Source organism: Bacillus sp. AR4-2, assembly GCF_008274865.1.
Taxonomy (GTDB): Bacteria; Bacillota; Bacilli; order Bacillales; family Bacillaceae_G; genus Bacillus_A; species Bacillus_A cereus.
Map to the genome: position 1 here is coordinate 2,053,417 of NZ_CP031062.1, position 115,343 is coordinate 2,168,759.

The following is a 115,343-nucleotide window of genomic DNA, read 5'->3' on the forward strand; positions in this document are numbered from 1 at the left end:
TTAGCCTTATTAGAATCAATTGCATTTCAAATTGGAACGACAATACAACGTATTCAATTAGTTGAGAAAGAACGTAAATATGTAGTGGTAGCGGAAAGAAATCGACTTGCACGTGATTTACATGATTCAGTAAAACAATTGTTATTTTCTATTATGCTAACGGCGAAAGGTACTCTGAATATGACGCAAGATAGAGAATTGCAAGAGATGTTAAGTTATATTGGGGAATTATCACAAGAAGCATTACAAGAGATGACGCTATTAATTTGGCAATTAAGACCTGAAGGATTGGAGAAAGGATTAGCAGAAGCAATTCAAAATTACGGGAAGTTATTAGGAGTTCAAGTGGAAGTTCGAATTGATGGGATGGTTTCAATTGGGGATGAAATAGAAGAAGTTTTATGGCGTATTAGCCAAGAGGCGCTACATAATTGTAAAAAGCATGCTTCGTGTGAAAAGGTACATATTCTTTTGAAAATAGAAAATAACCAGTTACATTTTTACATAGAAGACAATGGAATAGGATTTATACAAGAACAAGTAAGGGAATCAGCACTTGGCCTGAAAAGTATGAAGGAACGTATTCAGTTAATGAAGGGATCGTTTCAAATTATAACAGAGCTGAAAAAGGGTACAAAAATAGAAATTCAATTGCCGATTTGAAGGGGAGAATAAGGTTGAAGATTAAACTGCTACTAGTTGAGGATCATCATATTGTTCGAAGAGGACTTGTATTCTTTTTGAAAACGAGAGAAGAATTTGAAATTATTGGGGAAGCGGAAAATGGCGAAGAGGCATTACATTTCGTGCAAAAAGAAAGACCAGATGTCGTACTAATGGATGTATCGATGCCGAAAATGGATGGAATTGAGGCAACAAAACGTCTAAAGCAATATGATGAGACAATAAAGGTACTTATATTAAGTAGTTTTTCAGAGCAAGATTATGTTATACCAGCACTTGAAGCTGGAGCAGATGGTTATCAATTAAAAGAAGTACAACCTGAGCAACTTGTCGCTTCTATTATTGCAGTACATCAAGGAAATGCGAATTTTCACCCGAAAGTAACACCTGCATTAATGGGGCGTTCTGCAGTAAAGAAGGAAGTAGAAAATCCTTTTTCAATGTTAACGAAAAGAGAGCAAGAGGTACTTCGCGAAATTGCGAAAGGAAGAAGCAACAAGGAGATTGCAGCAGAACTTCATATTACAGAACAAACTGTGAAAACACACGTTTCAAACGTTTTAGCTAAATTGGAAGTGGATGATCGTACGCAAGCCGCATTATACGCAGTGAAACATGGAGAGAATTATTCATAAGCATGAATAATTCTGTTATATCGTATGACAGAATACATAGGAGCAATTAAAATTTATAGTAATCCCTAATATAGGTTTTTCTTCTTTCGATAATTAGGTACAATAAAGTGAAACTCTAATCAGTGGGGGACCATCCCCACTGATGATTAGTTTAACTAATCGGTTTTTACAGGATAAAGCTACGATGGAAGGGGAGGATATGCTATGCCTGGTACAAGAAGTGGGATTGGAAAGATTCAGGCTTCGTTAAATGGTTTATCACCGAAATTGCGAAGTATTGCCGAACATATTTTGAAACATCCACAAGATGTTGTACATAAATCTATTACAGAATTAGCTGAAGTTACGAATAGTTCCGAAGCTACGATATTCCGCTTATGTAAAAACCTTGGTTTGCAAGGTTTTCAAGATTTAAAGATTACATTAGCTCGTGAAATTGTACATACACCGATGCAAAATATCCATGAAGAGGTATCAGCAGAAGATAGTATGGTAACTGTTGCTAAAAAAGTTTTTCATTCGCATATTACAGGACTGCAAGATACTTTACATTTGCTTAATGAAACGGCACTTGAGCAGGCTGTACGAGCCTTACAAGAAGCAAGTCGAATTGAGTTTTATGGAAATGGTGGCTCTGGTATTATTGCAATGGATGCGTATCATAAGTTTATGAGAACGGGTATTTCTTGTATCGCTCATACTGATTCGCATTTTCAAATTATGGGAGCAGGTTTACTCTCGGAAAATTCAGTTGTTATTGGTATTTCTCATTCTGGTAGCAATAAAGGATTACTTGAAGCGTTAGAAGTAGCGAAAGCAAGAGGGGCCAAAATTATTGCGATTACGAGCTATAAGAAATCAGCATTAAGTCAACTTGCTGATATAACGTTATATACATCAACACGTGAGACTGAATTCCGCACAGAAGCAAGTTCATCACGATTAGCACAGTTAAGCTTATTAGATACTTTGTATGTAGGGTTGTCGTTGCAGCGACAAGAGGAAACTCTAAAAAATTTACAAAGTATACGTGAAACGATTTCGATGAAGCGAATATAAAAAAAGCTCTTCAAATGAAGAGCTTTCAGACTGTAGACAAACTATTTTTGGAGAGTTCAAATGCTAAAAATAGTTTGTTTCTTATTTTAGGGATAATTTATCCAATGGAATTTATATGTAGTGCTTTCTATACTATAATTTACTATAAGTGAGGAAGATGTCTTATGAAAATATCTGTTTATGTTGCAAGTGCATTTAGCAAGGATCATAAAGGCGGAAATAAAGCAGGAGTGGTATTTATTGAGAATACAAATACATTGACCACTACTCAAAAAATGGAAATAGCCAAACAACTGGGTTATGCGGAAACCGCATTTATATCAGAATCTGAACTTGCTGATTATAAATTTGAGTATTTTACTCCAAAAGAAGAAGTTGATTTATGTGGTCATGCCACAATTGGCTCTTTCGCGATACTGATGCATTTAAATAAACTTTTCAGGAATCGCTATACGATTGAAACGAACAGCGGTGTTCTTACTATTACTATAACAGATGACATCATATTCATGGAACAAAATAAACCGATATTCTATGATGTTGTATCTCCAAATGAGTTCACCGACTGTTTTGATAGTAAAGATATAGACAATAAATACCCAATTCAAATTGTCTCCACGGGCTTAAAAGATATTTTAATTCCTATAAAAAGCGAAATACAATTACATGCACTGCAACCTAATTTTGAAAAAATTAAAGAAATCAGCAAGTATTATAATGTTGTCGGGATGCATTTATATACTTTTAATGACAATCGAATTATATGCAGAAATTTTGCTCCGCTATACGACATCAATGAAGAAGCAGCGACTGGAACTTCGAACGGTGCATTAGCTTGCTACCTTTATGAACAGGACTACTTGAAAAAAGAAGTCTATGTATTTGAACAAGGTTATTCTTTACACTCGCCTTCTGAAATATTAGTTAAATTAGCAACCAATAGCAAAAATAAAATAGAAAAAGTTTATGTTGGTGGCAAAGGATATTACTGTGAAACTAAGTGTTTACATGTAGAAAATATTGAGTGAAGAGCTTTTTTATCGGTGAGAAGTTTGTTACTTTATTTTGTTTTAGAAATATGTGACTTACTTATAGTCAATGATAAACTCTCATTTTTAAAAATTTAAAATAAAGACCGATTTGTGTAATAATTCAAATATTGTTCATAATTTCACAAGTTGTTTATGAAGTGTCATGTTATGATGAAGATGTAATGATGATTGCACACTTAAATTTGGTACAATAACTAGCCAAAGTAGTGAAGAAAGTAGTTGTGAGATAAACTCATTAAAATGCTAAAACACTAAAGGGGAGATCACATATGAAAGCAGTAGTGGTTAATAAAAACAGCAAAGCAAACATCGAAGTGATTGAAAAAGAATTACGTCCGTTACACTCAGGTGAAGCGTTAGTAGATGTAGAGTATTGTGGAGTTTGCCACACTGATTTACACGTTGCGAATCATGATTTTGGTAACACTGATGGCCGTATTCTTGGTCATGAGGGTGTAGGTATTGTTACGAAAATAGCTGATGATGTTACTTCACTAAAGATAGGTGACCGTGTAAGTATTGCATGGATGTTCCAATCTTGTGGACGTTGTGAATATTGCGTAACTGGTAGAGAAACATTTTGCCGTGAAGTTAAAAACGCTGGTTATTCAGTGGATGGTGGTATGGCTGAACAATGTATCGTTACAGCTGATTATGCGGTAAAAGTACCAGAAGGATTAGATCCTGCTCAAGCATCATCAATTACTTGTGCTGGTGTAACTACATATAAAGCTATTAAAGTATCAGATATTAAACCTAGTCAACCTATTGTAATCTATGGCTGCGGTGGATTAGGTAACTTAGCTATCCAATATGCTAAAAATGTATTTGGTGCAAAGGTAATCGCAGTAGATATTAATGACGACAAATTAGCCTTAGCGAAAGAAGTTGGTGCTGATATGACTATCAATCCAATTTCTCAAGGTCCTGCTGATAAAATTGTGCAAGAGGAGTTTGGTGGCGCTTATGCTGCGGTAGTAACAGCAGTCTCTAAAGTAGCCTTTAACTCAGCAGTTGATGCAGTACGTGCTTGCGGTAAAGTAGTTGCAGTAGGGCTACCAGTAGAAACAATGGACTTAAACATCCCACGACTTGTACTGGATGGAATTGAAGTAGTTGGTTCTCTAGTTGGTACTCGTAAAGATTTGGAAGAGGCGTTTATGTTCGGGGCAGAAGGAAAAGTAGTGCCGGTTGTTCAAACTTGTTCTCTAGATAAAGTACAAAATGTATTCGAAGAAATGGAACAAGGTAGAATTCAAGGGCGTATGGTAATTGATTTTAAAAAACATAATTGTGATTGCAAATAATTCACTTTAAATATAAAAAGCATGAGTCTAGCAAAGGACATGTAAAAAAGTTAGACAGTATAAGAAGATGATCCCTGTATTTAATAGGGATCATCTTCTTTATTTTCTACTAATATCGATGCCAATTAATACTTGATTAATGAGAAATGATTAAAGGTTTACTTTATTGGCAAACGAAAAGGAATCTTTATGTTTAACAAATTTTTTATGATCTGGAACGTTTTGAATTGCTACAATTTGCGAATCTCTTGCTTTCAGTGCATCTTGAATCCCGATGGTCATAAGCTTAATAAATAGAATCGTAATAAAGAATGAAGCGAGAGTATAAAAAATAATCCACCATGAAAGATTCATTTCATTACGATTTAATCCAATAAGACCTGCCCAATCATTAGATAGAGAAACAGGTTTGGGCACTCCGTCATAGAGTTCACGCATTTGTATGCCGCCAATTACAATGTTAAGCAACGCTAAATGGATAACGAGTATGAGTGTTTGGACGATATGTTCCATAAATAATACAAATAAGCGGTCAAGTAATAAGACTCGTAAGTGTTTTTTTATAATATGAAAACGACTAGCCCCCAGTAATTGTGAACTTAAGACGTAATCTTGTTTCATAAATTCATCAACTTCTGAGGATATGTATAAAGAAAGTGTAGGCAGAGCGACGAAAATAAGTACGAGTACTTGATAAAACGTAAATGAAATATTTGGATCTATCCCATCAGCATTTGATGTGATTATAATATTAACGGGCGTGATGAGTATGAATGCGATAAATAGAGTTGGAATATAATAAAAAACTTCTGAGCATGACTGGAAAAATCTCTTGAGTTTTGGAGCAAATAAACTTAAGAGGATTCCTATACATGTTCCGCATAAAATTCGAAAGAAGCTAATTGCCATGGCTAATAAAATAGTGAATTTTGCTCCTTCTACAATTTGTAAGAAAACAGACTCTCCAAAACGATCAGATCCAAAAGGTGGAATTAACGATGGCGGAAAGGGGGCCTTTCCAAGTAATTCGTTATTGTCATTGTAAAGTAACTGAGGAGGTTTTGGGATGTTATCTTTAAAGAACCAACTATAAATAAAACTAGCTGAAATAAGTATGAATAGATAAGTAAAGCCGATTAAAAAGCGTTTTGATTTCCAAATAGATTTCATAATGATACTCCTTTCAATTGCTTTTTCCATCTATTCATCATGAATGAGACTATTTGGAAAATGGCATAAAATGGTAAAATAATCATAACAAGTATGATAAATGCAGCTGGAGGTGAAACAAACGCCTTATTAAATAAAAATTGAATAATGCCTTCCATATTAAAAACAAATTCTAAAATGAATAAATTAGAAAGTAAGAAAACAAAAATCGTTTTTAAATGGTGGAAGAAGTGGATAGATATATTTTTGAATAAATGAATGCATAGTATATAACTTGATGAAAGGCCTTTTCCATATGCAACCTCTACGTAATGTTTTCCTTGCTCTTCTTTTATGTATAACACCATCATCCGAAACATTTGTAATGTAGGTAAGACAGCTAATGATAAAATAGGGAGTAAATAAGCTCGATTTTCATTAAAGGAAATAATAGTGACAGGAGATTCCCCAAATTTCTGAAGTACCCATATGAAAAAAATTTGCAAACAAATCATCATCATCATATCAGGGACAGCTTCTAATATGAACACAATTCGGTTTATCCATTTTTTTATATAATCTTTTGCTAAAAAATAAAAAAATGCCATGCTAGATGATAAAAAGAGAGCAAGAAAAAAGGCTAAAAATAATATAGTAAATGAATATAGGTAAGGTTCTAAAACAGTTGGAAATAATGGTGTTTTTTTGAAATGGCCAAACTTCGGGTCTGATCCTATAATCACTAATGATTCAGGGGAAAAAACCTGTTTTAACATAGTAACGGTCTGATTAAAAAAATAAATTGGTTGAAAGGTAAATCCTTGTTGAGTAATAAATAAATAAGGTAAATTTAATAATAGTAAGAGTGATAAAAGAATTGATGAAAGCTTAATTGTGAATTGAGATATTTTATTTAACATTAAATCCCTCCGACATCTTTTTACAACATTATACAATAAATTTCGTGTTATTGTTTTTATTTTTCTGAAAAATAAAAATACTTTTCGATTTTATAGTATGCAAGATATATTTACAAGATAAAAAAGTGATAATAGGGGGTCACGCTCTATGTTTATCAAGACAAAAGACTAGTGAACCTAAAACAATAAATAAGAGTAAAATGCACAGAATTCTCATTCTGCGGTTAGTTACTTTTCTTGGCTTGATGGTGATGTTACGTGACCGCTAAAAATAAATATTGCTTTTCAACTCTTTCTTCAAGCAAATAAGTAGAACGTATGGAGGACTATGTATGTGTTGTTAATGAGAGGAAAGAGTGTATTGCGTAACGAATATAACGTCATTTTACCGCATGGAAAAGCTAAATTTAGTATATAAGTGAAATGGAATGAGGGGATTTATTTTTTGATATGAAAAAAATTTTCTTTTTATAACTTGATAAACGAAAAAATATTTTATATACTAATTCATGTAAACGGTTTACTAAATCGTATTTTGCTAGAAATGAAGGGAAGATTCGCATGGAAACAAGGGGGAGAGTAATCGGGATTGATATCGGTACCACAAGTACAAAAACGGTTGTGTTCACAGAAAAAGGAAAAGTCATTGCATCACATGCAATCGATTACCCAATTATTCAACCGAATGTAGGATGGGCTGAGCAAGATCCTGATGTAATATGTGCCGCTGTATACAAAAGTGTAAGCGTTGCCATTGAAAAGGGTAATGTATTACCAGAAGATATTTCTTCAATCGGTATTAGTACAGCTATGCACGCATTAATTGCAGTAGATGAAAATGGTGCGCCATTAACGCGTTCTATCATTTGGGCAGATAATCGAAGTAAGAAGCAATCAGAAAAATTATTACAACAAATGAATGGGCATGAAATTTATAGACGTACAGGTACACCGATTCATCCAATGTCACCACTTTCTAAATTGTTATGGATGAAAGAAGAGGAACCAGAGTTATATACAAGTGCCTATAAATTCATTTCCATTAAAGAGTATGTGATTTACCAATTATTTTCACGCTACGTAGTTGATTATTCGATTGCTTCTGCTACAGGGTTATTTAATTTAGAAACATTAAACTGGGATGAAGATGTTTTAACTATGTTACATATGTCACCAGAACAATTATCAACCCCTGTACCAACTACATATATTTTATCAGGTATGAAGCCAGAATTAGCACAGAAGATGGGGATAAGTGCAGAAACACCAATTGTCATCGGAGCAAGTGATGGGGTTCTTGCAAATGTAGGAGTTGGTGCGATATCACCGGGTGCGGCTGCAATTACGATTGGAACGAGTGGTGCGGTTCGAACAATCTCATCAAATATAAATACAGATGAGAAAGGGAGAACGTTTTGTTACGCATTAACAGATGAGCACTGGGTAATCGGTGGTCCAACGAATAACGGCGGAATATTACTGAGATGGTTACGTGATGAATTTGGTAGTCCAGAGCAAGAAGTAGCAAGAAAGCTCGGCATTGATCCTTATGATTTATTAATTAAATATGCAGAAAGCGTACCAGCTGGAGCGGATGGGCTATTGTTCTTACCTTTCTTATCTGGAGAACGCGCACCTTACTGGAATGCAAATGCTCGTGGTACATTCTTTGGAATCAATCTTCAACATAAGCGAGAACATTTTATACGTGCAGTGATGGAAGGTGTTTGTATGAGTGTATATTCAGTAGCACTCGCAATCAGGGATTGTACAGGGCCACTTACTGAAATACGAGTTTCAGGAGGGTTTGCAAAATCTGCATTTTGGAGACAAATGTTGTCCGATATGATGGGAAAAGAATTGCTTGTACCTGAAAGTCATGAAGCATCTGCGCTTGGGGCAGCGGCAGTTGCTTTATATGCTGTAGGAAAAATTGATTCTCTTGAAGAGGTAAAGGATTGGATTGATATTGTCCATCACCATGTACCGAATAAAGAAAATACGGCTATATATTTAGAAATGTTTTATATGTATGAACGACTTTACAATCGCTTGAAAGAAGAATTTGATTGTATAGCTGCTTTCCAACGTAAACAATAGGGGGATTGGGAGAAATGGTAGTTGGGATCGTACTAGCGGCAGTTGTCATACTACTTTTACTTATTACGGTAGTAAAATGGCATCCATTTGTCGCATTAATTTTAACAGCAATTGGTGTAGGATTAGCAATGGGAATGCCTTTAATTGGAACTTCACCAAAAGATCCAGGGATTATTGATTCTATTAAACTAGGGCTTGGTAATACGTTAGGGTTTTTAGCAATAGTTTTAGCACTAGGAACGATGCTTGGAAAAATGATGGCCGAATCTGGTGGTGCTGAACGTATCGCTAACACATTAATTAATCGTTTTGGGAAGAAACGAGTTCACTGGGCGATGATGTTCGTTGCATTTTTAGTAGGAATTCCGGTATTTTTCCAAGTTGGATTTGTACTATTAATTCCGTTAGTATTTACAATTGCGTTAGAAACTGGGGTATCACTTATTACAATTGGTATTCCGCTAGTAGCAGGACTGTCAGTCGTACACGGACTTGTTCCACCGCATCCAGCGGCAATGGCGGCAGTTGGTATTTTTAAAGCAGATGTAGGGAAGACAATTTTATATGCGTTAATTGTCGGACTTCCAACTGCAATTATTTCAGGTCCACTTTACGGGAAATGGATTGGTGCTCGTATACATAAGGAAGTACCATTAGATATAGCGGAGCAATTTGTTGAAAAAGATAATAAAAAAGAGCTTCCTAGCTTTTGGAATACATTGTTTACAATTTTACTTCCCGTATTTCTTATGCTTGGTGCATCAATAGCAGAAGTTGCATTAAATAAAACGAGTCAACTAGCACAAGTATTACACTTTATTGGAGATCCGATTGTGGCTTTATTAATTGCAACCATTTACTCTTTCTTTAGTCTTGGATATGCAAAAGGTTTCTCAAAAGATAAAGTGTTACAATTTACAAATGATTGCCTTGGACCTATTGCAAACATATTGTTAGTGATTGGTGCAGGCGGCGCATTTAATAAAGTATTATTAGATTCTGGAATTGGAACGACAATTGCAGATATGGCGAAAGAATCACATATTTCACCGATATTATTAGGGTGGGGAATTGCGGCACTAATCCGAATTGCAACTGGATCGGCAACTGTTTCTATGATGACAGCAGCTGGTATTGTTGCGCCGATTGCAGCAAGCACACCAGGTGTAAATGTTGAATTATTAGCACTTGCAACTGGTGCAGGGTCATTAATTTTATCACACGTGAATGATTCAGGATTTTGGATGATTAAAGAGTATTTCGGAATGACTGTGAAAGAAACATTATTAACATGGACTGCAATGGAGACTATATTATCTGTAGTAGCACTTGGGCTAATTTCGATATTAAATATATTTGTATAGAATAGGAGATTAATTAATATGAAACTAGGTTTAATTGGATTAGGAAAAATGGGATTCCCATTAGCTGAACACTTATATGAAGACAAGCATGAAGTAGTTGTATACGATGTAAATAAAGAGCTTGTTGAAAAGGCAGGAAAACTAGGAATTACTGCACGTCATACATTAAAAGAAATGATTGCTGAACTAGAAGCTCCTCGTACAATTTGGGTAATGGTGCCTGCAGGAGAAGTTGTAGAGTCAGTATTAAAAGATGTGTATCCGTTATTAGATGAAGGTGATATCGTTATTGAAGGCGGAAATTCATTCTATAAAGATACGTTACGCCGTGCTGAAGAAGCAAAAAGCTTCGGATTACATTATGTAGATATCGGTACATCAGGCGGTGTAGAAGGAGCTAGATACGGTGCTTGCTTAATGGTTGGTGGAGAAAAAGAAATTTACGACCAATTAGAATCTTTATTTAAAGATTTAGCAGTAGAAAATGGCTATTCTTATGCTGGCCGTGTTGGTAGTGGTCATTTCTTAAAAATGGTTCATAACGGTATTGAGTACGGCATGATGCAAGCAATCGCTGAAGGATTTGAAGTACTAGATAAGAGTGACTTTGATTTCAATTATGAAGATGTTGCAAAAGTATGGGCGAACGGATCAGTTATCCGTGGTTGGTTAATGGACTTAACTGAAAAAGCATTTGCAGAAGATCCGAAACTAGATGGCATTAAAGGTGTAATGAACTCTTCAGGAGAAGGAAAATGGACTGTTGAAACTGCACTTGAACTTCAAGCTGCAGCACCAGTAATCGCTATGTCATTATTTATGCGCTATCGTTCTCAGGAAGATGATACATTCCATGGAAAAGTAGTTTCAGCACTACGTAATCAGTTCGGTGGACATGAAGTTGTGAAAAAATAAGGATGTTTTTGAAAAGAAACTTGTGCATAAGCGCAAGTTTCTTTTTTATAGTTTAAGAAACTACTAATTTAAAAATACCAATCAATCATCGTTTTTTTGTCACAAATGATAGCTTCAACGTTCATTGAATGAACAATATATTCTATATTTTCTTCTTTAGCTAATAATAAGGTTGTAAAGGAATCGTATATACTCATAAACGCATACTCATTATCTTCGCCAGTAATAATTAACTCATTATTGCTAATGTCCCAAATATCTAATGGAGTAGTATTATTTACCTGTAATAATCCGTTTGTATCAAGAATTGGTTCAGAGAAATATAGATTTTTTGCACCTTTAGAACCGAGGAGTTTAAGTAATTTGTGTAATAAAAATATAGACGTATAATCTTCTGTTGGATAATACAGATCTTTTTTTAAGTTTGAATGTAGCTTTTCAGCTAAATCCTCTCTTTTATATTCTTCTGAAAGGGCACTAATGGAAGTCAACATGGCCATTGCTAGGTCTGCGTATGAATGTAATCCACTACAAGACATCATTTCCTTCCAAGAAACGGATTTCCCATTATAAATGATTTCTTCAGCGCTAGGATAGATGTGCTCATATGGTCTTTTTCTCACAGACCTTTCCCATCCTAAAGGCATTTGGATAAAAGGATGTAGCAATATAGCTGCAAATTTAAAGTTTCTTGGTAGTTGTTCTAAAATTGGTGATTTGTCATCTAGCCAAATGTAATCCAACAAAATATAACCTCCTCTTAGACTTTGAAATGTACGGATTCCCGTATTATGTTTTTTGTATTGATTGTATCAAATATAAAGCGAAGCATGAAATATGTCCCAACATAAAAGTAAGAATAAATAAAATGAAGTTTTCATAAATAGTAAAAGGGTGCTTATGTCATCAGTATAGCTAAGAAATGTTGTTACATATGAGAAGAGCGTGTTAATAAAATATGAGGTGGTTAAATGGGAAATGAGCAAGTGAAGTCTGTAAAGGAAGAAAAAAAGTTATGTCTTTGTATGATCGTCAAAAATGAGTCTAGAATTATGGAAAGATGTTTAAATGCAACAAAATCAATTGTAGACTTTGTTTCTATTTGTGATACTGGATCGACGGATAATACGCCTGAAATTATTGAAAATTGGTGTAAGGAAAATAAGATACCTGGGACGGTTCATCATGAGCCGTTTAAAAACTTTGGTTATAACAGAAGCTTAGCTGTTTCGTTAGCGCAAAAAACATACCCAGAAGCAGATTATTTATTAATATTAGATGCGGATATGATTTTAGAGGTTGATCCGAATTTCGATAAAACGAGCTTAACGGAAGATCATTATCTTACATTGCAATATGATGTTCATATTAAATATTGGCTTACACGTCTTTTGAAAGCTTCTTTACCATGGAAATCTGTCGGTGTTACTCATGAGTATTGGGATATAGATCGCTCAAAAGTTGGAGCGAATTACAATACGAAGGTAGATCGGTTAGAGACTCTTGTCGTGAATGATCCCGGAGATGGCGGGAGTAAAGCTGATAAATTTGAAAGAGATGAGAGGTTGTTGTTACAAGGAATAAACGACCCAGAAACAACGCCAGATTTGCATATAAGATATTTATTTTATTTAGCTCAGACTTATTTTCATTTAAGTCAATTTGAAGATTCGATTAAATGGTATAAAAAACGAGTGGAAGCAGGGGGTTGGGTTGAAGAGGTATTCTATTCGTTATTGCGAATAGGATTTTGTTATGAGCAGTTAGCAAATCGTTCAGCAAATAAACAAAATGAAGTGACAGATGCTGATGAAAAAGAAACTGTTAAAGGGCAAGAAGAGCAATATTTAGCGTTAGCTGTTTTTTATTTTCAAAAAGCGTGGGAATATAGACCAACCCGGGCTGAACCATTATACCAACTTGCAAGATTGTATCGATTACGATCTCAAAACAATATTGCTTTGATGTATGCTCTGCAAGGGAAGGAAATTCCTTTTCCAAAGGATGATCTACTATTTGTAGATTATCATGTGTATGATTACTTATTTGACTATGAAATTTCTATTAGTGCTTTCTATATACCTCATAAAAAACATTTAGGGGCGGTGTCGCAAAAGTATTTGGAATCGATAAAAGAAAAGATTCCATTTCATATAGCAAATATAGTAGAGAATAATGCGAAATTTTATTAAATACATTTTCGATTAAAGGAGTAGTGGAGTAATCATGGAATTAATGCGATGGGCGATTGAACTAGGAGAATCGGTGCATGGAAATACGTATGAAGAATTGATGCCACTACTAGACTATTATTATGATCGTGATCATTTAAAAGCGTACTGTATCGCAAATCTTCTTTTAAACATGGATGTATTAGATGAAGATCGGGAAAGAATCGAATTAAGAAGATGCATCGCTGCTTATTATGCTGGATTATATAAAGTAGCAAGAAAACATGCAAATGAGTTGGTACTTAAACATCCGGATGTAGATCTATATAAAAATAATTTAAGATTAATGGAAGTTTATTTGAATAAAGAATATGATTATTGTCTTTTTATATGCCCAAAGACATACGGTAGTTTCATAGATGTTGCGCGAGCTTTAAAGTGGCGGTTGGAGCAGGAGGGAAATACAGTAATTATATCAGAAACAATACTGGGAAATGTAAAGAATACAGTTGTTTTTGGAGCCCATACATACGCATATAACCCGAACCTTCTTCCGAAAGATGCAATTATTTATAATTTAGAACAGCTATACGAAGGAAGTCCATATGCGCATCCCCTTTATTTAATATTATTAAAAGATAGAGTGATTTGGGATTATAGTAAACAAAATATAGAATGGCTTAAACAAAAAGGGGTAGGAAAAGAAATAAAACATGTAGAAATGAACTATGCTCCAACTTTGGAAATAAAAAAAGATGCGTTTGAAGATGAGATTATTGAAGATATTGATATTCTGTTTATAGGTGCTCTTAATCCGAGGCGACAAGCTATTTTTGATCATCTAAAAGCGATTGCCCCGAATTTAAATATAGTTTTTAAAAATAATGCGTGGGGAATTGTTCGAAATGAATTGATTGCTAGAGCTAAAATTATATTAAATATTCATTTTTACTTATCAGGAATTCTTGAAACACCTCGCGTATCTTATGCAGTCGCAAATAAGAAATTTATTATTTCCGAAAATAGTAATCCAGAAGATGAGGTAGAGTGGCCAGGAATTGTATTTACTCCGTACGAAAAAATAATTGAAAACGTAATGAAATATATAGAATTACCAGAAGAACGGAAAAGATTAGCGGAAAAAGCATATAATCATTTTGAAGCAAATGAAAGTTTAGGTACATTGAGCATGAGAGATGAATCAAAGTAATTGTACGAAACTCATACGAAAGTATGAGTTCTTTTTTGTTTATCATACTATTTTATGAAACAAGTTAACTCTTTATATTGTGTTTTGTATAGAAATTTCTGATAATATATAAGTAGAACTTGAAAACAAAGGGGAGAAATAATCATGAAACTAGTCGTTATTAACGGTACACCAAGAAAATTTGGTAGAACTCGCGTGGTGGCAAAATATATTGCGGATCAATTTGAAGGGGAATTATATGATTTAGCAATTGAGGAGTTACCTTTATACAATGGAGAAGAGTCGCAACGTGATTTAGAGGCAGTAAAAAAATTAAAAACGTTAGTGAAAGCTGCGGATGGGGTTGTATTATGTACACCAGAATATCATAATGCGATGAGCGGTGCGCTGAAAAACTCTTTAGATTACTTAAGTAGTAGTGAATTTATTCATAAACCAGTTGCGTTGTTAGCGGTTGCTGGTGGCGGTAAAGGTGGAATAAATGCATTAAACAGCATGCGAACGGTCGCTAGAGGTGTTTATGCAAATGCAATTCCAAAACAAGTTGTGCTTGATGGATTACATGTGCAAGATGGTGAACTTGGGGAAGATGCAAAACCATTAATTCATGATGTAGTTAAAGAATTGAAAGCATATATGAGCGTATATAAAGAGGTGAAAAAACAACTAGGAGTGGAGTGATATGTCCTCACTTTATCATGATTCTCGCTTGTATTACATTCTAGGAGCCAATAGTCTATCTGCTATTGGTTCCGGAATTGTTATGATAACGATTCCTTGGCTGTTAATTAAAGAGAGTGGAGGAGAGACAACATTTGGTTATGTTTCTATCATTGCAACCCTCATTATGTTTTTATTAACACCATTCATTGGGCAAAGTATTGATCGTTTTTCAAGAAAATCTTTATTGCTATGTAACGAAGGAATCGGAATAGCCGTAATCGGAATAATGGTTATATGGGGATTTGCTGGGCAACCTTATCATTCTATCCACTATATTCTTATTTATATAGCCGGATCATTCTACTATTTATTATTTTATCCTACAATATTTGCGTTCAACCAAGAGATATTTCAAGCAGAACATTATAAAAGTTTAAGTGGAACGATGGAAATACAAGGACAGTTAACACAAGTTATTTCTGGAGCGGCCGCGAGCTTCTTAATTGAAATTGTATCTTTGAAGTGGATTTTGTTAGTAGACATGTTAACTTTTGCTGGAGCATTTTTTCTTTTCTTATGTATACCGTACGTAAAGAAAAAAGAAGTGAAAAGAAAAATAACATTTAAGAAGCAATTGTTTGAAGGAATTCACTTTATGAAAAAACGTCCTAAGCTCTTTTGGTTCTTACTGGCCACTTATATGCCGTTTATAGGTGTTATGATGGCAAATTATTTAATACCAGTTTATATTTCGGATATACTTAAAGCCAATGCCTCTGTATACGCAATAGAGGGGATGATGTACGGGGTTGGAGCGGTTGTTGCAGGAATCTGTATTCCACTCATAATGAAATATATCAAAACAGAAGTTTCAATCGTTATGACGATGTTCATTTATGTAATTTCAATTACCGCAATGATTATTGAACCTTCCGTAATTTTCTTATATGGACTTGCAATTTTTCATGCAGTTGGAAATGCGGGTACAAGAGTGGCGAGAAATGTATTGATGATGGAGGAAATTCCAAACGAAGTAATGGGACGTGTAGACAGCTTATTTCGCCTAATTGGTACTGGAATACGAATTGTATTATTAATGCTGTTTACAGCGGGTGTATCTAAAGCCGGAGTAATGCTTCCGTTTTACGTATTAAGCTGCATATTGATCTTCTCATTAGGAATCGCTATTTATTATGTACTATCACAACGTAAAGTAGCGGCGAATGTTTCTAATAAATCAATCGTTTAAAAAAACACTTCTGCCGCCCTTTCTTTTTCTGTATAATAAAAAGAAAGGGAGTGCAAACTTATTTATGAACAAATGGATCTTTCTTATCATTTTATTATTACCGCCACTATACATCATTTATATGACGTTTAGAATGAACAAAGTTGCTCGTGAAAAGTTGAGCTATCACTCTCCGTACGTTCTTATACTGGGTGCAAAGTTATTTGGAGATAGACCGTCTTTATCTCTTCAAAATCGTTTGGATGTAGCGTTGGAGTATTTATTTTCACATCCTGAAGCGAAAGTAATTGTTTCAGGTGGTCAAGGAGAAGATGAAGATATACCGGAAGCTCACAGCATGAGAAACTATTTAATGGTACACGGTATAGATGAGAGTCGTATTTTAATAGAAGATCAATCTACAAATACGTATGAAAACTTAAAGTTTAGTATGGATTTATATAATGTGAAACATGCGGTAGTTGTAAGTAATACGTATCATTTATATCGAACGAAAATAATTGCAAAGCGTTTAGGCATGAAGATGGAGGCACTAGCTGCTGAAACGCCAATTCGTTCTAAGAGAAAAATGTATGTTCGCGAATATGCTGCTATTATGAAAACAATATTGTTCGACCGTTAGAGCTCAAATGTGAGCTCTTTTTTAATTTAAAAGCGTATCATTTGAAATGAATGCCATATTCCATCAAAATAAAGGAAACAACATTAAAGGAGTTGTATTTGTGATTCAATTTAATCATGTGTCAAAATCGTATGAAGATGGCACGAAAGCAGTGGATTCATTGCATTTAGAAATTAAAAAGGGAGAATTTTTTGTTCTCATCGGTCCGAGTGGATGCGGGAAAACAACGACAATGAAGATGATTAATCGTTTAATCGAAACGACTGAAGGATCGATTTTAATCGATGGAAAAGATATTCAACAATATAATATAAACGAATTACGTTGGGATATAGGATACGTGTTGCAACAGATTGCTTTGTTTCCTCATATGACAATTGCTGAAAATATTGCAGTTGTTCCTGAAATGAGGCAATGGAGCAAAAAAGAAATTAAAGCACGCGTCGATGAATTGTTACATATGGTTGGATTAGATCCGGATATTTATCGAAATCGTATGCCTGATGAATTGTCAGGAGGACAAAAACAACGTGTCGGTGTCGTGCGAGCATTAGCTGCAAACCCGAAAATCGTTCTTATGGATGAACCATTTAGTGCGTTAGATCCATTAAGTAGGGAACAGCTTCAGAAGGATATTGTACAGTTGCAAAAAAAGATTCAAAAAACAATCGTATTCGTAACACATGATATGCAAGAAGCATTATCACTTGGAGATCGCATTTGTATTATGAAAGAAGGAAAAGTTGTTCAACTAGATACACCAGAAGGAATTATACATAATCCGAAAAATGAATTTGTAGAGGAATTCATTGGAAATCGTGGGCGAACTTGGTATGAGGGGAAAAGTATAGCAGATGTATTGCCGCTCGATCAAAGTGTGCAATTAGAAGGGCAGGCGCTATCATTACATTCTTCTTTACAAGAAGCGTTAGTTCGTGTGCGTGATGAGGAGGTCGTTCCAGTTGAAAAAAACGGTCAATATATTGGAACGTTAACAAGTCGTCATATTGTCAATTACATTGTTGAACAAATGAAGGAAAGAGGCTAAACAGTGACTAATTTTATACAAACGTTCCAAGAACGAAAAATAGAATTACTAACTGCATTAAGTGAGCATTTACAAATATCGCTTATTTCATTATTTTTTGCAGTAATTATAGCGGTGCCACTTGGCATCTTATTAACAAGAAAAGAACGAATGGCTGAATTTATAATAGGAACTTCTGCAGTAATGCAGACAGTGCCATCACTTGCATTACTCGGACTATTAATTCCATTAGTAGGAATCGGAAAACTTCCAGCGATTATCGCATTAGTTGTGTATGCACTATTACCTATTTTACGAAATACATATACAGGAATAAGGGAATTAGATGAATCTCTAATAGAAGCCGCGAAAGCTATGGGGATGAATAGTTGGAGAAGATTGTGGAAGGTAGAACTTCCTCTTGCATTGCCTATCATTATGGCTGGTATTCGTACAGCTATGGTATTAATTGTTGGAACGGCTACATTAGCAGCTCTCATTGGTGCTGGTGGGCTCGGTAAGCTTATACTATTAGGTATAGATCGAAATGATCATGCACTTATCATTTTAGGGGCCGTACCAGCCGCGTTACTCGCTTTATTCTTTGATATAGTACTTCGCATACTTGAACGACCGAAACGCTCTTCTAAGCGTGTTATATTGACGATATGTATTGTTTGTATAATGATTGCTTCTCCATTTCTTTGGAGTACAGAAAAGAAAGATATTGTTATTGCGGGCAAACTTGGATCAGAACCTGAAATTTTAATTCAAATGTATAAGCAGCTTATTGAACAAGATACAGATTTACACGTACAATTAAAACCAGGTCTTGGAAAAACAGCATTTGTATTTGAAGCGTTGAAATCAGGGGAAGTAGATATATACCCAGAATTTTCAGGAACAGCTTTATCTACTTTCGTGAAAGAAGAACCAAAGAGTACAAATCGTGATGAAGTATATGAGCAGGCTCGCATTGGAATGGAAAAGAAATATAATATGATTATGTTGAAGCCAATGGAGTATAACAATACATATGCACTAGCTATGCCGAAAAAAATAGCAGATCAAAAGAATATAAATACAATTTCTGATTTAGGGAATGTTGCGCAGGAAGCCAAAGTAGGATTTACATTGGAATTTGCTGATCGTGAAGATGGTTATAAAGGAATGCAAAAATTATATAACTATAAGTTCTCGAATGTTAAAACGATGGAGCCGAAGCTGCGTTATAGCGCAATTGAATCTGGAGATGTTAACGTAATTGATGCATATTCAACAGATAGTGAATTGGAGCAATACGGACTGAAAGTGCTGAAAGATGATAAAGGGTTATTCCCACCTTATCAAGGAGCACCATTATTAAGAAAAGAAACGTTACAGAAATATCCTGAACTTGAAAAGGTATTAAATAAATTATCTGGAAAGATTACAGATGAAGAAATGCGAAAAATGAATTATGAAGTTAACGTAAATGGTAAAAGTAGTGAAGAAGTCGCAAAACAATTTTTACAAAAAGAGAAGTTACTTCGTTAAATTTACAAGAAATATACAAATTTATATGTTTGAAATGACCGTTCATTACAAAATGAGCGGTTTTTTTGTGCATACTTATACATTTTTTCAAAAAAGTATTCCATTTTTGCTCATTTTCTTTTAGAATAAGTAATGTTTTCCTGAAAAAATATAAGAGAAACGTCTATTAGAGAAAAAGGTGACTTTAATAGTTGAACGAACATAACACCTAGAATGACAGATGGGGTGGTACAAATAGAAAAGAAGTTAGGATTTTTTCCATTAATCGCATTAGTAGTTGGAACAATGGTTGGTGGCGGTGTTTTTAGTTTACCGCATGATTTAGCAGTAGGAGCAAACAGTGGTGCAATAATAATTGGCTGGTGTATTACAGCGATGGGAATGATTCCACTTGCGCTCGTATATCAAACGTTAGCAAGACAAAAACCGGAACTTGAAGGTGGAATTTATAGTTATGCACGTGCTGGTTTCGGTGAATACATTGGATTTAATAGTGCTTGGGGATATTGGCTAGCAGGAATCTTAGGTAATGTCGCAACAATTATGTTACTGTTTAGTACATTAGGTTATTTCTTTCCAATTTTCAAAGGAGGAAATAATGTTGCGTCTATCGTTGGGGCATCACTTTTATTATGGACACTTCATTTTTTAATTTTATTTGGAATCCGTGAAGCTTCTATTATGAATGTGATCGCAACAATAGGGAAGTTAGTTCCAATCGTTTTATTTATTGTTGTAATGGTAACAGCCTTTCGCTGGGACACATTTACACATGATTTTTGGGGAGAAGGAACGATCTCACTTTCCGCTATACTTGGTCAAGTGAAAAATACAATGCTTGTAACACTTTGGGTTTTCATTGGAGTTGAAGGAGCGGTTGTATTATCTGGAAGAGCGAAGAATAGTCGAGATGTTGGTAAGGCAACAGTATTGGGACTTATTTTAGTAATGTCCATTTATATTTTAATTTCTGTCCTGTCAATGGGAGCTATGACAAGAGGCGAACTTTCTGTGTTAGAAACTCCGTCAATGGGACATGTATTAGAGCACGTTGTTGGTCCATGGGGTGCAGTTGCGATTAACATCGGATTAGTTGCTTCACTTGTCGGTACATTAATTGGCTGGTTTTTACTTGTTTCTGAAATTTCTCATGTAGCAGGAAAAGATGGCGTATTTCCGAGAGTCTTTACGAAAACAAATAAGAAGCAAACACCGCACATGGCATTATGGATTTCAAATGGTGTTGCCCAAATTATATTTATCATCGTTTTGTTTTCGGAATCAACATATCAAATTATGTATTTCATTGCATCAACATCAATTTTATTACCATATTTATTATCAGCGTTATTCCAATTTAAATTAGTCATTACAAACGAGTTAAAAGACGCTAAATTAAAAAATGGAGCGTTAGCTTTAATTGCTTCTATTTACTCTGTATGGCTTCTTTATGCAGCTGGTTTAAAGAATTTACTACTCGTTTCAATTGTGTATGGAATTGGAATTATTGTTTACACGTTTGCAAGAAAAGAACAAGGGAACCGTTGCTTTGTAGGTGCAGAGAAGTATGTGATGTGGGCAATTATTGTTGCGGCTATCACATCCATATATATGTTATTAACTGGAAATATAAAAATGTAAAAAGTCCTTTTCATTTAAAGGGCTTTTTTCTTTGTTTAGAGAATATTTACTACATAAGATATTCAGGAGGGATGAGAATGGAAGAAAAAGAACAGTTGTCTAGAATAATTGATTTAGCTAGTGAGTTAAGGAAAGTATTAGTGCAAGAATCTTTTTTTAATCATCATCCTGAACTAAGAGGAGTCATTGAAAATTTAGCAAGTTCTGTTGAAAATTTGGCGGAATTACAAATAAGTAAAGATGAAAACGCTGAAGATCGATTACGTTACGTACTTGCGAAAATGAAAATTGCTCATAATGCAATTTTACAAGAGAAAAAAGCATTTCCTTCTCATTAATATAAGTTTTTATTTTGAACCTGGCGGATAACGTCAGGTTTTTTATTTCTAGTTTTTCGTTTCTTTCATACACTAAGAATAGTATGAAAAAAGAAGGTGACTAAGGTGAAATTACATAAAGCTCTTCAGCCAAGTTTTATAAAACGAATGTACTATATGAGATTTTTAGGGAAATTTACAAAAGCTGAGAAAGAGAAGAGTGGAGAGAATTTTTTTGTACAATGCTTATCGCCAATACCATTCACTTTACAGGAACAATTTATAAATGAACCATATGTATTTGAAGGGTTATGTAGCAATAAAAAGAATGAAAAAATCTTTTCGGAATTAAAGAAGAGGAAATTAGAAAAGCAATTAGTAATGTTTCGTCTTTATTATGAAAGAGGAAATGTATACGTGGAGTTAATATGTACAGAAGAACCGAAAGAAATAGCAAGCAGCTATAAAATGATTCCGGCACCTAAAGTTACAAATCATAAAAAAAGAGAATCTTTAGAGCGAAAACTTAGCAACGGTTATTTATCATTTCTTATGCCAAAATTTCCGAAAGACTTTGAGCCTCCTGAATTATTGTGGCACGATGGAAGACTGTACGGAAACATATCCCTAAAGTCATCAATTAGCTCAATCGCCTATTTTGAACAGAAACGTGAATGTAAATATATAAACTGCAGTGACTGGACGAAGTATGTAGAAATAGCGGTAGAAGATCAATTATATTTTGTAAGTGATTATGTGTATGAGCAATTAAAAAAACGAATGCATGAAGAAGGTAAGCTAGTTGAAGTAGAGGATATAAAAATACAAAAAGATGAATGGGAATGGGATGAGCGTGAATCGTCCTTTTTACAGTATGTACAAAGTATGGTGCATAATAAAGGGTTATATTTGGATGAAACGGATATTTATAATTTCCATATAAGTGTAAAAACAAATATGTTAACGATTCTTGGTGGTATACCGGGCGTTGGAAAATCACGTTTTGTGCAAACTTATGCAGAAGCATTAGGGTTACAGTATGGGGAAGAGTTGGTTTGGATTCCAATTTCGCCATCGTATCAAGAACCACATGATTTACTTGGTTACCTTCATCCAAATGGTACTTTTATTGAATCTGAAGCGAAGTTAGTTAGGACGTTAATGAAGGCGAAAGAAAATCCAAATCAACTGTATATAATCGTTTTTGATGAAATGAACATGTCTCATATTGAGCATTGGTTTACTCCGTTTCTATCTGTTCTTGAACTTGAAACAAAAAATCGTATTTTAAACTTGTATGAGGGTGTACAGGACATAGAGAATTCAATTCCATCAACAATTGAAATTGGAGAAAATATTATATTTGTAGGTACTGTAAATTTTGATGAAACAACGAAAGAGCTCTCTGATCGATTATTAGACCGAACGAACCTAATAACGTTACAGAAAATTCCGTTTTGTGAGATGGGCATGGAACAGGGGAAAGTCGTATTACATCCACCTTTGAAAGTAACGGCGGGAGAATTTCGGATAAATTGGATGAGAAATAAAGCGATGATTGAAGTGTTTTCTGAAGAAGAATTAGAGCTATTAGATAAGTTGCATGTCGTATTGTCATCACATGACGCGTCTAAGGGAATTTCTTTCCGATGTGCAAATGCAATTGCGACTTATTTGCAAAACATACCGTTTCAAAATAACCATACCTATATGATTAGTAGAGAAGAGGGGTTTGATTTACAAATAAAGCAGCGTGTATTGACGAAAATCAGAGGGACCGAAATGATGGTTGGGCCTTTACTTTCTGAAGAAGCAAAAAGGGGGGCGACCTTAGTACCTCTTTTGCAATCTACACTTGCAAACAGAGTATCTACATTTGAACACTCTTTAGCATATATACGAGAAAAACGTAGAGAACTGGAGTTGTATGGATATGCAAAATGAAGGGCGTTATGAAACAAAAATCGTTGATACGAATGAAACGCTCCCTTTTGTATTAAAGTTAATCATTGGAAATGAAGGGAAAGGAGATTATATTTTATTAAATCGTCTTTGTACATCTACTACAGCATTAGTTCAATGTATTTATAAAGTACAAGAATTAAAACCAATAAGATTACAGTACAATTATGAAATCCCAATGAATATTACTTTTATATGGAATAAAGTATATGAGGGACAGAAAAATATAAAAGAGGCTCAATATGAAATAAATGAAAAAAAACAAAGAGTATTAATATATGAACATGGGAAAACAGAATTCTTTTATCCATGGCGCTGTGGTCTATACCATTTTGAAGTGCGTATAGAAGATACAACGTATTATGGCGCATTTCAAATCGTACCGAAAAACTTTTTTGATGATCAATTTGAAATGATTCAAGACTATGTGAAGTCAATTTTAAATGAGTTGATTTTGGATAGAGGTTACTATAAAAAGACCTTCTCTGCACTTAGCGATATTGAGGATTCTTCTTATTTAGTGTTACTTAGAAAGTTACCGCAAAAAATGAAAATGATAAAGCAAATCTTTAAGAAAATAGAATCAAGCTCAACTTTTATAAATGAATATAAATGGGAAGGAAAAGAGCGAAAGCCAACAAGAAAAGGAACTATAGTGGCAGAACGAAAACCTTATGCCAAACATTATAATCGTAAGTTTATGGAACAAAAAAATAGTAAGGAAAATGCATTTCTTAAATATAAAGCGATGCAATTTTATCATTATTTAATTGAAGCTAAAAGTTTTTTACGTCAAACAATAGAAATCTTAGAAAGAGAAAAAAAGAAAAAATCAGAAGAGTTTCAAGCTGTAAAAACGATTATACAAACAATTGAGCGTAATGGATCAGTAACCGATAGAGAGAAGCAAAAATATAAAAATATACATTTACTAAAAGAAGCCGATTTACGAAAGAGCTCAATGAAAATACAAGAATATAAAATATTGGCGCATATTGTGCATGAAAATGTACAATACTTTCAAATGTTAATGCACTCTTCATTTTGGAGGGAAGTTACTGAAACAAGTAACATGAACTTACATGATTTACCGATACCACATCAACAATTACTACATCATTTAGAAGTACTCCCGCAATATACGGATCAATCTCCATCATTATTATTTGTTTATAAGCCAACGTTTTTAGTGTATGAATATTACGCTTTTTTTATCGTTATTTCACTTTTAGAGCAAATTGGTTTTGAGGCTAGAAACTCCATCCGTGAACAAATACAAGAACATTTTTATGTAGATGGATTACAAGATGGAACGACAGTAGTTTTAGAACGAGATGATATAAAGGTGCATGTCGCATTTAATGACTTAATTGAAACACATCCTCTTATTGCATTAAGTAAAGGTAGTAATTTTTACAATGGTGAGGATACGAAGAAGCCAGATATTCGCTTAGACTGTTATGTAAAAGAAGATGGGAAATACGTATATAAATCTTCTATTATTATTGAAGTGAAGTATAGTCCAATGTACAATATTTTTCAGCACGTCGGAAATACGAAAGCAACTGAGCAAATGTATAAGTACTGGTCTATAAAGTATGTAGAAGAACAGGATGGAAAGCGAGTCTATTATCGAAGGTCAATTTATGAAGTCATTTGTGTATATCCAGGAAGCCATATGCATAGTAAAAAAATTGAGTCTGGATGCGGTGTTTTCTTGCAGTTATATCCATATAAGACGAAACAAGGGGAAGAGAAATTAGCTGGAAAACATGGGATGGTACAAATTTTTGAAAAATGGCTAAAAAGCATTAAGAAGTAAAAGAAATCCTTTTTCATAAAGGATTTCTTTAGATTAAGAAGAATTATATGCTGTATGGAAAGAAACGTAGTGTAATTGAGATTTGAAAGGTGCTACAAATGTGTTATTAAAAGGAATGTGAGCGCGGGATAAAAGTCGATTAAATTGGAATCTAATTCATTTTGCAGAATATAATAAGTCATAAATATTTTTAGTTGCATACGAAGATTTGTTCTTATATGATAGATAGTGAAAGCGTTATCAAAAAACAGAGCGGCGATGGGAAAGGCGGTTAAATATGTTCCAGCGTGTTCAAACAAAGGAAGAACATTTTGGGTTCGAGCAACTATGGGGAGATTTTTGTGAAGAAAGAAACTTAATGTTCGTAGAACGTAATTTAAATCCATCACGATTTTTATTAATAGAAGATGAACATCCTATTGGTACAGTAGAATGTATTAAGTATACGGTACCTGAACAATCAAATTCTGAGTTTTTCTATCCGTTTTCTAAAAATGATTTAGTAAAAGATTTGAAGAATGTATATGAAATAGGCAAGTTAAGTATTTCGAAAACGTCTCGTGGAAGAGGACATTTCAAAAGGCTAACAGCTATTTTATTTATACATGCGTTAGAAACAAAAGCTGAATGGTACATTGCAGCAGTAACAAAAAGAATGTATATGTATTTACTTACACTTGGTTTTCCAATTGAACCAATAGATAATCCTTTTCAGTTTCATGATACTTTACAAGGTGTACCAGTAAGAATTCATGCTCGAAAAGGGGTTACGCATTTGTATTCTTTAAAAGAATTTCGTGATGTGATTCAAGGGAATGCTCATGCACAGGCATTAATTACAGAATACAGTAAAAATATTATGTTAACGAAATAAAGCGAAGTGAATATGTATAATAAAGAGAATAATATTTGTATAGGATATAACTCTTCATTAAAAAAGACCCTTATTATTTTAATAAGGGTCTAAAAATTATAATCCAAATATACTAAAAATCATTTTGCGGCGCTTCGGTTTCTTTTCTCGTTCATATGTTGGTTTTGAATCCGGAGTAATATAAATGGGTTCTTCTTTCGTTAGGGCAGCTTCTAACTTTTGAATTCGCTCTAACATTTCCTCCATTTCACGACGGTGTTGTAAAAGTTGGTACGTGACGACATCATTTGCCTTATCTTGCATTTGTTCTTCCATTCGATCAAGTCTTCTCGTAATAGTGTTTAATTGATTAGCTAATTGCTCAAAATCATTCGATGATATGTTTTGAACAATTGTATTAACTTGAGTTTTTAATTCCTCAACTTCATTTGAGGAAGCCTTTTGAGTAGATTGAGAATTTTGAGATTGCTCTATTTGAAATCGATGGTGTTCTAACATTTGATCGACATCCTCTTGTGTGAAAATAAAGTGGCCATATTTGTTTTTCTCTATCGTAAGATTTAATTGTTGTGCGATCCGGACAACAGCCTTTGGGCTAACACCTAATTTCTTTGCGATAAATGGTGTTTTATATTCCAAAATAATCCCTCCTATATATATCCTGTTGAATGATTTCGAGCTATGAAGTAAGTTCCCTTCTAGTGCGACAAAAGAAGTGTGGAATCGGCAAAGAAAGTGTTTTTTCACGAAATTGAGTTGAGGAGAATAGTTCTTTTAAATAAAAATGTCTTATCGTAACATTTAGAATAATTTGACGAGTGTAAATGAATTAGATTATCATAATGATAAATATCTTTTTTATGTATGCATATAATATATAAAAAGGTGGTTGCTAATGTAGAATTTTGTTAGAGTATTAGAATGCTTACTTCACTTGAATAAAATTAAGTAGGAGGTGGCTTCCTTGCTTACAAAGTAAGTAAGGAAAAGTATTTGGACATATATAGTATAAGTATAGTGATTGTTTTAATTGCCTTAACGGCATTTTTCGTTGCAGCAGAATTTGCAATTGTTAAAGTGAGAAGTTCACGAATTGACTATTTAATTGCAGAAGGAAATAATCGTGCAACATCGGTCAAAACAGTCATTACAAACTTAGACGAATATTTATCTGCTTGTCAGCTAGGAATTACTGTTACAGCTTTAGGAATTGGGTGGTTTGGTAAACCTGCGTTAAAGCAAATGTTTGATACGCTTTTTGCAAATTGGAATATCTCTACTCAACTAGCAGACATTTTTGCTGTAATTTTAGTATTTTTGTTAATTACTTTTTTACATGTTGTAATAGGGGAATTGGCCCCAAAAACATTTGCAATTCAAAAATCTGAACAAGTGAGTTTGCTTGTTTCTAAACCGTTAATTTTCTTTTATCGTATTGCATTCCCATTCATTTGGCTATTAAATGGTTCAGCTCGAATCATTACGAAGCTGCTAGGGCTGAAACCGCCGAAGGGGCATGATGAGGTTCATTCAGAAGAAGAATTACGGTTGTTAGTTTCAGAAAGTTATAGAAATGGTGAGATTAATCAATCTGAATATAAATATGTGAATAAAATTTTTGAATTTGATGATCGGATTGCAAAAGAAATAATGGTACCTCGAACTGAAATGAATATTATAAGTAAAGAGATGCCTGCTGAAGAAGCTTTGCAAAAAATGTCTCGTGAAAAATATACAAGGTATCCAGTTGTTGATGGCGACAAAGACCACGTAATAGGTTTTGTGAATTTTAAAGATATTTTTACTGAATTTGTACAACATAAAGCTGTTAATAAGAAGACAGTAGAGCAATATATGAGACCAATTATTTTAGTTATCGATTCTATTCCAATTCATGATTTGTTTTTGAAAATGCAAAAAGAAAGAACACATATTGCTATATTGATAGATGAATATGGTGGAACATCTGGACTTGTTACTGTTGAAGATATTCTGGAAGAAATTGTTGGAGATATTCAGGATGAGTTTGATACGGATGAGCAGCCAGAAATTCAACAAGTTAGTGAAACGAAGACGATACTAGAGGGAAAAGTACTTGTTAGTGAAGTGAATACGTTATTTGGTTTAGGGATTGATGATGATGGTGTTGATACAATCGGTGGTTGGATTTTAACGAAGAATATAGAGATTGCTGAAGAGGATTCCATTGAAATTGAAAATTATAAGTTTTGTGTGAAAGAATTAGATGGACATTATATAAAAAGATTAGAAGTTACAAAGATAGTAGAATCGATTGTTATTTTAGAAGATGAAAAACAAATTTCGTTACAAGAGCAAATTAGCTCGTAAACTCTGCTATATAGCAGAGTTTTTTTGAGCATAATGTTTTTTGAGGGATAAGGGCTATGATACAATGACATAAGTCAAACCTTTCACTAGGTGAAGTATTGTTGTATACATATATTTGGAAGGAGCAGAAGTATGAAAAAGCATTTATATATAAATGGAGATTGGAAATCTGTAAACACGTATAAACCATTATACGCACCATATTCTGAAGAAACATTAGCGGAAATTGCACAAGGCACGGAAGAAGATGTAAAAGAGGCTGTTACCGCTGCAAAAAATGCAATGACAAAAATGAATACATTATCTGCATATGATCGTGCGACTATTTTAGAGAAAGTTGCACAAAAAATGGATGAAAGAAGAGAAGAATTTGCAGAGATTATTGCAAAAGAAGCTGCAAAACCAATACGTGCTGCAAGGGGAGAAGTAGATCGTACTGTTCAAACATACAAATTTGCAGCTGAAGAAGCGAAGCGTATATATGGTGAGACATTGCCATTAGACGCCGCACCTGGTGCAGATGGGCGTATTGCATATACAATCCGAAAGCCGATTGGGGTTATAGGGGCTATTACACCATTTAATTTCCCATTAAATTTAGTAGCGCATAAAGTTGGACCAGCAATCGCTGCCGGAAATACAGTTGTATTAAAGCCAGCTGATCAAACGCCATTATCATCTTATGCATTAGTTGAGTTATTTGAAGAGGCAGGATTGCCAAATGGAGCTTTAAATATCATTTCTGGCCCTGGCTCCACGGTTGGTGAGGCAATCGTCAAAAATGATTACGTTGCTTCTATTACTTTTACCGGAAGTCCAAAAGTTGGAATCGGAATAAAACAAAAGGCTGGGCTAAAACGAGTTACGTTAGAACTAGGCTCAAATGCTGCTGTTATCATTGATGAAGATGTAGAGTTAACAGATGAAATAATTGAACGTGTAAAATGGGGAGCATTTGTTAATAATGGGCAAGTTTGTATTTCAGTACAACGTGTTTTTGTACATGAAACGAAAATGCATGAATTTCTTTCGAAGCTAAAGAAAGCGATGGAATCAGTTGTTGTTGGTGATCCACTGCTTGAGGAAACGGATGTATCCGCTTTAATTTCAAAAAGAGATGTAGAGCGAATTGATATGTGGGTTCAAGAAGCAATTAAGGAAGGAGCAACTGTTTTATGCGGTGGTAAGAAGCGGGATGCAAGAATTTTTGAACCGACTGTATTAACAAATGTTCCAGATCATGTATCTGTGCAGTGCCAAGAAGTATTCGGTCCACTCATGACAGTAAATACATTTAAAGAATTTGATGAAGCGATTGAGCAAGTAAATAATTCGCGTTACGGCTTACAGGCAGGAGTATTTACAAATAATTTATTTAAAGCAATGCGTGCAATTGATGAGCTAGAGGTTGGTGGTGTCATGATTAATGATATTCCAACGTTCAGAGTAGATCATATGCCTTATGGTGGTGTGAAAGAAAGTGGCACGGGACGCGAAGGAATTAAATATGCAATAGAAGAAATGACAGAAATGAAATTAGTATGTATTAAAAAATAAAGTGGAAAAACTTAAAACTTGCACTAAAAAACGAGTAGGAAATGTTTACGATTCCATACTCGTTTTTTACGCTTCTAGTAACTATTTAATTAAGTGTAACTTTTACTTCATTTCTTGTTTGAAAATAGTATCTTCTACATAAATTTGTTCTTTATCTATAGCAGTAGCATGAGTTAATACTAAACCGATTGGTGTTTTTGTATCTTTATTTTGAACAATTGTAAAAGGAACATTTTTTTCGTTTGCTAATTTAATGTATTTTGATAAATGTGGGTAAGCAATGCCACCATTTAGGAGGAGTTGTAATGATTGAGAAGAGCGCATGCTACCCGCCACTTCAGAGTATACATTACTTTGCATTACTTGACCGATTGTTAAAGCGATTTCCACACGCTCACGTAATGTAGTTAAATACATATTACGTTCTTCTGGTTTGTTTTGCTTTTGGCCGTAAATGCCTTCTTGGAGATAATCTTCCACATTTTTATTTACCATATTTTTCACACCTTTCATTTTCTATTGTACGCAAGAATTAAAAATGATGCAAAAAAAAGTCGTTTTGACTACGGAAATAATGAAAATATGTGAAGGAAAAAGGGGATTTGTATACAATTAGTTAAATAAGAGAGAAAAAATAATTTTATCAACAGAAATTAACAAAATGTGACAAAAATCTATTAACGAATCGTATTTTTTGTGTTAATATTCAAAATATAAAGGGTATTCGTCGTATGGAAATGGAGGGAATGGAGGTTTTTCCAATCGATAAGGATATTAAAGAAATATTTTGTTCACACTTGAAAAACAATAGGCACCAATTCGTAGAGAACTGGAAAAACAAAATGATAATTTCCGAAAAAGATCCATTTAAACTAGAAGTAGTTCAAAATGGAGAGGATTTACTAGAGTTAATTATCGAACTTACTATGGAAGATAAAGATATAAATTATCTTCAACCGTTATGTGAGAAAATTGCTATTGAACGTGCTGGAGCAGATGCGAATATTGGAGATTTTGTTTATAACGCAAACGTGGGAAGAAATGAACTTTTCGAAGCGATGTGTGAATTAGATGTTAGCGCTCGTGAATTGAAACCAATTATGGCAAAAATACATACTTGTTTTGACAAATTAATTTATTATACCGTTTTAAAATACTCGGAAATTATATCGAAGAATTTAGAGGAAAAACAGCAATATATTAACGAAACACATAAAGAAAGGCTGACGATTTTAGGGCAAATGTCAGCTAGTTTTGTACATGAATTTCGTAATCCGCTTACTTCCATTATGGGGTTTGTTAAATTATTAAAGGCGGATCATCCGAGTTTATCGTATTTAGATATTATTTCGCATGAATTAGATCAATTAAATTTTCGTATTTCGCAATTTTTACTCGTATCGAAAAAAGAAATGTGGAATGAATCGGAACGGTTTTGGCTTAATGACTTGTTTCAAGACATTATACAATTCTTATATCCGAGTTTGGTCAATGCGAATGTTTTGATTGAAAAGAATTTACCGTATCCAATTCCGCTTGTTGGTTATCGGAGTGAAGTGAGGCAAGTATTTTTAAACATATTAATGAATTCAATTGATGCTCTTGAATCAATGAAAGAAGAACGAAAAATTATCATTGATGTATTTGAAGAAGATCAAGCTATTCGAATTGTGATAAAAAATAATGGACCAATGATTCCAGCTGAAAATGTAGAAACGATTTTTGAACCATTTGTAACTACTAAAAAGTTAGGAACTGGTATTGGATTATTTGTATGTAAACAAATTGTGGAAAAACATAATGGATCCATTATGTGTCGATCAGATAACGATTGGACAGAATTTCAAATTGCATTTCAAAAATAAACAGTCTACACCAAATGAATGGTGTAGACTGTTTTAATTTGTGAGTATAAGGGCTTCTAATTTAGGATCTTTAGTTGAATAACCTACTATTGAAATTGTATAAATAACATTTGGTTCAACATTGAATTTCGGTATAGTCAATAAAACGTTTTTATTATCTGCGAGTGAAATTTCAATATCTGCTGTACCAGGGCTAACTTGCAAAAAATCTGTTATTTGTTTAAAGAGCACATTTTCAAATAAATGATCCCCATCTTTTAAATCTACGTTTACAACAGGGGTATCTGGAGAGAAATGTGCAAACCGTATTTTGGCTTGACCAGCTGGTAAATGTGTATTATCAAGTATAGGCTGTAATTGTAGGTGATTATCACTATTTATTGCAGCGAGAGTATAAGTATGATTTCCCATTATTGGTACCAACGCTGAAAAGATTGGAGTTTCATTTCCGACAGGAACAATATCTATACGGTATTTACCTTGCACTAATGATAAATAAGGGCTGAATTGCTTAAATGAAATATTTTTAATAACCGTTTGTCCGTTTACTAAAATGTCAACCGCTGGTATATTTGGATCGGCATGAAAAATTCTTATATGTGACGGTAAAGCAGCTTCTTGTGAGTCTCTTGTTTCATACGCCTGTACAAGTTTTGATAGTGCATCGTAATATTTCATATATAATTCTATATATTTTTTAGGATTACGAAACTGATAGTAACGTGCGAGTTGTTCGTATTGTGTAACTTCTTGTCCATATTTTTCGATTTCAGATTGAGACATGAACATTCCTCCTTTGTCATCATTAAAACTATATGCGAAGCAAGAAAGCGGTTATGCAAAAAAAATGATTTTATAAAGGGAAAATTAAAAATTGACAACAAATATGTTTTCATAAAGAGGTGCTGGTGCTTACGAGAATTTCGCAGAGTAAGGCAGTACATATGACTGTACGAAAGTAAAATAAATGCCAAATTGAAAGTGCATTTCAATTAACATATTGAATACATGTCCAAAAATCGCTAGAAAACTAGGGATTTTTTAAATTATAGGCAAATACACATACAAAGTGATAATTGTCCTACATAAATTATAAAGGAAAGATACTTTGAATCTGAGGAAAGGAGTGCCACTTCGGGATAGGGATATCCCGATAGTAATTGTGAATGAAGTTATGAAAAGGTTTTGTGTTATAGGCTGTAGGATGAATTTGTAAACTTCATTTTTCTATTTATTTTAGCAATTGACAGTATTAACCCATAAGAGAGCGTCATGACGAACTGATTAGTGTGGTTAATCGGTTCTTTTTTTATAGTTTAAAACTGAAAAGTTTACATAATGAATAGGAATCTGAATTGATTAGTAAGGTGGGTGTCGAAATTTGTTTTAAAATATGCAATTTAAAGTAGGATAATAGGAAGGAGTTTAACGGGAGTTCCGTCGAAGTGTACAGAATGTCGGCATTTAAGGACAGCTGGCATTATGCTATAAAAACATTTGGTGATGTAGTCATTTCATATAAAAAGGAGGGTTATTTGGGCGTATAGAAAAGGGTTGGTCTTCGTTTTTTTAGTTCTGAATTTTCTGTTTTATAAAAATTTTTAAGCACTCATTTGTATATTTTATAATAGTTTTTTGATAAATTCACTGCTTTTGCAGAGGATTCTTTTTTATGAAAGAAACGTCAATTTTCTTCATATATATATACAAATTGGAGAAATGGGGGAGCGCTATGCGCGATTACTTAATTAAACCACTTGTTGGTCAGCCGTATCCAATGATTTCACATGGAAAAGGTGTTTATTTGTATGATCAAAATGGCAATAAATATTTTGATGGTTCGTCAGGAGCAATTACGGCAGGTATTGGGCATGGCGTAAAGGAGATTGCAGACGTTATTAAAAAGCAAGCTGAGGAGATTGCTTTCGTTTATAGATCACAGTTTACGAGTGAACCAGCTGAAAAATTAGCGAAGAAGTTAAGTGATTTAAGTGTAGGAGATTTGAACTGGAGTTTTTTTGTAAATAGTGGTACGGAAGCGAATGAAACAGCTATGAAAATTGCAATTCAGCATTTTCAAGAGCGAGGTATTCAAGGGAAACATAAAATTTTATCAAGATGGATGAGTTATCACGGTATTACGATGGGTGCTTTATCGATGTCTGGGCATCCACTACGTAGACAACGTTTCGTATCTATTTTGGAAGATTATCCGACTATACCAGCTCCATATTGTTTCAGATGTCCTGTTCAAAAGGTATATCCAACTTGTCAGCTGGCATGTGCGACTGAACTAGAAAGATCAATTGAAAGAATTGGTGCAGAGCATATTGCTGCTTTTATTGCTGAGCCGATTATCGGAGCAGCTGGAGGCGCGGTTGTTCCGCCGAAAGACTATTATAAAGTCATTAAAGAGATTTGCGACCATTACGATATTTTATTTATTGCGGATGAAGTAATGACTGGGCTCGGTCGTACTGGAGCATGGTTTGCGATGGAGCATTGGGGCGTAGAGCCGGATATTATGACACTTGGTAAAGGGTTAGGAGCGGGATATACACCGATGGCAGCGACAGTTGTAAGTGATCGTGTTATGGAACCAATATTACGTGGATCACGTTCAGTAATGAGCGGTCATACGTTAAGTGCAAATCCATTGTCTGCAGCAACGGCTTTAGCTGTTATTGAATATATGGAGAAACATAATCTTCCTGAAAAAACAGCAGAAAAGGGAGAGTATTTAATAAAAGGCTTACAGAAAGTTCAGCAACAATCGACAATCATTGCTGATGTGCGCGGAAAAGGGTTGCTAATCGGAGTAGAATTGCAACCGTTTACAAAAGCGTCAGAGCTTATTTCAGTTGCAGCTAAAAATGGTCTGCTTTTATACCAAGCAGTTTCAGGGCAAGCAGGAAAAGAAGATAGTGCACTGCTTGTAGCACCGCCAATGACAACTACATATTCCGAGTTAGATGAATTACTTTCAATTTTCTCTAAAAGTGTGGAAGAGATGATGCAAAAAGGAGGGCATAGTATCGCATGACAACTATTACAAATACATTCGGTAAATTAAAAGAAATTGAGGAAGTAATTTCTTTGTTCCATGATGATATGACATTGATGTTTGGGGGATTTGGAGGGATTGGATCCCCTCCATCTTTAATACAGGCAATTTTAGAAAAAGGCGTTACAAATTTAAATTTAATTGGAAATGACACTGGATTTCCTGATGTAGGTATCGGTCGTCTTGTTACAAATGAAAGAGTTAAATCAATAATTACTTCTCACATTGGCTCCAATCCAAATGCAGGAAGGCAACTAAACGAGGGAAGATTACAAATTGAGTTTTCTCCGCAGGGAACATTAGCAGAGCGTATTCGCGCTGGTGGCGTTGGTCTTGGTGGTGTTTTAGTTGATGTTGGTGTTGATACGATTGTGGAAGAGGGAAAACGAACAGTTGAAATGAATGGTAAGACCTACTTAGTTGAAACAGCATTAACTGCTGAAGTTTCAATTGTATATGCGAAAAAGGCAGATCCGTTTGGTAATCTTGTATTTGACAAAAGTGCACGAAATATGAATCCCCATGTAGCTATGGCTGGGGATATAACAATTGTAGAAGCAGAAGAAATAGTCCCGCTTGGAAGTTTAGATCCAGAGGAAATTGTCGTTCCAGGTGTTTTCGTAAATTATATTGTACCGTCGGAAGGAGTGAACTGGAAATGGGTATGGGCGTAGAAGTGAGGGATAAGATTGCTAGGCGTGCGGCGAAAGAAATACAAAATGGTATGATTGTAAATTTAGGTATTGGCATACCATCGCTTGTACCAAATCATTTGCCTGACGACATAAATGTTATGTTTCATGCGGAAAATGGAATCGTCGGCATGGGACCAACGCCAAGTAAAGGGAATGAAGATGAAAATTTGTGTAATGCAGCAGGTTTACCAACTTCTCTTATAACAGGAGCGAGTTATTTCGATAGCTGCACAGCGTTTGGGATGATTCGAAAAGGTTTGCTAGACATAACGATTCTTGGTTCATTACAAGTAAGTGAAAATGGTGATTTAGCAAACTGGATTGTACCTGGAAAACGTGTTCCAGGTATTGGTGGAGCAATGGATTTAGCACAAAAAGCGAAGCGGGTCGTTGTTGTAATGAATCATGTTGATAAGTACGGAAATGCAAAAATTGTTTCAGAGTGTACATTGCCATTAACTTCAAAGAAATGTGTAGATTTAATTATTACTGATATGGCAGTCATGGAGGTAACTCCGAGTGGACTTATATTACAAGAATTAATGAGCCCATACACAGTAGAAGATATAAAACGACATACAGAAGCTGATTTTCAAATTAGTTCTAACTTACTAGTAATTGAATGAAGGGAGATGTAATATATGGAGCAATTAAAAAAGCAAGTTTGTGATTATATTGAGAGCCATGAAGAGGAAAGTGTGAAATTTTTAAAACGATTAATTCAAGAAAAGAGCGTATCTGGTGATGAAAGCGGTGCGCAGGCAATTGTGATTGAAAAATTACGTGAATTAGGTTTAGAGCTCGATATATGGGAGCCTTCTTTTTCTAAAATGAAAGATCATCCTTATTTTGTATCACCCCGTACAAGTTTTTCAGATAGCCCAAATATTGTAGCAACTTTAAAAGGAAGTGGCGACGGGAAATCTATGATATTGAATGGGCATATTGATGTAGTTCCAGAAGGGGATGTGAATCAGTGGGAACATCATCCTTATAGCGGTGAGAAAATCGGAAATCGTATATATGGCCGTGGAACGACGGATATGAAGGGCGGAAATGTCGCACTTATGCTTGCGATGGAAGCGATTATTGAATCTAACATTGAATTAAAAGGAAACATCTATTTTCAAAGTGTAATAGAAGAGGAAAGTGGCGGAGCAGGGACATTGGCAACTATATTACGAGGATATAAGGCAGATGGTGTCATTATTCCGGAGCCTACTAATATGAAGTTTTTCCCGAAACAACAAGGTTCCATGTGGTTTCGTCTACGTGTAAAAGGGAAAGCTGCACACGGTGGAACGCGCTATGAAGGGGTTAGTGCAATTGAAAAAAGTATGTTTGTTATAGAACATGTAAGAAAGCTAGAGGAGAAAAGAAATAGTCGAATTACAGATCCGTTATTTAAAGAAATTCCGATTCCAATTCCAATTAACATTGGGAAAATTGAAGGAGGGAGTTGGCCAAGTTCTGTTCCCGATGAATTAATTTTAGAAGGAAGATGCGGTGTTGCGCCGAATGAGACTATAGAGGCGGCAAAAGAAGAGTTTGAGAATTGGATTGCTGAATTAAATGATGTGGACAATTGGTTTGTTGAAAATCCAGTAGAAGTAGAATGGTTTGGAGCGAGATGGGTTCCTGGTGAACTAGAAGAGAATCATGAACTCATTACGACACTTCATCACAACTTTGTTGAAATCGAAGGGAACGAACCAATTATTGAAGCATCTCCGTGGGGGACTGATGGAGGTTTATTTACACAAATTGCAAACGTACCAACAATAGTATTTGGTCCAGGAGAGACGAAAGTAGCACACTATCCAAACGAATATATAGAAGTTGATAAAATGATAGCTGCCGCAAAAATTATTGCATGTACATTACTAGATTGGTGTGAGGTGAAAAAATGAAATACTATGAATCTTTTAGAGAACAGACGAATTGTTATACAGTAGAAGGTGTTTTAGATTATTTTAATAAGCGTATTCGGGTAGATCACTATACAGGAAATGTTGAAAGTATTATACAGACAATTGACGAACTAGCAGAGAAACATTCTTTCACTAAATGTATTATTAAAGGAAAGGGAGAGCATGTTTCAACATGGCTCTCTTTCGGTTTTTTGTTGGAAGCAACGATACCTCATTATTTTCAAGGACACGATGCATACTTTTTTGTGAAATATAATAATGATGAAAGACGAAATAGTATGCATTGGATTGAGGAAGATACTATATTAAGCGGTGTAAAAGGAAAAGAAATAAAAGAAAAAGTAGTTCCAGAGAAATTTTTGCTGAGAAAAGCGACTGAAGAAGATGCAGAAGAATTAGCAACTGTATTCGGAAAAGTATTTGAAGTGTATCCGACACCTTTAAATGAAGCGAGTTATGTATTACAGACGATGAAAGAAGACGATACAATTTACTACGTGTATGAATTTGAGGGGAAAATTATTAGTACAGCATCTGCAGAAATGAACATAAAGGAAGGGAATGCAGAATTAACGAATTGTGCTACTTTACCTGAATACCGTAAACATGGATTTATGAAAAGTTTACTAATTAAATTAGAGGAAGAACTTCAAGAAAGATCTATTTTCTGCTCCTATACAATTGCTCGATCGCTTTCTTTCGGAATGAATGCTGCCTTTCATCAATTAGGCTATACGTATACAGGAAGACTGGCGAATAATTGCTACATTTTCGATAAGTTGGAAGATATGAATATATGGGTGAAAGATCTATCTAGCTATTCGAAAGCAGTAAAACTTCCGCCTCAAAATTTGGCTGTAAAGCAAAACAGTTAGGTGGAGCTGGGTGTTTGAAAAAGCCGTACTAATTAGAGTTTCGAGTTATCTAATGAAAATATAAAATTGATTAAAATTATAGAACGGAATCGTCATGCTTACAATCGCACATAGGTGTGCCGAAAATTCGGCATGTAATTGCTGGATTTTCGGCAAGAGGGGGGATGACATTGCTAGCAGTTTCGACACAAGAAGTCATTGAAGCGATTTTGGGCAGTATTGATGAGGCTATACACGCTGTAGATGAAAATGGAATTACAATATTTTATAATTCTGTAGCTGCAAAACACGATGGATCGAAGATTGAAAAAGTGTTAGGGAAACATCTGTTAGAAGCGTTCCCGTCTTTATCAAGGGAAACGAGTACATTGATGAAAGTACTAGATACAAAAAAACCTATCGTACATCAGGTACAACATTATCAAAATTTAAATGGTGAAGATGTTTGTACAGTAAATACGACGTTACCTATTTTTATAGATGGGAATATTGCTGGGGCTGTTGAAATTGCAAAGGATTACTCTACAATTCAAAAGCTTACTGACACAATTGTTGACTTACAGTCGAAAATAAAGCGATCATCTAGAAAAAAAGTGATTAAAAAGCACGCTGCATTTGAGACGATAGTGACAAATGATACGCGGTTTAAACAGACGAAAGAGTTAGCACAAAAAGTAGCACCAACAGACGCGAATGTTTTAATATATGGTGAAACAGGAACGGGAAAAGAACTGTTCGTACAAGCAATTCATGAAGCTTCTAAAAGAAAAAACAAGCCATTTATTGCACAAAACTGTGCAGCTTTACCAGAGTCGCTATTAGAAAGTTTATTGTTTGGAACGACAAAAGGAAGCTATACGGGAGCGATTGAAAGAGCTGGGCTATTTGAACTTGTTGATGGTGGTACATTATTTTTAGATGAACTGAATTCAATGCCTCTTGATTTGCAGGCAAAAATGTTACGAGTGTTAGAAGATGGAGTCATTAGAAGAATTGGTGATAATAAGACGAGAAAAGTAGATGTTCGTGTTATTACCGCGATGAACCAGCCTCCAGAAATATGTTTACGAGAGAATAAAATTCGCACTGATTTATATTATCGCTTAAACGTATTTTCATTATATATCCCACCGCTTCGTGAAAGAACTGAGGATGTACTATTATTAGCATCTTATTTTTTGAAAGAATATAATAAAAGTTATAAAAAAGGTGTACTTCAAATTGATGAGGAAGCGAAAGATAGACTGCAAGCTTATCAGTGGCCTGGAAATGTACGGGAGTTAAAACATACGATTGAACATGCTGTTATTATTGCAGAAGGGAATACATTAACAGCCAATTGTTTACCACGTACATTTCGGAAAGAGAAGTTTTCGAAGAAGAAGGGTATAATGCCACTTAGAGAAGCACTTCATCAAACAGAAAAAGAATTAATAGATCAAGCGTTGATTGAAACGGAAGGGAATATATTACAAGCCGCAAAAATGTTGGGTATCCCTCGTCAAACGCTTCAATATAAACTGAGCAAGTACGACAAAACCGCCGAATAATCGGCGGTTTTTGTGTGTTTGCACCAATAAAAGAGCGTTTACATATATAAAAAGTAATGAATATGATGTTAAGTATTGATTTCATACAACGCTTAAAAATATTTTTTCGCTTATGTAATAGGGTTCTCCGCACATTTACTTATCAACAATGTAAAGTTGGCATAACTATTGCTTATATAAAGAATGAGCGTATAAAAAGGGGGAATAGCAATGTTACATGATGTATACAAACCAAATCGTCACTGGAAGGATATCGAATTATGGAAAGATGTTACTGAAGAGCAATGGAATGATTGGGTTTGGCAATTAACGAATACGATCAAAACGTTAGATGACTTAAGAAAAGTGATTAACTTAACACCTGAAGAAGAAGAGGGCGTTAAAATTTCAACGAAAACGATCCCGTTAAACATTACACCGTACTATGCTTGGCTAATGAATCCTGATGATCCACGCTGTCCGATTCGGATGCAATCAGTACCGATTTCGGAAGAGTTATATAAAACAAAATATGATTTAGAAGACCCGCTTCACGAAGACGAAGATTCACCAGTTCCAGGGCTAACACATCGTTATCCGGACCGTGTACTATTCTTAGTAACAAATCAATGTTCTATGTATTGTCGTTACTGTACACGTCGTCGTTTTAGTGGACAAATTGGAATGGGTGTACCGAAGAAACAATTAGATGATGCAATTGCTTATATTCGTGAAACGCCACAAGTACGAGATGTATTAATCTCCGGTGGTGACGGACTTCTAATTAACGATAAAATTTTAGAATATGTATTAAAAAATTTACGAGAGATTCCGCATGTTGAGATTATTCGTATCGGAACGAGAGCACCAGTAGTATTCCCACAACGTATTACAGAAAACTTATGTAACATTATTAAAAAATACCATCCAGTATGGTTAAATACACATTTCAATACATCTATTGAAATTACTGAAGAATCGAAAAAGGCATGTGAAATGTTAGCGAATGCTGGTGTTCCAGTCGGAAACCAAGCAGTAATTTTAGCTGGTATTAACGACAGCGTTCCAATTATGAAAAAACTTATGCATGACTTAGTAAAAATCCGTGTACGTCCATACTACATTTATCAATGTGACTTATCTGAAGGTATCGGTCACTTCCGTGCACCAGTATCTAAAGGTCTTGAAATTATTGAAGGTTTACGTGGACACACATCTGGTTATGCTGTTCCGACATTCGTTGTTGATGCGCCAGGTGGAGGCGGTAAAATTGCACTTCAGCCAAACTATTTAATCTCACAAAGTGCAGATAAAGTTGTACTTCGTAACTTTGAAGGTGTTATTACGACGTATCCAGAGCCAGAGAGCTATATTCCAGGAAGAGCGGAAGGATACTTTAAAGAGATTTATCCGAACTACGAAGAAAAACGTTCAGATGTTGGTATCGCAGGTCTTATGAGCGATAAGAAATTTAACCTCGTTCCAGACGACTTACAGCGTATGAACCGTCGTAAAGACTACGAAGATAATGATACTCATGCATCTTTAAAAGATAAACGTGATAAGCGCGATCAATTAAAAGATAAAAAATATCAAGCACAAATGGCTAAGTTAGAAGAAAACGACAAAAAAACTGAGGGTGATGCAGTATGAATTGTATGTGGTGTGACAGTACAGAAGCGAAAGAAAGCTTGAATACTGTATATTGGGAATTACCAGATGGTACGAAAGCCATTGAAATCCAAGAGACACCATGTATTTCTTGTTCCTCGTGCGGGATGGACTATCAATCAGACCATACAGTAAAAGAAATTGAAGATCAATTATTCTTAATTTACACGAAAGATTTACCAAAACAACTAACATATGAAGAATTAATGGGAAGACCGCGTCTATTAAAAAGAAATTATTTCGACTTTTAACCAGCTTTTATGCTGGTTTTTTTCTTTTTTGCCTTGTATAATGTACCCAAGTTAGAAAGGTAGGGAATATTTTTGAAAAAGACATTTTACCATTATATGATGAAGCATCGTGCAGCTTTATTTAGAAATGAAATTTCAGATTTAGCAGAGGCGATGTATGATGATTTAAGTTTTCCGAAGCAATCTGAAGACTATGATGAAATTAGTTCATACTTAGAGTTGAGCGGAATGCTAGAAAGTATGTCTATATTTGATGAAGCCTGGGATTTATACATACAAGATAGATAAAAACTATTTGAAAACATACAGAATACATTACTTTATTTAAAGTGAAGTATTCTGTATGTTTTTTATTATGAAATTTGTTGATTTGAAGCTAGTCTAGTTACTAGCTTTTTTTTGAGTGCAATGTAAATTTTATAAGATTATATTTTTTATTGAAAAAATTTATGAATATAAGCTTCTGTGATAAGCGTTTTTATGTAGGTTGCATATACTGATATCAAAATCACGACGTCAAAAAAAGGAGAGATAGAGATGGCAAGAAAAAAACAACCTAAATACAACGTAGGGGACATAGTCGTGATTACGCTATATGGAACCGTTGGGAAAATCACAAATATGAAGGTTTTAGATGGAGTTTATGTATACGAAGTCAATAATCATGATGGATTTTACGTAGAGCAAACATTGCAGCACGTTACAGAGCAAGATATGAAAAAGGGCGATACGGAGTGGATTGAATTAAATTATAATTTCACGTTTGGTGATCTTGTGCAAGTAACTGGATATGATAAAGATGTTTTCCGTATTGTTGGTTTTCGTACAGAAGTATGGAGATATAAGAATGACGCATGGGAAGATACAATTTATGAATTGTCACGGATTACGGATGGTGAATGGTTAGAAGCGGATGAATCAGATTTAACGTTACTCGCCAATGCTCAAACGGCAAATGCAATTTTGAAGAAAATGAAACAAGATAAAGCAGGTATGAATAAATTAGATTTAGGAAAGTTAAAGTCAATTAACAACTCGAAAAAAGTGAGTGTTAAGACGAATCGTCAAGAAATCATTGATGGATTACTTGATATTTATAACGATTATCAATTATTGTTCGATACATTTAAAGATGAAGAATATAAAATTGTAATGGATGTTGTTCATAATTATTTAGTTAAATTGACAGAGAAAAAATAGTTAACTAGAAAGAGAGAATAAATTGAACAACAACATATGCAGTATAAGGTATGCCTACAACTATTAAAAAAATAAAAAGCCACTTTATAAGAGAGTCTGCCCATTGATCTTCATGCATGAACTCTTCTTTTGTTTGTCCTACTTCATATTGATTTTCCATTATTATTTCCCCCTTTGAATAGCTTGTACTACAATCGTATGCATCTCGTCCAAAGCTTATGACCTATAAAAAAATAAAATCTATTTTTCTAATCTCATATACATAATTTTGAGATTTTTTCATAAAACAGAAATAAAGGAGTGATGCTCATGAAGGAAATTGAAGTCGTGATTGATACGGAAGAGATTGCGGAGTTTTTTTATGAGCAACTAATTGAAAGAGGGTACGTCCCAAAACGAGAAGAAATTGAAGATCTCGCAGATATTACATTTGAGTATTTATTAGAGAAATGTATGATTGATGAAGTTTTTGATGAAGAGGATGAATGAAAGTAACGACGGGCATAACTCGTCGTTTTTTACTCTTTACAAACCTGTCACAAATATAGTCAATAATTATTGGTATAATGAAAAGGAAATTTTACTCAAGAGGTGAAGGAATGTTCAAAAAAATTATTGATTCTTTATTAGGAAAGAAAAAATATCGTTCGTATTCAAGTAGTGATTATCGTCGTAGAGGGCGCTCGTATTCAAGTAGCGACTATAAACGACGTTCATCTGGTTATGGACATCAACATTATAAAAGAAAACGTAAAAGCCGTAGCTTCTTTTCAAGTAGCTGATGAAATGGTGTCGTGTACTAGCATTATTTGATAGACCACTGCGAAAAAATACAATTGTTGCAGAACGTTATAAAATTGAATCAGTAATTGGAATGGGCAGTTATGGGGTTACATACGTCGTTAATGATTTACAAACAAATAGATATAAAGTCTTAAAACAATTAAGACAAAGTAAACAAAGATATGAGTCTGGTAGAAAATCATTTGAACAAGAGAAAATGATTTTACAAACATTAAATCATTATGCAATTCCTAGTCTATATGATCATTTCATATGGGAGAAAAAGAGCTTCTTTGTGATGGAGTACATGCCTGGTGAAAATTTTGAAGATTATATTTTCATAGATGGGTATGTATATACAGAACGTGAAGTTTTTAAGATTTTATATGAAATATTAGAAATTGTATCGGTGTTTCATAGTGAAGGCATTATTCATCGAGATTTACGCATTCCAAACATACTAATGAAAGAAAATCAAATTAGTATTATTGATTTTGGATTGGCTAAATGGAAAGGTGAGGATGATGAGCGAGCTACAACTTACGAAGGTGAACAAGCTTTGATGCGAGAAGTTCACTTTCGTAGCGACTTTTATGCGCTCGGTCATTTCTCATTATTTTTATTATATGCAGGATATGAATCTAATGAAAAACAGGAAAAACCATGGTACGAAGAATTAACTTTGGAACATTATAATCGCGAAATTCTTATGCGAATGTTACAAATAAAAACGCCGTACTATGAGAATGTACAAGATTTAAAACAAGATGTAGCTTCTGCTTTAGAAAGGATGGAGACTCCATGTTTCAAAAGTTTTTAGCAAGCGTTGGTATTGGAAGTGCAAAGGTAGATACTGTTTTTGAAAAAGATGAGTATATTGTTGGGGAAGAAATAGTTGGAAAGGTTCATATAACTGGAGGTTCAGTTAGCCAACAAATTGAAAGCATTTACTTAACATTATCAACGTCGTATGTACGAGAAGTGGATGATAAAAAAGTAACAGCAACATATGATTTAGAGCGAGTACGCTTAACAGAACCGTTTTCTGTAGAACCGAATGAAAAAGTTGAAATTCCATTTTCTTTTCCAATGCCAATTGAAGCACCACTTACACTTGGTATGAAAACGGTTTGGATTCATACAGGTCTTGATATTAAACGTAGTATAGACCCAAGTGACCGCGACTACGTTCAAGTGTTACCTAATGCATTATTAAGTAGTGTTTTAGATAGTGTAAAGGAATTAGGGTTTAAAGCACGTCATATAGAATGTGAAGAATTACCGCATCGATTACGTAAGCAAGTTCCATTCGCACAAGAATTTGAGTTTATTCCGGTTTCTGGAGAGTACTATGGGAAATTAGATGAATTAGAATTATTAATCTTGCCACGTGCATACGACCGACTAGAAATAATTATGGAAGTAGATAGAAAATCACGTGGATTAGCTGGTTTATTCGCTGAGGCACTTGATCTTGATGAGAAGGTGATTCGTTTTACCGTAACAAGAGAAGATATCCCTGAGATGAAGCGGAAAATTAATAATTATATTTTTTAATAAACTATGCATAAAAAAGAAATGGAGAGGAAAACTAAAACAACCGCTCCATTTTTTTGCATAGTGAGGTTATGTATGTGAAACGATATCGACATTTATACTTGCTAAGTTTTACGTTACTCATTTGTTTTGTCGTATTATCACTTTCGTATCATACCGCTTGTATTGAGAACTTTGACAATATAGTCGCACATTTTATTCAAAGCTTTCGAAACGATTATTTGACGACCTATTTTACTTGGGTGTCTTTTATCGGTTCCAAAAGAATATATTTTCCATTACTCATTATTCTTGTAATGTATTTTCTCGTTAGAAAAAAGTTGCTTAGTGCGTTACTTCTAACAATTAATTACTACGGATCTCGTTATTTAAACAGTATGCTTAAACTATGGTACGAACGAGCAAGACCTGATGTTACGCAGCTTGTTACTGCAACTGGATATAGTTTTCCGAGCGGTCATACGATGAATGCTACTGCTTTTTTAGGATTTATTGCATACGTCACAATTACTGAAGAGCGTATTTCGTTGCATAAAAAATTGTTAATTATTCTTATAGCAAGCTTTGTTGTATTATCTATTTCAGTTAGCCGAATATATCTTGGCGTGCACTATCCATCTGACATATTAGCAGGATGGGCAGCTGGCGGTAGCTGGCTCGTTTTATGTGTTATATTCCATAAAACGTTCATAAAAAAAGAACCTATGTCATAATAGGTTCTTTTTTCATTGGCTCAACATGAATGTGTGCATGGTAAATTCCAAATTTTTTGCGCAGCATAGCTTCGATGTTGTCGGTAATACAGTGACTTTCTCCAACATCCATGCGAGCATCTACTTCAATTGTAATATCAACATACGTTTGATTCCCATACATACGTGCTCGAATATCTACAATGTTTTCCACACCGCCAATATGCTCAATAGCATCAGCGTATTCTTCCATTTTATCAGGATCAATTCCATCTGTTAGCATATGAGAAGATTCTACGAAAATCTCCCATGCAGTTTTACAAATAATAAGACCGACAATTAAAGCGGCAATAGGGTCTAAAATAGGCATTTGGAACTGAGAACCGACAATACCTACTACGGTACCAATACTTACGAGTGCATCTGATAAATTATCCTTTGCAGCGGCTTCTAATGATTTACTTTTTGTTCGTGCTGCAATTTTTTTCGTATACAAATACACGCAGTACATAACGACAGCAGAAAATAAAGCAACCCATGCAGCGAGTACATTAGGCGCTGCTTGTTTCGGATTTAAGAAAGATTGAATGGCACTAATAACAACTTCTAATCCGACTGTTGCCATAATGAAGGACGCAACAAGTGATGCGATTTGTTCGGCACGCGAATGCCCATACGGATGATCTGGGTCACGAGGTTTACGAGATATTTTTAGACCAATTAATATCGCTAAAGAAGCACCGATATCCGTTAAGTTATTTAAACCGTCAGCGCGTAATGCGCTAGAGAGGGTAATATAACTGATGATGATTTTCATAGAGGATAAAAATATGTAGGCCATAATGCTGACAATAGCACCTTTATCAGCTTCTTTATGAGAAAGAGTATCCATTTTAATCACTCACCTTTCTTTAAAGGAATTTCTTTCTATAAATAGAGTATCAAACGAAAGTCGTGTGGGTCTATACAAACATTGTTGACGTTTTATAGCTTTTTAAGAAGGGGATAACAAAGTTTCGTAAAGGAAAAATATGTTGAAAAGTACAAAGTCAAGGTGTGAACCTAATTGGAGTTTATTTACTAAAGAGATAGGAGGGTAGATGGATGAGGAAACGAATACTTTTCTTACTACGTATTATTCTTATCAGGACAAGGTGTAATTCATTAAACGATGAAAAACTTCAAAAGATAATTGTGAAAATAGATGAAAACCCTCTGAAAAATATTTTCCAGAGGGCTTTCATTTTAGTATGCTTCTAAAAACTCAGTAACTTGCTCTTCTGTTTTTGCATTAGCACTATGTAAGTGGCCTAGCTTCTCACCGTTTTGGTATACAAGTAAACTTGGAATACCCATTACTTGATACTCTTCAGCGATACTTGGAAACTCATCTTTATTGATAGAGTACCATTCAAATTTATTGAACTCTTCCATTACATCTCCGATAAAGTTGTCCATACGTACGCAATCTGGGCACCATGTAGTAAAGAACTTAACAACTACAGGCTCCTCGCTTGCGATGATGTCTTTGAATTCTTGTTCTGTTTTAATTTCTTTCATAAGTAAAACTCCTTTCAATATCACACGAATTTATATGCAAAATTCGTATTTGCAAACATGTTGCAAACTTATTATTTGTTTTTTAGTTTTGTAGTTCGTTCACACTTATAAAATTATATGTAACATGACTGCGCTACTAAGTGTGAAAATAATGGAACCTCACTTTTCTTTATAAGCTTTTTCCAGGATTGTGTCAAACTTTTGAATTTTATACAGAAATTAAAGAAGCCCACACTTTGATTGAGTATGGGCAGAGTGACTAAAATTAATCGCTTATTAATTTCGAATAGATATTTAAATCGATAAGCTTTCCAGCTGATTTTTCGCTCTTTCTCAGAATCCCTTCTAGATTAATTAACTTTTATTATACAAGAAAATTACTACATTGAACAAAGGCGTTAATTGGAGGTAACGAAATGACAAACTCATCAATTGAATATTGCGTTCAGTGTGATTAAGAAAGTGGTGTATAAAGATGGGACGAGATGAGAGTTACTTCCGAGCTAAAAAAAGAGTAGATAATTTAAAAACATTTTACATGCATTTAACCATCTACATACTAGTCAATCTGATGCTTTTTTACTTTTTAAGTAGTGAATTAGCTATTTTTTATTTTATAAAGAAATAACTCCGAAGCTCATATCCTTTCATGATAATATAAGGTGAAGAGGAGGGCCTTCCCTCTAATTATTAGTACACACTAATAAGGTTTTACGGGTAGTTAATTTTTTATCTAACTTCCTCGTATGTACTGAATTTTAATGTGAAAATGTTCGTTAATAGGAGATAAAAGAAAAAAGAGGATATATGAATGCTTGTATTAGGTTTTATATTAATTGGTTTAGGTGTTTTTATTGTTTGTCTGACTGTAATTGATGGAATCAGAGAGACAAAGGAACATAGTTTCAGTGGGTTTAAAGATTTTACCCCGCATTAACGGGCAGTAATACCTCCACCTCAAAATTCAGCGGGAGCAAAGAAGTTAGGTGGGGGATCAACTGCCCGTAAAAGCCCGATTGGTTCAACTAATAATCAGTGGGGATAAACAAAACCCCCACTGATTAAAGTTTCACTTTATTATTAGTGTGCTGGTGCATATTATAGAAATAATCAGTGATTTATGGGGGATTCCAATTGCTATTTATATTTATATTGATAGGATTGGTTTGCATCGGATTTGGCGTTGCTATTTTAATAGTAGAATTGTAGTGGAAGATAAGTAAAGGGCATCTAATTAAGATGCCTTTTTATATTAATTACAAAAATTGAATCAAGTTAGAAATTATATGGTTGTAATGGGAATTGAGGGATATGAATAAAAAAATTATCCTGCATTAACGGGCAGTAAGACCCCCACTGATTAAAGTTTCACTTTATTAGGGATTTGCCTTAAACATTTATTGCAGTCAAGAATATTTATAATAATATGAACTAAAAAAGGTCCAATTTTTGTAATGTTGGAGGGGATTATTGTGGACATAACTCAAAGCGTATCAAGAATAGTGGTTAATGGGAAAGACCTTTCTTTCACTTCAGTTCAAACCTCTGCATGGAATCATGGACCTGTAAATGATTTAATCGTTACGACGAATCAGAGAGTGAATGAGCTTTATCAATTCATGTGGTCGCAAGTACCGGTTACGATTTCGGTATATTTCCTTCAAGGAGCGGATTTACTGAGGTTCGTTAGGGTTGCGGGAATTAATGAGCGTGTAACAGGAGAATATGTATATCATTTCATTTGGTGATAAGAAGGAGTCAAAGTAGTCTAGCAGCTACTTTTTTATTTTGTCATTTGAATATAAGCGAGCGGACTAGCTTTATAGTACCCACTGAAATAAAGAATCATAATATAATTTGTAATAAATTATACGGGAAGGGAGCTGAGAATCATGTTTTATTCATATTTTAATTCTGAAACTGGTATGCGACCAGCATATGGTACATCTATAACGTATAGTGGAGCACAAAGTACAGTCCAAGCTATTCAACAAGCATTGCAAATGCAACAACAAATGCAAATGCAGCAGCAAGGAGTACAACCATATTACTCATCCGTAGAGTATTTTTACCCAGTACATCATGTTACACCGTACGGAAGTTCTTTTCTTACTATTCCATATGGAACTATATACAACTTATAACTAGTAAGGAATGAAGTGGTGTATATAAATAAGGGTGCAGATTAATAGCGCCCTTATGAATAATAAAAATAGCTAGTCCAAACCTTATAAATCAATCTTACATAATATATAGTAATAAGTTTGAAAGGGGAATCAGTATGTCTTGTTATTACTACTGTAAGTATTGTAAGGAGTATAAAAATAAGCATCATGATTGTTGTAAGAACACTAGTAAGTGTCATGATAACAAGGACAATCTTGTTAGAGCATCGGCATTTAGAGCTAGAAATACTGTGAATCAAAATGTTCCTGCTAATACTTTTGTGAAAGTGTTATTTCAAAATGAACAATTTGATTTAGCGAATGAGTATAATCCAGCAACATCTATTTTTATGCCGAAGACTAAAGGTGTATATTCTATTATTGGAACGATTGGTTTCTTTCCAAACGATCCAACTTTAAATTATAGAGCGCGTGTAGAAATTCGTGTGAATGGAAACGCAGCGATAGCTATAGATAATGACTTTTTTGGTCCAATAAGTTTTGGAAATGTCGTAAGTGTTTCGACGATTGTTCAATTGAATGCAGGGGATGAAGTTGAGATTTATGCACAAAGTAGTATAGATGGAGTTTTAAGTCCTTTAGAAGATGGTGCACATTTTGAAGCAGCAAGATTTCCTTCTCCAACTAAATAAAACTGATCATTAAATGTTTTTTAGTAGGTTTAGTTAATCCCCTTACCAAATGGTAGGGGATTATTATTGTTTTTCTAAAATATATAAGTAAATAGGTAAAGCGTAGTTTAATTTGTAGGGGCTTCAACCTTCTTCAGATAATAAACAGAATAATAAGTAACATGCTTGTAAAAACGCATTGTTAGTAAGTTTACTAGTTTTCTTATAGAACAAGAAAGACGGAATACATAAAAAATCGTATCATTATGTTTTTTCTTTACTATATAGAAATTATATATTGAACATAGATTTGTGTAGGGAATGCTAATACACTGAAAAGAATAGCATAAAGGCGATTACACTATATAAAAACAAAATCAATCCTAAGATGAGTAGTATTGGATGCAACTTGAACATATTTGACCTCCTTGAGTATATAAAGAATTTTAATATATTGTTGGTCAATTTAGAAGGGGGACGGTTACATAAAAAAAGAGCATACATAAAAAGTACGCTCCAAAGAAAGATAGGTTTTATGAGTGGATAATCTCCATACGATAATATATGTTCTTTTCATAAAAACGTGTAAAAAATCAATGAATTATCAATGGAATATCATAACATGAGTAATTTTAGTCTAGGAATGCAGTTATTTTCTTTCTCGGTTATTTTAGGTAATAAAGTTGTGAAAATCGTGCATTATGCGGACTAACAGCGGGATAGCGATCGTACTTCCGTTACATATTTCTTAAAGTCTGGGTATTGCGTGATAGTTTGACATTTAGGGGTGCATAGTTGATTAATTATAGACACATTTGTAATTACTTCGTTACAAGGACCGAAAAATGTAATTTTTAGCTTTGAATTTGGTGGGATTTTGAACACGATAGGTTTTTTTTCCATGAAATCAGCTCCTAATATTGAGTATTATAATTTAATGGATATAGAGTCGTATTAGTATAATATGAAATTTCAGTGGATTTGCTTATAATAAAGAATTTTATAGTAGTAAAAGTGCTTAAAGATGTAAAGGGGAAATTGAGAATGGGAAATAAAATGTTTAATTAATATAATCAATAAATACGCAAATGGTTAATATAACTAATGCATTTTTTTGTTTGTTACATATTATGTTAGTAAGAATGGTATAAGGAGGTAGTATAAAATAGTGGAAGAAAATGTACAAGCTCAGCTTTCGCCACCGTGGATCACATATTTTAATGAATTAAAAAATTCAATAGGTGCTGATCCAACTGTTACAGTTGGGCCGCTTATTCCTGTTGGTGGTAATTATATTATTTTAGTGCATGCGTTAAGCAACGAAAAAGCGAGAGCATTAGCAACGCTTTTAAAATCTTTTGTACAATTTGGGAATGTAAGTGTGACAGTTATTGTAACGAATAATGAGAATGAAATTGTAAATCCATTTCCTTGTCCACTAGATGCATTTGAAATAGCTCATTTATTTCAAGTAGCACTAGAAAATAATCCTTATTTTGAACAAGTTGTGGTACAGCCTCAGCTCCCTGGCGGACCGAATGTTGTTTTTCCGGTTTTCGCTGCGGAAGTCATTCAGTTTTTCAATGACGATATTTCTAACTTATGTCAAACATTTACAGGTGTTGCTGCCAATGTGTTTCGTGATGTAATGAATGATGAGGTTTGTGGTATCCCAATTCTATTTTCCACAAGTTGTGTTATGAGCAGTGAAAACTCACAATTACAAAATACAGATTTAGCACCAAAGTTGTTTTATTAAACTGTAAAAAGACATTTTCAGTAATAGAAAATGTCTTTTTTATGCACCAATAGTGTTCAGGTTGGAAAATAGCAATTTAATAGGAGTAAACTTCAATTAATTAAAATTTTTCTAAATCTCAAATTTCATGTAGAGGTAGTAATTTTGACTTAAGAGTATATAGAAAATGAGGGATGAAATTTTTTAGTTGAAAGGAAATCGATACTGAAAGTTATAATTTAATAATACAGGGAATTTTCTTTTAATATCTGTAAAAATGATTGATAGGACGAGATTACATAATAAATGAATAGTAGGGTATATTTCGAATGTTTTATGTGGCATACATGTTAAAGTTGATAGAAATATTTCTGAAAGAGAATATATTTTGAAAAACAGTAAAGATTCTTTTTATTTATATTATAGATAGCTAGTTTTAGAGAGAGGAGGCTTACAATAAAACAAGCTATGAATAAGACATTCAAAAGGAGCTGGAATGCATGGGGTATATTGTAGATATTTCAAAATGGAATGGAACTATTAATTGGGATATTGCAGCATCTCAGCTAGATTTAGTGATTGCTAGAGTTCAAGATGGCTCTAATACGGTGGATTTTATGTATCAAAATTATGTTAGTGAAATGAAAAAGCATAGTATCCCATTCGGTAATTATGCTTTTTGCCGTTTTATATCTATTGCTGATGCAAAGAAAGAGGCACAAGATTTTTGGAATCGTGGTGATCAATCTGCTAAGTTTTGGGTAGCGGACATAGAAGTTCAAACGATGGTAGATATGCAAGGCGGGACACAGGCATTTATTGATGAATTACGCCGTTTAGGTGCGGAAAAAGTAGGATTATACGTAGGGCATCACACGTATTTATCATTTGGAGCATGTAATATTGAAGCTGATTTCATATGGATCCCTCGTTATGGAGGGAATAAGCCAGCATATCCATGCGATATGTGGCAATATACGGATTCAGGGAATGTTCCTGGTATTGGGAAATGTGATCTGAATCGATTAGTAGGAAATAATTCACTTTCTTGGTTTATAGATTCCAACAAAGCAAATCAATCTAACATAGTTTATACACAGCAACCGAATGGCATTGGTATTGCAGTTTCGAAATATCCTGATGGATACGGAATAAATTTATATGAAACTCCCATGACCCCTCAATTTACAGGTGCACTCACTCAGAAAATTCCATATTTAATCTTAACAAGTTATTGGGGAGGCGGTGAGCAAGATATGATTTGTTTAGGGAACGATAAGCAGTGGGCATATTTAAAACATTTTAATGTGAAATGGTTTTATGCAACTTCGAAATATCCTGTCGGTTACGGAGTAAATTATTATGAAGAGCCTGAATGTATGAATTATAAAGGGAATATAGATGGATCGACATCTTTTCGAGTGTGGGGTAGAGTGGGAAATGCGATAGATATCGGGCAGAATAGTTGGATACCTGAAAAACATGTAATTATTAAGTAACTATAGCGGCAGTATTGTTTTTAAGGAGTATGTAAAGAGTCTTCTTACTATACATAATAGTAAGAAGACTCTTTACGTTTAAAAATGAAAATACATGATACATAGTCTACTCATATGAAATGAATTACATGTAGAAAACACACTGTTTTCACAATGACTGTGTATAGTTAATTTGCATAATGATAAAAGTGAGGTATTTGAATTGAAAAAGAAAAAAATATTTATTGGAACAATTATTTCATGCGTGATGCTAGCATTATCTGCATGTGGTTCCTCAGACAACGTAGTAACATCAAAAGTAGGGAATGTTACAGAGAAAGAATTAAGTAAAGAATTACGACAACAATATGGAGAAAGTACTTTATATCAAATGATGTTAAGTAAGGCATTGTTAGATAAATATAAAGTTTCAGATGAGGAAGCAAAAAAGAAAGTAGAAGAAGCAAAAGATAAAATGGGTGAGAACTTTAAATCGACTTTAGAACAACTTGGGTTGAAAAACGAAGATGAATTAAAAGAAAAAATGAAGCCAGAAATTGCATTTGAGAAAGCGATTAAAGCAACAGTTACAGATAAAGATGTGAAAAATAACTATAAACCAGAAATGAAAGTAAGTCACATTTTAGTGAAAGATGAAAAAACGGCTAAAGAAATAAAGGAGAAAGTAAATAATGGTGAAGATTTTGCTGCCTTAGCAAAACAGTATTCAGAGGATACTGGTTCAAAGGAACAGGGCGGGGAAATATCTGGTTTTGCTCCTGGGCAAACAGTGAAAGAATTTGAGGAAGCTGCGTATAAATTAGATGCAGGCCAAGTAAGTGATCCGGTTAAAACAACTTACGGTTACCATATTATTAAAGTGACGGATAAAAAAGAATTGAAGCCATTTGATGAAGTAAAGGATAAAATTCGTAAAGATATAGAACAACAAAGACTACAAGATACGACAGGTAAATGGAAACAACAAGTAGTCAATGATTTATTGAAAGATGCTGATATTAAAGTGAATAATAAAGAATTTAAAGATACATTTAAATTTCTAGAAAAGAAATAATGACTGTAATCATAATTAGAAAAGGGAACTCATATAGAGTTCCCTTTTCTAATTAGTGTGTGAGTTATAAATAGATAGTAAGACAATACAATATTACATTTAAATATTAAGAATTACAATGGAAAATTATGGTTTATAATTATTTCAACGAAAGTGGATATTCTACGGTTTTCATTATGCAAGTTTATTACATATATTTACTCTTTAATAATGAATATCGAACATAATTTAAAAAATAATACATATAATGTTTTTGAATAAATATTTAACATGGATAATTAGTAAAAAGCTGAGCATTCGATTGGAAAGGATGCTCTTTTTGTTGTGAAAATTTTAGGATAAAGAATGAATCGTTTTAAACGCATCATTTACCACATCAATAAATTAAGGTGGGGAGAATATATGAAAGTAATCTTTCAAGGAGAGGGCGGAGCGAAAATTTTTGAGTCATATGATGAAAATATAAGTGATTTATTAGCTATATTAAAAGAAACGAAAGGGATTAAAATCGGAATTGTTGAGTATAAAGTGTTAAAGTACGAACTTAATTATTTTCGTCATCCGAAAAAAGCGGATACAGAGAGAGAGTTACATATAATAGTACAACCTAAGTATATGTAATGAAATATAATAATAAAAATCACTGATTCAGTTTTGTAAAGTTCCATAGAGTATGTAAGAAAAGAGAGTGTTGTAAATGCTCCCTTTTCTTATGCTTTGTGAGTTCGTTCATCATAGTATATGTGTTCAGTTATAGATGGTTAATAAACGAAAAAATTTAAAACTTTTTTGTTTAGGCAGGGATTTTATATTTGAGTAAATAAATATACTATGAAGTATTTTTTATACGAATATTGGAGGAGTATAAAATGAGTTTAGCAAGTTACATAGGCTGTAATGTAGAAATTCCGTTAACGGAGCCCGATTCTAATGATGTAATTGTTTTTGGACCATGTTTTGCAGATGAAAGTATGCTTGAAATTGTACAAGAGTATCAATTCCAAAAAAATTACATATATGAGGTTTCAACTAGTTGGGGAATTGAACTTGTCGAGTGGCAAAACGTAAAGGAAAAAAAAGAAGCGAAAGAAAAACTTTTAACTTTATGCAAGATTATGGAAGGTTATTTGGAAGATGGAGACTATTTTGAATTATTCAGTTGTTGGGTTGGTGATGAAGATAAGGAACGAGTAGGGGAATTGAAATTAAAAATAAATCATTTTAATATAGATGAATTATGTATTCCAGAAAGAACATTAGTTAGGATAGAAAAATAAGCTTTGAATATTTTTTAGAAAAAGGCGATTTCACTTTGTGTGAAGTCGCCTTTTAGTTTTTATATGCATTTTATATAAGAAATGAAAAGTTTATTTGATAAAGGAAAAAATATGGAGATAAATAAAATTATGTTTTTTGTTAAGAAATAATAAGTATAGCTCTTCTCAAAGGAACGTAAGTTCGTGTATAATAAGAACGAATGTTCTTTTAAGAGGTAACCTAATTATAGTTTAGAAGTAAATTCGAGTTTAGTAAGTATTAAAAATAACTAAGGGATAGCATGAATAAATAAATGTATAAATGATCAAGGAGATAAAAAATGAACGATGTAAAGATACAAAAAGAAGAAAGAGAGTGGGTTCCGTTTACAGTAATGTCCGAACAACTTTTAAATATGAGAAAGATTATTGGAGAGAAATTAAAAGTACAAAAACCGCTTTTAACAAATGAAGCAAAAGAGAGGATTTCTGATAAATTATTAACGTCATTACTGTCTGAGAAAGAAATATTGGTAACATATTTTGAAGATGGTTACATATTAACAAGCTACATGACTGTTGTACATATCAATCCGGTAAAACAAATTGTAATTTGTACAGACGCCTTTTATAAAACTTACGTATTTAACGCTATGGATATTATTGAAATAATGTAAAAGAAGCTGAATATTAAATGGCAGCTTTTTTTATTTCTGATTTATGAGACAAATAATATAAGAAAAAGCAGCTAGCTTTGTGCTAGCTGCTGAGCCCCAGGGAAAGGGAGAAAAAGATAGGGTACTCCAAAATCGATAAGAGCTGTCAAACAGCCTGATTATAGTATAGACAAATTAAAATTTTCTATACAAAAAGTTGAACATAAGATTAGGCTGTACCCACTTGGTTTTGATCTGCAAGGTCAGAATCAAATGTATTGGTCGCGCTAACACCGCTAAAAGTATTAACAACAAAACCAACGTTTGATGCGCCGGAACCATTATAAGCTTTCGTATTTTCTTTCGGAGAAACGTTGTAGAAATCACCTAAGTTAAATGATCCATTACTATTTTGTACAACTAAATTTCCTACAACTGATGGCATAATTTTCACCTGCTTTATAATAAGTTGTTAACATTACTATATGGAGTTATAGTCCAGATGGTTCATATAATAAAAATTGTGGAATAGTAAAACGTTTGGAGCATGGATTTCAATAAAAGTGTGTTAAAATTAATATAATAAAGTTGAGTAATTTTTTTAAAAAATTTGTATAATTGATATATATGAAAATAAAGGAGGCAAAATGTAATGAAAGATATTATGAAAAAAGTTGATTTAACAGATGCCAAATCAAGTAATCTTGTTGCACTAATTTATAGTAATGAAGTTATATTAGTTGAAGACGCATTTTGTCCAAATGAAATAAAATTAAAGTTTAATGAAATTGCAATTTTATCTGCAATTAAAACAGCTCATATTGCGAAAGTGTCTATTAGGAAAGAACTTGAAGCGCTTTTTCATGATACGGGTGTTATATTAGTGAAACAAAATGTTGATTATGGTAGTAGTCAATCTATTACCATGCATTTTGAGCAATTTAAAAAGTTGCAAGATGAGATTGAACATTTAAATAAAAGTATGTAATAAAGCAGCTAAATAAAGGTTCTATCATAAAGGTGGAATGTGTTGTGTTGAAAAAGTGGTTTAAAAATTATTTGGGTGAATCGCATTGTAAACATAAATATATTTTTATTAAGATGCAGGATAATGAGAATTTTAAAAAAGGTACATTAGGTGTAGTTTATATTTACCAGTGTGAGAAATGTGGAAAAGAGAAGTTGAAATGTAAAAACAATAATGAAATAAACAATGAATTTTTAGATATATAGCAAAAAGTAACCATGATGGTTACTTTTTTGGTTTATGTATACAATATCAAAACCATTACTAAAGTATGAGTTGAGTTGATACTATAGTAAATCGCTGAATAAAAATGAAGAGAGTAAGATATAGGGAAGGAGGATGAGAGAAATGAAGCGAAAAGAAATTAGTAAATCTGTAATTATTACAGGCGTGACACAAGGGTTAGGGCGTGCGATGGTTGATCGATTTCATGAATTAGGGTGGAACATATATGGTTGTGGACGTTCAAAAGATAAAATTGAAGAACTAAAAAAACAGTACAGTAAAATACATGATTTCCAAGTAATTGATGTTTCAGATTCTCAGCAAGTTAACAATTGGGCAAATTATATACTTAATACACATACAGCTCCCGATATGATAATAAATAATGCATCGATTGTAAATCAAAATGCACAACTTTGGAAAATTACGGCTCAAGAATTCGAAAATGTAATGAATGTAAACGTGAATGGTGTAGTAAATGTAATAAGAGCATTTGTTCCAGCGATGGTAGCTAGGAAAGAAGGAATTATCATTAATATGAGTTCTAGTTGGGGGAGAGAAGGTGAGGCTGAGCTTGCGCCATATTGTGCCTCGAAATTTGCTATTGAAGGTATCACTAAATCTATGGCCCTGGAATTACCCCATGGCATGGCTGTAGTTGCTTTAGATCCTGGAGGGAGTATTAGTACTCCAATGCTGAAGTCATGTGCGCCACAATATATAAATGAATCGCCTACACCTGAAACTTGGTCACATAAAGCAATTGAATATATATTGAATATAACAATAGATAAAAATGGAGATTCATTGACATGCCCAGCATGCATATAAAAAGCACCTTTAAGGTGCTTTTATATTAGTAGCACATTATATCATTCACAAAATTACATCTAAAAAATAAAATAAAAGATTAAGGGTGAGATTTGTTTGTTTTGAAAGCTTTAGAAAATATTTAAATAGGTGATAAAAATGAATCCAAGCAGTTTAAAAGTGACAGGGGCATGGTTTCAAGTGGGAGGGAATCTTACAGCTGCTATTGGAACGACAAGAGGATTTATTGGAGAAGAGAAGGTTGAATCGGATCTTGTTATTGTAGGAAGCTCATTACAAGCCCTCGGATATATATTACAAATCATTGCGAGCAATTATGATGATGGGGAAGAAAAAAGAGAAAATCAAAATATAGGCTTAGAGAATCAAAGTAAATTACTTGATCAAATAGGAATTGAGTTATTAGCATTAGGCAATATATCAAATGTAATAGGAACATATTTTAATATAAATGAACAATTGAAAGAAAATGATTATCTTATCATTACAGGGAACAGTTTACAATCGATCGGTGCTTTTTTAGGAGTAGAAGCAGCTTTGTTGGATATAAATGTATTACAGAAAATTATTATACTGGGTAACTCCATGCAAAGTTTAGGGGCTGGATTACAAGCGTATCAAGGTGTTTCAAATGTATTGAAAGATGAGAGAGAAAATGAAGATAGTATTTTTGATAAGAAGGATGAGAGAATCATTGCACTCATTGGTATTTGGATACAAGCGATAGGAACGTTAATTTCTGCAATTGGAGTAACTGCAATAGAGGAAGAAAATAGGCTAGAAAACAATAAAAAGTCTGAAATACTTATTTAAATAGAAGGAGATACATTGATTTTAGAGGTAGGTTAAGATTAAAATGGTAGTAGGTTTTTTTGCGTATATTTTGAAAAGTGATATATAAAATACAAAATAAGGAGTTTTCAAGGGATGATGTATTTATTAGCAATTCTTCTTCCACCTGTTGCTGTATTATTTTGTGGAAAACCAATTCAGGCAATCATAAATTTCATATTAACATTAATATTTTGGGTTCCAGGAGTTATACATGCAATTCTTGTAGTGCATGATAAAAAAGCTGATCGGCGTTTGAAAAAACAAATTCAAGCATATGATGAAATTAATAAGAGGAATCGAAGATAATTCATCTGCAAAATGTTTTTAAAAGAAAGGAGGATTAACCTCCTTTCTTTTTTAGTGGGTGTTAAGTTTAGATTTTTGTGTGGCGGAAAGAATTTTTAATGTAAGTATTATGATAATAACTTTTAGATTGTGCATGTAATAGGCCAGTATAAATACTTTCTGGTACATTAAAGAAATCGTACATACCATTCTTTAATTGGATTCGCAAAATCATAGAAAAAGGATTATAACCAACAGCAACTATATTTTTTGAAATTACGGGAGATAGCTTCATCATTACGCAACTCCTCACTTTTCATTTTTAATACTTTTTTGTAGATGTTGAGGTTGTGATGTTGAAATCCTTATAATTTAAGAGGTATTATACTTATATGCAATATATTAAATGTTTGTTATACGTAATTATAAGGAAGTTCACACGAAGTACATATCGTTGTGCTATTTTTATTTCACCTTTGATTTATAAATAAGAAAATATTGACCATTTGAAAAAAAGGTATATTATTTATACGAGGTATTAAAAATTCACTTTTTACATTCTATGCTTCAAGGGGCAGCGTTATTAGGAAAAATAGAAGTGAAAATAGTTTGTATAAGAAGTATTCTAAAATTTATAATCTGTGAATTGGGAAAATATTGAATGCTCCAGGTCAATATACTTTCTTAATCAAATTCATTTTAGAAAGTGACCTCAATATTTTTAAGTAAATCAACGGGAGAATTGAAAGGCAGGAGAAAGTAACATGTCAGAAAATTATCGTTCTCGAGAGGAACGACGACAAGTTAAAAAGAAAAAACAACCAGCTTCTAAAACACAAAAGCCAAAAGGTAAAACATCATTCTTTCGCAAGTTTTTAATTACTTGTTTATTACTTGGTATTGTTGGTTTAGTGGCGGGGGTTGCTACCTTTTTCGTAATGATTAAGGATGCACCAAAACTTGAGAAAGCAAAACTTGTTAATCCGTTATCCTCAAAAATTTATGATAAAAACGGGGATTTGGTATATGAATATGGAAAAGAAAAAAGGACGAATGTTACGTATGAGCAAATACCTAAATTAGTAGAAAATGCATTTTTAGCGACAGAAGATTCACGTTTTTATGAGCATAGCGGAGTAGATTTTAAAGGTACTGCCCGTGCTGTTCTAGTAAGTCTTAAAGGGGATTATGGTTCTCAAGGTGGAAGTACGATAACACAGCAAGTTATTAAAAACTACTTCTTATCAATGGACAAAACACCAAAGCGTAAGGCGCAAGAAATATATTTAGCTTATAAGCTAGAACAACAGTATTCAAAACATGAAATATTAGAGATGTACTTAAATAAAATTAACTTAGGAAACCGTTCATATGGGATCGCAACAGCAGCACAAAACTACTATGGTAAAGAATTGAAGGACTTAACATTACCAGAAGTTGCGATGCTTGCAGGTTTACCGAAAGCACCGAATAACTATGATCCAACGAAAAAAGAAAATGTTCAAAAAGCAACAGAAAGAAGAAATGTTGTTCTAAGTTTAATGAACCGACATGGATATATAACAAAACAGGAAATGGAAGAAGCAATAAAAGTTGACGTAGAAAAGGGACTCAAGCCTGCAACTCAACTACAAACAATGCCATACCCTGCATTTATGGATGCAGTTGTGAAAGAAGTAGAAAAAGAATTACCAGATGCTAATATCGGTTCTGACGGTTTAGAAATTTATACAACGTTAGATCCGAAAGCACAGAAACTTGCTGATAATATTTTAAATAATAATATCATTGATTATCCGAACGATAAATTCCAAGGTGCATTCACATTTATGGATACGAAAACAGGAGAAGTTCGTGCTATAGGTAGTGGCCGTGGAGAAAATAAAGCTGTATTTAAAGGGCATAATATGGCAATTGAATTAGATCGTGCAGCTGGTTCAACGATGAAGCCGATTTTCGACTACGCTCCTGCAATTGAATATTTAAAATGGGCTACGTACCATCAAATTGATGACTCTCCATTTAAGTATTCAACGGGACAAGAAGTACGAAATGCAGATAGAAGTCATATGGGTCCAATTACAATGCGTGAAGCATTAAAAATGTCGCGTAATATTCCTGCAATTAAAACTGCAAAAGAAGTAGGGATTAGTAAATCAAAAGAATTCTCTGAGAAACTAGGTATTACATTTAATACAGCACCGACAGAATCGACAGCGATTGGTACAAATGAAGTATCGCCAACTGAAATAGCGGGTGCTTATGCGGCATTTGGTAATGAAGGTAAATATACGAAACCGCATTTTGTTAAGAAAGTCGTTTATCCAGACGGTAAGTCACAAAGTTTTGGACAAAAACCAAAACAAGTTATGACAGATTCTACCGCATACATGATTACTGATATGCTTCGTTCTGTAGTTACATCTGGTACTGGTACATCGGCAAATGTAGGCTCCTTAGATGTAGCTGGTAAAACGGGTACGACAAACTATTCATCAAAGCAATTAGCTCAATATAAAATTCCAGAAAGTGCAACTCGTGATAGTTGGTTCGCTGGATATACACCGCAATATACGATGGCAGTATGGACTGGGTATATGAAAGATGGTAAAGACGAGTATATTAGTAGTAAAAATACGAAAATTGCACAGTTGATCTTTAAAGAAATGATGAGCGAAATGGCTACAGATAAATCACGCTTTAAAATGCCAAGTAGTGTTATTCAAGAAGGTAGTGAGCTACGTATAAAAGGTGAAAAACGTGATTCATCGCCAAATACTAGCGTACCGGATACAACGGAGCAACCAAAACAAGATCAACAGCAAAAAACTGAAGAAGAGAAAAAGCAAGAAGAATTAAAGAAACAAGAAGAACTGAAAAAACAAGAAGAACAAAAGAAACAAGAGGAACTTAAGAAGCAAGAAGAACAAAAGAAACTAGAAGAGCAAAAGAAACAAGAAGAACAAAATAATGGAAATGGCCAAGGAACGACACCTCCAGCAAATAACGGAGGAGGTCAAGGAAATACGACACCTCCAGCAAATAATGGAGGAGGTCAAGGAAATACGACACCTCCAGCAAATAATGGAGGAGGTCAAGGAAATACGACACCTCCAGCAAATAACGGAGGAGGTCAAGGAAATACGACACCTCCGGCAAATAATGGAGGAGGTCAAGGAAATACAACTCCACCAGCGACCACACAACCAGAGACTGGCGGTAATGCAGGAGAGACCCCTGCTAATAATGGGCAATAAGAAAAATTTATAAAAAATATTAAAAAGCACTTAAGATTTGTGAAAATTACAATCTTAAGTGCTTTTTTCGTTTAAATGTAGTAGCTATGAAATGATGTGTTTTAAATGTTAAACGTACCATAAAAATTTTGAAAATAAATTGATGGGAAATGATAAAAGACTTGAGCCTGAGGTAGTGGAGCGTGGCTAGGATGATAAAAGGTAGTGCTACTTGGATGGGCACCATGATGCCAAAATGAAGGGGTAGCTTGACCTGGTGATTGGTATTGTTGCCAAATTGCTGGAAGTTCAATGCCGACATCGGAACTTGCTGTATGAACGGCGGGGGCATGTATTTCGGGTATCGAAGGAACCGCGACAGTTACTCTTGATGATAATACCCACATAAAATAATCACTCCTAAGTTGTGAGAATAAATTAGTATATTCTTTTCACACGTATAAAGGTACATATATAGGACTTTCGTTTAAAATATGCGTACAAAGTCTTAAGACTAATGTAAGCTGATGGTGGACTATTTAATATGAAAAGATACGTCTATTTGCGGAGGGAAAAGAGATCAATAAAATGTACAATGAGGGTGTTAATCGTAATATTTTACGAGTGTATGGAGGTATTTTTATGGAACGATTATGGACGAAATCATTTATTCAAATGACTTTCGCAATGTTATTTTTATTTACAGGATTTTATTTACTTGTTCCAACGCTCCCGCTCTTTATTAAAGAGATAGGTGGCAATGAATCGCAAGTTGGACTTATGATGGGGATGTTTACAATAGCTGCTGTTGTAATACGACCGATTATTGGAGGAATGTTAGATCAATATGGTAGAAGATCCTTTATTATTTTCGGACTCATCTTTTTTGGCTTAACGATGTACTCCTATAATATAGCATCGACTATTGTCCTTTTAGCTGTTTTACGTGTTATTCACGGAGTAACATGGGCTGTTTCTACAACAGCTGTTGGAACAGCAATAACGGATATTATTCCAGATTCACGCCGCGGTGAAGGTATGGGTTGGTATGGGATGGCGATGACAATTGCAATGGCGATTGGACCTATGATTGGATTATGGGTTGTGCAAAATTATTCATTTGATGGTCTATTTTTATTAGCGACGTTGTTATCTTTTATGGCAGTTGTATTATCATTAATAACGAAGATCCCATTTACGCCACAAAAAGAAAAAGGGAAAATTCAGCTATTTGAGAAATCCGTATTAACAATCACGATTGTAGTATTCTTTTTATCGTTTGCATATGGAGGAATAACAACCTTTTTACCGTTATTTGCATCATCAATTCATGTAAACCCGGGAACTTTCTTTCTTGTATATGCAATTGCATTAACAATTGTAAGACCAATTTCAGGGAAACTATTAGATAAGTATGGAGAAGTATTCATCATACTTCCAGCATTATGTATTACTATTTTAGCTATAGTTGTTTTAACTATCTCAAATGGTTTGATAGGTGTAATTATCGCAGCAACATTATACGGTATTGGATTTGGTTCAGCGCAGCCAGCTTTGCAAGCGGCAATGCTTACAATTGTCGATCCGAGTAAAAGAGGAGTTGCAAATGCTTCATTTTTTACAGCGTTTGATTTAGGAATCGGGTTAGGTGCTATTTTACTTGGAGTTGTTTCACAAATGTTTGGTTATCGTATTTTATTTTCAGGGAGTGCAATTTCAGCATTGATAGCCTTAATTATTTTCGTCTTCTTTGTAAAACAACGATTAGGAAAAAAAGAGTTTGCGTAAACTGGAGGAATAAAGATGAGAATTTCAATTGATCGTAAAGCTCTGCAATGGTTCCAGGAAGAATTACGTATAAAGCACGGTGAATCTGTACGTGTTACTGTAAGGTACGGAGGGGATAGTTCAATTCAGCCCGGATATTCTTTAGGGGTTGTTGCTGAGAAACCCGATGGCGAAATAGTGTCAGTTGAGAAGGAAGGTATTATATTTTTTGTAGATTCTGATGATCTTTGGTATTTTCAAAACTATGATTTATTTGTAAGTTATCATGAGGAAATGGAAGAAATTCAATTTAATTATGTAAAATAATAACTTTATTAAAAATGAATAAGTTTTATATAAAAATTATATTTAAGAGATAGTGAAATAAATATCATATAGTAACGAGCTGTATTTATGTACAGCTCGTTTTTTCTATTTCTCAAATAAAATTAGAATAATTGTATATTTGGCGGTGTTATATGAAAAATCTTTATATCTTGTTTTTGAAAATACGCAAAGAAGTCTATCCTTTCTTTATAAAATATAAGAATTATTTTCAAAAAATTGTATTGTTACAGTAAGAAAAGTGTAGGAAACTTATCATTATAAAATAAATTGAAATCTTCTAAAAACTCTGATACATTGAAATAGAAATGTAGTTTCACAATATTGTAAAGGCTTACAGTTATGTGCACGAAGATCTATTAGGATTGGAGGAAATAATGATGAAAGCTGAAGAGAAATTTTCCCCGGGATTAGATGGTATAGTGGCAGCGGAGACGAAAATCTCGTTTCTTGACACAGTAAAAGGTGAAATTGTAATTCAAGGGTATGACTTAATCGAACTCTCAAAAACAAAAGAGTATTTAGACATTGTGCACCTTTTATTGGAGGAACACCTACCGAATGAAGATGAAAAAGTAACACTTGAAAAGAAATTAAAAGAAGAATATGCAGTACCAGAAGGTGTATTCAACGTACTAAAGGCATTGCCTAAAGAGACGCATCCCATGGATGGATTACGTACAGGTGTGTCAGCGTTAGCTGGTTACGATAATGATATCGAAAACCGCTCGTTAGAAGTGAATAAAAGCCGAGGGTACAAGCTGTTAAGTAAAGTGCCAAACATTGTAGCGAATAGCTATCATATTTTAAATAATGAGGAGCCAATTGAACCTCTTAAAGAATTATCTTATAGTGCGAATTTCTTCTATATGTTAACTGGTAAAAAACCAACTGAACTTGAGGAAAAGATCTTTGATCGTTCCCTTGTTTTATATAGTGAGCATGAAATGCCAAACTCTACATTTACAGCTCGCGTTATTGCATCAACACAATCAGATTTATACGGTGCTTTAACAGGTGCAGTTGCATCTTTAAAAGGAAGTTTACATGGCGGTGCAAATGAAGCGGTTATGTACATGCTTTTAGAAGCTGGTAATGTTGAGAAATTTGAAGAGTTATTACAGAAGAAACTATATAACAAAGAAAAAATTATGGGCTTTGGACACCGTGTTTATATGAAGAAGATGGATCCAAGAGCACTTATGATGAAGGAAGCTTTAAAACAGTTATGTGATGTAAAAGGTGATTATACACTATATGAAATGTGTGAAGCTGGAGAAAAGATTATGGAAAAAGAAAAAGGAATTTATCCAAATCTTGATTATTATGCAGCTCCAGTATATTGGATGCTAGGTATTCCAATTCAACTTTACACACCAATCTTCTTTAGCTCTAGAACAGTGGGGTTATGTGCGCACGTTATTGAGCAACATGCAAATAATCGTTTGTTCCGTCCTCGTGTAAATTATATTGGCGAGCGACATGTACTTAGTAAATAAGAACAACTGGGGAGTTGTTAGCGCCGCCCGCCAGATGGGTGTTTGACCGACACCCATCATTAATAATAACGAATTTTCGACAGAAAGGGAAGAATAGCATGATTAAAACAAATGAAATTAAGCAAAAAGATGCATTATTAGAAGAGATTACCGATTATGTATTAAATAAAGAGGTTACTAGTGCAGAAGCATTCAGTACAGCTCGTTACGTATTACTTGATACACTTGGATGTGGAATTTTAGCACTGCAATATCCAGAATGTACGAAATTACTAGGACCAGTTGTGCCAGGAACAATCGTGCCAAATGGTACACGTGTACCAGGTACGTCTTATGTACTAGATCCAGTAAAAGGTGCATTTAATATCGGATGTATGATCCGTTGGTTAGACTATAACGATACTTGGCTTGCAGCAGAGTGGGGACATCCATCTGATAACCTAGGCGGAATTTTAGCAGTTGCAGATTATATTAGCCGTGTTCGTATTTCAGAAGGAAAAGAAGCTTTAAAAGTACGTGAAGTATTAGAAATGATGATTAAAGCACATGAAATTCAAGGCGTGCTTGCTTTAGAAAACAGCTTAAACAGAGTTGGTCTTGACCATGTATTATATGTAAAAGTAGCAACAACTGCAGTAGTTGCGAAAATGCTTGGCGGAACACGTGAAGAAATCTTTAATGCATTATCACATGCGTGGATTGATAATTCTAGTCTTCGTACATATCGTCATGCTCCAAATACGGGCTCACGTAAATCATGGGCTGCAGGTGACGCAACGAGCCGCGGTGTTCATCTTGCAATGACTGCTCTAAAAGGTGAAATGGGTTATCCAACAGCATTATCTGCGCCAGGATGGGGATTCCAAGATGTATTATTCAATAAACAAGAATTAAAATTAGCAAGACCACTAGAGTCATATGTAATGGAAAATGTATTATTTAAAGTGTCATATCCAGCAGAATTCCATGCACAAACGGCTGCAGAATGTGCAGTGAAGTTGCATCCGGAAATTAAAGAGAGATTAGATGAAATTGACCGTATTACAATTACAACTCATGAATCAGCAATTCGTATTATTGATAAAGAAGGTCCATTAAATAACCCAGCTGATCGTGATCATTGCTTACAATACATTACGGCAATTGGTTTATTAAAAGGAGATATCGTTGCAGACGATTATGAAGATGCAGTAGCAAACGATCCACGTGTAGATGAATTACGTAATAAGATGGTTGTTGTTGAAAACAAACAGTACAGTTTAGATTACCTTGACCCGAACAAGCGCTCAATCGCCAACGCTGTTCAAGTTCACTTTAAAGATGGCACAGTAACAGAAAATGTGGAATGTGAATATCCGCTTGGTCACCGCTTCCGTAGAGACGAAGCAATTCCAAAAGTTGTTCAAAAATTCACTGCAAATATGGCAGGTCATTATTCTAGTAAGCAACAAGAACAAATTCATGAAGTTTGTTTAAATGAAGAAAAACTAGAAAATATGAATGTAAACGAATTTGTAGATCTATTCTTAATTTAATAATAGGGGGGAATTTAGAATGGCTTGGGTTGTGAAAAAGCAGTCAACACAAGAGGAGCTTGCGAATCGATTCCGAGCTTTAGTAGAAGCAAATGAAATTTTGCAAATTCCAGGTGCTCATGATGCAATGGCAGCTCTTGTTGCGAAAAATACAGGTTTTTCAGCTCTTTATTTATCAGGAGCTGCTTATACTGCAAGTAAAGGCTTACCAGATTTAGGTATCGTGACGTCTACTGAAGTGGCTGAGAGAGCAAGAGATTTAGTAAGAGCTACAGACTTACCTGTTCTTGTTGACATTGATACAGGATTTGGTGGTGTACTAAATGTGGCGAGAACAGCTGTAGAAATGGTGGAAGCGAAAGTAGCAGCTGTCCAAATTGAAGATCAGCAATTACCAAAAAAATGTGGACATTTAAATGGTAAGAAACTTGTTACTACAGAAGAATTGGTTCAAAAAATTAAAGCGATTAAAGAAGTTGCACCGAGCTTATACATTGTAGCACGTACTGATGCTCGTGGCGTTGAAGGATTAGATGAAGCAATTGAAAGAGCAAATGCATATGTAAAAGCAGGTGCAGACGCAATTTTCCCTGAAGCGCTTCAATCAGAGGAAGAATTCCGTCTATTTAATAGTAAGGTAAATGCACCTTTGCTTGCGAATATGACTGAATTCGGAAAAACTCCATATTATAGTGCAGAGGAATTTGCGAATATGGGTTTCCAAATGGTTATTTATCCTGTAACTTCACTTCGCGTTGCAGCGAAAGCGTATGAAAATGTGTTTGCTTTAATTAAAGAAACAGGTTCTCAAAAAGATGCACTTTCTAATATGCAAACGAGAAGTGAATTATACGAAACAATTTCATATCATGACTTTGAAGAGTTAGATACTGGTATTGCAAAAACAGTATTATCAGAAGATCAATAGATAAAGCAGCGAAGGCGATGAAAATACATCTTTGGCAAAATAAAATGCTTGATGTGAAAAATCATCGCCTTCTATTTTCAAAAAAGATATTCCACTCATCGTAGACGAGCATAAGCAAAAAGCTATGAAAGCCGAATGATAGGGGGATACATATGGAGAAAACGAAGTTACCATGGGATGAATTTTTTTCACTTAATAAAGATATAAATCATACTTACTTTACACCAGAAGATTTTTCAGGTGATGAAGATTTAATCGCAAAAACGACAGAACAATTCGTTAAACAAGAAATTGTTCCACAAATGGAGAATATTGAACAACATAACTATAAAGTTTCTCGTCAATTATTTGAGAAAGCTGGGGAACTTGGATTATTAGGCATTGAGGTACCAGAAGATTATGGCGGGTTCGAGTTAGGAAAGGCTGTCTCAGGTCTTGTAGCAGAGAAAATGGGTTACGCTGGTGCGTTTAGCGTTTCTTTTAATATACACGCTGGTGTCGGTACATTGCCTTACATATATTATGGAACGAAAGAGCAAAAAGAAAAATATTTACCGAAAATCGCATCGGGAGAATGGATTGGGGCTTATGCTTTAACAGAGCCAAATGCTGGTTCGGATGCATTAAGTGCAAAAACAAGCGCCGTATTGAATGAAGAGGGAACAGCTTGGAAGTTAAATGGTGAGAAGCAATGGATTACAAATGCTCATATGGCAGATGTATACGTTGTTTTTGCGAAGACAAATAAAGGAATGACAGCGTTTATTGTCGAAAGAACATGTGAAGGTATATCTATTGGATTAGAAGAAAAGAAAATGGGGATTAAAGGTTCTTCAACAGCGACTCTTATTTTAGAAGATGTTGTCATCCCTGCTGAAAATGTTTTAGGGGAAGTTGGGAAAGGGCATCACGTAGCCCTTAATATTCTTAACTTTGCTAGACTTAAACTTGCTTTTGGAAATATTGGAACAGCAAAACAAGCAATTGGTTTGTCGGTTCAATATGGAAAAGAGCGAAAACAGTTCCAAACGGAATTAGTAGACTTTACGATGATTCAAGAGAAAATTGCAAATATGATCATTGCTACATATGGAGCCGAAAGTGCAGCTTATCGTACGGCAGGTGTAATCGATGAAGCAATTCATGAGAGCGATGAAGATCTTATGAAGAAAATGTCCCAATTTGCAATTGAATGTGCACTAAATAAAGTAAATGCTTCTGAAACACTTGCTTATATCGTAGATGAAGCTGTACAAATTCATGGTGGTTACGGTTATATGCAAGAGTATGAGGTAGAACGATTATATCGTGATGCTAGAATTAGTCGTATTTTTGAAGGAACGAACGAAATTAATAGATTAACAGTTGCTAAAATGCTAATGAAGCAAATCGAACAATTAGAAGATACTGAAGTAGAAAGTGATGTAGCAAATGTAGAAAGAAACCATCGTTACATTTTATTAGCGAAAAAATTGTTGAAACAATCTTTGAAAACGCTCTCTAAAACTCCAGGCCTAAAAATTGACCAAGAACAAGAATATTCACGTGTAATTTCAAATATGTTGACGGACGTGTACGTCATGGAATCAGCATTTTTACGTACGAGAAAAGCGGTACGTAAAAATGGTGAGGAAAAAGAACGTACGAAGCAATTAATAACGGATGTTATTTGTGAAGAAGGATACCGTAAAGTAGAAGAAGCGACGATTTCTGTACTTTCAGCAGCTGTCACAGAAGAACAAGATAGACATGTGATTTTAGCTGAAATCCGTCAATTATTAGTGCCTTTATACACGAACGTATTTACGAAGAAGAGAGAAATTGCGAAAGCTATTATAAATCGCGGGAAATATATTGTGTAAATAGGAGGAAAGCGATATGAAAAAGATTGGTTTTATCGGTTTAGGTAACATGGGCCTTCCAATGTCAAAAAATCTAGTTAAATCAGGTTACACAGTATATGGCGTGGACTTAAATAAAGAGGCGGAAGCGTCCTTTGAAAAAGAAGGCGGAATTATCGGTCTATCAATCTCAAAACTAGCAGAAACATGTGATGTAGTTTTTACAAGTTTACCTTCACCTCGCGCTGTTGAAGCGGTATATTTTGGAGCAGAAGGATTATTTGAAAATGGTCACTCGAATGTAGTTTTCATTGATACAAGTACGGTATCGCCGCAGTTAAATAAACAGTTAGAGGAAGCTGCAAAGGAAAAGAAAGTAGACTTTTTAGCAGCACCTGTGAGCGGTGGTGTAATCGGAGCCGAAAACCGTACATTAACGTTTATGGTTGGTGGATCAAAAGACGTATATGAGAAAACGGAATCTATCATGGGCGTACTAGGCGCGAACATTTTCCACGTTAGTGAGCAGATTGATAGTGGTACAACTGTTAAGTTAATTAATAACTTATTAATTGGTTTTTATACAGCTGGTGTGAGTGAAGCTTTAACATTAGCGAAAAAGAACAATATGGATTTAGATAAAATGTTTGATATTTTAAATGTAAGTTACGGTCAAAGTAGAATTTATGAACGTAATTATAAAAGTTTTATAGCACCTGAAAACTACGAGCCAGGATTTACTGTGAACTTATTGAAGAAAGATTTAGGATTTGCAGTTGACTTAGCTAAGGAAAGCGAACTCCATTTACCGGTAAGCGAAATGTTATTAAACGTATATGACGAAGCGAGTCAAGCTGGATATGGTGAAAATGATATGGCTGCTTTATATAAGAAAGTTAGCGAGCAATTAATTTCTAATCAAAAATAAATTATACAAAGGAGAGAATACAATGATTACAACTGAAATTAAACGAGTAAAAAATCACATTAACGGTGAGTGGGTTGAATCGACAGGTACGGAAGTAGAAGCAGTTCCAAATCCAGCGACTGGAAAAATTATCGCTTACGTTCCACTATCTCCAAAAGAAGATGTTGAAAAAGCTGTTGAAGCGGCAAAAGCAGCATTCGAAACATGGTCTAAAGTACCAGTTCCAAATCGTTCAAGAAATTTATATAAATATTTACAGCTATTACAAGAAAACAAAGATGAGCTTGCAAAAATCATTACGCTAGAAAATGGTAAGACGCTAACGGATGCAACAGGTGAAGTACAGCGTGGTATTGAAGCGGTAGAACTTGCAACATCTACGCCAAATTTAATGATGGGTCAAGCACTTCCGAATATCGCTAGCGGAATTGATGGATCGATTTGGCGCTACCCAATCGGAGTTGTTGCTGGTATTACACCGTTTAACTTCCCGATGATGATTCCGTTATGGATGTTCCCACTTGCAATTGCTTGCGGTAATACATTCGTATTAAAAACATCTGAAAGAACGCCACTTTTAGCGGAGCGACTTGTAGAATTATTCTATGAAGCAGGTTTCCCAAAAGGCGTATTAAATTTAGTGCAAGGCGGAAAAGATGTTGTAAATAGCATTTTAGAAAATAAAGATATTCAGGCTGTTTCGTTCGTTGGCTCTGAGCCGGTAGCTCGTTACGTATATGAAACAGGTACGAAACACGGAAAACGTGTACAAGCGTTAGCAGGTGCGAAAAACCATGCGATTGTAATGCCAGATTGCAATCTTGAGAAAACAGTACAAGGTGTAATTGGATCTGCATTTGCAAGTAGTGGAGAGCGCTGCATGGCATGCTCAGTAGTAGCAGTAGTGGATGAAATTGCTGATGAATTTATTGATGTATTAGTAGCAGAAACGAAAAAATTAAAAGTAGGCGATGGCTTTAACGAAGATAACTATGTTGGACCATTAATCCGTGAATCTCATAAAGAGCGCGTTTTAGGCTATATTAATAGCGGTGTAGCAGATGGGGCAACTTTATTAGTAGATGGCCGTAAAATTAATGAAGAAGTTGGAGAAGGTTACTTTGTAGGTGCGACAATCTTTGATGGCGTGAATCAAGAAATGAAAATTTGGCAAGATGAAATTTTTGCTCCAGTATTAAGTATTGTACGTGTTAAAGATTTAGAAGAAGGTATTAAACTAACAAATCAATCTAAATTTGCAAATGGTGCGGTTATTTATACGTCAAATGGTAAACATGCACAAACATTCCGTGATAACATCGATGCTGGTATGATTGGTGTAAACGTAAACGTTCCAGCACCAATGGCATTCTTCGCATTTGCAGGAAATAAAGCTTCATTCTTTGGTGATTTAGGTACAAATGGTACAGATGGCGTTCAATTCTATACACGTAAAAAAGTTGTAACTGAGCGCTGGTTTTAATATAGAGTAAACAACCAAATCAGTTATTAGATGAAAACCACCACTATTAATAGTGGTGGTTTTCGTCTTGTTAATTATTTTTTTCAAAAGCTAGTTTAATACCAAATCCAATTAGGACGACTCCTGTTAGCCCTTGAATATAACGTTGCGTCTTCGGTTTTTTCATAAAAGCACTAATTTTATCAATTAAAAATATATAAAATGCAAACCAAATGACTGTTAAAACGAGGTAAGTAAGGCCCATTACAAGAAGTTGGATAAATGTATTATGATTTGGATTTAAAAATTGTGGTAAAAAAGTTAAAAAGAAGACTGCTACTTTAGGATTTAATAAATTTGTAAGAAATCCTTGGCGAAAGCAAGAAGTATGTTCGTTTTCATTATTCAAAGATAGATCATTTGTATCTAAGTTTTCTTTGTTTCTTACTGCTAAAAGGGCTTTAATACCGATATATATTAAATAGAGAGCCCCAACGTACTTGAAAATAGAAAATAAAAGAGCTGACTTTACAATAAGTGCAGAAAGACCAATTACAGCAGCTAAAGTATGAATTAATAGTGCAATACATGTACCAAACACTGTTTTCACTCCACCGACTTTACCAGCAACCAATGTATTTTTCGTAGCCATTGCTGTATCTGGACCAGGTAAAATGATGAGGCAAATAGACATAATGATGAAAAGAAGATAATTTTCTATCATAGCCGTCCCTCCTTTTTATTTTTAGAATATTTGATTAAAATCAGTGTAGCACAAAAATGGATTTAATAAAATTAAATTTTATTAAAAATAATTAAATAGAAAAGACTATATAGTAGCTGTAATTACACTACTATATAGCCTCGATTTTATACCGCTATTTGCGGGTAGTAAGATTTTCACCGCACAAGATTTAGCTGAAGAAAAGAAGTTAGGTGGGGGATGAACAAAACCTCCCCTCATGACAATTTCATTTTATGCATTAAGTAAGTTAAAGAAACGATTCACATCTTCTTCTGAAACGTCACTTAACTGTTTATATTTATAATTCGGATTTTGATCTTTATCAACGACAACGGAGCGTACTCCCTCGAAGAAATCTTCATGTCTCATGAAATTTTTAGCAAGTATAAGGTCCGTAGCGAAACATTCTTCAACGGATTTATCTTTTCCATCAATAAACTGTTTTAATGTTACTTTTAGTGAAATAGGGGATTTTGATAACAGTGTTTCTTTCGTTTTTAGAGCAAAGGAACTTTCATCTTTCTCCAATGAATGGATGATTTCTTCAATTGTATCGAAAGCAAAATGTGAATTGATTACTTCTAATGAAGGAGCAAGCTCGCTTTCTAAGTTTGGAGCAGTTGCAAATGTACGAATAACTTCTTTTAAATTAGTATGTACATCATCTTCTTTATGCCAATTTACACTTTCAAGTTCAGTAAGAAACTCTGGTAATGAATCAGATGTCATAAAGTAATCAGCAGCATTAATAAATAATACGTCAGAAGCTTTTAAAATAGATGCTGTTAAAGCAACGAATCGTCCTGTATATCCAGGCGCTTTATTTAAGAAATATGCAGCTCCGACGTCTGGGAAGAAGCCGATATTCATCTCTGGCATTGCCCATTTCGTACGCTCAGTTACAATGCGATACTTCGCACCATTTGTAAGACCGACACCACCGCCCATTACAATTCCATCTAAACAAGCAATAATCGGTTTTGTATATTGATAAATATATGTATCAATTTCATACTCTTCTTCAAAAAAACGTTCTGCATGTTGCAATGCCACTTCATTGGAACGCGCTTCATAAAGAGTTTTAATGTCGCCGCCTGCACAAAAACCTTTTGTGCCAGCTCCTTTTAACACGATAAGTGCAATACGCTCATCGTGTTCCCACTCTTTAAGTTTTTGTCCGATAGGTTGTAACATGTCATAAGATAAAGAATTAAGTGCTTTTGGACGGTTTAAAGTAATTGTCGCAACGCCGTTTTCACTAACAGAAAATAAAACTTGTTCAGTCATAATGCATCCTCCCTTACATATCTTCTTATTCTTAATTCTTGATATGTACTGAAATGTCCTTTATAAATTTTGTCAAAAGTTGACGGTAAATATTAATTTGGTCACTGCATATTTTGACGAGTTATCTTTGCAGGATTTCAGAGACTGAGGGGGAATATTACAACATTACTGTAAGTGTAATTATTTGAAGTTATAATGATAAAAGCGCTATTATATAGGTGTGAAATGTTCATTATCAATTCTAAAAGTGTGTTTGAAGAAAAAAGAAATCGTACAATTGTAATAAAAAATTTTACACTGAATTAGAAATAGAGAAAGGAGAAATCGGAATGCCAGGACCTTTACTATTGTCGGTTATTATTTTGTCTTTTTTAATGATAGGAATAACGCAGTATTTTCATCATACAGATACGACAGAAGAAGTGAAGGATAAAGTACGTCTCGTATTTCCGATTTTTATAATATCTATTTCATTCTGTATTTTATTAAATAAAGATGGCTACATTGTCGCAGTGTTCTCATTTTTCGTCGCAATCGTCTTAATTACCGTTTTATATTATGTAATGAAAGACTTTATACAAAAATAAAGATGTCACAATAGGCATTTTTATTTTGGGGAAAATGTAAAATTTCACATACCGTATTTTATATAAAATACATAAAGCATATAACAATAGAAAAGTGTGTACTTTGCTGTGTATGTACTTGTCAATCTTGCATAGCCACTATACTATTAAAATGTAGAGATTATAAAAAGGGGTTGTATCTATCATGAAATTTGAGATGCACACAAAAATTATTTCAAATGAAAAAGAAGTAAGATTACATATTGAAGAAAATATATTTCAATTAATATTGGATGGTTATCACTTATTTACAGTTCAAGAAATATTGCCTTTATATAAATCAAATGAAGAAAGAATTGGAAGTGCAACGATATTGAAGCTAGAGTGGGAGAACGGAAAAACTACAATAAACTATCAACTCGTTTCACTAAAATCAGTAAATTAAAAGGAGTAGAAAAATATGAAGTTATTTCATACAGCGGATTGGCATTTAGGAAAGCTTGTTCATGGCGTGTATATGACTGAAGACCAAAAGATTGTATTAGATCAGTTTGTACAGGCTGTTGAAGAAGAAAAACCAGATGCTGTAATTATTGCAGGGGATTTATATGACCGAGCAATTCCACCTACAGAAGCAGTAGACTTATTAAATGATGTGCTGCAAAAAATAGTTATTGATTTACAAACACCAGTTATTGCAGTAGCTGGTAATCATGATAGTCCGGATCGTATCCATTTTGGAAGTAGTTTAATGAAAAAACAAGGATTACATATTGCAGGTCAATTTCAATTCCCGTACGAACCTGTTGTACTAAATGATGAATATGGAGAGGTTCACTTCCATCTAATACCGTATGCAGACCCAAGCATAGTTAGACACGTGTTGAAAAATGAAGACGTACGTTCTCATGATGATGCGATGCGCATTTTTATGAATGAGCTCTCTGAAAAGATGGATAAAGAAGCTAGACATGTATTTGTTGGACATGCATTTGTAACTTCTTCAGGAGAAGCGGAGGAGAATACAAGTGATGCAGAACGACCACTTTCAATTGGTGGTGCTGAATATGTAAATAGTCATTATTTTGATAAGTTTCATTACACAGCGCTTGGACATTTACATCAAGCGCATTTCGTACGTAATGAGACCATTAGATATTCAGGTTCACCACTTGCCTATTCAATTTCTGAAGAGAAACATAAAAAAGGTTATTACATTGTAGAACTGAATGAAACTGGTGAAGTAGCAATTGAAAAAAGGTTACTTTCACCACGTCGTAAAATGCGAACAGTAGAAGCGAAAATAGATGAATTATTACAGCACCCAGTAAGTGAAGATTACGTATTTGTAAAATTATTAGACGAAAACCCTGTCTTACAGCCAATGGAGAAAATACGATCTGTATATCCAAATGCAATGCACGTTGAAAGAGCGATGCAAAGGCGAGAACTCACAGATACAAATGAAGTAACGGTTTCAAGACATAAAACGGATGATTTATCTCTTTTAAAGGCTTTCTATAAAGAAATGAAAGGGTTAGATTTATCAGAAGAGAAAGAACGCCTATTTATAGATGTATTACAAACAGTGCAAGAACGGGAAGGTGAACGAGGATGAGACCGATTCAGCTTATTATGACAGCATTCGGGCCATATAAACAGAAAGAAGTAATCGATTTTGAAGATCTTGGAGAACATCGTATTTTCGCTATTTCTGGGAATACGGGAGCTGGAAAAACAACGATTTTTGATGCGATTTGTTATGTGTTATATGGTGAGGCTAGTGGAGAAGAACGTAGTGATACGAGCATGCTTCGAAGTCAATTTGCTGATGATAATGTTTATACAAGTGTTGAATTAACCTTTCAGTTAAAAGGGAAACGCTATGAAATAAAACGACAACTTGGACATAAAAAACAAGGGAATAAGACCATTACAGGACATGCAGTAGAATTATATGAAGTTATTGATGGAGAAAACGTTCCAGCCGTCGATCGTTTTCATGTAACAGACGTAAACAAAAAAGTGGAAGATTTAATTGGGTTAAGTAAACATCAATTTAGCCAAATTGTTATGTTACCCCAAGGGGAATTCCGAAAACTATTAACATCTGAGACGGAAAACAAAGAAGAGATTTTACGTCGTATTTTTAAAACGGATCGTTATAAATTAATGCGTGAGTTACTTGATCAAAAGAGAAAACAATGGAAAGATGTCTTGCAAGAAAAACAAAAAGAGAGAGAGCTCTATTTCCGTAATGTTTTTAAATTACCAATCCGTGATGGAGCATTATTAGAGACATTAGTGGCACAAGAACATGTAAATACGCATCAAGTAGTAGAAGCGTTAGAACAAGAAACAACCGTGTATAAAGCAGAGGTTGAGCAATTACAAGTAGAACAAGATGTTCAAACGAAGCAATTAAAGGATGCAGAAACACGTTTTCATGCAGCAAAATCTATAAATGAGAAATTTATAGATTTACAACAAAAGAATGAGAAATATAACACTTTACAAGAGAACCGTGCAGCAATTGAAAGGAAAGAAAAATCCTTTAAACGTGCGGAACAAGCAAAGCGCTTATTACCATTTGAACAATGGTATGAAGAAGCGATGGAAAATGAGCAGAAAGTTGAAAGTTTGTTAAAACAGATAATTGTCAAACAAGAACAGATAATGAACAGCTTTGAACTTGCTAAGGAGAAGTATGAAGTAGTAAAGAATAAAGAAGCTGAACGAGAAGAGGCTAAAAAACTTGTTCAAAGATTAGAAGAGTTACAAGCAATCATTGAATCATTAGCTGAGAGAAAGCTGAATTTACAAAATGCCGAAATTCAAATAGGGAAATTAAAAGAAAGTATGCAAAAGTTAGATCAACAACTAGAAGAGCATACAAACCAAAAACAGAGAATGTCTGATGAATTGCAGCAATTAGAACAAGCACTTGAGCAATATGTAGCTAAAGTAGAAGAACTAACGAATATGCGAGAAGATGCAAAAGTTTTAAAGCAAGCATATGATGTTTGGCAAGAAAAACAAAAATTCGAGCAAGAAAAAGAAGCGGCAACTAATAAAATGCAAGTGGCAGTTCGTGCATATGAAAACATGGAGCGCCGCTGGTTAAGTGAACAAGCTGGTATATTAGCTCTTCATTTACATGACGGTGAATCTTGTCCGGTATGTGGTAGTACGAATCATCCGCAAAAAGCTACAGAGCAAAGTAATGCGATCGATGAAAAAGAGTTAAACAATTTAAGAGATAAGAAGAACATTGCTGAAAAATTACATGTGCAAGTAGAGGAGAAATGGAATTTCTATCGACTACAATATGAACAAGTGATAGAAGAAGTTGTGAAGCGCGGCTACAATTCGGAAAAATTAGCTGAAACATATAGTGCACTTGTTCAAAAAGGAAAACAATTAGCTGCAGACGTGAATACGTTAAAAGCAAGTGAAGAAACACGTAAGCAGATTGCTGCGAACATGAAAAGCGTAGAAGAAAAAATAGAAGAACTTCAGAAACAAAAACGAGAAGTGGAAACAATGCAGCACCGTACAGAAATGGAGTGTATGCAACTTCGTACGTCATATGAACATGATAAACGAAATATTCCAGAAAACTTACAAACAGTACAAGCTTGGAAAGCACAGTTTGACCAAGCTATGCAGGAACTTAGGTTAATGGAGGACGAATGGAAGAAAGTGCAGGAAGCGTATCAGCATTGGCAAAATGAAAATATACGTATTCAAGCTGAACAAAAAGGTGCTTCTAATCAATTTGAAAATGCAAAATTAAAGAAAGAAGAGACTTTCGCACGCTTTATGAAAGAGCTAGAAGAAAGTGGGTTTACAGATCAATTCACGTATAAAGAAGCCAAATTAAGCGATGCTGAGATGGAGATGTTACAAAAAGAAATTCAAGGTTATTATTCATCGCTTGAAGTACTTGCAAAACAAATTGAAGAGTTAAACTCAGAATTAAAAGATAAAGAGTATATGGATATTACATCTTTAGGTGAACACATAAAAAATCTAGAAATTAATCTTGATATAATTAAAGAAAAACGTCAACGTGCGCAAAATGCGGTAACATATATTTCTGATTTACATGAAAACATTAGACGTATTGACGAACAAATTCACGAGGAAGAAAAAGCCTTCCAAGAACTTGTTGATTTATATGAAGTAATGAAAGGTGATAACGAAAGTCGTATATCATTTGAACGTTACATCTTAATTGAGTATTTAGAACAAATCGTTCAAATCGCAAACGAACGACTACGTAAATTATCAAATGGACAATTTTATTTAAAACGAAGTGAGCGAGTTGAAAAAAGAAACCGTCAAAGTGGATTAGGTTTAGATGTGTACGATGCATACACTGGTCAAACACGCGATGTAAAAACACTATCCGGCGGAGAGAAATTTAACGCATCACTTTGCTTAGCTCTAGGAATGGCAGATGTCATTCAAGCATATGAAGGTGGTATTTCCATCGAAACGATGTTCATCGATGAAGGGTTCGGTTCATTAGATGAAGAATCATTAACGAAAGCGGTAGACGCCTTAATTGACTTACAAAAATCAGGACGATTTATCGGTGTCATTTCACACGTTCAAGAGCTGAAAAACGCAATGCCAGCTGTATTAGAAGTAACGAAGCAGAAGGATGGGTGTAGTCAGACGCGGTTTGTGGTGAAGTAAGCTTAAAAAATGGAGTAGGGAATCTACCGATACTTTTAGTGTCATATGTATGAATAATAAAACGTCGTCTCTTCATATTGGAGGCGACGTTTTATTTTATAAAATATCTATGAATTATCTGTAGAAGGCGGCGTATTCTCCAAACGATTATAAGCTTTAAAAGCTGAAATTGCTGAGATAACCCCGCCTACTAAAAATAAAGTCGATCCTCCAACTAAGATGATACGACTGACATATGTTTCCCGTGCTTCTTCGACTTCTTCTTGTAACGCTGTAGGCATATGAATCCTCCCTTTATAAAAGTTGTTTTATAAATAGTATATACAAACGCCTAAAATGTGTTAAAATAACTGATGATTTTATGCAGTGGGTAATTAGATGAGTAGGATGCGAGTGGCTAAGTAAATCTTCATCACAAATTTATGTGAACTTCACATAGAGCACATATTAACATTGTATTATGTATATGTACCAAATAAATAAATAAAGTAAATGTAAGTTCTGTTTTCAAAAATTTAAAATCCTTTTATTTCTATATGAAAGTTTTAATCAAGGGTTTTAAAAAATTTGGAAATAGATCTTATGAATATGGAATTCATATAAAAGGGGAATGTCTTATGACAACATATACGAGTGAAATGAGAAAAACTTTAGTTTCAGAAGAAGATGTAGATATTTTAAAAATTATGGCGCATCCAATCCGACTGCAAATTGTAAATGAATTAAGTACGAGAAAAACTTGTAATGTAACACAATTAACAGAGTTACTGAATATTCCGCAATCTACTGTTTCACAACATCTATCAAAAATGAAGGGTAAAGTGTTACGAGCAGAGAGAAGAGGTTTAGAAATTTATTATCATATTAACAATTTAAAAGCGAGTAAGATTGTTAATGTTTTAGGGTATATAAACTAGTGAAATATTTTTATATAAAATAGCCCCTGCTGTTGAGCAGGGGCTATTTTGTGTTGTTTTATGTATTTGTATTTAAAACTTTATAGTTTTTATGATTTACAATTGTTCGATCAAATTCAAAAGTACCACCGCTTACATTTGTAATTTCAACTAAGACCGATTCAGTATAAAGTTTTAATACAGATCCTGTAATCTTTAAATTATTTCGTTGAAAAAGTATAGTATCCCCTACGTTTGCTTTCATAGTACCTCCTCATTAAAGACAGAAATATTTTTTTATTATATATATTAAACCACGGATAGATATATTAGTGAATATTTAGTTTTATTTATTGGAAAAAAATTTGTTCTCTAATTGAAGAGTATAAAGTACTCCTGTGTTAAAAGTTATATTTTATTTAAGTTTATCCCGCTATTTGCTGGGCAGTAAGACCCCCGCCTCAAAATTCAGTGGAAGCAAAGAAGTTAGGCGAGGGCTGATTAAAGTTTCACTGTATTATAAGCAAAGTAAATTGTTTTCAGCATTAGCGAAACTAAATACTGCAGAGAAACAAATTATTCAAAAGACAGACACTATGTAGCACAAAACGTAAAGTAGATAAGTAAAGTTTTTTTCAGGAGTATAAGAAAAATATACGTTTATTAATAAGATCTCTAATTGGTAAAATTCCAATTAAAAACATAGAAAAACTTTAATATAAAAAGGTAATCAATTACAAATGTAGAAGTAATATATACGAAAGGAAAGATTTATATGTCTAAAGGGAAAAAACAAGTTAGTCAACTTAGTTTTCTGGTGAATTTTATGAACGACAAGGGGAGTCTTGTGAAAATTTAATAGTATTATAGTATCCCCTTGTGAAAAAATGGTTGGGGGAATATATAAATGATAACAGAAATGAATATTAAAGTAGTTTGTGAAGAATCGTTTTCAAAAAGAGAAATAAAAATTTTAGAGACGTTTCTTTCAACTTTATCGGGACATTCTAATGCTCTCGTTACAAAAGAGGGGATGTTTTTAAACCCATTAAGTAAAGAGAAGAGTGTGATTTATTATCACAACTTTGTATTTGTAAAATCACTTACAGAACAAATGTGTGCAGAATTAAAAGAAGTTTTAACAAGACGTATTAAAAATGCTTTCATTATGATGGAATTTGTAGAGCCAATTGTTACATTTGAAGAAACAATTATAAACGTATAAAGAAAGTCAGGCTTATGAATTGACCCAATAAAACCGTCTCTTTAATAAATAGTAAAGAGACGGTTTTATTGTTTCACTTTTTAAAAAGGGTTCAAAAACAAATGTAAATCGAGCTTATACAAAAACTACTTATTAAATAACTGTTACGTATTTAATAAGTAGTTTTTGTATTTCATCCTTCGTTTTTTGTAACTGATTCTACGTTTTTGACGCTCCGCCTTGTAAGTGCTTACATAAACGAAAACATCTTATACAATGAAGGTGTCAAATCAAAAGAGGTGACCAAAATGAACATAAAAAAAGTAAATTTAGCGAATAGCATTGAAATAGAAAGAGGAGGCGGAAAGGTATGAAAAAATCAACTGTTAATCCATGGCTTGTTGTCCTTGGCACAGTTATAGTACAAATGGGGCTTGGGACGATATATACATGGAGTTTATTCAATCAGCCTTTAGTTAGTAAATACGGTTGGAGTCTTAACGCTGTTGCGATAACTTTCTCAATTACTAGTCTTTCTTTAGCATTTTCAACTTTATTTGCGAGTAAATTGCAAGAAAAATGGGGACTTCGTAAACTTATTATGATAGCTGGATTAGCATTAGGACTAGGATTAATACTTAGCTCACAAGCATCCTCATTAATATTACTTTATGTACTAGCGGGAGTTGTTGTAGGTTATGCAGATGGTACAGCATATATCACTTCACTATCAAATTTAATAAAGTGGTTTCCAGAGCGTAAAGGTTTAATTGCTGGTATTTCTGTCTCTGCATATGGTTCAGGTAGCTTAATCTTTAAATACGTTAACGCACAGTTGATTGAATCAGTTGGTGTATCGCAAGCATTTATATACTGGGGTTTAATTGTTACAGCTATGATTGTAATTGGTGCTTGTTTAATCCATCAAGCTGCAGATCAAGGAGCAGTTCATGAAACAAAAACTAAGGAATACACAACGAAAGAAATGTTAGGCACAAAACAAGTATACTTATTATTTATCATGTTATTTACATCATGTATGAGTGGCTTATACTTAATTGGTATGGTAAAAGACATTGGTGTTCAACTTGTAGGACTTAGCGCAGCAACAGCAGCTAATGCGGTGGCTATGGTTGCAATCTTCAATACATTAGGTCGTATCATTTTAGGACCATTATCGGATAAAATTGGGCGTTTAAAAATCGTTACTGGTACTTTTGTTGTTATGGCGAGTTCAGTCTTAGTTCTAAGTTTTGTAGATTTAAATTATGGTATTTACTTCGTATGTGTAGCAAGTGTAGCGTTTTGCTTTGGTGGAAATATCACTATTTTCCCAGCTATTGTTGGTGATTTCTTCGGTATGAAAAACCATAGTAAGAACTACGGAATTGTGTATCAAGGATTTGGATTTGGGGCGCTTGCAGGTTCCTTTATCGGTGCACTTCTAGGTGGATTCAAACCAACGTTCATGGTGATCGGTGTATTATGTGTCGTGTCATTCATTATCGCAATTTTAATTCAAGCACCTAAACAGAAAAAAGAAAAAGAAGAAGAGTATCGCAGCGTAGCATAAGTATATAAATCTTCTATAACAATATGATTACGAAAAAGCATCCTATTCTATTAATTAGGATGCTTTTTTATGAGTTATTTTAACAAGGTTAAATTACTTTTGTGATTTTCATAGATGTAAAAGTGAGTGAAATGCCGATTTGGATTATATTGAAATATAATAAATCGATACATCGTATTCGAAATATATATTAAATCTTAAATGACAAAAAAGACATTCATTAGTATTTGTAAGATATATTTTCAGAAAAATATTGAGAAAATATATACTTGAGTTTTTCATAAAGCATTTTAAATGAACGTATCTCTAGTTTAGCTTCTTCAATTTTAAAAAGAGGACTTTGAATTTTATTTATAATATAAGTACTTTTAATGCGTTTACATATGATTTTATTAAGAAGCATTAAAATACTTTATCTGAAAAATAAAAAAAGATTGACAAGTTTATTGAGAAACATTATCATTTCGGTGTAAGATAGTAAATGAAAAACATTATCAATAAAATGGATTTTAAAGTAATGCGCACTTGACCAATTAGTTTAGTAAGTGTATTATTTTTTACGACACAACTGATAATGAAAATCAATATCATTTGTGTCACTTAATGAAATTAATGTTTATGTGAAAGGATAGAGAAAATGAACTTAGGGGAATTTGATGGGCAAACAGTTTTAGTAACAGGTGCAGCACAAGGCATAGGCAGTGTTGTTGCCAAAATGTTTTTAGAAAGAGGAGCCACAGTTATTGCGGTTGATCAAAATGAAGAGGGGTTAAATGTACTCTTAAATCAAAATGAATTAAATAAAACACGTATGAAAACGTTTCGTTTAGATGTGAGTAATAGCGCTGCTGTTGAAGACATGGTAAATCATATTGCAAATGAAATAGCGCCAATAGATATTTTAATAAATGTTGCAGGGGTTTTACGTATGGGACCAATTCATTCGTTAAGTGATGAAGATTGGAATAAAACATTCTCTGTAAATACTACAGGGGTTTTCAATATGTCCCGAGCGGTAAGTAAAAATATGATGTTAAGAAAATCAGGGGCAATTGTTACAGTCGGTTCAAATGCGGCAAATACGCCGAGAATGGAGATGGCTGCGTATGCTGCGTCAAAGGCTGCAACGACGATGTTTATGAAATGTTTAGGACTAGAGCTTGCGGCATACAATATACGCTGCAACTTAGTTTCTCCAGGTTCTACTGAAACTGAGATGCAAAGATTACTATGGGCTGATGAGAATGGAGCTAAAAATATAATTGCTGGTTCTCAAAATACATATAGACTCGGAATTCCATTACAAAAAATTGCACAACCTTCAGAAGTTGCTGAAGCCGTGTTATTTTTAGCCTCAGATAGAGCAAGTCATATTACAATGCACAATTTATGTGTCGATGGCGGTGCTACGTTAGGAGTTTAATAAAAATTCAGGAGGTTATTATATTATGAATGAACATATAGCTGTAAAGGAATTGTCAGAAAAACTTTTAGAAGATTATAAGACTGAATCTTCATTCTTTTTCGCTTCACCAACTCGAACTATATTAGCAGAAGGAGAGTTTACTACAGTAAAGCATCGTGAAATTGAAAATTTCCCAGAGCTTGTGCAAGCGACATTAAGTAATGCGAAACAAGCTGGAAATCCAAATCCTATCGTTGTGGGTGCTTTGCCATTTGATCGTAGAAAAGAAGTCCAACTTATCGTACCAGAATATAGTAGGATTTCTGAGCGTTTACAATTGGATACAACAAATCAGCTTGAAACAAATGAGAACGTAACATTTGAAATGACGCCAATGCCAGACCCTGAAGTTTATATGAATGGTGTGAAGCAAGGAATTAAAAAAATACAGGACGGTGATTTAAAGAAAATCGTTCTATCCAGATCGTTAGATGTTAAATCTTCCGAAAAGATTGATAAGCAAAAACTTCTGCGAGAATTAGCAGAACATAATAAGCATGGTTATACATTTGCTGTGAATTTACCGAAAGATGAAAAAGAGAACAGTAAGACGCTAATTGGAGCAAGTCCTGAATTACTTGTTTCACGTAATGGTATGCAAGTTATTTCTAATCCGTTAGCTGGTTCAAGGCCACGTAGTGAGGACCCAGTAGAAGATAAAAGAAGAGCAGAGGAATTACTTTCTTCTCCAAAAGATTTACATGAACATGCGGTAGTAGTTGAAGCGGTTGCCGCTGCACTTCGTCCGTATTGTCATACATTACATGTTCCAGAAAAGCCATCAGTTATTCATAGTGAAGCGATGTGGCATTTGTCTACAGAAGTGAAAGGTGAACTGAAGGATCCAAATACTTCTTCTTTACAATTAGCAATTGCCCTTCATCCTACGCCAGCAGTTTGCGGAACTCCGATGGAAAAAGCAAGAGAGGCTATACAGCATATTGAGCCATTTGACCGCGAGTTCTTTACAGGAATGCTAGGATGGAGCGATTTAAATGGAGATGGAGAATGGATTGTTACAATTCGTTGTGCTGAAGTACAAGAAAATACACTGCGTTTATATGCAGGAGCTGGAGTTGTTGCTGAGTCAAAACCAGAAGATGAGTTAGCAGAAACATCAGCTAAGTTCCAAACAATGCTAAAAGCTTTAGGGCTAAGAGATAGTTCACTTAATGAAAAATAGGGGGAAGAAAGAATGCTAGTAGGTTATACAGAATGGCCAAAAGAATTTGCCGATCGTTACCGAGAAGAAGGATGTTGGCTTGGTGAAACATTTGGAGGAGTGTTAAGAGAGCGGGCTGAGAAATATGGAGATCAAATCGCGGTTGTAAGTGGTAAGAAGCATATAACATATAGTGAACTTAATAAAAAGGTAGATCGTTTAGCAGCAGGTTTACTAAATTTAGGAATAAAGAAAGAGGACAGAGTTGTAATCCAGTTACCTAACATTATCGAGTTTTTCGAAATATGTTTTGCACTATTTCGAATTGGAGCGCTTCCTGTCTTTGCACTGCCGTCACATCGAAGCAGTGAAATTAGTTATTTTTGTGATTTTGGCGAGGCGAGCGCTTACGTTATTTCAGATAAGGCTCTCGGTTTTGATTATCGAAAACTAGCAAGAGAAGTGAAAGAGAAAGTGCCAACTTTACAACATGTAATTGTAGTGGGAGAAGAAGAAGAGTTTGTGAACATAAATGATCTGTATATGGATCCCGTCTCATTACCAGAAGTTCAGCCAAGTGATGTTGCGTTTCTCCAATTATCAGGAGGCACAACAGGTCTTTCTAAATTAATTCCTAGAACACATGATGACTATATTTATAGTTTACGTGTTAGCGCTGAAATTTGTAATTTGAATGCAGAAAGCGTCTATATGGCAGTTCTTCCAGTAGCACACAATTACCCAATGAGTTCTCCAGGGACATTTGGAACTTTCTATGCGGGTGGAAAAGTGGTATTGGCAACTGGTGGTAGTCCAGATGAGGCCTTTGCTCTTATTGAAAAAGAAAAAGTTACAATTACAGCGCTCGTTCCGCCATTAGCAATGATTTGGCTTGATGCTGCATCTTCTCGTAATGCCGATTTATCGAGCTTAGAGGTTATTCAAGTAGGTGGTGCTAAGTTTAGCGCTGAGGTTGCAAGACGTATACGCCCTACATTTGGATGTACGTTACAGCAAGTATTCGGTATGGCGGAAGGATTAGTGAACTATACAAGATTAGACGATCCGGAAGAAATTATTATTCATACACAAGGTAGACCAATGTCTGCACTCGATGAAGTACGAGTTGTTGATGAAAATGACAACGATGTACAACCGGGCGAAGTAGGTAGTTTATTAACACGAGGTCCATATACAATTCGTGGTTACTATAAAGCCGAAGAGCATAATGCACGATCATTTACAAAGGATGGGTTTTATCGCACAGGTGATCTTGTAAAAGTAAATGAACAAGGATACATCATTGTAGAAGGAAGAGATAAAGATCAAATTAACCGTGGTGGTGAGAAAGTTGCTGCGGAAGAAGTTGAAAATCATCTATTAGCACACGATGCGATCCATGACGTAGCAATCGTATCTATGCCTGACGATTATTTAGGTGAACGCACCTGTGCTTTTGTTATAGTTCGCGGACAAGTTCCGGCAGTAAGTGAATTAAAAATGTTTTTAAGAGAACGTGGTATAGCGGCTTATAAAATTCCAGATCGAATTGAATTTATTGAAGCATTCCCGCAAACAGGAGTCGGAAAAGTCAGCAAAAAAGAACTACGTAAAGTCATTGCTGAAAAGCTTATTACAGTAAAACAATAATAAAAATCGGAAGGAAGTGATTAGATGGCTATCCCATCTATTTCAGTATATAAAATGCCAATTGAATCAGAACTACCAAAAAATAAAGTGAATTGGACACCAGATCCGAAACGTGCAGTACTTTTAATTCATGACATGCAAGAATACTTTCTTGATGCATATAGCGATAAAGAATCACCAAAAGTAGAACTTATTTCAAATATTAAAATGATAAGAGAAAAATGTAAGGAACTTGGTATACCAGTTGTTTATACAGCACAACCTGGTGGGCAAACGTTAGAACAACGAGGTTTATTACAAGACTTTTGGGGTGACGGTATACCTGCTGGACCAGATAAAAAGAAAATTGTTGATGAACTTACTCCTGATGAGGATGATATATTCATAACAAAATGGAGATATAGTGCATTTAAAAAGACAAATCTATTAGAAATTTTAAATGAACAAGGAAGAGATCAACTCATTATTTGCGGTATTTATGCGCATATTGGCTGTCTTTTAACAGCTTGTGAAGCATTTATGGATGGTATAGAGCCGTTCTTTGTAGCAGATGCAGTTGCTGATTTTTCACTAGAGCATCATAAACAAGCATTGGAGTATGCATCTAATAGATGTGCAGTAACGACATCAACAAACCTACTGTTAAACGATTTACAAAGTGTAAAAGATGATGAGAGTGAAGGAATCACTATACAGGAAGTGCATGAACTAGTTGCACAACTACTTCGTGAGCCAGTAGAGAGTATTGATATTGATGAGGACTTATTAAATAGAGGGCTTGATTCGGTCAGAATTATGAGTTTAGTAGAGAAGTGGCGTCGTGAAGGGAAAGAAATCACTTTTGCAGATTTAGCAGAACATCCAACTGTTGCAGGTTGGTACAGTTTACTATCTTCACAAACAGCACAGGTGCTGTAACAAATAGACTACATAATAAAGGGGTAGTAAAGAATGCCTAACAGTCAAAAGATTCGTCATTCGTTATCATCTGCGCAGTCTGGTATGTGGTTTGCGCAACAATTAGATCCGCTTAATCCAATTTATAATACTGGGGAATATGTAGAAATAAACGGAAATATTCATCAAGACATTTTTGAATTAGCTGTACGTAAAGTTGTAATGGAAACAGAAGCACTTCATGTTCGCTTCGAAGAGGATGAAATTGGCCTATGGCAAGTTATTGAAGAATCACAGTTTCATATGCATTTTATTGACGTTCGTAAAGAAGAAAATCCTGAAGAAGCTGCTAAAGTATGGATGAAAAATGATTTATCTATACCAGTCAATTTGAAAAAAGATACATTATTTACTGAAGCACTTATTCAAGTTGAAAATAATCGTTTCTTTTGGTATCAGCGCATCCATCACATTGTGATGGATGGCTATGGATTTTCACTTCTTAGCCAAAAGGTAGCGAATGAGTATACATCACTTATAGAAGAAACAAACAAGAATGAAAAACCATTTGGTTCTCTTGCAAAAGTCGTGCAAGAAGATATTGAGTATCGTGAGTCTAAACAATTTCAGGAAGATCGTATTTTTTGGTTAGAAAAGTATGCAGATGAACCAGAAGTTGTAAGTTTGGCAGAACGAGCACCGAGAACATCAAATGGATTTTCACGAGAAACAGCTTATTTATCTAGTTCTAGCACGAAAACTTTACTAGAAGATATCAATATTTCGTTAACAAGTTGGCCGGAATTCATTGTCGCTATAACAAGTATTTATATGCATAAATTAACAGGTGAAAATGATATTGTTTTAGGTTTACCGATGATGGGACGTCTAGGTTCTGTATCTATTCATACACCAAGTATGGTAATGAATTTAGTTCCACTTCGTATTACAGTAACTCCAAATATAACTCTTGCAGAATTATTGCAACAAGTTTCTAAAGAAATCCGAGATGTACGTCGCCATTATAAATACCGTCATGAGGAATTAAGAAGAGACTTAAAGTTACTAGGTGAAAATCAAAGGTTGTTTGGACCGTTAGTGAATGTTATGCCTTTTGATTACGGGCTTAACTTTGCTGGAAATCGTGGTATTACGCATAACTTATCAGCAGGACCTGTCGATGATTTATCAATAAATGTATATAAACGTTTTGATCAAAATGAGCTAATGATTCATTTTGATGCGAATCCCGAAGTATATAATGGCGCGGAGCTAGCATTGCATAAAGAAAGATTTATGAATCTATTTGAATTAGTAGTAAATAATTATGAGAAAAACGAGTCGATTGGAAAAATAAACATTACTCTGCCTGAAGAAAATCATAAAGTTTTATTGGAATGGAATGAAACGAAGGAAGACGATGAGTTAATCAGTCTGCCTATATCATTTGAAAAACAAGTGCAAAAAAATCCCAATAAACTAGCGATTACTTGTGACGGTGTAAACCTTACGTATAAAGAGCTAAATGAACGAGCGAATGAACTAGCACATTATTTAGTAGAAGAAGGAATACGACCAAACCAGTTTGTAGCTTTAGTATTCCCTAGATCAATAGAAATGGTAGTTAGTATGCTAGCAGTCTTAAAGGCTGGTGCAGCGTATTTACCAATAGATCCAGAATACCCAGCAGATAGAGTTACTTATATAGTAAATGATGCAAAACCAGTTTGTATCATAACACATTCATCTGTTTCATCTAAGTTAGTTATAGAAAAGGATATGAAAAAAATTGTATTAGATGACGAAGAAACGAAACTAGCGTTACATACATATTCTCGTATGAATATAGCATGTAAGAATGATGTATCACTGTTAAACCCAGCCTATACAATATATACTTCAGGCTCAACAGGAAACCCAAAAGGTGTAATTGTTCCTATGAGAGGTTTAAGTAACTTTTTAATGGCTATGCAACAAAAGTTTTCATTAAATGAAAATGATCATTTATTAGCAGTTACAACGTTTGCATTTGATATTTCTGCACTAGAAATTTATTTACCTCTTATTAGTGGTGCAAGTTTAACAATTGCGCAAAAAGAAGACATACAAGAGCCTTCTGCATTAACGACACTTTTACATGAAGAAAGAGTGACCATTATGCAGGCTACACCGACGCTTTGGCAGGCGTTAGTAACTGATTATCCAGAGAAGCTACAAGGGCTAAGCATACTTGTTGGTGGTGAAGCTCTTCCAGCGCATTTAGCAAATAAATTACGAGAATTAGGTTGCTCAATAACTAATTTATATGGACCAACTGAAACGACGATTTGGTCTACTTTCATGAACATTGATGAAGGTGAAAAGGGTATACCTCCTATTGGAAAACCAATTTGCAATACAGAAGTGTATGTATTGGATGCAGGGTTACAACCAGTTCCACCTGGAGCTATTGGTGAATTATATATTGCAGGGGAAGGACTTGCAAGCGGATATTTAGGAAAACCTGAGTTAACAGCTGAACGGTTTGTTGCAAATCCTTATGGAGAATCAGGGAAGCGCATGTACCGTACAGGAGATCTTGTGAAATGGCGTAGTGATGGTGCGTTAGAGTACATTAGTCGCGCAGATCATCAAATTAAAATTCGTGGATTCCGAATTGAATTAGCTGAAATTGAAACGGTATTACAACGACATAAAAATATTCAACAAGCGGTAGTAATGGTACGAGAAGATCATGCAAATGATAAACGCATCATTGCGTATATCGTTGCAGAAGAAAAGGAACCGATTAATCTTTCAGAAATTCGTTCTTATGTTTCAGAAAGTTTAGCGAATTACATGATACCATCAGCATTTGTTGTGCTAGAAGAATTACCATTAACGCCAAATGGTAAGGTGGATAGAAAGAAATTACCTGCTCCTGATTTTAATGGAATGAACAATGAGAGAGTTGCTAGAAATCCGAAAGAAGAAATATTATGTGATTTATTTGCAGAAGTACTTGGTGTCTCTCGAATTAGCATTGATGATAATTTCTTTGAAATGGGTGGACATTCACTTCTCGCATCTCGTTTAATGGCTAGAATTCGTGAAACGTTAAGTGTGGAATTAGGAATTGGGAAACTATTTGAATCACCAACTGTTGCCGAACTGGCGAAACAATTAAACCATGCAAAAAGCGCAAGACCAGCTATTCAGAAAGCAAGTAGGCCAAATGAAGTTCCACTTTCATTTGCACAGCGCAGGTTATGGTTCTTAAATTGTTTAGAAGGTCCAAGTCCTACTTATAATATTCCGCTAGTCATTCGTATGAATGGAATATTGAATCGGGAAGCATTACAAGGTGCTTTTTATGATGTAGTTGAGAAACATGAAACACTTAGAACAATTTTCCCTAACGTATTAGGTAGTTCCTATCAGAAAATTTTAGATATGGAAAACTTAAATCTAGAAATGGTTATAACTAATACATGTAAAGATGAATTAGAAAGTGTACTTTCAGAGGCGGTAAGATATAGCTTTAACCTCGATTTTGAGCCGGCAGTTCGTTTACAACTTTTTACAGTGAGTGAAAACGAACATGTATTATTAATTCTATTACATCATATTGTAGGTGATGGCTGGTCATTACAGCCGTTAACGAGAGATTTTACAGCGGCGTATAAAGCGCGATGTCAAGGGGACAGAATTCAGCTGGAGTCACTTCCAGTTCAATACGCAGATTATGCACTTTGGCAACAGCAATTGCTAGGTGATGAAACGACACCAGAGAGTCTTATTTCAACACAATTAGATTTTTGGAAAGAAGAACTTAAAGGTTTACCAGACCAAATGGAGTTACCTACAGATTTCCAGCGTCCAATTGAGACGAGTTACCGCGGGGAAACAATTCATTTTCATATAGATGAAGGTATGCATAGTAGGTTAGTAGAGCTTGCACGTGAGAATGGAGTTAGTTTGTTTATGGTATTGCAAGCAGGGCTTAGTGCACTATTTACAAGATTAGGTGCAGGCACTGATATACCCATTGGAAGTCCGATTGCTGGAAGAAATGATGATGTACTTTCAGATATTGTTGGTTTATTTGTAAATACATTAGTGTTACGTACAAATACTTCAGGAGATCCAAGTTTTAAAGAATTATTAAATAGAGTGAAGCAGGTAAACCTTGTAGCTTATGAAAATCAAGATGTTCCATTTGAAAGGCTTGTTGAAGTATTAAATCCAGTACGTACTCGAAACAGCCACCCGTTGTTTCAAGTTATGTTAGCTTTTCAAAATACACCAGAAGCAACGTTTCATGTACCAGATTTAGAAGCGAGCCTTGAAATTCAAAGCGTCGGTTCTGCAAAATTTGATTTAACATTTGAAATTAGTGAGAATAACGGAGTTGATGGTACTCCGAACGGTTTACATGGATTACTAGAGTTTAGTACCGATTTATATAAACGTGAAACGGTTCAAAAACTAATAGAACGATTCATTTTGTTATTAGATGATGCAGCTACAAATCCGGATCGATCAATTGGCACATTAGAAATATTAGCTGTAGCAGAGAAAAATACAGTGTTAGAAAAGTGGAATGGTGGTTTTCAAATTGCACCAGAAATGACATTGCCACAATTGTTTGAAAAGCAGGTTCATATAAATCCAAATTCTATTGCTGTTGTCTTTGAAGATAAGAAATTAACTTATGAAGAGTTAAATAGAAAAGCAAATAAAATAGCTCGATTCCTAATAGCAAAAGGGATTGGTCCTGATCAACTCGTTGCTTTAGCGATGCCAAGATCATTAAACATGGTTGTAAGCTTATTAGCTGTTCTTAAAGCTGGTGCTGGATACCTTCCGTTAGATCCAGATTACCCAGCAGACCGTATTTCATTTATGCTACACGATGCGAAACCATCACGTGTTTTAACGAATTCAGAAGTGGAAATTGAATGTGATGAGGCACTAAAAGTTTTAGTTGATGATGTGAAAGTACTAGCAGAAGTTGAGAAATATAGTGAAGAAAATATTGATGAAGTGGAACGAATTAAGCCATTATCTCCATCACATATTGCTTACGTTATTTATACGTCAGGCTCAACGGGTAGACCGAAAGGCGTTATGATACCTCATCAAAATGTAGTAAGACTTTTAGGAGCAACTGATCATTGGTTCCAGTTTGACGGAAACGATGTTTGGACGATGTTCCATTCATACGCTTTTGATTTCTCGGTTTGGGAAATTTGGGGACCTTTATTATACGGAGGGCGTTTAGTTGTAGTTCCACATACTGTAAGTCGCTCGCCGAAAGAATTTTTACAGCTTCTTGTTAAAGAAAAGGTTACGGTTTTAAACCAAACTCCATCAGCGTTCTATCAATTGATGCAAGCAGATCGTGAAAATGAAGAGATCGGCCAAAAATTATCTTTACGATATGTTGTTTTTGGAGGAGAAGCACTTGAGCTAAGTCGCTTAGAAGATTGGTATAGTCGACATCCTCATAACGCACCAAAGCTTATTAATATGTACGGTATTACGGAGACGACAGTGCATGTTAGTTATATTGAATTAGATGAAACTATCGTCTCTTTACGAGCAAATAGTTTAATTGGGTGCAGTATACCTGACCTTAAAGTGTATGTGTTAGACAACTATTTACAACCAGTCCCACCTGGAGTAGTTGGAGAAATGTATGTTGCAGGTGCAGGACTTGCGCGTGGATATTTAGGAAGAGCAGGATTAACGGCTGAACGCTTTATCGCAGATCCATTTAGCAAGCCAGGTACAAGAATGTATCGTACAGGAGACTTAGCTCGCTGGCGTAATGATGGGACGCTAGATTATATAGGACGTGCAGATCATCAAATCAAAATTCGTGGATTCCGAATTGAATTAGGAGAAATAGAAGCAGTCATAATGAAGCACCCTAAAGTTGAGCAAGTAGCCGTTATTGTACGTGAAGATCAACCAGGGGATAAACGGTTAGTTTCTTATATCGTTGCATCAAATAATGAAGCAATTGATACGAATGAAATGCGTCAGTTTGCTAGTGGTAGTTTACCAGATTATATGGTTCCATACGCTTTTGTAGTAGTAAATGAGTTACCTTTAACTCCAAACGGTAAATTAGATAGAAAGGCATTGCCAGCTCCAGAATTTATCGCATCATCTTCTAGTCGTGGTCCAAGAACACCGCAAGAAGAAATGTTATGTGACTTGTTTACAGAAGTGCTAAGTGTACCTCAAATTGGAATTGATGACGGATTCTTTGATCTTGGTGGTCATTCACTCCTTGCAGTGCAGCTTATGAGCCGCATGAAAGAGGCGCTTGGAGTGGAACTAAACATTGGTACTTTATTTGCAGCACCGACTGTTGCAGGGTTAGCTGAAAGACTTGAGATGGGGAATGGTCAAAGTGCACTTGATGTGTTGCTTCCATTACGAGCAAGCGGGGATCAATTACCACTATTTTGTGTACATCCAGCAGGTGGATTAAGTTGGTGCTATGCAGGACTTATGAAATCTTTAGGAACAGATTATCCAATCTATGGTGTACAAGCACGTGGTATTGCTAAAAATGAAGAACTTCCAAAAAGTTTAGAGGAGATGGCGGCGGATTACTTGAAACATGTTCGTGAAGTACAGCCTTATGGACCATATCGTTTATTAGGTTGGTCGCTTGGAGGAAATGTTGTGCATGCAATGGCGGCGCAACTACAAAATGAAGGGGAAGAAGTAGAATTACTCGTTATGCTTGATTCTTATCCTGGACACTTCTTACCAAATACGGAAGCGCCTACTGAAGAGGAAGCGTTAATTGCATTACTTGCTTTAGGCGGATATGATCCAGATAACATGGATGGTAAACCCCTTACAATGGAAAGTGCAGTTGAAATCCTTCGTAAAGATGGAAGTGCATTAGCAAGTCTTGAAGAAGAGACTATATTGAACTTGAAAGAAACATATGTAAATTCAGTAGGGTTGTTAGGGAAATATGTACCGAAAGTTTATAACGGAGATATCTTATTCTTTAGATCTACTGTTATACCAGACTGGTTTGATCCTATTTCTCCAAATACGTGGCTAAATTATTTAGACGGGCAAATTGTGCAGCACGATATTGATTGTAGACATAAAGATCTATGTCAGCCAGGTCCACTTACGGAAATTGGGCAAGTATTAGCGAAATATTTGCAGAATAAGAAAGGGGTAAGTAGAGTATGACGAATCCATTTGAAAATGATAATTACACATATAAAGTATTAATAAATGAGGAGGGCCAGTATTCTCTCTGGCCTGCTTTTCTCGATGTACCTATTGGCTGGAATGTCGTATATGAAGAAGCTAGTAGGCAGAGCTGCTTAGAATATGTTGAATATAACTGGAAAGATTTGAATCCACAAGGTAATCAAGTTCGCGAAAAAACATTAGTAGGAAAACGATAATGAAAGAAAAACTAAATCCAAAAGTAGTTGTAAGTATCGTTTATATAACTGCGATGTTTATGGCTGCGATGGACGCAACGATTGTAAATGTAGCACTGCAAACGATAAGTAGGGAACTACAAGTACCTGCATCTGCAATGGGGACGGTGAATGTTGGGTATTTAGTTAGTTTAGCTGTTTTCCTTCCGATTTCTGGTTGGTTAGGAGATCGTTTTGGTACGAAAAGAGTATTTTTAATTGCTCTTTTCGTATTTACAATTGCCTCTGCTTTATGCGGAATGGCTAACGATATTACTTCATTGAATATTTTCCGTATCATTCAAGGTGCTGGTGGAGGGCTTTTAACACCGGTCGGAATGGCGATGTTATTCCGAACATTTTCACCAGAGGAAAGACCGAAGATTTCCCGGTTCATTGTACTGCCAATTGCTGTAGCACCAGCAGTTGGTCCTATCATCGGTGGTTTCTTTGTAGATCAAATGTCTTGGCGTTGGGTATTTTATATTAATCTACCGTTTGGAATCGTTGCATTGCTCTTTGGACTTCTATTTTTAGCAGAGCATGTTGAAAAATCAGCTGGTCGCTTTGATTCGCTCGGCTTTATTTTATCAGCACCAGGATTTGCGATGCTCATATATGCACTCAGCCAGGGACCGTCAAAAGGATGGATTTCTCCAGAAATTATGAGTACCGGGGTAGCTGGGGGTGTATTCATTACGTTGTTTATAATCGTAGAACTGAAAGTAAAGCAACCGATGTTAGATTTACGCTTATTAAAAGAACCAGTCTTTAGAAAGATGAGCCTTATATCATTATTTTCATCAGCCGGTTTATTAGGAATGTTATTTGTTTTTCCACTTATGTATCAAAATGTGATAGGAGTTTCCGCGCTAGAATCAGGACTTACGACATTTCCAGAGGCGATTGGATTAATGATTTCTTCACAAATTGTGCCATGGTCATATAAGAAATTAGGAGCTCGAAAGGTAATTTCTATTGGATTAATATGTACGGCGGTTATATTTGTTTTATTGAGTTTTGTAAATCACGATACGAATCCGTGGCAAATCCGCGCATTATTGTTTGGTATCGGTATTTTCTTAGGTCAATCTGTCGGTGCGGTTCAATTTTCTGCCTTTAACAATATCACGCCGCCTTCTATGGGGAGAGCTACTACTATATTCAATGTGCAAAATCGACTAGGTTCAGCAATAGGAGTAGCTGTTTTAGCTAGTATACTAGCCGGTTTTGGAAGTAATAACGTTCAATTCGATTTTTTACCATATCAAGCAGCACTAATTGGATCAGCAATATTTTTGCTCATAGCACTACTATTTTCTTTACGTATTTCCGATAAAGAGGTAATGTCAAAGAAGAAAGAAAAAACATTATCTGTATCAGAAAAAGAGAAAGTACTTGTCAATGAATAACAATATACGCATGCTTTCTTATGAAAATTGATATTCGTTGAATAAAGGAGAGTTTACATGATAGAAAGTAAAGTTGTAGATTCTATTCCAACTTTGAATGAGAATGATTGTCAAATATGGTGGGCAAGAATTTCAGATTTACAATCATGGCATTACAATTTACTAAATGATATAGAGCGAGAGAAAGCAAATTCGTATCACCATTCGGCAGATCGAGCTCGTTTTATAATAGGTTGCGTAATAAGTAGATTAGTTCTCGGTAAGATACTTTCTATGTCACCAGTCCAAGTACCAATTGATCGAATGTGCTCAGTATGTAAATTGCAGCATGGAAGACCACAATTACCAGAAGGTATGCCGCAATTATCCGTTTCACATTCAGGTGAGTGGGTTGTCGTTGCTTTTACAAAATCTGCACCTGTTGGCATAGATGTAGAACAAATGAATCCAAATGTAGATGTTATGAAAATGGCAGAAGGTGTATTAACAGACATTGAAATAGCGCAAGTTATGAAACTGCCAAATGAACAGAAAATAGAAGGGTTTTTAACATATTGGACTCGAAAAGAAGCGGTGCTGAAAGCGACAGGTGAAGGACTAATGATTCCGCCAGTACATATTACAGTATCAGCTCCAAATGATCCTCCAAACTTGTTGGTTTTTAAGGATAGACAAGAGTTATTAAATAATACAATGATGGAAGATGTAAAGCCTAGTTTAGATTATAGGGCCTCTGTTGCAATATTCAGTAAGGAAGTAACTGAAATTACGCAATTAGATGCGGCAGCACTTTTAAATCTTAAATAAAAAAATTATAGAAGAGGTGTTCCTCATGTTAGTAGCGGAAAATAGAAAGAATGAATTCACTTATAACGTACAAGCAATTAAAAATATTTTATTTTCTGGAGATACATCATCCATTCATGCTTTAGAAAAGCTTTTAAATGATACAGTTCAGTTTGATGTTCTTGAACAAGAGGCACTTGGTAGACAGTACATTCCGAAAGAAGCAAAGAATTTCTTTGATAAAGATGGAACATTTCTTTACCGTGTATCTAATGTTAGTTATAAAGGCAAGGTGTTATCTGAAAATCTAATTTTTGCAGACACTTCGTTTTTACCGGACGCAATAAAGAGTGAATTAGAGAGTGGAAATATTCCTGTTGAAAAGCTTATAGAAAAGATGGAAGTAAGAAGAAATGTATTATATGAAGGATATCAGCCATCTGGAAATATTATTGAATTGTTTGATGGATGTTCTGTTACAGCGAATGTGTATCCAACTAGAAAGTATCAAATTGTAAGTAAATGCAAATGTGTATTTTATATTTGTGAAGTGTATCATGCAGAGAATATAAAGCAATTACTTAAATAAAAACAAGAAACCAGCCTATAAAATGGCTGGTTTCTTGTTTATTTAACAGCTTCTTTTAATTCTTTACCTGCTTTAAATGCAGGAACTTTACCAGCGGCGATTTGAATTTCTTCGCCAGTTTGCGGATTACGTCCTGTACGAGCAGATCTTTCGCGCACTTCAAAAGTTCCAAAACCGATTAGTTGAACTTTATCTCCAGATTGTAATGCATTAGCAATTGTGTCAAATACGGATTGTACAGCTGCAGAAGCGTCCTTTTGAGAAATATCAGCTGATTGAGCTACGTTTTTAATTAATTCTGTTTTGTTCATGTTTTCACCTCATAAAAAAATTTTTGGAATGAATGTTTTAGTATAATAGATAGTAAAGATAAAGCTATCACTATGATTAGATAGAATACTATATAATTATGTTAATTTCGTTGCAAGAGACTGAATCCCTTCTATTATTTAGGGATTAATTAAGAATCGATGCATATAAAAAGCTTTAATATGAGGATGAGGGGGAGTATATGAATGATTTTTCGTGAAAAAAATGAGAAGGAAAGTATATTAATTCGTCAACATGATCATGGTTTTTTAGCTGGAGAGATTGCAAAACATATAAAAGAAGACTTTTTTGAAAGTAAAACATATTTAAAAGAAACAGTTGATGCAATATATGAGCATGACAGAGGATGGATAGAGCTTGATAAAGTACCAATTTTGAATGATGCTAAAAATATTCCATATACATTTATGGATTGTCCAAGCCCATTACGTTTTGTTTTTTATACGATTGGTTTGAATGAAATTGAAAATTCTAATCCATACGGGGCATTGCTTTGTAGTAAACATTTTTTATCATTTCCACTAAACGAGGAAGATGAAGAGATGATGTCATTTTATAAACATGAATTAGAACGACAAAAAAGAATTTTGAAAACGTTAACAAAGGAACAGTTTGCGATGTTCGATAAACATTATAGATTATTAAAGTTTTGTGATGAACTTTCTTTATACGTATGTATGAATAAGCCTGGTGTCAAAAAGAAAGATGAAATTGACTTATTTAAAGATGGTTTTGAAGGAACAGAAATGTTTAATAGTAAAGAGGAGAAACTTATTCAAGCTGAATGGGTGGACGAGGAAACGATTCGGATTACACCATTTCCATTTCAAACGGAATTTTATACGTATGTAAAATATAAAACGATAAATAAGCATGAAATGAAAGAAAAAGGGATTGCAAAGGCTGATAGAGAATCAGAAATGAAGAAACAAACCATTCGTTTCATACAATAAGGAGGTAATATAAGTTGAAAGATTATATATTAAAACAGTGTGATTACCATGCTTGGGCTAATACTAGATTATTCAATCGATTAAAAGAGTTACCAAACTATGAGACGATTTTTAATGAGCAGATACAGAGTGTATTCCCATCCATTAAGGATACTTTTGTGCATATTTATATTACAGATCAAGTGTGGTTACATATATTGCATGGTAAAAGTATGGATGAAGCAATACAAGACCGAGAAGATTTACGAAAACAAATTGAAACTAAATCGTTACATGAATTAGAAAAAATGTTTGAAAACATGGCAAATCAATATAAAGAGTTTTTAATTACAATACAAGATGTGAATGCTGTATTTGTTATTGAGAATCCATATGTAGGGAAATTAGAAACTTCGATTTTAGAATTAGTGCAACATGTCGTAAATCATGGTACATATCATAGAGGAAATATAACAGCGATGATCCGTCAACTTGGTCATTCGTCAACAATGATGGATTTTGTACTGTATTTACATATGGTTAAAAAGCAGGGAGAGTAATATAGTTTGTAAAAAGGAGAGGCTTTAATTGTAGAAGTCTCTCCTTCTATTTTATCCGGCATTAATGGTAGATCGACTGATTAAAATTTTACTTTATTTATTAAGAAGCTTTATTTTCTTGTAATTGCTTAGCGTATTGTACAGCCTTATATGCATTGACTCTACCGTTTTTCCAGTACGTACCTGTACCACTAATTTTATCAGTAGTAGACTCAATAATTTGGCGGATTTGTGTATTGCTATATCCTTGATTTGCTAAAAGAGCTGCGACTCCTGCAACATGAGGTGTTGCCATAGATGTACCACTTAATGATTGATACGTACTTCCTTTATATGTTGAATATATATTTGAACCTGGTGCTGCAACATCTACCCAGCTACCATAAGTAGAGAATGAAGATTTTCTATCTGATTGATCTGTAGAAGCAACTGCAATTACTTCGCTGTAATAAGCAGGGTAATTAGCTTTTGTATTTCCAGCATTTCCAGCAGCTGCAACTATAACAGAGCCTTTATTCCATGCATATTGAACGGCTTGTTGTAATGCAGTACCACCATTTGGAGCTCCTAAACTTAAACTAATTACTTTTGCACCCGAATCAGCAGCTTCTCGAATACCTTGCGCTACAGCATCAAGAGTACCACTTCCTTGATTATCTAATACGCGGACAGCATAAATTGAAGTTTGTGGGGCAACACCAGCAATTCCGACGCTGTTATTCGTAAGTGCTCCAGTAATTCCAGCGCAATGTGTACCATGACCATTACCATCATCAGATGTATTGTCGTTATCAACATAGTCATGCCCGTAAATTACTTTCGAAGCCAAATCAGGGTGTGAGCCTTGAACTCCTGTATCAATAATAGCTACTTTTACACCAGGATCACTTCGTTGGCTATCCCAAGCTTGTGGAGCTTGAATCTTTTGTAATCCATATTGATTATTAAAATATGGGTCGTTTGGAGTCCAAAAGGCGTGAACGTAATAATTCGGTTCTGCATATTCCACATCTGGATTATTTTTATAACTCTTTATTTTTTCTTTTACAGTACCTTTTGAAAATTGTACGACTTCAAAACCTAACTTATCATCTTTAGATAAGACATTAGCTCCGACAGATTTATGAAAAGATTGCACATTACTTAAAGATGCATTTTGTTTGAACTTAACGATTAATTGGTTAGGAACGTAATCAGTAGATGATGTTTCAGCACTTGAAGTATTCGTGTTAAAGAAGAAACCACCAATAATAAATGATAAAACAGATAGGAAAACAATGATTTTGTTTTTCAAAAGATTTTTCCTCCCTTTTCTTGGATGAGTTTTTCAGCGACACTTTAATGTCGCATTCCTTTTCAACTATATAGTTAGACCATACGATTTATGACATTTATGTGAAAAACTTTTGGAGGAATAAAAAGGAGTAAATATTGATATAAATATATTTTTAATGATAGTAATTGAGTAAAAGAGGGGATGAAAAAAGGAATGCTCATCATGTATGAGTCATTCCTTTTTTCATAGATTAACTTGCCTGTTTTTTATTATTTTCTTTCAATTTCTCTGCTTGTAAAAAACGATTCGTTTCAGCAACAACAATACTACTTAATCCAATTAGACCAATCAAGTTTGGAATTGCCATAAGTCCATTTGCAATATCAGCAAATGTCCATACGATTCCTAGCTTTAAATTAGCACCAATTGCAATCATGACAATAAAGATTGCTTTATAATATTTAACTGCACTTTCTCCGAATAAATAAGCTACACATTTTTCTCCATAATACGACCAACCTAAAATAGTAGAGTAGGCAAATAAAATAATTGCGATACCGAGAATCATACTACCAGCAGTACCAAATACAGATTGGAATGCAAGTGTTGTAGCTTCAACGCCAGTTTTACCAGATTTCCAAGCGCCTGTAGTGATTAATACTAGTCCTGTAATTGTACATACAATAAACGTATCTAGAAAAGTACCAGTCATTGAAACTAAAGCTTGCTTTGCAGGCGAATCAGTTTTTGCAGCCGCAGCAGCAATTGGTGCACTCCCTAAACCAGCTTCGTTCGCAAATACACCACGCGCCATTCCGATTTGGATAGCTGATGCAACTGTTGCCCCGATAAAACCACCAGCAGCTGCTGTACCATTAAATGCACCAGAAAAAATAAGTGAAAATGCTTCTGGAATTTGGTCGTAGTGATAGAAAATAATGATAAGACCAGCAATTATATAAAAGAAAGCTTTAATAGGAACGACATATCCCGTCACTTTCCCGATTTTTTTTACACCGCCTAAAATAACAATTGCGATTAAAAATGACATTACTATACCAGTTAAAGCAGGAGGGAAAGAGAAATTAATTCGCATTGCCTCTGCAACTGAATTAGATTGCACCATATTACCAATACCGAAAGAAGCAGTTGTACCAAATATAGCGAATAATATAGCAAGCCATTTCTTACCTAAACCACGCTCTAAATAATACATTGGTCCACCTGAATATTCACCATTTTCATTACTAACACGGTATTTCACTGCAAGTATTGCCTCTGCATACTTTGTTGCCATACCGAATAAAGCGGTAATCCACATCCAAAATATTGCACCAGGACCACCAATTGTAACAGCTGTTGCAACACCGGCTATATTTCCCATACCAATCGTTGCGGCCATAGCTGTCATAAGTGCTTGGAAGTGACTAATATCTCCAGAAGAAGAGGCATCTTCTGATTTTTTAAATGCTAGTTTGTGAGCGTATAATAGTTTACTAAACTGTAAACCTTTTAAACGCACTGTGAGAATGATACCTGTTCCAACGAGTAGCAACAAAGTTGGTAATCCCCACACGTATTGATTTAGTTGTTCTAATACTTTACTTACTGTCTCCATCTTTATTCTCCTTTTTTAGAAAAAATAAAAACCACTTCAAGTAAATGAAATGGTCTCTGGAGAAACAAGGGATAGAAAAATAAACCGATACAATCGGCTTTTTCTTTCGCTTGTCTCTGTCCTTTTACCTGAGAGATTATCCGCTAAAGTAGCGGATTTGCTCCTTCGGTGCTCGTTTTCCTCCGCGCTCTATGAAAGCGAGAGGGAGTCTCTCCAGAGATTCGTCCCCATGCAGTTCTACTTGTAACCAAGACCTGAGAGTTTCAAAGTTGGTATAACAACTTTTTGCCCCGTCGGTAGATCAATAGACCTTCTCCTGAATGGTTCATCCGAATTATAAAATTTATAAACACATTGATTGTAAAGCAATAAAAACATTATAGACATACAAATTGTGAATTGCAATCATTTTTTATTTTAAAATAGTAAATAGTTTTATTTTTTTGTAAGTCCTAATTTATCTTCAACTTCATTTAAAGTAGATAAAGCGATGACAATATGTTGATCCGCAAGTCCTAAAGCTTGTTTTGTTTTTTCAATAGTTTCATTGGTTGGAGTAGAGTTATTTGCTCCGTCTATAATTAAATTTGCTGCATTTTTCATGAAATTTGATGCGGATTTAAACTGAGTTGTGAATTGAAGTAGTTGTTTTTGTATATCTATATCTGTTATGTTTTCTTCAATTTTAAGCGTGTCTATTTCGTTCATAATTGTTTCGTACTGTTTGGAAACAGCACTCATTGTAACTAATAGTTTATTTCGATCTACTGAATCTCCATTCGTGTTAATCTCTTCCCAGGCAGGTAACCAATCTTTTTCGATGATGTCATTATAATGAGTAGTCAATTCATTAATTTTAGGTTGTAATTTCGTTTTGAAAGTTTTTGTCTCCGCTGTTTCTACAGTTGCTTTTTCGCTGTTATTATTAACATTAGTAACGTAGAAAATTGTACCAAAAATGATGAAAATAGAAATAACAACTGTCCATTTAGTAAAAAGTAATTTCTGCAATATGTAACGCCTCCAAAATTTAAAAACTTATAATTATAATATATAACAATAATGTTGTTTAAAGTAGAGAAAATAGGTTAGAAATAATTTAAATTATGTCTTTTCTATACGTGAATAATTAAATTTAGTAAAATGACGAAAGTTATATGCGAGAAAAGAGGGTTTTTAGTGAAAATGAATAGAAGAAAACTGGTTTTAAGTATTTCAATGGCTATGTTATTAGTTGGTTTATTTGCACTCATATATGTAGACAAAGAATCTAAAATTAAAGATTTTCCAGTGCCAATGTCAGCAATCCATATTAACGATGATAATGAAGAGGACTATCAATATACAAGTGTAATGCCTATTACAAAGGCAAATGGATGGGAGAACTTAGGGGAAAACGGGCATACTGTTAGTTTTAAAAAAGAGGAGCGGAAGGTAACTGTATTACATTATCCAGGAGAAATTACGTATTATTTATTTGAAAAATAATTGATGATAAGAGAGATAGGGAGTAGATGATAATGTAGGATTGTTTACTTTCTATCTTTTTTGGATTTTAATTCTGAATTGTTTGAATTTAAAATAGTATGCGTATAGAATAAAATAGTATATTTTATTGAATGATATAAATAGTAATACATAATTATATTATGTAAACTATAACTGGGATAAGAAAACAAAGTAAGAGATTTTAATTTTTATATTTTAGATGTATTTTTACACGGTAAGTATTCTCGTAATCAACTTACAACATTTACGGAGGGCATCAAATTTTGATTAAGTAATGGAGTTGATAACAAAAAATTAATGTTTGTGTATATGGAAAAATAGAAAGTATGGCGAGTGGGAAATGGATTGGATCATAAGGGGGAATTAAAAATGCTACTAAAAACAATCTACTGTAAGGTGGAAGAAGAGAAAAAGGAATTGTTTTCAAATGCGCAAGGAAAATGGCGTGATATACGGCACCTAGATGGGTTTCATGGACAATTTGGTGGATGGTATGAAGATGAGGCATGTGTATTTACTTTATGGGAAGATAGAAGTACATATCAATCATTTATGAATGGTGCTCACGATACAATTTATTTAAATAGTAATCAAGAGGATACGTTTCTTTCATGTGAAATTGAATTATTTCAAACGTTGTATGATATAACTGATACGCATTTGAAAGACGTTGTTACAGAAGGATCATTCGTAAGAATTGCTATATGTGATGTAAAGGTGGAAAAGGAAAATCATTTTTTACAGAAGCAAGAAACAATTTGGAATAAAGGAATGGAAAAAGCAAAAGGAATGTTAGGTGGAGTAGTTGGGAAGTCTTTAAAAAATGAAAATCGTTACATAGTGTTAACGTATTGGAAAGATGAAAAGACGCATCAACATTATGTGGAAGAGATTTTCCCAGGTTTATATAAATTAGCTAATATTCATGAAGAGATAGAAGAGATAAAAGGAAAACAAGCTGTATGTAAGGAAGAATGGCTTGTATATTAAACGCTGAAAAAGTGCATAAATGAATGTATAATAAAGATATTTTCTTATAAACAAGTAATTAATAGAAGACGTTATATACCCTTTCATGTTAATATATTTAAGTTATAATAGGAGGCTTACCCTTTTGTATTGTACGGTAGAAGCAGTGTGAGCTTGAAATTTTTTTTAGAAAAGGATGTGCCTAATTTGCGTATCAATAAATTTATTAGTGAAGCTGGAAAAGCGTCTCGACGTGGAGCGGATAAACTAATTAATGAGAGAAGAGTAATTATTAACGGTAAGGTTGCAAAAATTGGTGACCAAGTGAACCCAGGTGATGATGTACGAGTAAATGGAGAGCAGCTTCGAATTGCTCGAGATCACGTATATATCGCTTTAAATAAACCAGTAGGTATTACATGTACGAGTGAAAAATCAGTAAAAGGTAATATTATCGATTTAGTGAACCATCCTTTACGAATTAGTCACATTGGACGTCTTGATAAAGACTCAGACGGTTTAATTTTGTTAACGAATGATGGTGATATTGTTAATGAAATTTTACGTGCTGAAAACAAACATGAGAAAGAATATATCGTTTCAGTAGATAAGCCAATTACACCTGATTTCTTAGAGAAAATGGCAGCGGGTGTTAAAATTTTAGGAACAAAAACGCTTCCTTGTGAGGTTACACAGTTATCAAAATATGAGTTCCAAATTATTTTAACACAAGGGCTAAATCGTCAAATTCGCCGTATGTGTGAAGCTTTAGGTTATCAAGTATACACGTTAAAACGTACGAGAATTATGAATATCGAATTGAATAATTTACCAGTTGGGCAGTGGAGAGATTTAACGAAGAAAGAGAAAAGACGTCTATTTGCAGACTTAAATTACGAACCACAAGATTGGTAAAATTGTGAAGTGAAACCAAAAAAAATTGGTTTCACTTTTTTAAATTAAATAAATAATTTTTTTAAACACTTGCAAAAATAAAATGAATAAGATATATTAAATAACAATAAATGGATGTTTTACAAAAAGCAAAGAAAAGGACACGAGTTATTTTCCCCGGTTATACAGAGAAGGAAGGAAAGCTGAGAACTTCCTAACGCAGAAAAATAACTTACCACCTTAGAGCTGCACTAGGGAAATGAAGTATCTAGTGCCGTGTATGCGACGTTATCGCAAAAGAAGCCATTATGTTTTTTGTGATGGGAATCTGGGTGGAACCACGGATATAAGCATATTCGTCCCTATATTTAGGGATGAATATGCTTTTTTGCATTCAATTTCATAATAAGCGAAGAAAAGGACACGAGTTATTTTCCCCGGTTATACAGAGAAGGAAGGAAAGCTGAGAACTTCCTAACGCAGAAAAATAACTTACCACCTTAGAGCTGCACTAGGGAAATGAAGTATCTAGTGCCGTGTAAACGACGTTACCGTAAACGAAGCCATTGTATATTTACAATGGGAATCTGGGTGGAACCACGGGTAAAAGCACGCTCGTCCCTATTTTAGGGATGAGTGTGCTTTTTATTATGAAATGGAGAGATGAAAAATGAAAGAACAAATGATTGAAATTAAATTTCCAGATGGTAGCGTTAAAGAATTTGTAAATGGAGTTACTTTAGAAGAAATTGCTGGATCCATTAGCAGTAGTTTGAAAAAGAAAGCAGTCGCGGGGAAAGTAAATGATGGATTATATGATTTACGCCGAAATATTGAAGAAAATGCGGAAGTGGAAATCATTACTATAGATTCAAATGAAGGGGTAGAAATTGCAAGACACTCCGCGGCACATATTTTAGCGCAAGCTGTAAAAAGATTGTATGGTGATATAAATCTTGGAGTAGGACCTGTTATTGAAAATGGATTTTATTATGATATGGATCTTCCAAGTAGTGTAAACATAGAAGATTTACGGAGAATCGAAAAAGAAATGAAAAAGATCATAAATGAAAATATAAAGATAGAACGAGTTGAGGTTTCTCGAGAAGAAGCAGCTAAACTGTTTCAAGAAATGAACGACCGCTTGAAATTAGAACTTTTAGAAGCAATTCCTAGTGGGGAAAGTGTAACACTATATAAACAAGGTGAATTTGTAGATTTATGTAGAGGACCACATTTACCATCTACAGGTTATTTGAAAGCATTTCAATTAACTCACGTTTCCGGTGCATATTGGCGAGGTGATAGTAATAACCAAGTGCTTCAGCGCATATATGGTGTTGCATTCTCTTCTCAAAAAGAATTAGAAGAGTATTTACATTTCGTTGAAGAAGCAGCAAAAAGAAATCATCGTAAGTTAGGCAGTGAGCTTGAGTTATTTATGTTTTCTGAAGAGGCTCCGGGAATGCCGTTTTATTTACCGAAAGGACAAATGATTCGTAACGAATTGGAAGCATTTTTAAGAGAAATTCAAAAAGAGTACAATTATCAAGAAGTACGCACTCCGTTCATGATGAACCAAGAAGTATGGGAGAGATCAGGGCACTGGGGACATTATAAAGATAATATGTATTTCTCTGAAGTAGATAATAAAAGTTTTGCATTAAAACCGATGAACTGTCCAGGACACATGCTTATGTTTAAAAATAAATTGCATTCTTATCGTGAATTACCGATTCGTATGTGTGAATTTGGTCAAGTACATCGTCATGAATTTAGTGGTGCGTTAAACGGATTATTAAGAGTACGTACTTTCTGCCAAGATGATGCACATTTATTTGTAACTCCAAAACAAATTGAAGATGAAATCAAATCCGTAATGGCGCAAATTGATTACGTATATAAAACTTTTGGATTCGAGTATGAAGTAGAGCTTTCTACTCGTCCAGAAGATTCAATGGGTGATGATAAATTATGGGAGCAAGCAGAAGCGGCATTAGAAAATGTATTACAATCACTAAATTATAAATATAGACTAAATGAAGGTGATGGCGCATTTTACGGGCCGAAAATTGATTTTCATATTAAAGATGCTTTAAATAGAAGTCACCAGTGCGGAACAATCCAGCTTGATTTCCAAATGCCAGAGAAATTTGATTTAAATTATATAGATGAAAATAATGAAAAGAAAAGACCAGTTGTTATTCACAGGGCAGTTTTAGGGTCATTAGATCGCTTCTTAGCAATATTAATTGAGCACTTTGGAGGTGCGTTCCCGGCATGGGTGGCACCAGTTCAAGTGAAAGTAATTCCAGTTTCAAATGCAGTACATGAACAATATGCCAATGAGATTGCACATAAATTAGCACAAGCTGGAGTTCGTGTTGAACAAGATGCACGAGATGAAAAATTAGGATATAAAATAAGAGAAGCACAAATGCAAAAAGTACCGTATGTTCTTGTTATTGGGGATAAGGAAATGGAAAACGGAGCTGTAAATGTACGTAAATATGGGGAAGAGAAGTCAGAAGTTATTGCGCTAGATGTATTTGTGGCAAGTATTGAAGAAGAAATAAAGAATAGAAAATATTGATTGTAAAGAAAACACACTATTAGAAATTAGTGTGTTTTCTTTTTTATCTTACAAAAATGTAAGGTAAATGTAAGCGAAATCGAGGGAACGAGTTGTAGAAAAATGAGAATATGAAGTAGGAAAAAGGTTCATGTTACAGGTGTAACTCTTCTTAAATGAATAATTAAAAAATTCTTAAGGATTCACATGACAAAATAATAAGAAATATGTGAGAAATTAATTTTATACAAAAGGGATGGAGTGAAAGAGATGTCAACAAATGTAGTTACTGTAGAAAGTGTAGAAAAAACGTATGGGAAAAGAAATGAGAATCAGTCAAAAGCATTAAGGGGTGTATCGTTAAGTATTAAAGAAGGAGAATTTGTCGGGATCATGGGACCTTCTGGGTCTGGAAAAACGACTTTACTTAATGTGATAAGTACACTTGACCAAGCGACAGGTGGTAGTGTGACGATAGCTGGTACAAATATTACTTCTATGAAGGGCAATGCGTTATCTGATTTTCGCTCTCAAAAATTAGGTTTCATTTTTCAAGATTTTAATCTTCTAGAAAACTTATCAATTTATGAAAATATAGCTTTACCACTTTCTTTGCAAGGCGTACCGTCAAGTGAGATTACTGGAAAGGTAAATGACGTTGCGAAGAAATTAGGCATCACCGAAATTTTAACAAAATATCCGACGGCTGTTTCTGGAGGACAAAAGCAAAGAACAGCGGCGGCCAGAGCTTTAGTACATAATCCAGCAATTGTATTAGCAGATGAACCGACAGGTGCGCTTGATAGTAAAAACGCAAAAAGTTTATTAGAAGCGATGCAAGATTTACATGAAAATCACAATGTAAGTATTTTGATGGTTACACACGATGCATTTAGTGCAAGTTATTGTGAGCGTATTTTATTTATTCAAGATGGTCTTCTTTATAAAGAATTAAATCGTCAAGGCACTAGAGAGAATTTCTATCAAGACATTTTAGGTGTGCTCGCTCATATGGGCTCAGCTGCTGAGTCTAAGTAGGGGGCGAAACTATGTTATTTAAATTATCACGTCATAGTATGAAAAAGATGTTAAAAGATTATATGGTTTTACTTATTGGTCTCGTTATTAGCATTAGTATTTTTTACATGTTCCAAACGATGGCGATGAATAGTGAATTTACGAAGGATAATAGTCTTATTAGTAGTATTAGACTCGTATTCTGGGTAGGTGCAATACTATTATCTTTCATTACTGTATTTTATATTATATATGCCAACTCTTTCTTACTCACATTAAGAAGAAAAGAACTCGGTATGTACATGATGCTTGGTGCAAAAAAGAAAAAAGTAGCACAGTTATTATTTATTGAAACATTCGGTATGGGGATTGTCAGTATTATTATCGGTATTTTAGTAGGGATGTTACTTGCAAGTGTAGCAGGAAACTTTTTAATGAATGGAATGGAAATTTCAGCAAAAGGTAGTTATGCATCTGTATACACACCAGCAATTTTAGTTACAGCTATTTTCTTCTTAATACTATTTTTCATTACTGGCTTAATGAACAGTGTCCGATTGTTACGTAAAACTGAACTAGAGTTAATTCGTGAAGATGAAACACTAGATGAAGTGAAGAAAAGTAAAACTCGCATTATTATAATGACAGTACTTGGTGTATTACTAGTAAGTATAGGGTACTATTTTATGATCAATGTAAAAATATATGCTGAATTAGGTTTTATTATAGCAACCATCGTTACAACACTTGGAACATATTTTATCTTTAGTTCATTACTCCCATTTTTTGTGATGAAAATTAAGGGGAATAAAAAACGAAATGAAACTGGTCTAAATAGTTTTACATATGCACAGCTACGCTTTCGAGTAAATAGTTTATCGAGAGTATTAGGTACTGTAGCGATGTTAATTGCATTAGGGGCAGGTGCGATGACGGCAGGTATGGCTTTCCAAAAAAATGTAGGTATTATGACAGACTTTTCTCGTGTATATGATGTTGTAATTCATGATCCGAATGATCAAGACAAAGCTGCCTTGAAAGAAATGGAAATTGTTGAAGAAAGCAAGTACAAATATAAAGTAGATGGAGAAGCGGTTTATTATTTACGTAACGACTTAACTGCGAAACCACCACTTGTTTCAGACCATTTTGATACAAAAACGTTAAAAGAACCTGTTCGTAAACGTGTGACTGAACCTTTAACAGAACCTATATATTCAGCTTTAGAGGCTCCTGAATTAGTAAAATTCCCTCGTATGCCAAAGGATTGGGAAGACGCAGTTGTAAGAGAGATACAAATTACGCATAATCAATTTAACGGAAAACCAGTAAGAATTGCAGACGAAGAGCATTATAAAGGAATTCAAGGAACAGAACACACTGTAACATTAGCAAAAGTAGATGATATGAAAAAATATAAACTGTTATTGATCGAAATAGACAAGAGACAAAAAGCACAAATTGAAAAAGTAACAGGTGAAAAGGTAGACTTATTTACGAAAATGACAATTTATCAGTTTATGAACAGCTTCATGAGCGGAACAATGTTTATGGGATTTTTCCTCGGAATTGCCTTTTTAGCAATGATGGCGAGTTCCCTTATGTTCAAAATATTAACAGGTGCTTCTCGTGATGTACGCCGTTATGAAATGTTACGAAAAATCGGTGTAAGACGTAGCATGTTAACGAAAAGTATATATAAAGAAATTTCATATTTATTTATCTTCCCAGCGATCATTGGCATTTCTCACGTTTTAGTAGGGCTTAACTTATTCAGCTTTATATTAGTTGACCCGTTTGTAAAAGTGTGGGTGCCAATAGGAATTTTCTTAGTCATTTATTTCATTTATTACTGGATAACTGTTCAACTTTATAAAGGTATGGTAATGCCGAAAGAAGAGGTAGCTAAATAGTTTATGAAAAGAGTCCTTGTGTTGAGAATAAGGGCTCTTTTTTTTTGTTTTTTATTAAGAAGGAAAAGATTGGATAATGGTCGAAAAATATAATGTAACTTCCAATAAATGACTAAAACAATACTATTTTGTCGAGAGAAAGGATACGAAGTATGAAAGAAATGCTACAGTTATTTCGCAACAAAGTGTATGCACGTTTTTTTCTAGCAAATATTTTAGAGCGACTCGGTTCTATGATTGCTGGAATTTCTTTAATGTTTTATTTGCTAGATCAATACGGAAAACAACCAGTTTACGCAACGATGACACAAATTATGATTGCATTACCTGCATTAATCTTTTTTCTATTAGTAGGGACAGTAGTGAATCGTTTTGATAGACAACGTATATGTACAGTAAGTAACATATGTTGTTCGCTCTGTAATATTGGAATCCTAATTTCGCTTTATTACGGGATGATTATACTTGTCTTTATATTTTTATTTTTGGAAAATGCATGTATACAATTTTTCTCTCCATCAGAACAATCGATGATACAGGGAGTAGTTGAATCAGACCAATACGGTGCAGCAGCGGGTATTAATCAAATGGTAAATAGTTTGTATGCTTTGTTTGGTGTAGGAATTGCAACGATGGTGTACTGGACTTTTGGAATTTATGGGAGCATTTTAGTAAATACACTTACTTTTATTACGAGTGGTATTTTGATTCAAACGATCTCCATTCCAGAAAAAGTTCGTTTACCAAATGGTAGAACAAAATGGAAAGAAGTTAATTTGAAGATGTTAATAACAGAGTTTAAAGAAGGGATTAGGTATATATACCAAAATGAAACTTTAAAAAAATTACTTTTGGGATTTATCGTGTTTGGTTGATTATTTTTTGTTACGTGTTTATTCCAAGCTATTTTACTAAGTGGGAAAAAGCGAATTCAAGGTATGGTTGAAGATGTTTGTTTTTTCTGAATATTCTTTTTTGAAGGGGTAATAGTTATGTTGATGCGAACTGCTAAGTGGTGTGGGATTACTTGTTTACAATTATTCGCTGCAATTCTATGTATAATCTGTTTAGGTGCGCTCCCTCGATTATTTAAGGGATTACAAATTGATTTAATTGGTTTTTGGAACACGATTGTGTTTATTGGAGGAAAGTTACTCCAACCTTGGGAAATTACATATGGATTTCGAGATTCGAGGAAATTATTTCCGCAAATATGGATTCATTATTTAGAGACAATGTTTGTATTTATTTCGGCATTTTTACTGTCATTACTTATTGCGTATGTTCTCGTTGTGTGGGTATTACAACGGTCTCAATCAAAGCAACGAATGTGGAATGGGATTTTTGTTGTACTTGAAAGCATCCCAGATATTTTAATAATTTTATTATCGCAACTTCTAGTCGTAATAATCTTTCAAAAGACAGGCTTTATGCCAGTAAAACTAGCGGGGATTGGGGAGGAAAGGGCTCGCCTATTGCCAATAATATGTCTAACTTTGCCTACAACACTATTATTTATTAAGCTACTACTATTACGTTTCAGAGAAGAATTAGAGAAAGATTATAGTATATTTGCTAAAAGTAAAGGGCTTAGTTTACGACATATTTTAACAAATCATATTTCAAGAAATGTTTTGTTAACAACAATCTATTATGCAAAAACAAATATTTTATTTATGTTATCAAATTTATATATTATTGAATGGATATTTAATACGTACGGTATGTTTGTTTTTGTAAAAGAAAATTCGAAATTAGAAATATT

General features: G+C 34.3%; 107 protein-coding genes, 2 pseudogenes, 1 riboswitch and 2 other annotated features (2 of these 112 only partly in view). Of the genes and pseudogenes, 88 read left to right on the forward strand and 21 right to left on the reverse strand.

Annotation, left to right across the window (positions count from 1 at the left end; genetic code table 11):
• From casK to adhP, 5 genes are all read left to right on the forward strand, one after another.
• On the forward strand, positions 1-663 hold the 3' portion of the coding sequence (casK, locus tag DN399_RS10700; RefSeq protein WP_001008471.1) for a two-component system sensor histidine kinase CasK. 456 nt of this gene lie to the left of the window's left edge; only the last 663 of its 1,119 coding nucleotides appear in the window; its start codon lies beyond the left edge, outside the window; its stop codon occupies positions 661-663.
• Positions 664-677: 14 nt separating this feature from the next.
• Complete coding sequence (gene casR, locus DN399_RS10705; RefSeq protein WP_000694629.1) at positions 678-1,319, forward strand: two-component system response regulator CasR; 642 nt, start codon at positions 678-680, stop codon at positions 1,317-1,319.
• A gap of 204 nt (positions 1,320-1,523) precedes the next feature.
• Positions 1,524-2,378 carry a MurR/RpiR family transcriptional regulator gene (locus tag DN399_RS10710; RefSeq protein ID WP_001119646.1) on the forward strand — a complete coding sequence of 285 codons (855 nt, stop codon included), beginning with the start codon at positions 1,524-1,526 and terminating at the stop codon, positions 2,376-2,378.
• Positions 2,379-2,542: 164 nt separating this feature from the next.
• On the forward strand, positions 2,543-3,406 hold the full coding sequence (locus tag DN399_RS10715; RefSeq protein WP_000704323.1) for a PhzF family phenazine biosynthesis protein: 864 nt from the start codon (positions 2,543-2,545) through the stop codon (positions 3,404-3,406).
• Between the two features lie 293 nt (positions 3,407-3,699).
• Positions 3,700-4,737 (forward strand): alcohol dehydrogenase AdhP, encoded by a 1,038-nt coding sequence (gene adhP, locus DN399_RS10720; protein WP_000649119.1) that lies wholly within the window; start codon positions 3,700-3,702, stop codon positions 4,735-4,737.
• Between the two features lie 150 nt (positions 4,738-4,887).
• Here adhP and DN399_RS10725 read toward each other — a convergent pair whose 3' ends face one another.
• Together DN399_RS10725 and DN399_RS10730 are read right to left on the reverse strand one after the other, a co-directional pair.
• The gene (locus DN399_RS10725) at positions 4,888-5,907 is read right to left on the reverse strand and encodes an ABC transporter permease (protein WP_149149544.1); all 1,020 of its coding nucleotides are present in this window, start codon (positions 5,905-5,907) and stop codon (positions 4,888-4,890) included.
• Complete coding sequence (locus tag DN399_RS10730; RefSeq protein ID WP_000932683.1) at positions 5,904-6,806, reverse strand: ABC transporter permease subunit; 903 nt, start codon at positions 6,804-6,806, stop codon at positions 5,904-5,906. The genes DN399_RS10725 and DN399_RS10730 overlap by 4 nt, the downstream gene beginning before the upstream one ends.
• Before the next feature lie 561 nt (positions 6,807-7,367).
• On the opposite strand from DN399_RS10730, the gene gntK reads away from it, so the two are divergent.
• The 3 genes from gntK to gnd are packed head-to-tail and all read left to right on the forward strand — an operon-like array spanning position 7,368 to position 11,185.
• Positions 7,368-8,906, forward strand: coding sequence for a gluconokinase (gene gntK, locus DN399_RS10735; RefSeq protein ID WP_149149545.1), 1,539 nt, complete (start codon positions 7,368-7,370; stop codon positions 8,904-8,906).
• Between the two features lie 14 nt (positions 8,907-8,920).
• Positions 8,921-10,270 carry a GntP family permease gene (locus DN399_RS10740; protein WP_000260208.1) on the forward strand — a complete coding sequence of 450 codons (1,350 nt, stop codon included), beginning with the start codon at positions 8,921-8,923 and terminating at the stop codon, positions 10,268-10,270.
• A gap of 18 nt (positions 10,271-10,288) precedes the next feature.
• Positions 10,289-11,185: a phosphogluconate dehydrogenase (NAD(+)-dependent, decarboxylating) gene (gene gnd / locus DN399_RS10745; RefSeq protein ID WP_006925155.1), complete on the forward strand. Its 897-nt coding sequence runs from the start codon at positions 10,289-10,291 to the stop codon at positions 11,183-11,185.
• 68 nt (positions 11,186-11,253) lie between these two features.
• Here gnd and DN399_RS10750 read toward each other — a convergent pair whose 3' ends face one another.
• Complete coding sequence (locus tag DN399_RS10750) at positions 11,254-11,931, reverse strand: DUF2711 family protein (protein ID WP_179953530.1); 678 nt, start codon at positions 11,929-11,931, stop codon at positions 11,254-11,256.
• Positions 11,932-12,156: 225 nt separating this feature from the next.
• Here DN399_RS10750 and DN399_RS10755 point away from each other — a divergent pair, with 225 nt between their 5' ends.
• From DN399_RS10755 to DN399_RS10810, 12 genes are all read left to right on the forward strand, one after another.
• Positions 12,157-13,377, forward strand: a complete 1,221-nt coding sequence (locus DN399_RS10755; protein ID WP_149149546.1) for a glycosyltransferase — start codon at positions 12,157-12,159, stop codon at positions 13,375-13,377.
• Between the two features lie 34 nt (positions 13,378-13,411).
• Complete coding sequence (locus tag DN399_RS10760; RefSeq protein ID WP_149149547.1) at positions 13,412-14,566, forward strand: CgeB family protein; 1,155 nt, start codon at positions 13,412-13,414, stop codon at positions 14,564-14,566.
• A 144-nt stretch (positions 14,567-14,710) separates the two neighbouring features.
• On the forward strand, positions 14,711-15,247 hold the full coding sequence (locus DN399_RS10765) for an NADPH-dependent FMN reductase (protein WP_000780355.1): 537 nt from the start codon (positions 14,711-14,713) through the stop codon (positions 15,245-15,247).
• A 1-nt stretch (position 15,248) separates the two neighbouring features.
• Positions 15,249-16,478, forward strand: a complete 1,230-nt coding sequence (locus DN399_RS10770) for an MFS transporter (protein WP_000097159.1) — start codon at positions 15,249-15,251, stop codon at positions 16,476-16,478.
• A gap of 64 nt (positions 16,479-16,542) precedes the next feature.
• On the forward strand, positions 16,543-17,100 hold the full coding sequence (locus tag DN399_RS10775; RefSeq protein WP_001045713.1) for a YdcF family protein: 558 nt from the start codon (positions 16,543-16,545) through the stop codon (positions 17,098-17,100).
• Positions 17,101-17,200: 100 nt separating this feature from the next.
• Positions 17,201-18,148, forward strand: coding sequence for an ABC transporter ATP-binding protein (locus DN399_RS10780; RefSeq protein ID WP_000614085.1), 948 nt, complete (start codon positions 17,201-17,203; stop codon positions 18,146-18,148).
• 3 nt (positions 18,149-18,151) lie between these two features.
• A complete protein-coding gene (locus tag DN399_RS10785) occupies positions 18,152-19,663 on the forward strand; it encodes an ABC transporter permease/substrate-binding protein (protein WP_000181014.1) in 1,512 nt (503 codons plus the stop codon).
• A 213-nt stretch (positions 19,664-19,876) separates the two neighbouring features.
• Positions 19,877-21,304, forward strand: a complete 1,428-nt coding sequence (locus DN399_RS10790; RefSeq protein ID WP_000129451.1) for a basic amino acid/polyamine antiporter — start codon at positions 19,877-19,879, stop codon at positions 21,302-21,304.
• A gap of 77 nt (positions 21,305-21,381) precedes the next feature.
• Positions 21,382-21,642, forward strand: coding sequence for a hypothetical protein (locus DN399_RS10795; protein ID WP_000391445.1), 261 nt, complete (start codon positions 21,382-21,384; stop codon positions 21,640-21,642).
• A 105-nt stretch (positions 21,643-21,747) separates the two neighbouring features.
• Complete coding sequence (locus DN399_RS10800) at positions 21,748-23,565, forward strand: AAA family ATPase (RefSeq protein WP_000766194.1); 1,818 nt, start codon at positions 21,748-21,750, stop codon at positions 23,563-23,565.
• On the forward strand, positions 23,555-25,405 hold the full coding sequence (locus tag DN399_RS10805; RefSeq protein WP_001178737.1) for a hypothetical protein: 1,851 nt from the start codon (positions 23,555-23,557) through the stop codon (positions 25,403-25,405). The genes DN399_RS10800 and DN399_RS10805 overlap by 11 nt, the downstream gene beginning before the upstream one ends.
• Before the next feature lie 277 nt (positions 25,406-25,682).
• Complete coding sequence (locus DN399_RS10810) at positions 25,683-26,279, forward strand: hypothetical protein (RefSeq protein ID WP_000487796.1); 597 nt, start codon at positions 25,683-25,685, stop codon at positions 26,277-26,279.
• Positions 26,280-26,375: 96 nt separating this feature from the next.
• Here the strand turns inward: DN399_RS10810 and racA are convergent, their stop codons facing one another.
• Positions 26,376-26,918, reverse strand: a complete 543-nt coding sequence (racA, locus tag DN399_RS10815) for a chromosome-anchoring protein RacA (RefSeq protein ID WP_000456023.1) — start codon at positions 26,916-26,918, stop codon at positions 26,376-26,378.
• A gap of 354 nt (positions 26,919-27,272) precedes the next feature.
• On the opposite strand from racA, the gene DN399_RS10820 reads away from it, so the two are divergent.
• Positions 27,273-28,628, forward strand: a complete 1,356-nt coding sequence (locus tag DN399_RS10820; protein WP_000356250.1) for a hemolysin family protein — start codon at positions 27,273-27,275, stop codon at positions 28,626-28,628.
• Between the two features lie 132 nt (positions 28,629-28,760).
• On the forward strand, positions 28,761-30,185 hold the full coding sequence (locus tag DN399_RS10825; protein WP_000716459.1) for an aldehyde dehydrogenase family protein: 1,425 nt from the start codon (positions 28,761-28,763) through the stop codon (positions 30,183-30,185).
• Positions 30,186-30,287: 102 nt separating this feature from the next.
• Here the strand turns inward: DN399_RS10825 and DN399_RS10830 are convergent, their stop codons facing one another.
• The gene (locus DN399_RS10830; RefSeq protein ID WP_000247558.1) at positions 30,288-30,680 is read right to left on the reverse strand and encodes a YueI family protein; all 393 of its coding nucleotides are present in this window, start codon (positions 30,678-30,680) and stop codon (positions 30,288-30,290) included.
• A gap of 236 nt (positions 30,681-30,916) precedes the next feature.
• Between DN399_RS10830 and DN399_RS10835 the strand changes: the two genes are divergently transcribed.
• On the forward strand, positions 30,917-32,050 hold the full coding sequence (locus DN399_RS10835) for a BA2291 family sporulation histidine kinase (RefSeq protein WP_000425086.1): 1,134 nt from the start codon (positions 30,917-30,919) through the stop codon (positions 32,048-32,050).
• 33 nt (positions 32,051-32,083) lie between these two features.
• Here DN399_RS10835 and DN399_RS10840 read toward each other — a convergent pair whose 3' ends face one another.
• Positions 32,084-32,833 (reverse strand): DUF4397 domain-containing protein, encoded by a 750-nt coding sequence (locus tag DN399_RS10840; RefSeq protein WP_000083285.1) that lies wholly within the window; start codon positions 32,831-32,833, stop codon positions 32,084-32,086.
• Between the two features lie 949 nt (positions 32,834-33,782).
• On the opposite strand from DN399_RS10840, the gene DN399_RS10845 reads away from it, so the two are divergent.
• The 10 genes from DN399_RS10845 to DN399_RS10890 all read left to right on the forward strand — a co-directional run bounded on the left by DN399_RS10845 (position 33,783) and on the right by DN399_RS10890 (position 43,266).
• Positions 33,783-35,093: an aspartate aminotransferase family protein gene (locus tag DN399_RS10845; RefSeq protein WP_001205882.1), complete on the forward strand. Its 1,311-nt coding sequence runs from the start codon at positions 33,783-33,785 to the stop codon at positions 35,091-35,093.
• Positions 35,090-35,788 (forward strand): acetate CoA-transferase subunit alpha, encoded by a 699-nt coding sequence (gene atoD, locus DN399_RS10850; RefSeq protein ID WP_000208102.1) that lies wholly within the window; start codon positions 35,090-35,092, stop codon positions 35,786-35,788. The genes DN399_RS10845 and atoD overlap by 4 nt, the downstream gene beginning before the upstream one ends.
• A complete protein-coding gene (locus DN399_RS10855) occupies positions 35,773-36,435 on the forward strand; it encodes a CoA transferase subunit B (protein WP_000525277.1) in 663 nt (220 codons plus the stop codon). The genes atoD and DN399_RS10855 overlap by 16 nt, the downstream gene beginning before the upstream one ends.
• Positions 36,436-36,450: 15 nt before the next feature.
• Positions 36,451-37,719: a peptidase gene (locus tag DN399_RS10860; protein WP_149149548.1), complete on the forward strand. Its 1,269-nt coding sequence runs from the start codon at positions 36,451-36,453 to the stop codon at positions 37,717-37,719.
• The gene (ablB, locus tag DN399_RS10865) at positions 37,716-38,615 is read left to right on the forward strand and encodes a putative beta-lysine N-acetyltransferase (RefSeq protein WP_000878594.1); all 900 of its coding nucleotides are present in this window, start codon (positions 37,716-37,718) and stop codon (positions 38,613-38,615) included. The genes DN399_RS10860 and ablB overlap by 4 nt, the downstream gene beginning before the upstream one ends.
• 164 nt (positions 38,616-38,779) lie before the next feature.
• On the forward strand, positions 38,780-40,165 hold the full coding sequence (gene rocR, locus DN399_RS10870) for an arginine utilization transcriptional regulator RocR (RefSeq protein WP_011110073.1): 1,386 nt from the start codon (positions 38,780-38,782) through the stop codon (positions 40,163-40,165).
• A 210-nt stretch (positions 40,166-40,375) separates the two neighbouring features.
• Positions 40,376-41,797 (forward strand): lysine 2,3-aminomutase, encoded by a 1,422-nt coding sequence (kamA, locus tag DN399_RS10875; protein WP_000902142.1) that lies wholly within the window; start codon positions 40,376-40,378, stop codon positions 41,795-41,797.
• Complete coding sequence (locus tag DN399_RS10880; RefSeq protein WP_000995763.1) at positions 41,794-42,066, forward strand: YokU family protein; 273 nt, start codon at positions 41,794-41,796, stop codon at positions 42,064-42,066. The genes kamA and DN399_RS10880 overlap by 4 nt, the downstream gene beginning before the upstream one ends.
• Positions 42,067-42,138: 72 nt before the next feature.
• A complete protein-coding gene (locus tag DN399_RS10885; RefSeq protein ID WP_000750717.1) occupies positions 42,139-42,354 on the forward strand; it encodes a YozE family protein in 216 nt (71 codons plus the stop codon).
• Between the two features lie 249 nt (positions 42,355-42,603).
• Complete coding sequence (locus DN399_RS10890) at positions 42,604-43,266, forward strand: hypothetical protein (protein ID WP_000101499.1); 663 nt, start codon at positions 42,604-42,606, stop codon at positions 43,264-43,266.
• A 4-nt stretch (positions 43,267-43,270) separates the two neighbouring features.
• Here DN399_RS10890 and DN399_RS10895 read toward each other — a convergent pair whose 3' ends face one another.
• Positions 43,271-43,426, reverse strand: coding sequence for a DUF3930 family protein (locus tag DN399_RS10895; RefSeq protein WP_000431486.1), 156 nt, complete (start codon positions 43,424-43,426; stop codon positions 43,271-43,273).
• A 149-nt stretch (positions 43,427-43,575) separates the two neighbouring features.
• On the opposite strand from DN399_RS10895, the gene DN399_RS10900 reads away from it, so the two are divergent.
• The 5 genes from DN399_RS10900 to DN399_RS10920 all read left to right on the forward strand — a co-directional run bounded on the left by DN399_RS10900 (position 43,576) and on the right by DN399_RS10920 (position 46,319).
• Positions 43,576-43,755, forward strand: a complete 180-nt coding sequence (locus DN399_RS10900) for a YozD family protein (RefSeq protein ID WP_000658451.1) — start codon at positions 43,576-43,578, stop codon at positions 43,753-43,755.
• Positions 43,756-43,865: 110 nt separating this feature from the next.
• Complete coding sequence (locus DN399_RS10905) at positions 43,866-44,048, forward strand: hypothetical protein (protein ID WP_000473371.1); 183 nt, start codon at positions 43,866-43,868, stop codon at positions 44,046-44,048.
• Entirely contained in the window at positions 44,048-44,869 is an 822-nt protein-coding gene (locus DN399_RS10910) for a serine/threonine protein kinase (RefSeq protein WP_006927693.1), read from the forward strand. The genes DN399_RS10905 and DN399_RS10910 overlap by 1 nt, the downstream gene beginning before the upstream one ends.
• Complete coding sequence (locus tag DN399_RS10915; protein WP_149149549.1) at positions 44,851-45,606, forward strand: sporulation protein; 756 nt, start codon at positions 44,851-44,853, stop codon at positions 45,604-45,606. The genes DN399_RS10910 and DN399_RS10915 overlap by 19 nt, the downstream gene beginning before the upstream one ends.
• Before the next feature lie 77 nt (positions 45,607-45,683).
• Positions 45,684-46,319 (forward strand): phosphatase PAP2 family protein, encoded by a 636-nt coding sequence (locus tag DN399_RS10920; RefSeq protein ID WP_000833370.1) that lies wholly within the window; start codon positions 45,684-45,686, stop codon positions 46,317-46,319.
• Here DN399_RS10920 and DN399_RS10925 read toward each other — a convergent pair.
• Positions 46,309-47,190, reverse strand: coding sequence for a cation diffusion facilitator family transporter (locus tag DN399_RS10925; protein ID WP_000380385.1), 882 nt, complete (start codon positions 47,188-47,190; stop codon positions 46,309-46,311). The two genes, DN399_RS10920 and DN399_RS10925, sit on opposite strands and share 11 nt — an antisense overlap.
• Positions 47,191-47,543: 353 nt before the next feature.
• Positions 47,544-47,858, reverse strand: coding sequence for a thioredoxin family protein (locus DN399_RS10930; RefSeq protein WP_000658787.1), 315 nt, complete (start codon positions 47,856-47,858; stop codon positions 47,544-47,546).
• 475 nt (positions 47,859-48,333) lie between these two features.
• Between DN399_RS10930 and DN399_RS10940 the strand changes: the two are divergent.
• From DN399_RS10940 to DN399_RS10955, 4 genes and pseudogenes are all read left to right on the forward strand, one after another.
• Positions 48,334-48,438, forward strand: a pseudogene (locus DN399_RS10940) (2TM domain-containing protein); the annotation flags it as partial.
• An 892-nt stretch (positions 48,439-49,330) separates the two neighbouring features.
• Entirely contained in the window at positions 49,331-49,606 is a 276-nt protein-coding gene (locus DN399_RS10945) for a hypothetical protein (protein ID WP_000355695.1), read from the forward strand.
• A gap of 144 nt (positions 49,607-49,750) precedes the next feature.
• Entirely contained in the window at positions 49,751-50,002 is a 252-nt protein-coding gene (locus tag DN399_RS10950; RefSeq protein ID WP_000500100.1) for a DUF3947 family protein, read from the forward strand.
• A 137-nt stretch (positions 50,003-50,139) separates the two neighbouring features.
• Positions 50,140-50,676, forward strand: a complete 537-nt coding sequence (locus DN399_RS10955; RefSeq protein WP_016122449.1) for a C1q-like domain-containing protein — start codon at positions 50,140-50,142, stop codon at positions 50,674-50,676.
• A gap of 687 nt (positions 50,677-51,363) precedes the next feature.
• Here DN399_RS10955 and DN399_RS10960 read toward each other — a convergent pair.
• A complete protein-coding gene (locus DN399_RS10960) occupies positions 51,364-51,558 on the reverse strand; it encodes a hypothetical protein (protein WP_000412555.1) in 195 nt (64 codons plus the stop codon).
• A gap of 265 nt (positions 51,559-51,823) precedes the next feature.
• On the opposite strand from DN399_RS10960, the gene DN399_RS10965 reads away from it, so the two are divergent.
• The 6 genes from DN399_RS10965 to DN399_RS10990 all read left to right on the forward strand — a co-directional run bounded on the left by DN399_RS10965 (position 51,824) and on the right by DN399_RS10990 (position 56,879).
• The gene (locus DN399_RS10965) at positions 51,824-52,414 is read left to right on the forward strand and encodes a hypothetical protein (protein ID WP_086389047.1); all 591 of its coding nucleotides are present in this window, start codon (positions 51,824-51,826) and stop codon (positions 52,412-52,414) included.
• Positions 52,415-52,893: 479 nt separating this feature from the next.
• Positions 52,894-53,892, forward strand: a complete 999-nt coding sequence (locus tag DN399_RS10970; RefSeq protein WP_149149550.1) for a glycoside hydrolase family 25 protein — start codon at positions 52,894-52,896, stop codon at positions 53,890-53,892.
• A 202-nt stretch (positions 53,893-54,094) separates the two neighbouring features.
• A complete protein-coding gene (locus DN399_RS10975; RefSeq protein ID WP_000727348.1) occupies positions 54,095-54,946 on the forward strand; it encodes a peptidylprolyl isomerase PrsA in 852 nt (283 codons plus the stop codon).
• A 402-nt stretch (positions 54,947-55,348) separates the two neighbouring features.
• The gene (locus DN399_RS10980; protein ID WP_000864271.1) at positions 55,349-55,567 is read left to right on the forward strand and encodes a hypothetical protein; all 219 of its coding nucleotides are present in this window, start codon (positions 55,349-55,351) and stop codon (positions 55,565-55,567) included.
• Between the two features lie 248 nt (positions 55,568-55,815).
• The gene (locus DN399_RS10985) at positions 55,816-56,223 is read left to right on the forward strand and encodes a hypothetical protein (RefSeq protein ID WP_006925988.1); all 408 of its coding nucleotides are present in this window, start codon (positions 55,816-55,818) and stop codon (positions 56,221-56,223) included.
• A 320-nt stretch (positions 56,224-56,543) separates the two neighbouring features.
• Positions 56,544-56,879, forward strand: a complete 336-nt coding sequence (locus tag DN399_RS10990) for a YolD-like family protein (protein ID WP_002024004.1) — start codon at positions 56,544-56,546, stop codon at positions 56,877-56,879.
• A gap of 208 nt (positions 56,880-57,087) precedes the next feature.
• On the opposite strand, the gene gerPF is transcribed toward DN399_RS10990, so the two are convergent.
• Positions 57,088-57,303 carry a spore germination protein GerPF gene (gene gerPF / locus DN399_RS10995; RefSeq protein WP_001141569.1) on the reverse strand — a complete coding sequence of 72 codons (216 nt, stop codon included), beginning with the start codon at positions 57,301-57,303 and terminating at the stop codon, positions 57,088-57,090.
• 207 nt (positions 57,304-57,510) lie between these two features.
• Between gerPF and DN399_RS11000 the strand changes: the two genes are divergently transcribed.
• The 5 genes from DN399_RS11000 to DN399_RS11020 all read left to right on the forward strand — a co-directional run bounded on the left by DN399_RS11000 (position 57,511) and on the right by DN399_RS11020 (position 60,081).
• Positions 57,511-57,846 carry a hypothetical protein gene (locus DN399_RS11000; RefSeq protein WP_000651907.1) on the forward strand — a complete coding sequence of 112 codons (336 nt, stop codon included), beginning with the start codon at positions 57,511-57,513 and terminating at the stop codon, positions 57,844-57,846.
• A gap of 44 nt (positions 57,847-57,890) precedes the next feature.
• Positions 57,891-58,091 carry a hypothetical protein gene (locus tag DN399_RS11005; RefSeq protein WP_000915146.1) on the forward strand — a complete coding sequence of 67 codons (201 nt, stop codon included), beginning with the start codon at positions 57,891-57,893 and terminating at the stop codon, positions 58,089-58,091.
• A gap of 142 nt (positions 58,092-58,233) precedes the next feature.
• Positions 58,234-58,941, forward strand: coding sequence for an SDR family oxidoreductase (locus tag DN399_RS11010; RefSeq protein ID WP_000823062.1), 708 nt, complete (start codon positions 58,234-58,236; stop codon positions 58,939-58,941).
• Between the two features lie 138 nt (positions 58,942-59,079).
• Positions 59,080-59,754 carry a DUF6944 family repetitive protein gene (locus DN399_RS11015; RefSeq protein WP_001070038.1) on the forward strand — a complete coding sequence of 225 codons (675 nt, stop codon included), beginning with the start codon at positions 59,080-59,082 and terminating at the stop codon, positions 59,752-59,754.
• Positions 59,755-59,868: 114 nt separating this feature from the next.
• A complete protein-coding gene (locus DN399_RS11020) occupies positions 59,869-60,081 on the forward strand; it encodes a YqaE/Pmp3 family membrane protein (RefSeq protein WP_000990233.1) in 213 nt (70 codons plus the stop codon).
• Positions 60,082-60,148: 67 nt separating this feature from the next.
• On the opposite strand, the gene DN399_RS11025 is transcribed toward DN399_RS11020, so the two are convergent.
• Positions 60,149-60,358: a KTSC domain-containing protein gene (locus DN399_RS11025; RefSeq protein WP_000977081.1), complete on the reverse strand. Its 210-nt coding sequence runs from the start codon at positions 60,356-60,358 to the stop codon at positions 60,149-60,151.
• Positions 60,359-60,824: 466 nt separating this feature from the next.
• Between DN399_RS11025 and DN399_RS11030 the strand changes: the two genes are divergently transcribed.
• Positions 60,825-63,317 carry a PBP1A family penicillin-binding protein gene (locus DN399_RS11030; RefSeq protein WP_001293958.1) on the forward strand — a complete coding sequence of 831 codons (2,493 nt, stop codon included), beginning with the start codon at positions 60,825-60,827 and terminating at the stop codon, positions 63,315-63,317.
• 101 nt (positions 63,318-63,418) lie between these two features.
• Here the strand turns inward: DN399_RS11030 and DN399_RS11035 are convergent, their stop codons facing one another.
• Positions 63,419-63,703, reverse strand: a complete 285-nt coding sequence (locus DN399_RS11035) for a hypothetical protein (protein ID WP_000270101.1) — start codon at positions 63,701-63,703, stop codon at positions 63,419-63,421.
• Between the two features lie 235 nt (positions 63,704-63,938).
• Here DN399_RS11035 and DN399_RS11040 point away from each other — a divergent pair, with 235 nt between their 5' ends.
• The 8 genes from DN399_RS11040 (at position 63,939) to DN399_RS11075 (ending at position 73,622) form a co-directional block, all read left to right on the forward strand.
• Positions 63,939-65,084, forward strand: coding sequence for an MFS transporter (locus DN399_RS11040; RefSeq protein WP_000440662.1), 1,146 nt, complete (start codon positions 63,939-63,941; stop codon positions 65,082-65,084).
• 15 nt (positions 65,085-65,099) lie between these two features.
• Positions 65,100-65,390, forward strand: coding sequence for a HesB/YadR/YfhF family protein (locus tag DN399_RS11045; protein WP_006918536.1), 291 nt, complete (start codon positions 65,100-65,102; stop codon positions 65,388-65,390).
• 395 nt (positions 65,391-65,785) lie between these two features.
• A complete protein-coding gene (gene mmgD / locus DN399_RS11050; RefSeq protein ID WP_002041090.1) occupies positions 65,786-66,907 on the forward strand; it encodes a citrate synthase in 1,122 nt (373 codons plus the stop codon).
• 98 nt (positions 66,908-67,005) lie between these two features.
• Positions 67,006-68,442, forward strand: a complete 1,437-nt coding sequence (gene prpD, locus DN399_RS11055; protein WP_000598123.1) for a 2-methylcitrate dehydratase — start codon at positions 67,006-67,008, stop codon at positions 68,440-68,442.
• A gap of 19 nt (positions 68,443-68,461) precedes the next feature.
• Positions 68,462-69,370, forward strand: a complete 909-nt coding sequence (gene prpB / locus DN399_RS11060; RefSeq protein WP_000312639.1) for a methylisocitrate lyase — start codon at positions 68,462-68,464, stop codon at positions 69,368-69,370.
• Between the two features lie 152 nt (positions 69,371-69,522).
• Entirely contained in the window at positions 69,523-71,232 is a 1,710-nt protein-coding gene (locus DN399_RS11065; RefSeq protein ID WP_149149551.1) for an acyl-CoA dehydrogenase family protein, read from the forward strand.
• A gap of 16 nt (positions 71,233-71,248) precedes the next feature.
• Positions 71,249-72,139: an NAD(P)-dependent oxidoreductase gene (locus DN399_RS11070; protein WP_000719409.1), complete on the forward strand. Its 891-nt coding sequence runs from the start codon at positions 71,249-71,251 to the stop codon at positions 72,137-72,139.
• 22 nt (positions 72,140-72,161) lie between these two features.
• A complete protein-coding gene (locus tag DN399_RS11075; protein WP_000633344.1) occupies positions 72,162-73,622 on the forward strand; it encodes a CoA-acylating methylmalonate-semialdehyde dehydrogenase in 1,461 nt (486 codons plus the stop codon).
• 70 nt (positions 73,623-73,692) lie between these two features.
• On the opposite strand, the gene DN399_RS11080 is transcribed toward DN399_RS11075, so the two are convergent.
• The gene (locus tag DN399_RS11080) at positions 73,693-74,325 is read right to left on the reverse strand and encodes a LysE family translocator (protein ID WP_000572360.1); all 633 of its coding nucleotides are present in this window, start codon (positions 74,323-74,325) and stop codon (positions 73,693-73,695) included.
• A gap of 252 nt (positions 74,326-74,577) precedes the next feature.
• Complete coding sequence (locus DN399_RS11085; protein ID WP_000139776.1) at positions 74,578-75,633, reverse strand: enoyl-CoA hydratase/isomerase family protein; 1,056 nt, start codon at positions 75,631-75,633, stop codon at positions 74,578-74,580.
• A 329-nt stretch (positions 75,634-75,962) separates the two neighbouring features.
• Between DN399_RS11085 and DN399_RS11090 the strand changes: the two genes are divergently transcribed.
• From DN399_RS11090 to DN399_RS11105, 4 genes are all read left to right on the forward strand, one after another.
• The gene (locus DN399_RS11090) at positions 75,963-76,220 is read left to right on the forward strand and encodes a hypothetical protein (protein ID WP_001119404.1); all 258 of its coding nucleotides are present in this window, start codon (positions 75,963-75,965) and stop codon (positions 76,218-76,220) included.
• Between the two features lie 184 nt (positions 76,221-76,404).
• Positions 76,405-76,644, forward strand: coding sequence for a DUF2584 family protein (locus DN399_RS11095; RefSeq protein ID WP_000667346.1), 240 nt, complete (start codon positions 76,405-76,407; stop codon positions 76,642-76,644).
• A 15-nt stretch (positions 76,645-76,659) separates the two neighbouring features.
• Positions 76,660-77,817, forward strand: coding sequence for an exonuclease SbcCD subunit D (locus DN399_RS11100; protein WP_149149552.1), 1,158 nt, complete (start codon positions 76,660-76,662; stop codon positions 77,815-77,817).
• Positions 77,814-80,903: an AAA family ATPase gene (locus tag DN399_RS11105; protein WP_149149553.1), complete on the forward strand. Its 3,090-nt coding sequence runs from the start codon at positions 77,814-77,816 to the stop codon at positions 80,901-80,903. The genes DN399_RS11100 and DN399_RS11105 overlap by 4 nt, the downstream gene beginning before the upstream one ends.
• Positions 80,904-81,010: 107 nt before the next feature.
• On the opposite strand, the gene DN399_RS28055 is transcribed toward DN399_RS11105, so the two are convergent.
• Positions 81,011-81,184 (reverse strand): hypothetical protein, encoded by a 174-nt coding sequence (locus tag DN399_RS28055; RefSeq protein WP_001141668.1) that lies wholly within the window; start codon positions 81,182-81,184, stop codon positions 81,011-81,013.
• A 336-nt stretch (positions 81,185-81,520) separates the two neighbouring features.
• On the opposite strand from DN399_RS28055, the gene DN399_RS11110 reads away from it, so the two are divergent.
• A complete protein-coding gene (locus DN399_RS11110; protein ID WP_000214801.1) occupies positions 81,521-81,820 on the forward strand; it encodes an ArsR/SmtB family transcription factor in 300 nt (99 codons plus the stop codon).
• A gap of 58 nt (positions 81,821-81,878) precedes the next feature.
• Here the strand turns inward: DN399_RS11110 and DN399_RS11115 are convergent, their stop codons facing one another.
• Positions 81,879-82,064, reverse strand: coding sequence for a YkvS family protein (locus tag DN399_RS11115; RefSeq protein WP_000646793.1), 186 nt, complete (start codon positions 82,062-82,064; stop codon positions 81,879-81,881).
• A 642-nt stretch (positions 82,065-82,706) separates the two neighbouring features.
• Here DN399_RS11115 and DN399_RS11125 point away from each other — a divergent pair.
• From DN399_RS11125 to DN399_RS11175, 11 genes are all read left to right on the forward strand, one after another.
• A complete protein-coding gene (locus DN399_RS11125) occupies positions 82,707-83,024 on the forward strand; it encodes a hypothetical protein (protein WP_000627304.1) in 318 nt (105 codons plus the stop codon).
• Positions 83,025-83,373: 349 nt separating this feature from the next.
• A complete protein-coding gene (locus DN399_RS11130) occupies positions 83,374-84,576 on the forward strand; it encodes an L-lactate MFS transporter (RefSeq protein ID WP_006918566.1) in 1,203 nt (400 codons plus the stop codon).
• 637 nt (positions 84,577-85,213) lie between these two features.
• A complete protein-coding gene (gene dhbA, locus DN399_RS11135) occupies positions 85,214-85,999 on the forward strand; it encodes a 2,3-dihydro-2,3-dihydroxybenzoate dehydrogenase (RefSeq protein ID WP_001048437.1) in 786 nt (261 codons plus the stop codon).
• Between the two features lie 25 nt (positions 86,000-86,024).
• Entirely contained in the window at positions 86,025-87,224 is a 1,200-nt protein-coding gene (dhbC, locus tag DN399_RS11140; protein ID WP_001002068.1) for an isochorismate synthase DhbC, read from the forward strand.
• 12 nt (positions 87,225-87,236) lie between these two features.
• Complete coding sequence (locus DN399_RS11145; RefSeq protein WP_006918568.1) at positions 87,237-88,853, forward strand: (2,3-dihydroxybenzoyl)adenylate synthase; 1,617 nt, start codon at positions 87,237-87,239, stop codon at positions 88,851-88,853.
• A gap of 24 nt (positions 88,854-88,877) precedes the next feature.
• The gene (locus tag DN399_RS11150) at positions 88,878-89,771 is read left to right on the forward strand and encodes an isochorismatase family protein (RefSeq protein WP_006918577.1); all 894 of its coding nucleotides are present in this window, start codon (positions 88,878-88,880) and stop codon (positions 89,769-89,771) included.
• Between the two features lie 33 nt (positions 89,772-89,804).
• Positions 89,805-96,962: an amino acid adenylation domain-containing protein gene (locus tag DN399_RS11155; RefSeq protein WP_149149554.1), complete on the forward strand. Its 7,158-nt coding sequence runs from the start codon at positions 89,805-89,807 to the stop codon at positions 96,960-96,962.
• Entirely contained in the window at positions 96,959-97,183 is a 225-nt protein-coding gene (locus DN399_RS11160; protein ID WP_000184059.1) for an MbtH family protein, read from the forward strand. The genes DN399_RS11155 and DN399_RS11160 overlap by 4 nt, the downstream gene beginning before the upstream one ends.
• Positions 97,183-98,613 (forward strand): MDR family MFS transporter, encoded by a 1,431-nt coding sequence (locus tag DN399_RS11165; protein ID WP_006918579.1) that lies wholly within the window; start codon positions 97,183-97,185, stop codon positions 98,611-98,613. The genes DN399_RS11160 and DN399_RS11165 overlap by 1 nt, the downstream gene beginning before the upstream one ends.
• 57 nt (positions 98,614-98,670) lie before the next feature.
• Complete coding sequence (gene sfp, locus DN399_RS11170; protein WP_006918580.1) at positions 98,671-99,420, forward strand: 4'-phosphopantetheinyl transferase Sfp; 750 nt, start codon at positions 98,671-98,673, stop codon at positions 99,418-99,420.
• 25 nt (positions 99,421-99,445) lie between these two features.
• A complete protein-coding gene (locus DN399_RS11175) occupies positions 99,446-99,988 on the forward strand; it encodes a hypothetical protein (protein ID WP_000959125.1) in 543 nt (180 codons plus the stop codon).
• A 38-nt stretch (positions 99,989-100,026) separates the two neighbouring features.
• Here DN399_RS11175 and DN399_RS11180 read toward each other — a convergent pair whose 3' ends face one another.
• Positions 100,027-100,299: an HU family DNA-binding protein gene (locus DN399_RS11180; protein ID WP_001043905.1), complete on the reverse strand. Its 273-nt coding sequence runs from the start codon at positions 100,297-100,299 to the stop codon at positions 100,027-100,029.
• 204 nt (positions 100,300-100,503) lie between these two features.
• On the opposite strand from DN399_RS11180, the gene DN399_RS11185 reads away from it, so the two are divergent.
• Both DN399_RS11185 and DN399_RS11190 read left to right on the forward strand, forming a co-directional pair.
• Entirely contained in the window at positions 100,504-101,271 is a 768-nt protein-coding gene (locus tag DN399_RS11185; protein WP_006918586.1) for a DUF3891 family protein, read from the forward strand.
• A gap of 14 nt (positions 101,272-101,285) precedes the next feature.
• Complete coding sequence (locus DN399_RS11190; protein ID WP_016122462.1) at positions 101,286-101,810, forward strand: DinB family protein; 525 nt, start codon at positions 101,286-101,288, stop codon at positions 101,808-101,810.
• A gap of 100 nt (positions 101,811-101,910) precedes the next feature.
• Here DN399_RS11190 and DN399_RS11195 read toward each other — a convergent pair whose 3' ends face one another.
• The 3 genes from DN399_RS11195 to DN399_RS11205 form a co-directional block, all read right to left on the reverse strand.
• Entirely contained in the window at positions 101,911-103,104 is a 1,194-nt protein-coding gene (locus DN399_RS11195; protein ID WP_000790937.1) for a S8 family peptidase, read from the reverse strand.
• A 232-nt stretch (positions 103,105-103,336) separates the two neighbouring features.
• Positions 103,337-104,704 carry an alanine/glycine:cation symporter family protein gene (locus DN399_RS11200; RefSeq protein WP_000451035.1) on the reverse strand — a complete coding sequence of 456 codons (1,368 nt, stop codon included), beginning with the start codon at positions 104,702-104,704 and terminating at the stop codon, positions 103,337-103,339.
• A gap of 106 nt (positions 104,705-104,810) precedes the next feature.
• A riboswitch (glycine riboswitch) is annotated at positions 104,811-104,931 on the reverse strand.
• A gap of 208 nt (positions 104,932-105,139) precedes the next feature.
• Positions 105,140-105,715 (reverse strand): hypothetical protein, encoded by a 576-nt coding sequence (locus DN399_RS11205; protein ID WP_001170892.1) that lies wholly within the window; start codon positions 105,713-105,715, stop codon positions 105,140-105,142.
• A gap of 132 nt (positions 105,716-105,847) precedes the next feature.
• Between DN399_RS11205 and DN399_RS11210 the strand changes: the two genes are divergently transcribed.
• The 8 genes and pseudogenes from DN399_RS11210 to DN399_RS11245 form a co-directional block, all read left to right on the forward strand.
• Positions 105,848-106,192: a hypothetical protein gene (locus DN399_RS11210; RefSeq protein ID WP_050566488.1), complete on the forward strand. Its 345-nt coding sequence runs from the start codon at positions 105,848-105,850 to the stop codon at positions 106,190-106,192.
• 390 nt (positions 106,193-106,582) lie between these two features.
• Positions 106,583-107,203 carry a DUF4937 domain-containing protein gene (locus DN399_RS11215; protein ID WP_000925169.1) on the forward strand — a complete coding sequence of 207 codons (621 nt, stop codon included), beginning with the start codon at positions 106,583-106,585 and terminating at the stop codon, positions 107,201-107,203.
• Positions 107,204-107,389: 186 nt separating this feature from the next.
• Complete coding sequence (gene rluF, locus DN399_RS11220) at positions 107,390-108,097, forward strand: 23S rRNA pseudouridine(2604) synthase RluF (protein ID WP_001222171.1); 708 nt, start codon at positions 107,390-107,392, stop codon at positions 108,095-108,097.
• 122 nt (positions 108,098-108,219) lie between these two features.
• Positions 108,220-108,443, forward strand: a binding site (T-box leader).
• A gap of 36 nt (positions 108,444-108,479) precedes the next feature.
• Positions 108,480-108,702 (forward strand) — a binding site (T-box leader).
• A gap of 44 nt (positions 108,703-108,746) precedes the next feature.
• Positions 108,747-110,669, forward strand: a complete 1,923-nt coding sequence (gene thrS, locus DN399_RS11225; protein ID WP_000663097.1) for a threonine--tRNA ligase — start codon at positions 108,747-108,749, stop codon at positions 110,667-110,669.
• 249 nt (positions 110,670-110,918) lie between these two features.
• A complete protein-coding gene (locus tag DN399_RS11230; RefSeq protein ID WP_000106426.1) occupies positions 110,919-111,686 on the forward strand; it encodes an ABC transporter ATP-binding protein in 768 nt (255 codons plus the stop codon).
• An 11-nt stretch (positions 111,687-111,697) separates the two neighbouring features.
• Positions 111,698-113,578, forward strand: a complete 1,881-nt coding sequence (locus DN399_RS11235) for an FtsX-like permease family protein (RefSeq protein ID WP_006918597.1) — start codon at positions 111,698-111,700, stop codon at positions 113,576-113,578.
• A 143-nt stretch (positions 113,579-113,721) separates the two neighbouring features.
• Positions 113,722-114,450, forward strand: a pseudogene (locus DN399_RS11240) (MFS transporter); the annotation flags it as partial.
• A gap of 120 nt (positions 114,451-114,570) precedes the next feature.
• Positions 114,571-115,343, forward strand: the 5' portion of a protein-coding gene (locus DN399_RS11245) for an ABC transporter permease subunit (RefSeq protein WP_000929104.1). It continues 94 nt past the right edge of the window; only the first 773 of its 867 coding nucleotides appear in the window; its start codon is at positions 114,571-114,573; its stop codon lies beyond the right edge, outside the window.

Coding starts and splice junctions, on each gene's coding strand:
- DN399_RS10895 (WP_000431486.1), bottom strand. CDS start 43,426: ATGGAAAATCAATATGAAGTAGGACAAACAAAAGAAGAGTTCATGCAT.
- DN399_RS10910 (WP_006927693.1), top strand. CDS start 44,048: ATGAAATGGTGTCGTGTACTAGCATTATTTGATAGACCACTGCGAAAA.
- DN399_RS11075 (WP_000633344.1), top strand. CDS start 72,162: ATGATTACAACTGAAATTAAACGAGTAAAAAATCACATTAACGGTGAG.
- DN399_RS11160 (WP_000184059.1), top strand. CDS start 96,959: ATGACGAATCCATTTGAAAATGATAATTACACATATAAAGTATTAATA.
- DN399_RS10925 (WP_000380385.1), bottom strand. CDS start 47,190: ATGGATACTCTTTCTCATAAAGAAGCTGATAAAGGTGCTATTGTCAGC.
- DN399_RS11040 (WP_000440662.1), top strand. CDS start 63,939: ATGGAACGATTATGGACGAAATCATTTATTCAAATGACTTTCGCAATG.
- DN399_RS11155 (WP_149149554.1), top strand. CDS start 89,805: ATGCCTAACAGTCAAAAGATTCGTCATTCGTTATCATCTGCGCAGTCT.
- DN399_RS11025 (WP_000977081.1), bottom strand. CDS start 60,358: ATGATGAAGCTATCTCCCGTAATTTCAAAAAATATAGTTGCTGTTGGT.
- prpB (WP_000312639.1), top strand. CDS start 68,462: ATGGCTTGGGTTGTGAAAAAGCAGTCAACACAAGAGGAGCTTGCGAAT.
- DN399_RS10795 (WP_000391445.1), top strand. CDS start 21,382: ATGGAAGAAAAAGAACAGTTGTCTAGAATAATTGATTTAGCTAGTGAG.
- kamA (WP_000902142.1), top strand. CDS start 40,376: ATGTTACATGATGTATACAAACCAAATCGTCACTGGAAGGATATCGAA.
- DN399_RS10860 (WP_149149548.1), top strand. CDS start 36,451: ATGGAGCAATTAAAAAAGCAAGTTTGTGATTATATTGAGAGCCATGAA.
- DN399_RS11030 (WP_001293958.1), top strand. CDS start 60,825: ATGTCAGAAAATTATCGTTCTCGAGAGGAACGACGACAAGTTAAAAAG.
- DN399_RS11045 (WP_006918536.1), top strand. CDS start 65,100: ATGAGAATTTCAATTGATCGTAAAGCTCTGCAATGGTTCCAGGAAGAA.
- DN399_RS10900 (WP_000658451.1), top strand. CDS start 43,576: ATGAAGGAAATTGAAGTCGTGATTGATACGGAAGAGATTGCGGAGTTT.
- DN399_RS11180 (WP_001043905.1), bottom strand. CDS start 100,299: ATGAACAAAACAGAATTAATTAAAAACGTAGCTCAATCAGCTGATATT.
- DN399_RS10765 (WP_000780355.1), top strand. CDS start 14,711: ATGAAACTAGTCGTTATTAACGGTACACCAAGAAAATTTGGTAGAACT.
- thrS (WP_000663097.1), top strand. CDS start 108,747: ATGAAAGAACAAATGATTGAAATTAAATTTCCAGATGGTAGCGTTAAA.
- DN399_RS11105 (WP_149149553.1), top strand. CDS start 77,814: ATGAGACCGATTCAGCTTATTATGACAGCATTCGGGCCATATAAACAG.
- DN399_RS28055 (WP_001141668.1), bottom strand. CDS start 81,184: ATGCCTACAGCGTTACAAGAAGAAGTCGAAGAAGCACGGGAAACATAT.
- DN399_RS11095 (WP_000667346.1), top strand. CDS start 76,405: ATGAAATTTGAGATGCACACAAAAATTATTTCAAATGAAAAAGAAGTA.
- DN399_RS11215 (WP_000925169.1), top strand. CDS start 106,583: ATGCTACTAAAAACAATCTACTGTAAGGTGGAAGAAGAGAAAAAGGAA.
- dhbC (WP_001002068.1), top strand. CDS start 86,025: ATGAATGAACATATAGCTGTAAAGGAATTGTCAGAAAAACTTTTAGAA.
- DN399_RS11210 (WP_050566488.1), top strand. CDS start 105,848: ATGACGAAAGTTATATGCGAGAAAAGAGGGTTTTTAGTGAAAATGAAT.
- DN399_RS11185 (WP_006918586.1), top strand. CDS start 100,504: ATGATTTTTCGTGAAAAAAATGAGAAGGAAAGTATATTAATTCGTCAA.
- DN399_RS10790 (WP_000129451.1), top strand. CDS start 19,877: ATGACAGATGGGGTGGTACAAATAGAAAAGAAGTTAGGATTTTTTCCA.
- DN399_RS10740 (WP_000260208.1), top strand. CDS start 8,921: ATGGTAGTTGGGATCGTACTAGCGGCAGTTGTCATACTACTTTTACTT.
- DN399_RS11175 (WP_000959125.1), top strand. CDS start 99,446: ATGTTAGTAGCGGAAAATAGAAAGAATGAATTCACTTATAACGTACAA.
- sfp (WP_006918580.1), top strand. CDS start 98,671: ATGATAGAAAGTAAAGTTGTAGATTCTATTCCAACTTTGAATGAGAAT.
- DN399_RS10890 (WP_000101499.1), top strand. CDS start 42,604: ATGGCAAGAAAAAAACAACCTAAATACAACGTAGGGGACATAGTCGTG.
- DN399_RS10710 (WP_001119646.1), top strand. CDS start 1,524: ATGCCTGGTACAAGAAGTGGGATTGGAAAGATTCAGGCTTCGTTAAAT.
- dhbA (WP_001048437.1), top strand. CDS start 85,214: ATGAACTTAGGGGAATTTGATGGGCAAACAGTTTTAGTAACAGGTGCA.
- DN399_RS10830 (WP_000247558.1), bottom strand. CDS start 30,680: ATGGTAAATAAAAATGTGGAAGATTATCTCCAAGAAGGCATTTACGGC.
- DN399_RS10845 (WP_001205882.1), top strand. CDS start 33,783: ATGCGCGATTACTTAATTAAACCACTTGTTGGTCAGCCGTATCCAATG.
- DN399_RS10730 (WP_000932683.1), bottom strand. CDS start 6,806: ATGTTAAATAAAATATCTCAATTCACAATTAAGCTTTCATCAATTCTT.
- gerPF (WP_001141569.1), bottom strand. CDS start 57,303: ATGCCATCAGTTGTAGGAAATTTAGTTGTACAAAATAGTAATGGATCA.
- DN399_RS10955 (WP_016122449.1), top strand. CDS start 50,140: ATGTCTTGTTATTACTACTGTAAGTATTGTAAGGAGTATAAAAATAAG.
- DN399_RS11010 (WP_000823062.1), top strand. CDS start 58,234: ATGAAGCGAAAAGAAATTAGTAAATCTGTAATTATTACAGGCGTGACA.
- DN399_RS10760 (WP_149149547.1), top strand. CDS start 13,412: ATGGAATTAATGCGATGGGCGATTGAACTAGGAGAATCGGTGCATGGA.
- DN399_RS10825 (WP_000716459.1), top strand. CDS start 28,761: ATGAAAAAGCATTTATATATAAATGGAGATTGGAAATCTGTAAACACG.
- DN399_RS10985 (WP_006925988.1), top strand. CDS start 55,816: ATGAGTTTAGCAAGTTACATAGGCTGTAATGTAGAAATTCCGTTAACG.
- DN399_RS10810 (WP_000487796.1), top strand. CDS start 25,683: ATGTTCCAGCGTGTTCAAACAAAGGAAGAACATTTTGGGTTCGAGCAA.
- DN399_RS10970 (WP_149149550.1), top strand. CDS start 52,894: ATGGGGTATATTGTAGATATTTCAAAATGGAATGGAACTATTAATTGG.
- DN399_RS10990 (WP_002024004.1), top strand. CDS start 56,544: ATGAACGATGTAAAGATACAAAAAGAAGAAAGAGAGTGGGTTCCGTTT.
- DN399_RS10725 (WP_149149544.1), bottom strand. CDS start 5,907: ATGAAATCTATTTGGAAATCAAAACGCTTTTTAATCGGCTTTACTTAT.
- DN399_RS10980 (WP_000864271.1), top strand. CDS start 55,349: ATGAAAGTAATCTTTCAAGGAGAGGGCGGAGCGAAAATTTTTGAGTCA.
- DN399_RS11035 (WP_000270101.1), bottom strand. CDS start 63,703: ATGTGGGTATTATCATCAAGAGTAACTGTCGCGGTTCCTTCGATACCC.
- DN399_RS10835 (WP_000425086.1), top strand. CDS start 30,917: ATGGAAATGGAGGGAATGGAGGTTTTTCCAATCGATAAGGATATTAAA.
- DN399_RS11020 (WP_000990233.1), top strand. CDS start 59,869: ATGATGTATTTATTAGCAATTCTTCTTCCACCTGTTGCTGTATTATTT.
- mmgD (WP_002041090.1), top strand. CDS start 65,786: ATGATGAAAGCTGAAGAGAAATTTTCCCCGGGATTAGATGGTATAGTG.
- DN399_RS11115 (WP_000646793.1), bottom strand. CDS start 82,064: ATGAAAGCAAACGTAGGGGATACTATACTTTTTCAACGAAATAATTTA.
- rocR (WP_011110073.1), top strand. CDS start 38,780: ATGACATTGCTAGCAGTTTCGACACAAGAAGTCATTGAAGCGATTTTG.
- gnd (WP_006925155.1), top strand. CDS start 10,289: ATGAAACTAGGTTTAATTGGATTAGGAAAAATGGGATTCCCATTAGCT.
- DN399_RS10950 (WP_000500100.1), top strand. CDS start 49,751: ATGTTTTATTCATATTTTAATTCTGAAACTGGTATGCGACCAGCATAT.
- DN399_RS10915 (WP_149149549.1), top strand. CDS start 44,851: ATGTTTCAAAAGTTTTTAGCAAGCGTTGGTATTGGAAGTGCAAAGGTA.
- DN399_RS11145 (WP_006918568.1), top strand. CDS start 87,237: ATGCTAGTAGGTTATACAGAATGGCCAAAAGAATTTGCCGATCGTTAC.
- DN399_RS10805 (WP_001178737.1), top strand. CDS start 23,555: ATGCAAAATGAAGGGCGTTATGAAACAAAAATCGTTGATACGAATGAA.
- DN399_RS11065 (WP_149149551.1), top strand. CDS start 69,523: ATGGAGAAAACGAAGTTACCATGGGATGAATTTTTTTCACTTAATAAA.
- DN399_RS10775 (WP_001045713.1), top strand. CDS start 16,543: ATGAACAAATGGATCTTTCTTATCATTTTATTATTACCGCCACTATAC.
- DN399_RS10855 (WP_000525277.1), top strand. CDS start 35,773: ATGGGTATGGGCGTAGAAGTGAGGGATAAGATTGCTAGGCGTGCGGCG.
- DN399_RS11085 (WP_000139776.1), bottom strand. CDS start 75,633: ATGACTGAACAAGTTTTATTTTCTGTTAGTGAAAACGGCGTTGCGACA.
- DN399_RS11000 (WP_000651907.1), top strand. CDS start 57,511: ATGAAAGATATTATGAAAAAAGTTGATTTAACAGATGCCAAATCAAGT.
- DN399_RS11165 (WP_006918579.1), top strand. CDS start 97,183: ATGAAAGAAAAACTAAATCCAAAAGTAGTTGTAAGTATCGTTTATATA.
- DN399_RS11100 (WP_149149552.1), top strand. CDS start 76,660: ATGAAGTTATTTCATACAGCGGATTGGCATTTAGGAAAGCTTGTTCAT.
- DN399_RS11130 (WP_006918566.1), top strand. CDS start 83,374: ATGAAAAAATCAACTGTTAATCCATGGCTTGTTGTCCTTGGCACAGTT.
- atoD (WP_000208102.1), top strand. CDS start 35,090: ATGACAACTATTACAAATACATTCGGTAAATTAAAAGAAATTGAGGAA.
- DN399_RS11230 (WP_000106426.1), top strand. CDS start 110,919: ATGTCAACAAATGTAGTTACTGTAGAAAGTGTAGAAAAAACGTATGGG.
- gntK (WP_149149545.1), top strand. CDS start 7,368: ATGGAAACAAGGGGGAGAGTAATCGGGATTGATATCGGTACCACAAGT.
- DN399_RS10880 (WP_000995763.1), top strand. CDS start 41,794: ATGAATTGTATGTGGTGTGACAGTACAGAAGCGAAAGAAAGCTTGAAT.
- adhP (WP_000649119.1), top strand. CDS start 3,700: ATGAAAGCAGTAGTGGTTAATAAAAACAGCAAAGCAAACATCGAAGTG.
- ablB (WP_000878594.1), top strand. CDS start 37,716: ATGAAATACTATGAATCTTTTAGAGAACAGACGAATTGTTATACAGTA.
- DN399_RS11200 (WP_000451035.1), bottom strand. CDS start 104,704: ATGGAGACAGTAAGTAAAGTATTAGAACAACTAAATCAATACGTGTGG.
- DN399_RS11110 (WP_000214801.1), top strand. CDS start 81,521: ATGACAACATATACGAGTGAAATGAGAAAAACTTTAGTTTCAGAAGAA.
- DN399_RS11070 (WP_000719409.1), top strand. CDS start 71,249: ATGAAAAAGATTGGTTTTATCGGTTTAGGTAACATGGGCCTTCCAATG.
- DN399_RS11015 (WP_001070038.1), top strand. CDS start 59,080: ATGAATCCAAGCAGTTTAAAAGTGACAGGGGCATGGTTTCAAGTGGGA.
- DN399_RS10930 (WP_000658787.1), bottom strand. CDS start 47,858: ATGAAAGAAATTAAAACAGAACAAGAATTCAAAGACATCATCGCAAGC.
- DN399_RS10770 (WP_000097159.1), top strand. CDS start 15,249: ATGTCCTCACTTTATCATGATTCTCGCTTGTATTACATTCTAGGAGCC.
- DN399_RS11080 (WP_000572360.1), bottom strand. CDS start 74,325: ATGATAGAAAATTATCTTCTTTTCATCATTATGTCTATTTGCCTCATC.
- DN399_RS10715 (WP_000704323.1), top strand. CDS start 2,543: ATGAAAATATCTGTTTATGTTGCAAGTGCATTTAGCAAGGATCATAAA.
- DN399_RS10755 (WP_149149546.1), top strand. CDS start 12,157: ATGGGAAATGAGCAAGTGAAGTCTGTAAAGGAAGAAAAAAAGTTATGT.
- DN399_RS11125 (WP_000627304.1), top strand. CDS start 82,707: ATGATAACAGAAATGAATATTAAAGTAGTTTGTGAAGAATCGTTTTCA.
- DN399_RS10840 (WP_000083285.1), bottom strand. CDS start 32,833: ATGTCTCAATCTGAAATCGAAAAATATGGACAAGAAGTTACACAATAC.
- prpD (WP_000598123.1), top strand. CDS start 67,006: ATGATTAAAACAAATGAAATTAAGCAAAAAGATGCATTATTAGAAGAG.
- DN399_RS11235 (WP_006918597.1), top strand. CDS start 111,698: ATGTTATTTAAATTATCACGTCATAGTATGAAAAAGATGTTAAAAGAT.
- DN399_RS11090 (WP_001119404.1), top strand. CDS start 75,963: ATGCCAGGACCTTTACTATTGTCGGTTATTATTTTGTCTTTTTTAATG.
- DN399_RS10960 (WP_000412555.1), bottom strand. CDS start 51,558: ATGGAAAAAAAACCTATCGTGTTCAAAATCCCACCAAATTCAAAGCTA.
- DN399_RS11150 (WP_006918577.1), top strand. CDS start 88,878: ATGGCTATCCCATCTATTTCAGTATATAAAATGCCAATTGAATCAGAA.
- DN399_RS10905 (WP_000473371.1), top strand. CDS start 43,866: ATGTTCAAAAAAATTATTGATTCTTTATTAGGAAAGAAAAAATATCGT.